This is a genomic window from Roseivirga spongicola (genome assembly GCF_001592965.1).
In the GTDB taxonomy this organism is placed as follows: Bacteria; Bacteroidota; Bacteroidia; order Cytophagales; family Cyclobacteriaceae; genus Roseivirga; species Roseivirga spongicola.
Genome location: NZ_LRPC01000028.1, coordinates 1,095,758 through 1,211,100, shown reverse-complemented (window position 1 = coordinate 1,211,100; position 115,343 = coordinate 1,095,758). Strand labels below are relative to the sequence as shown.

The following is a 115,343-nucleotide window of genomic DNA, read 5'->3' as shown; positions in this document are numbered from 1 at the left end:
CAAACTTTGTAGATTACCAAGTGGCAAACAATAACTTATTTGCGGCAAGAACTGATTTGGTTCGCGCTAAATACGAGTACATTTTCCGTGCAACAATTTTAGATTTTTATTTAGGTAACCCTATCACTTTAGATTAACAAACAACATGGCTAAGAAGAAAAAAGGATCAAACAAGATTATCTGGATATTACTGATAGTAATTGCCGCAATTCTAGTATTTGCAGTAGTAGGTAAGCAGGCTGGCTTTATAGGTGGCCCAACAACTCTCCAGGTAGAAATGGCTGAAGTGAGCAAGAAGACCATTGTAGAAAAGGTTACCGCTTCGGGAGTAGTTCAACCAGTTACTGAAATTATTATTAGCCCAGATGTAGCGGGTGAAATTATAGAGTTAAATGTAGAAGAAGGAGATCCGGTAACAGAAGGAATGATTTTGGTTAAAATTAGACCTGATAACCTGATTTCTGCATTAGATAGAGCTAAGGCAAACCTAAATCAGCAAATGGCCAATTTAGCATCTTCTAAAGCAAGCAAGGCAAGAAGTGAGGCTCAATTAACTCAAGCCGATTTAGCCTTTAAGAGGGCAGAAGAGCTAAAGAAGGAAAATGTAATCTCGGATGCTGATTATGAAACTGCTCGTTCTAATTACTTAACAGCTAAGTATAACTTGGAAGCTGCTGAGGAAAGTGTGAAGGCTGCAGAATACATCATCAAATCAAGCCAAGCTACTGTGGATGAAGCTGAAGAGAATGTAAGGTTTACCATTATCCGTGCCCCTGCAAGTGGTACTATCTCTCTTTTAAATGTAGAGAAAGGTGAGCGTGTTGTAGGAACTCAACAAATGGCTGGTACTGAAATGATGCGTATTGCAGACCTTAACCAAATGCAAGTTGAGGTAGATGTGAATGAAAATGACATTATCCGTGTAAATCAGGGAGACACCGCAATTATTGATGTAGACTCTTACTCTCAGCAAGAGAAGAAGTTTAAAGGTATTGTAACTCAGATTGCTAATACGGCCAATACAAAGACTTCTGCTGATGCGGTAACGGAATTTAAGGTTGAGATTAGAATCTTGAACGAAAGCTTCAATGACTTACTTTCTGAAATTAGCGGACCTTCACCATTCCGTCCGGGTATGACTGCAAGTGTTGAGATTATCACAACTACTAAGGCCAATATTTTGTCAGTGCCTTTAGCATCTGTTACTACCAGAAACCCTAAAATGGATGGTAGAGTAGGCGGAGCACCTGCTGGTGATGGTGCAGCTACAGCAGCTAGCACTTCAATAGCTAATGATGATAACCTAAAAGAAGTGGTTTTTGTAAATGATAACGGAACTGCTAAGATGGTTGAAGTAAAAACAGGGATTAGTGACTTTGATAACATTGAGATTATATCAGGTCTAGAAGAAGGTCAGGAAGTAATCTCAGGTCCGTTCTTTGTAGTGAGTAAGCGACTAAAGAATGGCGACTTAGTGGAGAAAATGTCTAAGTCTGGACCTAGTACTCCTGCAACAGCATCGAATTAATATTGACTCATAAATACATGCAAAAAGCATCCTGATTTTCGGGGTGCTTTTTTTATTTCAAGGTATTTGGGTATTTAAAGAGTGGCGAATTATATGGTGTTCTGCCAGTTTAGAAAGACTGTTTTAACTCTCGGTAAAGTCTGTTAAGAGGTAGACCCATTACGTTATAATAATCTCCCTCAATGCCTTTGATGCCAATCATGCCAATCCACTCTTGTATACCATAGCTACCTGCTTTGTCAAAGGGGCGGTATTTTTCAATATAGTAGTCGATTTCTTCTTCAGAAAGCTCATCAAACTGAACATGAGTAGTTTCCGAGAATGATCTTTGATCTTCTGGAGTCTTCAAACAAACACCAGTAATCACTTGGTGAGTCTTTCCTGAAAGCATTCTGAGCATTCCCTTAGCTTCTTCAGCATTAGCAGGTTTGGCAAGAGCTATGCCATTACAAACTACCACCGTGTCTGAGGTTATTACTAACTCATCTCTCTTAAGATCTGTGAAGGCTTCCGCTTTCTTTTCGGCTATAAATTCTGCTAGTTCTTCAACAGGTAAGTTATGAGGGAAGGTCTCATCTACTGATCTGACTTCAACCCTAAAAGGAAAGTCAAGGCTGCCTAGTAACTCTTGCCTGCGTGGAGACTTACTGCCAAGGATTAAACGGTATTTTAAATTCATCTTCTTTGATAGATCCGAACAAATAGCCACAAATCACTTTAGGGTAGAAGTAAGTTGATTTCTGAGGTAAAGTATACCCAGAAGTGCAAACCTGCTTTACGGTTTCCATATTAATCTCCTTTGTGATTATAGCAAACTGAGCTTCCTTCTTAATGGTCTTGGTTAAGCAGGTAGCAAAATTTCTTTCAAAGGTGATGTTCCTGGACCCACGCTGCTCTTTGCCCGGTATACCTAATGCCTTTTCAATAATGAAGTAATGCATTACCGTGAGGTCCAAAGTTTTTACAACCTCCGGAAATTTCCATTCCATTAGCGATATAGCCTCTGGCTTGAGTCTCACTTTTATGGTCTCATCATCGAAGAGTAATCCAAAAGCCCATTGTTTGCCAAGAATAATCTCTTCAATATCATAAGGGTTTTCAATGGGTTTAAAGAAGAAGTAAGGCTCAAGTTTCTTTAAAAACTCTTCCCTGCTAAAGTTCTCTATACCACTAATTAGCCTATGAGTAGGGAGAATCCTTAAATCATCTGCCTCTCCATTGGTAAGATACATTAGGTGATAGTTATACCCTTCTTCACCAGTGTGCCCATTCTGTTGCATCATTTCTTGACGATACTGTATGGAGCTTTCTAACCTATGGTGACCATCGGCCAAAATGATTTTTTCAGGCCCTAGCTTATCAATGAACTTTTGAATAACAGCCCTGTCGTGAATTACTGACAATACATCTTTTACTCCCTGATAGTCCTCCGTCTCGTATATAGGGTTGAGTTGGCTCTCATCCATGTATTTCTCTAGCTCAAAAGAGGGGTCGAAGTATAAGCCATGAGTAGGGCTCACGTTCAGTTCGGTTGCCCTTAAAACATCTACTCTGTCGGAAACAGAGTGAGGGATGGTATTCTCATGCCTTAAAATGACAGAGTCTGGCTTACCCCAGTCGGTAGCTTCTATGAAGCTAATAAACCCTTTTCGGATGTAGCTTTTACTGCTTCCTGGTAACGAAAAATGTTGGTAATAAACGTAAATCCCTGGGATAGGATCTTGCTCAATTACCCCTTCAGCTTTCCACTTTGCAATGGTTCTTTGTGCCTGTCCGGGAGTTTCCGAATGAAGCGGCACACTCAAGTGAATGCTGTTATGTTCTATTTCATAAAGTGCATCACGTTGCTTTTGAGAAATAACATCAAAAAGAGGGGAGGTCAACTGATCTATAGACTTAGAAAGTCTGTCGTTGTACCTCCATGCCTTAAAGGGTAATATTTTAGCCATATTATTGGTTAACCCTCAATTTCCACTTACTCATTTGCCCGTCTTTACCTACCGCATTGCTGGTTTTCTTTTTCTCTTCCAACAGGTAAGCAGCCAAGGCTATTGCTATTTGCTCCTCTTCTTCATTATGAGTGTCTAGCATTTCTGGCTTAAAGTGAGTCTGAACAAATCTGGTGTCGAATTTACCAGAGATAAAAGCATCGTGCTTAAGCGCAAAAGCACAGAAATCTAGTGTTGTGCTTAAGCCTGTAATGTCGTACTCCTCTATGGCTCTGAGCATTCTCATTCTTGCCTGTTCACGATTGGCTCCGAAGGTAATGAGCTTGGAGATCATCGGGTCATAGTAAATTGGAATATCCATGCCTTCTTCAAAACCATCGTCAACTCGAACTCCAGGTCCTTGAGGAACTTTATAGGTTACTAGCCTGCCAGTTTCTGGTAAGAAGTTTTCTTTTGGGTTTTCGGCATACACTCTAACTTCCATAGAGTGGCCAATAATTTTTAAGTCTTCTTGCTTAAAGCTTAATGCCTTTCCTTCCGCAATGTAGATTTGTTCTTTTACTAGGTCTTTTCCTGTTATTTCTTCAGTTACTGGGTGTTCTACCTGAAGTCTAGTGTTCATTTCTAGGAAGAAGAAATCTAGATTTTCATCTACAATGAACTCTACTGTACCAGCACCATAGTATCCACAAGACTTGGCTACGCCTAGTGCTGCTTCTCCCATGGCTTTACGCTTTTCTGGGGTAAGAATTGCAGAAGGAGCTTCTTCAATTACTTTCTGGTGCCTTCTTTGAATAGAGCATTCTCTTTCAAAAAGGTAAACCAAGTTGCCATGCATGTCGCCCAAAATTTGGATTTCGATGTGGCGAGGAGAGGTGATAAATTTCTCTATAAATACTGATTTATCTCCGAAAGCAGATTCTGCCTCACTCATGGTACGTTGCATCTGCTCCTCAATTTCTTCAGGATTTTCCACTACCCTCATTCCTTTACCACCACCACCGGCACTAGCTTTTATAAGGACAGGGAAACCAATTTCTTCGGCTATTTCTTTGGCTTCTTTTAAATCGGCAACCGCATGGTTAACACCAGGTACCATTGGTACATCATATTCAGCAACTGCATTTTTTGCTGCTAATTTGTCGCCCATAACCTCTATTGCTTCAGGAGAAGGGCCAATGAAGATGATGCCTTTTTCGGCTACCTTTTTAGCAAAAGTGGCGTTTTCAGAAAGGAATCCATATCCTGGATGAATAGCGTCCACATTCAATTCAAGGCAAACATCAATGATCTTATCCATATTAAGATAAGACTTGTTAGAAGGTGCAGGGCCAACATTTACAGCTTCATCGGCATACTTTACGTGTGGCGAACTGGCATCTGCATCACTAAAAATAGCTACAGTTTGAATGCCCATTTCGCGGGCAGTTCGCATTACACGGATGGCGATTTCGCCTCTGTTGGCGACTAAAATCTTTTTGATTTTTCTTTCTGACATAGGCTAAATTTCTCGCTTACAATGCTAAATAATTATATCGGAAAAGAGAACTCAGAGTTGGTTTATATATGACTCTATTTTTGATAAATGGTTATTATAATATTACATTTGCGTCTTCTTTGAATAAGCGAGAAAAGGTAATTAAAATCACAAAGGCGTTGGATTTATTTGAAAAATTATTGTCTAATCAAGGCCCTCTAGGTAAGCATTCAGACGTTTCCGAAGGTTATTTTATGTTCCCTAAACTAGAAGGAGAGATTGCTCCTCGAATGACGTTTATGGGAAAAGAGGTTCTAACATGGAGTTTAAATAACTATTTAGGTTTAGGTAACCACCCAGAAGTAAGAGAGGCAGATGCACAGGCTGCGGCAGATTGGGGTTTAGCATACCCAATGGGTGCTAGAATGATGTCTGGTAACACTAGCTATCATGAGCAGTTGGAGCAAGAGCTTGCTGACTTTGTGATGAAGGAGTCTGCTTATTTACTCAACTTTGGTTATCAAGGTGTACTTTCTATAATAGATGCACTTGTAGATAGAAAAGATGTAATTGTTTACGATGCAGAGTCGCACGCATGTATTATCGATGGTGTGAGATTGCATATGGGTAAGCGATTCGTTTTTCCTCATAACGACATTCAGAACCTAGAAAAGCAGCTCGAAAGAGCTACAAGAATTGCCAATGAAACCGGTGGTGGTATTTTGGTAATTACTGAAGGTGTTTTCGGAATGACCGGAAACCTAGGTAAAATCAGAGAAATAGCTGAGTTGAAGAAGAAGTTCAACTTTAGACTTTTTGTAGACGATGCTCATGGTTTCGGTACTATGGGTAAAACTGGTGCTGGTTCTGGAGAAGAGCTAGAATGCCAAGATCAGATAGATCTTTACTTCTCTACATTTGCTAAGTCTATGGCGGCTATTGGTGCGTTTGTAGCAGGAGATAAAGAGATTATCAAGTTCTTAAAGTATAATATGAGATCTCAGATCTTTGCTAAGTCTTTGCCAATGCCATTGGTAATTGGTGCTCTAAAGAGACTTTCAATGTTAAGAGACGATCCTTCTCATAAAGAAAGACTTTGGACTATTGTAAATGCTTTACAGAGTGGTTTAAAAGAGAAAGGCTTTAGCATTGGTACTACAGAATCTTGTGTAACACCAGTGGTGCTTAATGGTACTGTAGGTGAAGCTGCTGCCCTGAGCAAAGACTTAAGAGAGAACTTTAACATCTTCTGTTCGGTGGTTATTTACCCAGTTGTACCTAAGGGTATGATCATTCTAAGGTTGATTCCAACGGCATCTCATACCTTAGAAGATGTGTCTGAGACTATTGCAGCTTTCGAAGCAATTAAAGGAAAGCTCAAGTCGGGTGAATACAAAAAAGAGGAGTTAGCCCTTTCATTTGGGGAGTAAAAGTCAAAAAAAGTGCCCTCAGTTGTTGTGGGTAGAGTTTTTTGATTTATATTGCTCTGAATTAAACAATATTATCAACAACCTTAAAACACGATAAATATGAGTCAATTTAGCAAGGTAAAAGAATTAGTAGATTCACTAGAAGACGATTTCGCAAAGTTCTACGACAAAGGTAACCAAGCTGCTGGTACCAGAGTAAGAAAAGGAATGCAAGAGCTTAAGAACTTAGCTCAAGAAATCAGAATCGATGTTCAAGAAAAGAAGAACAACCAATAATTCTGAATCGTATTTATATAAAAAAAGCCAATCAGCAATGATTGGCTTTTTTTGTGCCTATTATTTGTCTCTTCTTAAACTAAGTCGGCTATCTGCTTTTTAAGCTCATCTGATGCCGAAACCAATGGTAGTCTTACCTGATTTCCACAGATTTCTTTAAGCCGTAATACCTCTTTTACTCCCACAGGATTGCTTTCAGCATACATCAATGGGTTTATTTCTTTGAACGATTCAGTTATCTTTTTAGCTCCTTCAAAGTCACCATTTAGCGCAAGTTTAGATATGCTGCTGAACTCTTCAGGAAAACCATTGGCTAATACGGAGATTACTCCTTTGCCTCCTAGTTTAATGATTTCATCTGTCAGTAAGTCTTCTCCAGAAAGCAGCAAGAAGTCTTCTGGCTTGCCATCAGCTATTGCTTTGCACTGTTCTAAGTTTCCGGAAGCTTCCTTCATTCCGATTATATTAGGGTGCTTGGCTAGTTCCAGAGTGGTTTCCGCGGTCATGTTAGACATCGTTCTGCCCGGTACATTGTACAATATTACAGGTACTGGAGAGGCGTCTGCTATGGCTTTGAAATGAGCAACGATACCGCGCTGGCTTGGCTTGTTGTAATAAGGACTTACAGATAGTATTGCGTCAACACCTTTTAGATCAGTGTCTTTTATTTCTTCAATTACAGCAGCTGTGTTATTACCGCCTATTCCGTAGACTATTGGTAAGTTCTTTGGGTTATTGGCTCTGGCAAAAGCTAAAACGGCCTTCTTTTCTGATCTGGTCACCGTGGCTACTTCACCTGTAGTACCCATTACCACAAAATAATCTACACCTAAAGCAGTGAAGTCTAGCACCCTTTTTAGGCCATCATAGTCTACTAAACCTTCATTAGTAAAAGGAGTGACTAATGCCACGCCTGTTCCATATAATTTCTCCATTATCTGATTGCCTTAATATATTTTACTGTTTGTTCTGCAAAGTTAGAAGTACCGGCACTTTTATTCATACCAATCATCAATTCGTAATAGTCAGCAGCCTGTTGAGAATGAAAGCCAACTCTGCACTTTGCTTTTGTATTGATCAACATGGTTCTCATGATTTCGTTTAGCTCGAAATCTAAATGAATGAGAAAGTCGAACGATGTAGCTAGGAAACTTTCTACCTCAGGTGAGTTGATTTTTCCCCAACTACTTAACTGATCTATTTTGAAGAATGGATGTTTGCTCTCGGTAATATCTTTCTTATCTATAAAGCACAGTACGTCAACCTGTTTGCTATCAGCTTCAATAAGCTCGACAATAGAGTCTGCAGATTCTGACTTCTTCTCTCCGTAAGTGTAGATAATCCCTATGTTTTTGGCACTTTCAAACGATGGTATTTCTTGGTTTTTTGCCCGTTTTTCGGGCTTGTGGAGCATCTTAAGTAATTTCTTTCCCAGTAGAGACATTAGCCGTTAATCATTTTAATAAATTCTTCTTCTGAAATAATATTGATACCTAGTTTGGTGGCTTTTTCTAGCTTGGCCGGCCCCATATTATCACCGGCAATGAGATAGTCAGTTTTAGAACTGATTGACGAAGTAACCTTTGCTCCACATTCTTCCAGAAATGCTTTAAGGTCTGATCTTTCAAAAAGTAAAAAGATTCCTGAGTATACAACTGTTCGATCTTCGAAAAGCTCTGAACCAATTGACATGAAATCATCGAGATCTAGTCCAACGCCCAGAGAAATTGCAGAATGGGGTTTGTTTGCCACTGTGTTCGCAGACCGAAACCTACTATAGCTGTTACTAAAGGGTTGATAGCCATCATAAGTTATAGCTCCAATTTGGCACTCTAAGTGCTCCAAGAATGATTCAATTGAGTTGGCATTTAAGGATTCAGCTAACTTAGTTGTAAGCTTCGCACAAGCTATTGCGTCATCGAGAGCATTATGATGGTTTTCTAATTCAATCCCAAAATGCCTACACAGTGTGGGGAGCTTATAATTGGGTGCGCTTTCAACTAACATCTTTCCAATTACTAGCGAGCAAATATAGCTGATTTCATGATCTAAAGTGTCTAATGAACTACCTAAGGCATGTCGTAGAACCGACATGTCAAAAGCTGCATTGTGACAGACGATGATGTTGTTTCTTATTATTTCATTCAACCCACTATTGTAGATATCATGAAATGATGGTTTATCAATTACATGTTCTTCAGAAATACCATGGATTGAGGTGTTGAATGGATCGAAGTAGAATGGGTCAGGTTTAATAAGCTCATAATGAGTATCAACTACTTCTCCGTCTTTTACAATAGCTACTCCAATTGAACAGGCGCTTGATCGTTTTGAGTTTGCAGTTTCGAAGTCAATTGCAATAAAATTCATGTTTGTGTATCTATTAGTTTGTCAAATTCTTCTTCAGTGATAATCTTAAGCCCGAGTTTTATTGCCTTATCTTTTTTTGCTGGCCCCATTTTTTCTCCCTCAATTACAAAGTCAATGTTTGAACTTATGGCTTTTACATAGGTACCACCTAGACTTTCTATTTTTTCGACAATTGAATCTCTAGAATAGTTTTTAAGTTTACCGGAAGCAATTATTCTTAAACCTACCAAAGGTTGATGATTACTATCAGATTCAATAATGGAGATAGTTTCAAAGTTTAATCCAAAAGTCTTTAATTCTTCTATTCGTCTAATATTTCTGTTGTCTTTAAAGTATTGTAGAAGGCTTTCTGCTAGCTTATGACCAATGCCATCTATTTCAAGAACGTGACTTTCACTGGTACTAATTAAATTATCAATGGACTTAAATTTTTTGGCTAATAATTTTGCAGAAGTCTCTCCAATGTGTCGTATTCCTAGAGCAAATAACACCTTTTCAAAAGGCTTGTCTTTGCTTTCGTTGATGCCAGCGATAATTCCTTCTACCGCTTTTTTCTGAAGCGATGTTGACTTTAATTTCGATATGATTTCTTTCTCCTTTGGTTGGAGCTCAATAAAGAGATTAGTAATTATATCATGGATATTTCGTTCGGTTTTAGCTAATCTCTTTAGTGAGTAATCGTCAATAGTATGGTTTTTTTGTAAAAGCGGAATCAGAACTTTATGTACCTCTAATGAGGTGCTCATTGAATCTTCACTAGTAAAGCAAGCTTCTATGAAAGTCAGGCCATCTTGTTGATAATTAATGCCCTTCTCCTGTAATCTTCCCTCAACACTACTGAAAAAGGTTTCAGGATTAATTTGTTCAGAATTCAAAAGAAGGTTATCAATTTGTTTGAGAGTTGGTTTTTCAAGTAAGGCGTAAAATATTTTTCGGTTGCTAATACATAGTTCTCCTTCTTCATTCTTAGAGTATTGGTCTGATTCCAGTTCAAAACCGATCAATTTTTTCTCAATTTGTGGGAGTCTATATAGATCTGAAATGTCATGGATTATTTTAGACTTAATTAGAGCATCTAATCGCTGACTTCCAAGTGAGTCTATGTCCATAGCTCTTTTGCTAACGAAATGCTCAATTCTTCCTAGGATTTGAGGAGGGCAGCCTTCTGAATTAGGGCAGTAGTGATTTGCTTCCCCTTCCTTTCTCACTAATTCCGTACTACACTCTGGGCAGTGAGTGATGTATTCTACTGGCGTACTATCGGTAGGTCTTTGCAATTCATCAATGCCAGTGATTTTTGGAATTATTTCTCCGCCTTTTTCAACAAATACGGTGTCCCCCAAATGAAGTCCTAAGCGGGCAATTTCATTAGCGTTATGAAGTGAGGCTCGCTTTACTGTTGTGCCGGCAAGTAGAACTGGTTTTAAGTTGGCTACAGGAGTGACGGACCCGGTTCTTCCTACTTGATAAGAGATACTCTCTAATACGGTTGAAGCACTTTCCGCCTTGTATTTATAGGCAATAGCCCAACGAGGACTTTTAGCGGTAAAACCTAACTCATTTTGTTGGTCTAGGCTGTCTACCTTAATCACCACACCATCCGTTTCGGAAGGCAAATCATGTCTTTTGGTTTCCCACTCTGCGATGTACTCTAGTACTTCTTCTATAGTGTTACATCTTTTGTAAGTAGGTGATACATTAAACCCCCATTGCTCTAATTGGGCCATAGATTCAGAATGGGTATTGAAGTCCAAAGAATCGCCAAGTAAATAATAGAGGTAACAGTCTAATTTTCTGGAGGCTACAATTGAAGAGTCTTGCATTTTCAATGTGCCAGAGCCAGCATTTCTCGGGTTAGCTAAAGGTTCTTCACCATTTTCAATGCGTTCGGCATTTACTCTTTCAAATTCCTTTTTTGGAAAGTAAACTTCTCCTCGAACTTCAAAACTTTCTGGAACCTGGTGCTTTACTTTTAGTGGGATGCTTCTAATAGTTTTGGCGTTAGTGGTTATATCATCACCTTGGGTGCCATCTCCTCGGGTAACGGCCCTTTTAAGTTGGCCATTTTCATAAGTGAGACTAAGCGCTGTACCATCAAATTTCAGCTCGCAAAAATAGGCGTAATCATCTGTACCGAGGCCTCGTTTTACACGACCATCCCAATCTATAAGGTCTTCTTTAGAGTAAGTGTTGCCCAATGAAAGCATAGGGTATTTGTGGACAACTGTCTCGAAATTCTTTGTGATGGTGCCACCAACTCTTTGACTAGGAGAGTCTTCAAATTTGTACTGTGGAAATTGATTTTCTAGCGCAATCAGTTTTTCCAAGAGTTGGTCGAACTCATAGTCGGTTATCTCGCTTTTATCTTTCTGATAATACAGATCGTTGTGGTAGTTGATCTTTTCGGAAAGCTCTTGAATTTGAGCCAAAGCTTGCTGTTCGGTCATTATCAGTTTAGTTTTTCTAGTGAGAGTTGAATTTCGGCTTCAGCACTTTCTAGCTTGCCTTTGCATTGCGCAATTAGCCCTGTGGCTTCTTTAACCAGAGAGGAAAGTTGGTCAATATCAGGATCTTCGTTTTCAATTCTCTCCACTATATCATTAATCCTTTTAAGGGCGTCTTTATAACTCAATTGCTCACTCATTTTCTATATCTGTAACTTTACTCTTAATGGTGTTTTGATGGTTTTTTGTCACCAGATTATCGCCAACCATTACTTCTTGATTGTTAATAGATCTGCCATTCTTTAAGGTAATGGAATAGCCTCTCTTGAAGACATTTTCAGGGTCTATAAGTTTAATTTTGTTTTGAAGGTTGTCTAAAGAATTTCTTTGTTTTTCAACCTTCGCCTTGCTAGCAAATTTTAGCATGTGAACCTTGTCTCTAAGTAGATTATCGGCCTGTTTAAGATAAGTTGATCCTGCTCTTTCTAATCTGTGTCCCTGATGTGAAAGTTGGTCTTTTGCGCGAGAGAATTTGTCTCTAATGCCTCTTTCTAGCCGAATGTTGAGTTCATAGATAGAATTGTAGAAACTATCCACTCCATTGATGATGAATTCGGCTACGGCTGTAGGGGTTTTCAGAGAGGTGTTGGCCACTAAATCGGCAATGGTTTCGTCTCTTTCATGGCCAATGCCAGTCAATACAGGTAGGGGAGCCGCAGCAATAAGTTTAGCCAAACCATAGGCATCGAAACTATCTAGGTCTGTTTGTGCACCACCACCACGAATTATAACAATAAGGTCGAACTCTGAAGATCGCTCTTTGATATTGGCCAAGGCTTTACCAATTGATTCTTCTGTTTCATTGCCCTGCATTACGGCATTGAAAGTCTCCGTTTTAAAATCGTACTGCTGGGCGTTATTTGAAAGCTGATCCATAAAATCGCCATAGCCTGCGGCTGTAGAAGAGCTAATAATGGCCAAGCGTTGAGGAACTAAGGGGAGAGGGAGGGCTTTGTTTAGTTCAAGGTATCCTTCTTCTCGGAGCTTTTTAATTGTTTCTTCCCGCTGTTTGGTTTTTTCGCCTATAGTAAAGTTTGGGTCGATGTTATTTACTGTTAGGCTCATGCCGTAAACTTCATGAAAGTTTATGCTCACATTGAAAAGTACTTTTATGCCTGCTTTTAATGGTGAACCAGTGGCCTGATTGAACTGCTGTTTAATAGTTCTATACGTGTAGGCCCAAATATTAGCTCGTATTTTAGCCTGAATGAAGTTGGGTTCTTTTTCGACCAGCTCCATGTAACAATGGCCTTTTACATTCTCTCTTAGTTCGCTTATTTCTGCAATTACCCAATAAGAGGGAGCCATTGAGTTTTGCAGTTCAGATTTAATGAGACTGTTGAGTTCGTACAGCGACATGTGAGCCATGTCGCAAATTACGCCAAAGCTATTTCGCTACAAATTGGGTAAACAAAAAAATCCTGCACTCGGCAGGATTTAATTCTTAGTTTTTTTGCTGTGGCTCTTCGTGTCTTCCACCACCTTTAGAATCGTTATGCGGTGGTGCATCTCTGTCGCTAATTCTCTTCATGAGTGAGCGCCTAAAATCTGAGTCAATTCTAATGACCATCCAAATCTGACCTTTGTCTAAAACTTTATTAAACCTGGTCAAGTATTCCTTTTCTAGATCTAACTCAGCCTGCTTCTGATCAAGATAAATATCTAGCATTTTGTCGGCATTGGTGTCAGACATATTTCTCCAGCCAGATTCGCTTACCAAAACCTTTTTTTGCTCATTGTATTTCTTGCCTAGGGCTTCTTTTTTAGTTTCATATTCATTGAAAATTGGCCAGAATTTCTGGGCTGTATTTACATCGAGTTGCAGTCTGTTAGACAAAAAAGCTACTCTTGCTGCTTTTAGTCTTTCTAGCTCTTCTTGTCTGTTTTTTCCTCTTTCATCACCTTGTTGAGCAAAAGAAAGCGTGCAAGCAAGAAGTATTAAGCCTGTATATATGAGTTTCATATTTTTAATAATCGAAGTATTCAAAGTCATAATTCAATTCTGTGTTGGTAGAAAGAACATCTGCAAAGATGTTAAGTTCTTCCGCAATCATATCATCTAGTAGAATATCTAGAGAATCTAGGCCTTCAAATAAATCTTCTTGAGATGATTGTTGAGCGTGTAAGTACTCAATGATGGTCTCATTAGATATGTCTGAAAGAGATGGTTCAACAATGCTTTGTTCTGGCATTAAGAAGTAAAAGCTTGCTATTAGCGCAAGGGATGCCGCCACAGCAGTTACCTTAAACCAAAGTTGCTGAGTTAAAGGAATCACCTTGGTTTCATTGCCAATAGTTTTTTCCAGAATACTATCCGTTAGCTCTTCAAAATAATTAGCAGGTACCTCAAAAGGCAACTCTTTAAGTTTATCTGATTGATTTAAAATGCCTTCAGAATTTTCAATGAGCTTACTGTGCAAATTATCGAAGTAGCCATCGGGAACTTCGAAGACATTTTTGGCCAACTCAGGGTTGTTATCCAATTTAATATGTTTGTCTTTGTTGCTCATTTTTTATTTGATTATCAAATGGTTAGAAGGTTTAATCTTGGTTTAAATCTTCTTCTATTTTTTTCACTGCTAAGTGAAAGCTGGCTTTTAAAGCGCCTACACTCGTGCCTGTTATTTCAGCAATCTCATCGTATTTCAGGTCGTCAAAATACTTCATGTTAAACACTAGTCTTTGTTTTTCAGGAAGCTTTAAGAGTGCCTTTTGAAGTTTCATTTGAATTTCGTCTCCTGAAATTAGACCACCGTGGGTTAGATGGTTTTGTAGCTCTCCGTGAACATCATCTATTGAAAGAGAAGTTCTGCGCTTCATCTTTTTTAGATGATTAAGGGCTTCGTTTGTTGCTATTCTATATATCCAGGTGAAGAGTTGAGAGTCTTCTCGAAAATTTTCGAGGCTTTTATATACTTTAATAAATACCTCTTGGGTTACGTCATCGGCATCGTCATGTGTGATTACAATTTTTCTCACATGCCAATAAATACGTTCCTGATAAGCTGTTACTAGCTCTCGAAACGCCCTCTCTTTTGTAGAGGCCGACTTAAATTCTCTTAGTAATCCTTTTTGTTCCAAGACTTCCAAATCAGAGGTTAGACCACCTTGGTTGCTTAAGGTTTAACCTGTTCTCTTAATATAGTAACATTATTGATGAATGGAATTTTATCTAGCCTTGAAGAGTTAAGGTAAAGTGTTAATTTAGTTATTGTTAATATTTAGACGATGGGCATTCTTGATGATATAAAGCAGAAAAAGGAATTTAAAAGTCCTTATGAGAAGTTGATGGTAAACATCATTTATACCAATAGTTGGCTACACGATCAACAGAATAAACTTTTTAAAAGTCATGGAATAACCACGCCTCAATACAATGTATTAAGAATACTAAGAGGCCAGTACCCTGAACCGTGTACTGTAAACACCATCATTGAAAGAATGCTGGATAGAATGTCTAACGCGTCTAGAATTGTAGATAGGCTTGAATCTAAAGAGTTGGTAGCCAGAACAGTCTGCAAGTCGGATAGAAGAGCCAAAGATGTTGTGATTACGGAGAAAGGCTTGGGCATTCTGGATAATGTAGACCAAGAGATGACCGGTTGGTTACATAATTTTGATTCAATTAATCAAGACTTGGTAGAAAAAGCGAGTGACACGTTAGATGCTTTTCGTCAGGTTAACGTATAACTCCGTACGACTTCAGAATAGAGATTACCCTGTTTAATGGAATAGATTCAACGGTTCTGCCATTGCCAGTCATAGTTTGTGCTGTAAATAGAGAGTTAATTATTGCTTCTTCGGTTGCCTCAATTGTGGCCATAAATAGCGCAGACATCTCATCGTTTCTTAGCACTCCACCATTGTCTGTTGTATTTCTGGTTTGATAAGGAATGCGCATGCTTTCTGCGGTAGAAGCAGCTATTACATAATCACCGCTGCCATTTGATGCTATACCGCCTGTTTTTGCTAAGCCCATCATGGCACGCTTAGCTATTCGCTCTAATTGTCTTGCATCTAAAGGAGCATTGGTAAGTACAACCATCATGCAAGAGCCATCACTTTTTTCAATAGCATTTTTGAACGGGTACTTATTAAGCTCTTTTCCAACCGGAACACCAGCAATAGTTAGAACCCCACCAAAATTGGTTTGTACCAAAACTCCGACAGTATAACCGCCTAATGATTTAGGCACTAAGCGAGAAGATGTGCCAATTCCTCCTTTATAACCGAAAGCAATAGTACCAGTTCCTGCACCAACATTGCCTTCTTGTACCTGGCCAGTTGTTGCTGATTCTATGGCTTTTATAACATCAGATTCGGAAATGTGCATACCTCTTATGTCGTTTAAACCACCATCGTTTGTTTCTCCAACAACAGCGTTAACGGAGCGCACATTTTCGTTGCCTTCTAACCCTAGCGTGTACTTGACAGTGCCTTGGATGCCCATGGGTACACTCAACGTATTTGTAAGAATGATTGGAGTTTCTAGATTCCCAAGTTCTTGTACTTGACTTATGCCTGCCAACTTTCCAAAACCGTTCCCTATATAGATGGCTGCTGGTACTTTTTGTTGAAAGATATTTCCTGAGTGGGGGAGAATTGCTGTTACTCCCGTTCTTATTGTTGTTCCTTCAACTCGTGTTGTGTGTCCAACTTTTACACCATCTACATCTGTTATGGAGTTTAGTTTTCCTGTTTTCATAACACCTATTTCCACACCATAATCTCTTGCTTTTTGGGCAAAAGAAGCGGTGGAAAAGAATAGTAGAATAAAGGAGAGAAGTACTTTCATGAGATGAATATATAGAAAAATAGGATGGTGTTTGTTGTAAGCTATTTGCTGTCAAATTCTTATCTTCCGATTTGACCAGACTAGTAGCTATGAACAACAAGGCCGTAAAGCTCTCACTTTACATTAATTATTTCGTTTTTGCCATTCTTCTTAATTCTGTTGGCATTGTTATTCTCAAGTCGCAAAACGTTTACGGTGTAGATGAGGTTGATGCTAGCTCTTTGGAAGCTTTTAAGGACTTTTCCATCATGTTTACCTCTTTTCTGATAGCCTCTTTTCTCCCTAGAATTGGTTATAAAAAGGGAATGTTGGGTGCTTTGTTATTGGTTACACTGGGGTGTATTCTTATGTATTTTGGTAATTCATTTTGGAGTGCGAAACTGCTATTTATGTTGGTGGGTATAGGCTTTGGAGTAGTGAAAGTGTCTGTGTACTCTGCTATAGGATTGGTAACAGAAAACGAGCGTGAGCACAATAGTCTAATGAGTAGTATTGAGGGTGTGTTTATGTTTGGTATAGCCCTGGCTTATTTTCTTTTCCCTGCATTTAATTCTGAGGCTGACCCTAACGCTTGGTTAAATGTTTATTGGCTATTGGCTGGGTTGACCTTAGCGGCCTTTTTCTTACTTACACGGGCTAAGTTCGATCAAAGTTATGATGCTCCTGGTGCTGGTTTAAAAGAAGACTTTCTTGAAATGGTTAAGCTAATAGCGAGACTTTTGGTAATTGTTTTTGTGCTTTCGGCTTTTCTTTTTGTGATGATGGAGCAGGGAATAATGACCTGGCTGCCAACCTTTAATCAGAAGGTGATGAATCTGCCAGAGAATGTAGCCATTATGATGTCTAGTGTATTGATGATTTCACTAGGTATTGGACGGCTTGCTGCAGGGCAGCTTACAAAACGCTTCTCATGGGTGAGCGTATTAACTGTTTGTATATTAGCTGCCATGGCTATTGTTTTATTCATTTTACCAAAAGCTGTAAATGCTAATATTGAAGCAGTTGAAACATTGGCCGATGTTCCTGCAATTGGTTACGCTTTCCCTCTTGTTGGTCTGTTTATAGCACCTATTTACCCTCTTTTAAACTCAGTGGTGTTAAGTGCATTGCCAAAGAAACTTCATAGCCCAATGTCTGGATTAATCATTATTTTTTCTGCCCTAGGAGGTACGTTAGGCTCTAGAATTATAGGCTACCTGTTTAGAGAGCTAGGAGCAGACCAAGCCTTCTCTTATACATTGGTGCCTATGGTGCTTTTGTTGATTGTCATTTTCGTTTTGAAGCGACTTACCGACAAGGCAGGAGCTGTTCAACAAGCTTAAACCTTCGCATAAAATTTTTATCTAACTAGTTGAAACTTTTAACATTCCATAAAACTAACCATGAAACGATTTACACTATTTTTTGCTCTAATGGGTACAGTAATTATTAGCTCGGCTTTCAATCCCAAGCCAATAGAAAGTAATGCCGTACAATTACATCAGGACTCTAAAATTGAATTGCCAGATAATATAAAAGAGATAGTAGAGGTAAAGTGTATGAATTGTCATAAGCCTGATGCACGTAATGAGAAGGCCAGAGAAAAACTGCAGTGGGTAAAGGTGCCTGAAATGAATAAAGAACAGCAAGAAGATTTTATTGCTGAAATGTTTGAGGTAATTGAGGATGGCGATATGCCACCGGCAAGAATGGTGGAGAGAAACCCGAAAATGAAATTAACAGATGAAGAAAATAAAGCCTTTATGGCTTGGTTAGAAAAAGAGGAAAAGCGCTTGAAGGGAAAGTAACCCAGCATCATTCTTCTACAAAAGAATAAGGGCCTGTTTCTAATAGAAACAGGCCCTTATTTTATGGAGTTAAACTCTAAATTTCCTTAATCAGATCTAGAATTCCTGAGTTCTGTCCTTTAGGACGAACTACCATCATTGGTATATCGCTATTGTATTGAATTAGTTGTTCCGCTCTGCTACCAATAAAGAGGGCTGTTGTAGAGCTTCTTCCTTTTACTCCAATAAAAATGGTTCCAGGATTATGCTCATGTGCAAAGTCTATAATGTCTGTTACAGGGTTGTCATTAGTATCGAGAGAATAAACAACTTCTAGATTGACCCCTTCATGGTCTATCTCAGACATAAACTTTTTATAATCTCTTTCGGCATTTGCCCTCATCACCTCGGCAAATTCTTCATAGGTTTTACCAGAGTAATGGTAGCCTCCTGGGACAGTAAATACGTTTTGGCAAACAATGCGTACATCTTTGTATTTCCTAGCTACTCTAATCGCCTCTTCCATGGCAATTTTAGAGTGTTTAGAAAAGTCGCAAGGAACGTGTAAGAAGTTTACATTAGGCTTGGCTTGTTCTGGTATAATGAAAAGGCTACAAGCAGCTCTTCTGGCTAAGCGATTAGACAGAATTCCTCCTCCAACAAAACTCTTATGTCTACCCATCATAATAAGGTCTATGTCGTTCTTTTCAACGAACTTCAGAATAGACTTTGAGGGAGCACCTTCTCTTACGTGATACTGAGAGATGTCTATCAGTTTTTGAGATAGTGAGTTTTTCACTAAAGTTTGAATCTTACTCTTTCTGTCTTCGATAGACTTCTCTTTGATTTCTGGGAAATCTTTGAGAACACCTTCAGGGATTTTCATCTCACTGATGCTGTTGAAAAAGTGTATTTCTTTAGTCTCGCTAGATGTTGCAATAATTTCTAGAAACTTCAGAAGTGTCTTGTCGGCATCTGAAGTATCCATTAGTACCAAAATCTTGTCTCTTACTGGCATGTGGCTAATATTCTGTGCAAAAGTAATATTCCGCTTTTTCCTACGCCAATAAAGATATACAAATAAATGGAAGGACTTTAAAGACTTAAAGAGTCATTAGAGTATCTGCCAAGAGCTCAATTAATTCCTTAGAATGGGTTGGGAAAGAAGCTATTCTAATTTGCTTTCCTTTGTAAGCTCCGTAGCCGTTTCCTATTACAAAGCCTTTGTCTTTTAGCGCATTTATAATAGCTGCAGAATCGCCCTCTGTATTGGCCACTGCTACAGTTTCAGATCGGAGTTTTTTATCTGGAACAAATGCTGAAAGTTTTGGGTGTTGTTCTATGGTATGATAAAGCAATGCAGACTTATATTTTGCCTCTCTTCTGATAACATCTAAGCCTTTTTCTAGCATATCGCCAGTTACTTTACTGAGTAGGAAAATATCTAAAACATTGGCGGTAAAAGTAGTCTGGTACTTTGTGCCGTTCTTCAGTAAGTTAGGTAAGGCCTGATACGAGCCAATTGAATGGCCTCTTGCTCTTTTTTGCTCTGATTTTTCAATGGCTCTTGGGCTAACAATCCAAACACCTAAACCAGCTGGCAAGCCAAAGCATTTTTGAACAGAAAAATAGGCGCTATCTACTTGAGAAAAATCTAGATCAACTACAGGAAATGCCGAAACCCCGTCCACAGCTATCAGAGCATCAGGGTGAGCTTTTCGAATAGCATAAATATCTTCCGTAGGAAAAGAAACTCCCGTTGAGGTTTCATTTAGAGCCATGCTTATAAGCTCGGTATCGGCCGGAATAAGGCTTGGGTCTGTATTGGGGAAGCTGCCAAATTCAGCAGTAGCTTTTTGTGGCTTCAAATGCCAGTCGGCAGCGAAATCATAAAATCGATTTGAAAAGGCACCGTAGCAGTAGTGAAAAGAATTCTCTATTACCAAATTTTGTAATTGCCGTTCCCAAATTTCAGTAGCAGAGCTTAAAAAGAATATCTGGTAGTCTTCGGGAATATCCATCAAAGACTTAAGGTTTTCTACCGCTGTTTTATAGTAGCCTTCGGCTTGAGTGCTGCGATGGTTTACTTCCATCACTTGGTCTTTTAGTGCAGTTCTAAGGTGCTCCTCAACCGTGAAATATATTGCAGATGGACCGGGGGTAAAGAATATCTTTTTAGGCATTATTTTCTTCCGCTTTCAGTAGCTCCACATGTTTGTGGTAATGATTCCTCACAAAGAGGAAATAAAACATGAGAGGGAACAAAATTATAATACCGCAGATGAAAAACATCATGCTGATTCCATAATATTCGGCAACGTAGCCAAGGGCTATTGAACCCGCGCCAATTCCTAAGTCTACTGATGAAAAGAAAGTGGCGTTAGCAGCTCCACGCCTTTCAATAGGTACCATGTTCATGGCCATGGTCTGTACGGTAGGCATAATAATGCCATTGCCAAAGCCAAGCACCATCCCAGACATCATTAAAGGCCAAAAACTATCTATATATCGAAGCCAAACTAAGCCTAATACAGTAAGTGTTAGCCCAATGGCTACCAGAGTAGATGGTCCGTGCTTATCCATTACTTTACCTACAAAAAGCCTTACTATAACTACACCCAGGGCTAGAAAAATAAAGAACAAAGCACCTTGTTTTATGCCTTGTTCATCGCTATAAATTCTGATGAAAGATATGATGGCTGCAAAAGGAAATGCTCCGGTAAACATTACCAATGCAATTCTATTTACCCTCTTATCGAACATCTTAGACAGCTGCACTTTTGTTTCGCCAGTACTTACCTTCGGCATTTTTACAAATAGCGTCAGCACCAATGATGCAATAGCTACAATTGTTGAGATTGTAAATAGGTTAGAGAAGTTGTTTTGCCCCATAATCTGATCTCCAATGTAAGGAGCAAGTGCAACCGCAAAAGTCATGGCCATTCCGAAGTAGCCAATGCCTTCACCTCTTTTAGATTCAGGCACTAAGTCGGTAGCAATTGTGCTGCCTCCTGTAGTAATTATTCCCCATGAAAAGCCATGAAAAACTCTAATAAGCAATAGGAGAAAGAAGGTATAGGAGAAATGATAGCTAGCACAAAGAATGGTGAAAAACACTAACGCTACTATATAGACCATTCTTCGGCCGTAGGCATCTAACATATAGCCTGCGATAGGTCTAATAAGTAATGCAGATAGAGAATAAACACCTATAATATAACCTACTTGATTGTTGTTTGCATCTAATGCGTTTACGGCATATACTGGCAGGGTAGGGAGTAGGAAATAAAAGGCAGCAGCCATTAAGAAATAGGCTGTACCATGAAGTATAAAGTTCTTGGTAAAGATAGTGTCAGTTGGAGTCGTCAATACTGCAGTATTCGGTAAACCTGCAAGCTAAGAAAAAGCATCTGTAATGCCGTAGAAGATTTATATGAATGTGCTTGGATAGGAAATATGCATTTTTTCCTTTTTGTTGAAACCAAAGCCTTTCTATGTTTGTATTACAAATGAGATAAGGAAATACCCATTTGAGCTTAGACCAGTTTTCGAACTTTACAATTTTAACTCAAATACCGGGTGAATCCCTCTCAAAACAAGGCCTCACCCCGAATTTTCGGGGCCTCGTACTTAGTGCAGGATAACAGTGGACTGTTGCGAGTTTAAAGGATAGCCCAAATCTTGTCTTTAATAGAGGTTCGAAAAGACCTCTGGGTTCTTATGGGTTTAATATAAAAAGGGTCGTTCATTAAACGACCCTTTATTTTTGGTAATTAAAAAGAAGATTTACTCTCCTCTGAAAACTATTTCACCGCCAACTACAGTCATAGTGGCTTTTGCTTTTAGTATTTCTTGCTCAGGAACAGTCATAATATTCTTGTCGAAAATAGTGAAGTCGGCTGCTTTACCTACTTCAATAGATCCTTTGAAGTCTTCTTCAAATTCAGCGTAAGCTCCGTCTAGAGTATAAGACTTTAGCGCCTGTGCTCTAGTCATAGCTTGATCTGCCTCAAAGCCACCTTCAGGGAAACCATCCAAGGTTTTACGAGAAATAGAAGCGTAGAAAGATGGTAGTGGATCTAGAGGTTCAACTGGTGCATCGGTTCCATTACAAACCACAGCGCCAGCATCCATCAATTTTTGCCACACGTAAGCACCCTCTACAATACGCTCTTCACCCAATCTATCAATAGCCCAAGGTCTGTCAGAACTCATGTGAATGGCTTGCATAGCAGCTACAATATTCATCTCGCCAAAACGAGCAATGTCTTCTTCGCTTAAGTGTTGGGCATGTTCAATTCTGAATCTTTCAGCTTTTCTATCGACATCTGGGTATTTATCAAAGGCGGCTTCGTATCTGTCTAGAATTTCTCTATTGGCTCTATCGCCTATAGCGTGAGAACAAACTTGAAAACCAGACGCTAGTGCCTTTTCAGAAACAGTGGTTACTGTTTCCATTGGTAATGTTTCGTGTCCATAATGTCCAGGTCTATCAGTGTACTCTTCTAATAACCAAGCTCCTCTAGGCCCAAGTGCTCCATCGCAGTTTAGTTTAATCGAACGTACAGTGTGGAGGTGGTCAGGGTCAATCATTGGGCCTTTTTCATACCACTCCTCTAAGAGAGAAGGCTGGCGACCAGTAAGCATGGTGTACATTCTTACCTTTAGTTTACCTTGGTCTTTGAACTTTTGAAGTCTATCAATAAAGTCTTGTCCTGAGCCGGCATCATGAAAGCTAGTTATGCCTAGTCTAAGGCATTCATCTATAGCCATTTGCAAGGCTTGTTCAGCTCTCTCTTCGGTTTCTGCTGGTACTAGCTTGCCAATAATGCTGGCGGCTCTTTCGGTGAAAACCCCAGTTGGATTGCCTAATTCATCCTTAATAATTTCTCCCCCTTCTACTTCTCCTTGAAGGCTTTCAATGCTAAGGTTGTTTACCCCAGCTAATTCCATGGCTTTGGCATTTCCAAAAGCAGCGTGGCCACTGGCATGTCTCAACCAAACCGGGTTGTCTGGGCTTACAGCACTCATTTTATCATGAGTTTGAAAGCCCTTTACCATATTGTCTGGTTTTTCAATCCATTTATCCTGATGCCAACCTCTACCTGTAATCCAATCTCCTGGTTGCGCCTTTTCTACTGCTTCAGCAACTTTTGCAACTAGTTCATCATAGGTTTTTACATACATGAGGTCTAGTTCTAATTTGTTATAGCCAACACCCATCATGTGAGCGTGTGATTCAATGAATCCAGGTGTCATAGTTTGACCATTGAGGTCTACCATTTCAGTTTCGTCTCCTTGATATTTCATAATATCAGAAGAAGAACCAACGGCCATAATCATTCCGTCTTTTACGGCAACGGCTTCTGCCTGTGGGTTGGAGTCATCTACGGTATAAATAGAGCCGTTGTAGAAGATTGAGTCGGCTTTTTCGCCCGATGAACAGGCACTTAGTAAAAGAATCAGCCCTGCCAATAGGCCTTTAAGTGAGTTCTTAATTTCCAGCATAGTTATAGTTTAATTTGAACCAAAAGCTAGCACATTATTGGGTTAGGTGCAATTGCTTTAATGTAAGGAGTTTAGTTGGGCTTGTATCTTTAAAAGATAAACCTTGTTTGAAATGAGAAATTTCTGCCCATTCCCATAATTCTGGCTCCAAAAGGAAAATATGTTTCATTGGTTAGGTTAGAAATAGAAAGTCTGGCACTCAACTTATTTCTACGAAGGGTGAAATTAGATTCTAGTGAAAAATTAATTAGCCAGTAAGAGGCTGTTTCTTGAGCAGCCCAAATCTGTCTTATTGGCCCTTCCGGTAGGCGTGTTAGTGCTGCAAATCGTTGTGAGTCAGCCTGAATACCTCCTGAAATGGTTTTACTGAATTGCTTAGAGTACTTAAGTTCTACTGAAGATTGAAAAGGAGGGATGCCTATAAGTGGTTCGCCTTGCCCCAGCCAACTTGTGGTTTCCAAGTTGTCGCCTCTTGTGTATTCAGAATTAAGTGTAAATGCAAGCTCATCATTACTTACTAATGGTTTCCAGCTCTTTGCTAAATAGCCTTCTAGGCCATAAGTTCTGGCTCTTTCGGAGTTCTCATACGTAAAATCGTTATCCCCAAGGTATACCTCGCTAATCCTATCGTTGAATAGTGCTAGCCACGCGTTTAAACCATAGCTAAAACTGTCTTTGTCTCTGTTAAAACTCCATTCTAGCTGGTGAGCATATTCAGGCAGAACACTAGGGTTTCCATAAAAGACACCTCTTCCGCCTATTAAGACTCCAAGTGACTCTAGCTGAGAAGGGTATCTGAAACTTCGGGTAAGACTAACGCTATTATATGCGTTTCTCATTTGCCAGTCTAGCTCAATACCACCAGTGAGTGCTGTGAAATTTAAATGGTTGTCTTCATTTTCTATTCTTGCTGCATCAGCTCTGGCGGAAAATTTCAATCCGACTTTCTTCAACAACAGGTTAGCCATGGAGTAGAAGCCGTACATTACTTCGTTTCTTTCAAGGGTTGATTGGTTGGAAAATGCTGGATTAACATTATCGGAGAAGAAAGTATTCTCCGTTAACCTTGAGTTGATGAAATCAAGACCGAATAAATAGTTTGTTCGGCTGTACTCTTTGAGTAGGAGTGTTGCCTTATAGCCAAATGAGCTTTTCTCATAGTTTCTCAATTCCTCGGAGTTTATAATAGTAAAATCTCCATTGAAGTTTTTACGGTTCTGATCTGTATCGAAAAATAGTCCCCACAATTGTTGCTTAAGACGAACAGTTGGGTCAACAGCCCAATCGAGGTGCAAATCTGATTGATAAGTAAAGTTGTTCTTGTAATCTCTTAGCTCGTAAGGGTTATTCTGAAAACCTTGTGGTCTTTCTTGGTAACCGCTATTGAACTCATTATTCCACGATAGTTTTAAATTCTTTCTTGGGTTTTGAAGAGAAGTAGAGAGTCTAAAATTGTGCTGCCAGTAAGCAGAGTTGTTGGCATTTTCACCCGAAGGATATTTAAAGTCATTGGCAGTTGTTCTTCGGCCAGAGAATCGCACACCCAAATTATTGAACCTCTTGCCTAATACTCCTCCAATACTCAGTCCGCTATTATTGGTAGCATACCTTGAATAGAGAGTGTTTTTGATGTCTTTGGAAGCATCGTGTTCATTAATCTGAACCATTCCTCCTAGAGTCCCACTGCCATAGAGTATTCTTTCAGCCCCATGAATGAGTTTTACCGACTCAATATTTTCAGGATTGATATCGTCTAAGAGGTACCCATGTTCAACAAAGCCAGTTTTTAATACGCCATTTTTTTCTATCCGTAACCTGTTGCCAAACATGCCTCTGAAAACCAGAGGGTATCCATTTTTATGGATTTTGGTGATTCCTGGCAACTTATCTAAAATGGAAATAGGTTGTGCCTCTGTTCCGCTTAGTAATTCTCCGTATATACTGTTTTGTGTAGAAGAGTGTCTCTGCCCAAAGACAATTACGGAATCTAAGTCTTGAAACAAGCTGTCTTTTCTTATGTTCTCGGGAAGGTTTTGTGCAAAGACCTGTGTGCTCAGTATGTAAAGAAGGAAGCCAATTTGAATACAGCTTCGCATGAGTTATTCTATTACATCTAGTGCAAATCTGCTCCACCTTAAAGTGGCTTTACCTCCATTTTCTCTGTTTACCATTTGGAATTTGAAAATAGCTCCAGATCTACTTTTGACAAGGAATACGGGTTGGTTCTCTTCCTGAAGGTTTACTACTCTATCTCCTATAACTAGGCTTTGATAAGCGGTAGCGAGTTTGTCTGCATCTGGTTTTCCAGAACCGTCTGTGTCTGTTTTAGGGTCGAAGTTAAAAGTACCATCGGCCGAAAGTTGGTTTTGCATAGCCGTAGATACTTCACTGAAGGCATTGAAACCGCTAAGACCTAAACCGATATTGAAATTTTCAGAAACGTTTACTGCCTGAGTGTTCACATTAGATTGTGTGTCGCCAAATAAGAAAATACCAGGGCGACCACCTTGTCCTGTTCTTATGGTCATTATTTTAATATCCCACTCAAAAGCCGCTTCATCGTCTAACTGGACTACTTTTCCTGTATCTCCTAGGGTGAGGTTAAGCCCAGCACCAGATGGAAAGTTGTTAGGGTTAATGCTTATTTCTCCTTGATAAGTAGCTGTTGAAAAGCTTGGTGAAGGTTCGTCTTCAGAACATGCTGCAATAGCCAATAGCAATAGTAGTGCTGCAATAATCTCTTTAGTTCTCATGTGTGTGTTAGTTTGAATTCAGGTCACAATATACCTGTTTTTACAATGGCTACAAATGGAGAATGATTTCTGAGGATGATAAAGTTTGGGTTGAAAATTTTATATTAGTGGTGAATTTTCAATTAACACAACACAATAATTATGAGACCTTCAACTAATTTTCTCTACGTATTTATTTTGTGCTTTTTTCTGATCAACCAGAGTTGTTCGAGCAAAGCCATGCCTCTTCAGGATGGGCAAAAACATTCGGACCATATGGTCGATATTGCAGATCCTGTTTCTTATGCTATGGTAGATTTGTCTACAAGTACACCAACAGCAACTCAACCAACGGGTTCCTCCACAATTAATTCTGTTAGTTTGTTCTCTAAGTCTGGAGCCATTTTTAGACAAGAATATAATACATGGTCACTTTCTAACACAAATGGAGCTGGCCTTACTTTTGACTTGAATCTCAATAAACCTGGTCGAGTACAAATGGCCATGGAAGTGGCTGCAGCTTTGGTTAACGGGGTGCCGCACGATCCAATTTATATCAAAGTTGAAAACAGTAATGGGTCTCAGGTTGTAACTAAAAAGCCAATTTCAGATACTATTCCCAACTTCCATGTCGATGTTTTTGAAATCCCAGAGTCGGCTTTGGTGCAAGGTTCAAATAAGGTAACTCTTTACCTGACACAGGAGGCTTCCACTCAGTTATTCGTTAAAAATATCAAGTTCTTGCCTCAAAAAATAGAGTCGATTGATGGGGTTCTAAGTACAACTTTATACACTCAGTTCGGTGAGACTTCTATTAATGGGATACCAGGAGTAGCTGGGGGAAAAATATGGACTAGAGCATACGGCTTAGATGAAACCATAGAAATGCTTCCGGGGCCAACCTTTTACTTTAAACCTGGTGACCTTTTGAATGTGAATATTGCAAACAGGCTCAACCCAGCCGAAAGTGATGTTATGCAAAAGTATGAAGAGTTGATGGGCAAGAAATTTAACCCAGATGAGGTGTTGATTGGTGATAGTATTCGTGGTGAAATAAATATACCTCACAACTTAAATAATACTAACCTTCACGTTCATGGTCTTCACGTTGACCCTTCCAAAGATGATGTTACTATAGTTATTGTACCTGAGGGAATTGATACGGCCGGTTATGATGCTCCTCATCATGCGCATGCACCGGTTTCAGATTTAGGAAAGCTGAATCCATTTTCGGTATCAGATCAAAGCGTAAAGCCTGGTTCTTGGGATTATCAATACAAAATTCCAACAACACATTTACCAGGAACTCACTGGTATCATCCACATAAGCATGGTTCTACATCTGCTCAAGTAGAGAATGGACTTGCTGGTACCATAGTTATTCAGGAAAGTGAATCTAACGCCATAGTTCCCTTCCCAAGTCATCCCTCATCAGTTGTTGGAGGGGGAAATCAAACTCCATATGATCTCACAGACTGGCAAACCTATCACGATAGAGTTTTGGCAGTTCAAGAACTGACGAATTTTGGGGCTCAATATGGCAAGGGTAATAGCAAAGGACACATAGATTCCATTGCTAATCCGGCCAATCCTGGAGGAGCTACTAATGTGGATATTCAGGTTACTGTAAACGGTAAACTAATGGATACTTTAAACATTCGTCCAAACCAGCTTGAAAGGTGGAGGATGGTCAATGCAGGTACTAATCACAGGGCTTTTAGCCAGATTTGGTTAGGTATGTATGAAAAGGATACCACTATTGCCAATAAAAAGAATGTTCAGAAGAAGGTTAAGATTTATAAATCCATACCAGTTTTCTTGGCTGCAGTTGACGGTATAACCCTCTCTAAATTGGATACAGTTACTGCCGAGAACCCGGCATTGCTTGCCCCTGGAAACAGGTCAGACTTTTTGGTGCAGTTAGGAGCAGGAACTTATACTTTATTTAAAGATTATAAGTCGGTGATTGTAAGTGATTCAGGGGATAGCACCTTTATTGCGGTCCGTCAGACAAATGGCCATAAGATCCTATACAATTCAGTAACCAATACTTCTTCTTTTTGGCCAGAAGCTGCACCTACTAAATCTAACCCTTATTTGTTCGCTAAGGTAGATTCATCAGGTCAGAATTATGGTGAGTTTATTCAGAACTGGAATGGAAACAAGAGTACATCACTGATTCCACTAATTAAAACCAAGATCATCAAAGATGGTAACTTTCTTGATGTAGATTTTGCAACCAAGAGCGAGTTTAAACAAGGTGAGGTTGGGAAATGGCAGCCTTATAATTTTAATGGCAGTATTACTGACGCAGATTTATTCAGTGTTAAGGTGTCTGGCGCACCGGTTGCGGCTAATTCGACTCCAAAATTCCCAAGTAACACTTACTTGAAGAGTATCGCGCCAACCACTTCAGGAAATGCGCCATCATACGTGTCTAAAATTAAGGACTCGGATATACTTCAATCTAGGCCTGTAATGTTCGATGTGTCTGGGATTAAAGTGAATGTGTCTTCTGCCAATGGGTTTAATGGCGGAGTAAACCAATTTACTTTGAATGGTAGGTTTTTTGAACTTAATGATATGATTGGTAATCCTAAAGCAGATTCAATTATAGGAGCACCATTCACCGACCCATCTGAACTTGAATCACCAACTGATCAAAAAAATAAGAGTATTAGCCAAGACCTTAGTTTCGAAGACTTCTTTGCACAGAACTATACGAATAAAGTTGGCGACAATTATTATTTCACAAACCCTGGTTACTATCAATCAATAACAAAGAAGGGTGATGCTTTTGCCTACAGCGGCATAGGAAAGCCCTCTTGGTCGGCTCTCACAGGTATTGCAGATACAACTTTGACTATTGGTACGAAAACGGTTACAAAATCTAGACCTTCTATAGTTAATGTGAAGAGTACGTTTTATGATAAGAATAAGACTCTAGTAGATAGCCTACCTCTTGCACAAACTGCCGAAGAATGGATTCTCATTAACAATTCTGATGTGAGCCATCCTTTTCATATTCACATTAATCCATTCTTTGTAGTGGAGGTTGGTCAATTGGCCTATCAGAAATATGTGGATTCAGATGGTAATACCCAACAAGATTGGTTTATGCGAGCTGTAACCGCTTCAGATTCAGATATAGATCAAAGACAGGCCATGCCAGCTAAAGGTGCTGTTCCGGGTACAATATATCAAGGGGAAATTGGCGTTGACGCTATAGTTGGCAACTGGTGGGATACTATTACCATACCAGCCCATGGTTATGTGAAAGTACGTTATTGGTTTAATGTGCCTAATCAAACCGGAGAGGGTGCTTCATCTGTTGTTGCCGATAACTTCAATAAAACAGGAATCTGGGTTTACCATTGCCATATTTTAAGACATGAAGATAGGGGAATGATGATGCCTGTGATTACCATAGCCAATGACAGTAATAAGTAGTTGAAAAAGGTAAGAGGTCTTTCTGAATGCTAAAAGCAACGGAAAGACCTCTTGTTTTGATTAATCCGTTAATATAACACCCTGAACTTAATAGTATGCTCAATCTTTTTGAGGGCTGTGATCAAGTCTTTGTCGTAAGCTTTGTTAATGTCCGTGATCACATAACCAACGGTTTCATTTGTTTTTAAGTATTGACCGTCAATATTGGCATCATGTTCTGCTAGTACTTTGTTAATCTTTGCTAGTACCCCCGGCTTGTTAGCATGGATGTGAATTAATCGATGCGCATTCTGTAAAGAAGGGAGAGTGATATTTGGAAAGTTCACACTCAAGGCTGTATTCCCGGTGTTAATGTAATCCATGATTTTGTTCGGTACAAAATCAGCTATGTTTTCCTGAGCTTCCAGCGTGCTTCCGCCAATATGTGGAGTCAAGATGGTGTTCGGTAAACCAATTAATTCGGATTCGAATGGGTCGTAGTTGCTCTTAGGCTCTTCAGGGAAAACATCTACACCAGCGCCCCTAATTTTTCCAGAATCGATGGCGGCTTTTAACGCAGGTACATCTACCACAGGCCCTCTTGCAAGGTTTAGAAATATCACTCCATCTTTCATCAAATTGAAGTGCTCTTCGGTAAAAAAGCCATTGTTTTCTGGTCTGCCATCAATGTGTAGTGTTACCATATCTGCCAATCCTAAAAGCTCTTCCAATGAGTCACATTTAGTTGCATTTCCTAAAGCAAGTCTCTCTTCAATATCGTAGTAGTACACTTGCATCCCCATATTTTCGGCCAATACCGAAAGCTGCGAACCAATGTTTCCGTAGCCTATAATACCGAGTTTTTTGCCACGAATTTCATTACTATTTGAAGCAGTTTTAGACCACCTTCCTTGATGCATGTCATTCGACTTATCTTGAATGCCACGCATAAGCATAATGAGTTCAGCAATGGCCAACTCTACCACAGAACGAGTGTTGCTAAAAGGAGCGTTGAACACCGCGATACCTTTTGCCAAGGCTGCTTCTAAGTCAATTTGATTGGTGCCAATGCAAAAAGCGCCAATGGCCATTAGCTTATCTGCATGTTGCAGAACTTTAGCAGTAACCTGAGTTTTAGAACGAATGCCAAGTACGTGTATGCCCTTGATTTTCTCAGAGAGTTCATCTTCATCCAAGCCAGCAGGGTAGCTTTCTACTGAGAACCCATCTGCTTTTAACTTGGCTAAAGCATTGGCGTGAACGTTCTCCAAAAGGAGCATTTTAATTCTGTTCTTAGGGTAGGAAAGGGCTCCGCTCATATTATTTTCAAAAAGTATTTCGTCAAAACTCGGTGCAATGTGGTCAGCATTGGCTTTCACGCTATCGCGTTCAATATTCTCAGTGAAGGCCCAGAATTTCTTAGCAACTCCGGCCTTTTTTACTTCATAATCGGTATAACCATCACCAATCATGTGGATTTCTCCTTGAAGTCTAAGTTGTTCAATTTGCGTTACTTTTCCTCCATTGGAAGAAAGAACATTATCTCTGTTGAAGTCTACAATATTACCAGCTTCATCAAAAACAAAGTCATTAGCAAAAACATGCTCTGCTTTAATTCCTAATTCAGTAACAACGGGTACTATAAAATCTTTAAAGCCATTAGAAACAATGAAGGTATTCTCCGCATTCTCTTGAAAGAAAGCCTTATTCCTGTTGATCGACTTCGAAATCAATTTTTTCAATCTCTTAACTAATTCTGCTAGGTGAGATTGCTTGGCATCTAAGATTTTTATTCTGGCATCTAGAGATTCACGAAGCGACAGTTCACCAGCCATACCAAGGTCAGTTACATCTTTTATTTGCTGCAGGCGAAGCTCCTTTTCTGGGTGATTTTCTAAGGAGATTTCCCCCAAAATGTCCAACGCCTCCACTTGGGTGAAGGTGCTATCAAAATCGATTACAAAATGCGGCTTAGTCTTTATTTCAGTCATTAATCTTCCTTGGCCATAATAGCTCGGCACTGATTACCAAAAAGTCCGGCAATTCCTGCTGCTAATCCGCCAATAACCCCTGTTACCAGAATCAGTAAAACCACGTTTCCTTCAAGAGGTAGTAATACAGCTATTTTGCTCGCTAAAGTATAGTCATTGGCACTAGACAGCATCCAAGCATTTACTATCCAAAGTAATGCGATTGCCCCGAACGGAACAAAGAAGGCCGCTACATTTCGTAGGCGAACGATTGCACCACTCAAGAAGGCAGCTAGCATAACTGCCCACCATGGAAGGAAAAGAGATAGAATGACGCCTAAAATGATGGTAAGTATAAAATTGCTAAGCTTTTTCATTGTTTAGGGTTTAGTGTTTGAGTGAATGAAACGCCAGTTTGATCTTCTGCCGACTGCATAAAGTTGAGTTCTAAATATTCGCCTGCGGCCCAGATATCTACCAAATCATCGTAGAATTTACTACCTGGGTTTCCCGATTGTCCACCTGGATAAACACCAAATGCTTTTGGTGGGTCAGACATTTCTACGATCATACGCCAAGAGGCTCCATGGTTTTTGGACGTTGCGTTTACAATTCCACTATTACCTCCAATAGGTATGTTGAACCTTGAAAATGCAGGTAGTGCTTGAAGTAAATGGCCAGCATAAGTAGCTTTTACATCGCCCCACTGGTAATCACCAAGTCCTGACTTCCAAGTGTTTAAGTCTTTGACAGCTTCTTTGAACGAGGCCAAAAATAGGTCATTGGCAGTTTCGACTTCTGGGGTAGAAGCTATGTCCATAAAAGGATCGTCTGGGTAATTCTTCAGAAGGTATATTGTCTGATACACAAAAGGAGCATCTATAGCCTCTTGGCTATCTCTCACTTCGTCCCATACCATTCTATTCAATCTAGTCCACCAAGCTTCCCAAATACTAGCTCCCTTGGAGTCAATCTCGTTGTAGAAATTCCACTTTCCGGCTTCTTCCAAATAGGCTAATTCTTCTTTGCTTAACTCTTCTTTAGGCATTACCTCTAGCATATGAGGAAGTAATTCTGCTGCCTTTAGATTGTAATTGTTGCTATGAAGGTCTTTGAAGTCTTGAATAGTGAACTTGTTTTTTGATCTAAAAAAATTGTTGATCACTCTGTTTCGGTACATTTCATATCCATCATTGAATACGTAGTATGGATAGCTCTCATCGACCGGGTGTTGGTTGGCTGAGCTTACAAAACCTCTTTCTGGATTTTTTATGTGAGCATTGTGTTCTTGAGGAATCCAACCTTGCCAGTCATGCTCGGGGTTTGATCCATCCAGAAGAAACTTGCCTTGTCCTTCCCACTTATTTGGAAACCTTCCCTGAATCCAAAGTGCTATGTCTCCCTCGCGAGAAGAGAAGATAAAGTTTTGAGCAGGCGCTAAAAAGTGAACAAGAGCCTCTTTGTATTCATCGTAATTTTTGGCTGCGTTCAGTTCAATCAAAGTTCTCTGATTATTGCCACCTAAATGGCCTGTCCACTGCATGGCATAGCCCATTTTTTCTTCATTGCCTTTAAAGGTGTCATCGTAGCTGACAGGCCCATGATGCGTATAGACAACGGTGTCGTAGTAGGTGGCTTCTCCTCGAATTCCAATTTCTTCAACTCTTTTAGTCGTTGACTTCCACTGGTCATCATGCCAGTATTCATCCTTGTTTTCGTCTTTGAACTTTACCTTAAACCAGTCCTTAACATCGCGAGTAGCATTAGTAACTCCCCATGAAATGTGATTATTAAAGCCGATGACAATGCCTAACGCACCAGGAAGTGTAGCACCAAAGGTGTTTTTCTCGGGGGTGGCCAATTGCATCACATACCAAATAGAAGGCAAGTTAAGTTGAAGGTGAGGGTCGTTGGCTAAGATTGGATTTCCCGAGTAAGATTTCTCAGGCCCAACAGCCCAGTTGTTACTTCCGTTGTCTGGGTGAGGCTTTTCCATAACTTTTTGTATGGAGTCAAGCATGTATTCACTTGCAGGCACTTCTGGTACCGAAACTTCCCAACTGCTCCAGTCTCTTTCTTTAGGAATAATAGGGTCGTTTACATCGAAGAAATCCGGAAAAAGGAAGTCGAAACGTTCTTTTCCATATTTGTTCACAAAGTTGGTGAACTCTAAGTCAGAGTCTCTTCCGGCCAACATGTCCGTCATGTACATTAACAATAGAGCTGTTTTTTTCATGGTCCAAGGCTCTGGCTTGTAATCGAGGAGCTTATATTCTACAGGATAATTGGCAGGAGATAGTGATTCAATATAGCTATTGATTCCATCGCGGTAAGCCTCTAAATACCCGAGCATCTCGCTATCCTTTTTCATGTTTTCCAAGGCCCTTTCAGCTCCGTAAACCATTCCTTTTCTTCGTTGTCCCCTGTCATACTCCAAGGCAGCATTCCCCACAATTTCTGAAAGCCTTCCGGCCGATGCATGTGTCTGAAATTCTAGCTGCCAAAGTCTATTTTGAGCGGTTACATATCCTTGGGCTCTATATAGGTCAGTATTGTTTTGAGCGAAAATGTGCGGAATTAAGTGGTCATCGTAGTGAATTTGAACTGGTGCTGAAAGACCATTAATCTCATAAGCCTTCTCTTCTCCTTCAGTAATTTCGTTTTGCCATACTCCTTGGTTAGGACTTAGAAACTTGCCAAGTGGAGGGATTTGGCCAAATTTGGTGTTCAATGCATAGAAAATTCCTATCGCTAAAATCAGTGACAGGACGAACTTGAAAATCTTCATAGATGCTGAAATTTCCTCTTAATATATAGAATCTTAAAGGAGATTTAGTTTGGCAAGGCCTCAAGTTGTTTTGTAAGTTGTATTCGTTCTACCTTTGCCGCATTATAATCCAATGAGCTATTCAGAAAAAACTATAGAGCAAGCCAGAAAAATTAAGGCTATCATATTCGATGTTGATGGTGTGTTGACCGATGGAGGTATTGTCTACGACAATGCAGGAATGGAATTTAAGCGCTTCAATGTAAAGGACGGGCAAATAATCAAATACCTGAAGCGAGCTGAGATTTACACAGCAGTTATTACAGGTAGAGATTCGTTAGTAGTGAGAAACCGTTGTGAAGAACTAAAGATCGATAAACACTACCATGGTATCAAGAATAAGCTCGAAACCTACCAAAAGCTAAAGGAGAAGTGGCAGCTTACCGATGAGCAAATTGCTTATGTGGGCGATGATATCAATGATTTGCCTGTGTTGGTTCGTTGTGGTTTGTCTTGTACACCAAGCGATGGGCACTACAAAGTGAAGGAACACGTTGATTTAGTTTTGAAATCCAAAGGTGGAGAAGGGGTGCTTCGCGAATTGGCCGATTTGGTCTTGGAGGCTCAAAACCGATATGAAGATATTATTAAGGAATTGATATGAAGAAATTTGAGAAGAGTTTTCAACTCTCTGATTCTATTGAAGTTGGAAATGGAAAGATGGTTTTATTCTCTGGTCCATGCGCTGTAGAGTCTTATGACGTATGTGCGAGGGTAGCAGAAACACTCATGGAAATTTGCTTGAAGCTCGATATTCAGTATATCTTTAAAGCATCGTTTGATAAGGCCAACCGTACTTCGGCAAAATCTTTCAGAGGGGTAGGGTTAGACGATGGTTTGAGCGTATTAGACCAAATCAAGCGAGATTTCGAGTTGCCAATAGTCACTGATATTCATGAGTCGTACCAAGCGAAACCTGTGAGTGACGTGGCGCAAGCATTGCAAATTCCCGCTTATTTATGCCGACAAACCGACCTTCTTTTAGCTGCTGGTGAAACAGGTAAAACAGTGAAAATCAAGAGGGGACAGTTTATGGCACCAGAAGATATGGAGTACGCAGTCAACAAAGTTAAATCTACCGGAAACGAGAAAGTAATTCTTACCGAAAGGGGAGTTTCTTTCGGTTATCATAACCTAGTGGTAGATATGCGTTCACTTCCAGTAATGCGCCAACATGCCCCAGTTGTTTTTGATGTTACTCATAGCATTCAACAACCAGGTGGTATGGGAGGGAGCTCAGGAGGGCAGAAGCAATTTGCACCCTTTCTAGCCAGAGCCGCAGGAGCAGTTGGAGTAGATGGTTTCTTCATAGAAACGCACCCTAAACCTGAAGAAGCTTTAAGCGATGGGCCAAATATGGTGCCTCTTCATAAAATGAATGATTTCCTGACCATGTGCAAAGAAGCTTTTGAGCTAGGTCAGCAGGCAAGCAACGATATCGAATGAAAAATAAAGAAAACAGAAGCCCTCTAGCTATTAAGTTTATGGGCTTTCTTTTTGTAATCCTATTAGCTAGTAGCTGTATTCCAAACGAGAAGATCGTTTACATGCAGAATAAGGAGGATGAAGAGGCATTGTCCAATGATCAACTGATTGCACTTTCAAGAGTAGATTACAAACTTCAACCCAATGATATTCTCTTAATTAATTTCTACAGTAGAGAACTAGGTGAAGTAGAGAAGTACTATCCAATTTTTGCTCGCCCTGACAACCTCTTGAGAATGGGTAACCAAAACGGAGGTGGAAATAATGGTAATGGGAACAATAATAATGATCCCTACATGACTGGTTATAACGTGGATAGAGACGGAAAGATTGAAATTAACAGTTTGGGAAAAGTAAATGCCGCTGGTCTCACCACTACTGAGCTTAAAAAGCAAATTGAAGATCTGATTAGACCCGATATTTCAGATATTGGGGTAAGCGTAAAACTAAGTGGTATTCCATTCACAATATATGGAGAGGTGAATAACCCCGGCCCACAGTTGGTTAGACAGTACGATTTGAACTTGCTAGAAGCAATCGCCAGAGCTGGTGATTTGACTATTAACGCCAATAGAAATCATGTACTTATTATGCGCCAATACCCTGATGGTGTTAAAATCCATGAAGTGGACGTTACGGGGCGCAAATTTATTGAGTCTGAGCTGTTTTTTATTCAGCCAGATGATCTAATCTATGTTGCCCCATTAAAGATTCGTGAGTTAGGAACTGGTGAAACCGCTTTGCAGACTTTTGCCACCATTGTCTCGGTAATTTCAGGTACAGTGTTAGTTATCAGTGTTTTAAGTAATAATTAATTGGCTAGCGAATTCGATTTTTTTGATAACGAAAGCAGTGCCAACTCTGGCAATCAAAGCACCATAGACCCTAGGTTAATCCTAATCAAGGTGATTAGGAACTGGCCGATCTTCGTGGTTTCGGTCTTTCTAGGTTTGTTGGTGGCTTTCATTTATCATAGATATACCAACGAACGTTTTAAGCTTAGCTCCACCTTGCTTATTCCGGATACAAATCCGAATATCGATCCGAGCATTATGCAATTCTTCACTTCCAGCAATACTTCTCAGTTTTTAAATGAACTAGAAATATTGAAAAGTGAGAAAATGACAGGTTTGGCATTAGATACGCTCGACTTCGATGTTCAATATTATTCTGTAGGGAGAATTAAGACCATTGAAGAATACAATTCACTGCCGTTTGAAGTAGTTCCGTTGGCAGGGAAAAATCAAACCTACGAAGTGCCTTTTACTGTAGAGTTTGTGGAAGGTAATAATTTCAAAATTTATAAGACCAATTCTGATAACCCGTCTCAAGAACTCTTTCAGCCTTATCAAGATGTGGTAACCGATAATTTGGCAGTTAGGTTAGAGTTTACTTCATCTAGAGACTTAAGTGGAAAGGTTTACAATTTCACCTTACGCTCCAGAGACAAACTGATTGACGAATGGTCTAGTAGGCTTAGGGTTACTTATCAAGGTGAGTTTACGTCCATTGCAGCCCTTAGTTTGAATTATACAAATCCTCGAAAGGGGGCAGATTTTCTCAATGCACTTATGTATGCCTATATGTCTCAAGAGCTAGACAGAAAGAATCAGGCAGCTCAGAAGACTATTAATTATGTAAATACTCAAATGGCTGCACTGCAGGACACATTGAGCATTTATGCCTCGCAATTGGACGATGTAAAAATTGAGAATAAAGTAAGTTCTATTGATAACGTGGGTTCCAATATTATAGGTGAAATCTCAAAGTTGGAAGCTCAAAAAAGAATAAACGAACTGACTGTTAGGAATCTCCAAGATAATTTAAGGTTGTTAAATCAGCGAGATAGTATAGATCAAGTATCATTCTCTGTTTCTCCATCCTTACAAGTTGAGCTAGAACGTTATGTATCGCAACTTCAAGAAAAGTATGCCACAAGAAAGGAGAAAGCAGAAATCTTATCGGATAGAACTCCGACTATGATCAGTCTTGACAATGAAATAGACGGATTGCTTAAGTTTTTGAGTGGAACCATAAGTCTAAAGATTAATGAATTAAAAAATGAAATTAAGAGTACTGATGCCCAGTTAGTTCAATTGAATAGGCAATTCGATAGGTTTCCTTCGGCTAAAAGAGATTATAGCGATACAGAGAGAATCTATGACATGTATTACAATATGTTCCTCTATTTTAGGCAGAAACGTGCTGAAGCCGGGATCTTAAAAGCGTCTAATGAAGCTAATTCAAGAATTGTAGATGAGGCTACTCCTAACGTGAAGGCTGTTTTTCCTAATAAGCCTTTCAACTACGCGGCAGCTGCGGGTGTTGGCTTTGCCATTCCACTTTTGTTCTTCGCCTTAAAGGAATTCTTAAATGATAAGATTGAATTTAGGAAGCAAATAGAAAAGCTAACTCAGATTCCAATTATCGGTATGATTGGTCACAATAAGTACGATGGGAACTTGGCTGTACTTGAGCATCCGAAGTCTATCATGTCAGAATCTTTTAGAGCTATACGCTCCAATTTGGCTTTTTTCGGAAGGGAGAGGAAAATTCAGACGGTGTTACTTACTTCTAATGCTAGTGGAGAAGGCAAGTCATTCTGTTCCCTGAACTTAGCTTCTATGCTGGCGGTTTCAGGAAAGAAAACCGTTTTGGTAGGCCTAGACTTGCGAAAGCCCAAACTGTATAATGACTTTGGCCTAACAAATGATTTTGGCGTTTCTAACTACCTAGCAGGTTTTGTAGAGAGAGACAAGATTATCCAGAAAACACCTTATGAAAATTTAGACCTAATTGCAGCGGGACCTGTGCCACCTAATCCAGCTGAGTTGTTGATTTCTCAAGGATTGAAGGATTTGATCAATAGCCTTAAAGAAGATTACGAACAGGTAATCATAGATACTCCACCAATTGGTATTGTGGCAGATACCTTCAATTTAACTCCTTTGGCGGATCTTAATATTTTTGTTGTTCGCCAGAACTATACAGTAAAACAAGTCTTTCCCTTCTTGAACGACATCACCAAGAAGGGATTAGTCAAAAACTCCACCCTATTACTCAATGACTTCAAAGTGAATAGAGGCTATGGTTATGGTTACGGTTACGGCTATGGTTACGGTTATGGCTATGGTTATGGCTATGGTTATGGTTATGGTTATGGAAATTATGGTGGAGGGTATTATTCAGATGAAGAAAAAACGAAAGGGTCTAAATCTTTCATTAATAGGATTAAGAATTGAGTCAGGAACATTGGGATACCGTTATAGAGCCTAAATCGGCTCTTTTTGATTTAAAGATCAAGGAATTAAGGCAATACAAAGATTTGTTGTTGCTATTTGTTAGAAGGGATTTGGTGGCACAGTATAAGCAAACTATCCTAGGACCTATCTGGTATTTTATTCAACCTATTCTGACAACACTTACTTATGTGTTAATCTTTGGTAACGTAGCGGGACTCTCAACGGATGGGCTTCCTAAAATGCTTTTTTATCTGGCAGGTGTAACTTCATGGAGATACTTTGCAGATTCATTGACTAAAACATCGGAGACCTTTTCAAAGAATGCCGACATCTTTGGAAAGGTTTATTTTCCAAGAGCTATAATGCCCATTTCTATTACTATTACCAATCTGGTTACTTATGGGGTTCAATTGATCCTTTTTTTTGCATTTTATGCTTATTATGTTGTTTCAAGGCAGTTTGATTTGAGTATACAAAGAGAACTGGCTCTTTTTCCTGTTCTGATCTTTATAATGATGCTTTTAGGTTTAGGGTTTGGATTCATTCTTTCGGCCTTAACCACCAAGTATCGTGACCTTAAATTCCTAATTACTTTTGGAGTGCAACTACTAATGTATGGAACACCCGTAATTTACCCCCTATCTAGTATTCCAGAGGAATATAAAATATACATCATGGCTAACCCAATGACGCCAATAATTGAAACTTTCCGGTATATGTTTTTAGGTACAGGAACATTGGACTATGGGCATCTTCTGTATTCAACTGTATTTGCTATTGTTCTTTTTATTATTGGCTTGGCGATATTTAATCGTACCGAGAAAAACTTTATGGACACTGTATAATTTGTTATGTACGAATTTAGATTGATGATTTCACAACAGGTTGTTAACTGATAATATGAGTGACAGTGAGATAGCCATAAAGGTAGAAAACCTTTCTAAGCAATACCGGCTTGGTACGGTTGGTACTGGTACAATTAGTCATGATCTTAACCGCTGGTGGGCTCAAGTCCGAGGCAAAGAGGATCCTTTCTTAAAAATTGGAGAAACCAATGATCGTTCAAAGGCTGGGAATTCTGACTATGTGTGGTCTTTAAAGGATATCAACTTTGAAGTAAAGCAGGGTGAAGTGTTAGGTATTATTGGTAAGAATGGAGCAGGGAAGAGTACACTTTTAAAAATCCTTTCAAAAGTAACCGGGCCCACAACTGGTAGAATATCAGCGAAAGGAAGAATTGGTGCCCTTTTGGAAGTAGGTACTGGTTTTCACCCGGAACTTACTGGAAGAGAAAATATATTCCTGAATGGTGCTATCTTGGGAATGACCAAAGTTGAGATCAGAGCTAAGCTAGATGAGATCATCGATTTCTCAGGTTGTGCTCGCTATGTGGATACACCTGTGAAGCGCTATTCTTCTGGTATGAAAGTACGTTTGGCATTTGCTGTAGCAGCTTTTCTGGAACCTGAAATACTAATAGTAGATGAAGTGCTTGCAGTAGGTGATGCTGAATTTCAAAAGAAGGCTATCGGTAAGATGCAGGATGTAAGCAAAGGAGATGGGAGAACTGTATTATTTGTGAGTCATAATATGGCAGCAGTGGAGAATCTCTGTTCTTCAGCACTCGTACTTGATAAGGGAATGATAAGATTTAATTTGGAAGTAAAAGAGGCAATAGATAATTATTTAAAGATATCCGTTGAGCAGAATGAATTATTGGATTTCAAGTCTAGGATACCTAATGGCATGGGAAATGTTCAGATTAGTCATGTTGATGTTTATCCGGATAATGAGAGCAGGTTTATTAAGATTAGGGATACATTAGTTTTCGATATTGATTTATCTAACAAAAGTGCTCAAGGTAAATTGGATATAGGGATTAGGGTTTTTAACGAAAGGGAAACCAATATTTTTTCATGTTCAACCCTGATGACAAAAACATCTTTGTTTTTAAAAAGTTTTGAAAACAACATTAAAGTACTTTGTAGAGTCAACTCTCCCTTTTTGATTCCTGGTCGATATTTTTTTAGTGTTCAGGTAAATTTGAACAATGATCAGCAAGATAGGATTGAAAGAGTTTTGCAATTTGAGGTTTTAGAGGAAGATTTCTATTCTACAGGTTCAAAAACAAATATTAATAAAGGGGAAGTTTTAGTCGATCATGTTTGGATTAAGAATGAAAACTAGAGTAGCTAGGTTGATAACTAGGTTTTGGATAAGATTTGATCACTATATAAAAAGCAATACTATATCGGATGAATATAATTATTTCTACAGGAAGAGATTAAATGCTCTTGGAAAAGGGGTCAAGTTTTATGGGTTTATTGATATTATCAATCCTAATAAAGTTTCTATAGGGGATAATTGCACTTTAAATCAAGGCGTATTGATCGCAGCTAGAGAATCTGTCATTATTGGAAATAACGTACGTATCAGCCCTTATACAATCATTCTTACACACGGCTTAAACCTTTTGCAATATCCTAGGACCCATTACGAAAAGGCAGTTAAAATAGAGGATGACGTTTGGATAGCAAGTCAATGCACAATTTTAGCAGGAGTTACAATAGGAAAAGGCTCAGTAGTAGCAGCGGGAGCAGTTGTTAATTCGGATGTTGAGCCTTACACTCTGGTTGCTGGAGTTCCTGCAAAACGAATAAAGCGATTGGACCTGCCTATTATTCAATGAGCGATTATTTAATCTAGCACAATTGGTTTTTATTTAGGTTCAGTAATTTTGGTTTACATGAATTCTTGATAATACCTGACTTATGCAAATTGGTAAAAATAAAAGTTATGAAGAACAATCAAGAATATGATCCCTTCATTGACCGAAGGTTTAGACTACCTAGAGTATGGAGTAATAGGGAACTAAAGAAGTTTGCCCACCTTTTTGAAGGAAGCATTGCCAATGTAAGTGGATGGAAGGATATAGATAAAGAAGGGAGGAAATATCGGGATTATTTTGTCAATGCCTCAAGTTATACTATCACTAACTATAAGGCTGAGGCCAGAGGCTTTCAGGGTCAGGAAGGGGAAATATTTTTGGACTTGACAAAAGATTTGCCCGAAGACTTAAAAGGAAGTTTTGACGTGGTCTTTAACCATACAGTTCTCGAGCATGTTTATGAAGTTCAGAAGGCATTTCATAATCTCTGCCAACTTTCCAAAGATGTAGTAATTGTAATAGTCCCTTTTTTGCAGGAAATGCATGCAGACTATGGTGATTTTTGGCGTTTTACTCCACTTACGATGAAACGTATGTATGAGGAAAATGGATTAGACCTTCATTACTTGACCTTCAATGGGCACAAGAATGCTTCCATCTATCTCTTTTGTATTGGATTAAAATCAGGTTCGGAATACGCAAGAAAGATTCCTTTTTGTTTTAGTTATGAAGACCCCGAGCCGGCTATCGGAGTGTTTCAGAACTGGGTAGGCTGTCATGCTATAGACAACTCAAGGTTCGCGAAGAGAAGCTCTTTTTTCAATCGATTAAGAAGAAAAGTGCAGGGTTAATTTTGGATGTAACAGTTGTCATAAGAGCTGCGGGGGAAAGAACCGAAAAACTTTGTCAATACATTGTAGAACAGCAGGTTCCATCGAGCCAGGTTTTTGTTATACATGAAAGGCCTTTTTGGAAGGCTGTTCAAAAAACTTTTGAAATCGGCATTTCTGAGAAAAGGAAATGGACTTTGGCTGTAGATGCAGACATATTGATGACAGATGACTGTATTCTCAAAATGACTAAAAGAGCCTCGGTATCTGGAGATAATTTATATATATATCAGGGAAATATAATAGATAAGGTTTTTGGAACTGTTAGAGGAGGAGGACCTCATTTATATAATTCTGCACATCTTAAAACGGCACTTTCTTTTCTTGAAAAAAATAATCAGAACCATAGACCTGAGTCTGATACTTATAAGAAGCTTGCTTCAAAGGGCTTATTAAATGTAATTGACAAATACATTTATGGTATCCATGACTATTATCAATATGATTTGGATTACTTCCGAAAAGGTTTTTTTCATGCTCATAAACACCGTAGAGATGCATGTCAATTTTTAACTCATTGGTCGAGGAATCTGAATATTGATTCAGATTATAATATCTTATTAAATGGTTGGTTAGAAGGAAACAAACATGCAAGAGCGGAGGCCAATATCAACTTTTTCAATTCTCTTGATGCTTATCAGTCTCTAAAAGAGTCCAAGGATAAATTAGAAAAAGCTGAATTTAAACAGCTCTATGAGGAGGTAAATAAAGTAATAGATGATTACAAAGGTGAGACTGTATTTAGGGTTTCACCTATTCCAAAAAAAAACCTTGGTTCTCGAATATTAATAAAATCAGGTAAATACCTTATATCCATGGGAAAACACTTGATTGATCTGGGTAAGTAAACTTTTCGAACTCAATTTATTCTAAGATTTGAAAGTAGCTTTCTTTTTATGGGTGCCACTTGTGGGTGGAGCAGAGGTGCAATTGATACGTCTTGCAGAATATCTGAGAAAAGAGAATCAGATTCAGCCACTCTTTCTATTTTTAAAGGAATCTCAGGACAACCCATTGTTTTCAATCCTAAACCAAAAAGGCATACCTCACAAGGTTTTTAACTTTTCAAATTCATCATTGAATACACCAATTAATATCCTAAGGATATCTCGTTTTTTTATTATCAATAAAGTTGATGGTGTGATAGCTTTTCTCGAATTACCTTGTTTGTTATCTGCTGTTGCCAGTAAAGTTTCCCCAAGAGTCAAATTTCATATCTGGGGGATAAGAAGTTCTGAATTTAGATTTAAAGAAAGCTTCTGGCAGAATTTGGCTTTGAAATGTACAGATCAAGTAATCAGTAATTCTAAATTAGCTGCCAAGAACTTTTCCCTTTTAAATTCAAAAGAAATTCGCTCTTCTTACGAAATCAAAATAATTCCGAATGCCATTTCAGAATCATTCTATCAGGTTCGTTCAGAGGAAAAAAATGAAGATGAGTTGAGCTTAATTATGGTGGCAAATCATAGACCCCCTAAGAGATATGATGTTTTGCTAAGCGTTATGTCTAAAGTTCGGGAGATATACAAAGGTGTTCTCAGAGTCTACATAGTTGGGAGAAATACGGAGACACTAATGGATGAATATTCTGAATTTAAACATCTAAGCCCTTTTATTTTCTGTGTTGGTTTTATAGATAATGCGGAGAGATTTATTATTGAGAAGTCTATTGATATAGGTCTTTTTTTTAGTGATTACGAAGGACAGCCTAATGTTGTAATGGAATATATGAAGTTGGGGTTACCGGTTGTTGCTACAAAACTCCAACCGATTTCTGATCTATTACCGAATGAAAACAGTGACTATCTTTTTTCAAATGAATCTATAGAAGAAATAAGTGAGGCTATAGTTTATCTATTGATAAATCATGAGATGAGAACCATGATTGGAAAAAAGAATTCTGAGCATGTCGTTGAAAAACATAGCCTAAAGAGAATAGGGACTCAATACTATGAGCTAATTAGAACTTTGAAGGGTTAGCCAACAGTCATTCTCCAATAATAAAAAGTTTTGAAGTACTTATTTATTGCACATAGTGCTGATAGAAGTGGTGCCCCACTTTCACTTTTAGAGTTTATACGTGCTTTACAAAATATCGACCTAGACTTTGAATGTACAATCGTAATACTCAAGGCAGGGGAGTTAGAAAAGGAATTTTCAAATTATGGAAGAACAGTGGTTATCTCGAGAAATAAGAGGAATAACCTGTATGAGAAGATTAGGTATCGCTTGGTAAGAAGCAAGTATGAGGCTTTAGTAAAAAAGAAATCCTTTCACATTGGATTAGCCAATAGCTCATCATCATGGTTTTTTATTAAAAACTTTTCTTTCGAAAGTTTCGAACATTTTTTTCTACGACTTCCAGAGAGTACCCATTCAATTAAAACCATTTTAAGAGGAGAATTCAAGGCTTTAAGAGATAGCTTAAACCATGGACACTTGAAAGTTGTCGCACCATCAAATGCAAATGCTAATTCATTGAAAGAATGCTTAGATAAGGGCGCAAAAGTCCAGGTGATTTATGGAATTGCTGCAAACAAAGGAAAAGAATTGAGTATTGGTGATTCTCCGAAAAAACTACTTGAGCTTAAAGAAAAAGGTAAAGTAATCATAGGAGGATCTGGAAGATTAATCTGGGAGAAAGGTGTTGACTACTTTTTACAAGTTTGTGCGCTGACTGTTAAAAAGTGCCCGGATGCTCATTTTGTCTGGTTAGGTGCTATGGGTGATTTAAATACTGAGGCAAAGTCACCTTTTGAAAAAAGAATACTATATGATTTAAAGAAAACTTCTCTGCAAGATTCAGTCATTTTCCTACCCAAAACAAGTGCTCCAGAAAAAATTTATGAGCTTTTCGACATCCTTTTGATGACATCCAGATGGGATTCTTTTCCATTGGTGGTGTTAGAGAATGCCTTGGCTAAGACGCCAAGTATATGTTTTAAAAACTGTGGTGGAGCTGAGGAATTTATAGCGAATGACTGTGGTGTTGTAGTAGATTATATGGACGTGCAGAACATGTCAGACCAAGTAGTTTCTTGGGTTAGAAATTCAAATGAATTAAATAAAATCGCAAACAATGCTTACAATAAAGGCCTCACTTTCAATCAGGTCTATTTGCAAAATCAATTAAAGACTATCCTTGAAGAAAATTAAAGTATTCTTAGGTGCGTACATCAACCAAACAAATGCTCAAAATTTAAACTGTTTGAGCTTGGCTAAATATTTAGATAAATCAAAATTTGAACTATACGCCTTAGAGATTAATCACGGCAACCTGGGTAGGTTTTCTATTGCCGGAGTTACAACGTTTAATTGTAAGTATCCAGTGAAGTTCACTCAATGGTTGGGCTTTTTCTGGGGAATCCAGAAGTCGGATGTGGCTTATCTACCAAGAGGAAACAACTATAGGATTCAACGATCGCTAGTAAAACTTTTTAACAGAAAATGTTTTAAAACTGTAGAAAATGTCATAGACCAAGAAGCACTAACTACAGCCTTATCTGTTTTAGGTACGGTTCCAAGGGCAAAAGAGAATTATAGTTTTACTACTAAAACATTTTCAATCACTTCTTTCATGAGGAGGTATAACCATGAGCAACATGGAATTAATTCTGAGGATTTGATTCTACCTCCAGTTATAGATACCGCTTTATTCAGAAAAGTAAGCTTCGTAAGAAAAAGTATTAGGCGTATCGTATTTTTAGGAAATGATATGAAAAGGAAAAGAGTAAATGATTTTGTTGCTCTATCGGAACTCCATCCTTCAATAGAATTCCTAATAATTGGAAAGGATAGTGGTTTCTTGGAGAATATTCTGAATTCGAACTCTTATAATAACCTTACTTATTTGGGGATGTTAACTCACTCTGGATTATTAGAAAAGTTAAAAGAGTGTGATCTGCATATTTTGACCTCTAAGTCCGAGGGTTTTCCTAAAGGAATTATTGAGTGTGCAGCAGCAGGTGTCCCTTCTCTTGTTTTCAATGACTATGGCGCTGAAGAATGGATTCAAAGCTGGGAAAATGGAGTAGTATGTGAAACCCTTGAAGATATGGATTTAGCTATTAAAAAGTTAAAAGAGTCGCCTAACTTGATGTCACACTGCTCAAAAGGGGCGATTGAGTTGTCCGAACAGTATGCTGTGAAGAAGGTTGTTGGCCTTTACGAAAAAGTCATTGAAGATCTCCATGCCTCGTAACCTCATCATCATTCAAGCCAGGCTTTCTTCTACTCGTTTACCAGGCAAGGTGTTGAAGCCTCTAATCGGAGAGCAATGCTTGCTAGACCTACAGTTGGAAGCTTTAAAGAAGCTTGATATACCCTTTGTTTTAGCGACTAGCAGTAACCAAGCGGATGATTTGCTTGAAGCTTGGGCTCAGAAAAATCAAGTAGAGTGTTTTAGAGGAGAGGAGTATAATGTCCTGCAACGATTTATAGATTGTGCAGAGCACTATAATGCAAAGCAACTCGTTAGAGTTTGCTCTGATAATCCTTTTCTGCAGTTTGGGCAAGCTTCACACTATATGAATGAACTGAGTAACGGTGTAGACTATATTAGTTTTTGCAACGCTGATGGAACCCCTGCCATCAGAACTCACTGGGGTCTGTTTGTAGAGGGAGTGAGCCTTTCGGCATTAAAGCGAGCCTTAGTTTTATTACAAAATCACGACCAGCGAGACTTCTATTCCGAGCACGTAACCAACTTTATTTATGGTAATCCAAATGAGTTTAATGTAGTATTGGAAGAGGCACCTTCAGCGATTTTGCACAGAAATGATCTTCGCTTTACAATAGACACACCAGCCGATTTCGAAAATATGCATAGCTTGCTCCAATTGGCTAATTCCAACGCTAGTCTTGAACAACTAATTGAATTAGTTGACGCTAATCCTAAGATTAAATTGATTATGCGTGAAGGAATTGATCAGTTTAATAAGTGAGTGTTATACTTTATCGTGCTCATTAAAAATTCGACATTAAAAATTCAACACTCTTAAAGATGCCACATACCTACTTAATTGGTGAAATAGGTCAGAATCACAATGGTTCAGTAGATTTAGCTAAACTCTTAATCGATAAAGCCGCACAACCGGTTAAAGATGAGCTTTTTGGCTTAGAGTTAAAACCATGGGATGCTGTGAAGCTTACCAAGCGTGATTTAGCAGAAGAGCTCTCTGCTTCAGCTATGAACAGGCCATATGACAGTCCACATAGTTTTGGTAAAACCTACGGTGAACATAGAGCAAAACTAGAACTGGATGATGAGCAGCATTTTGAATTGTATCAATATGCCAAAGAAAAGGGCTTGGACTTTGTCGAGACACTTTGCGCTATCGGTTGCTTAAGTATGCTCAAACTATTTACACCTGATAGACTCAAAGTAGCCAGTAGAGACCTTACCAATTTACCTCTTTTGAATGCTATGGCTGAAACTAAAATACCCATGGTGATTTCTACTGGGATGGGAGGAGAACAAGAAATAGATGATGCTTTAGAGGTAATCACGAAGCATCATAATTCAGTGTCCATCTTACACTGCCTTTCTCAGTATCCGAGTGAGTACAAGAATATTAACCTGAATAGTATTCACTATTTAAAACAAAAGTACAGCGATTTTGAAGTAGGCTATTCTGACCATAGTATTGGTATATCTATTCCTTTGGCTGCTGTGGCCATGGGGGCAACGACAATCGAAAAACATATTACGCTCGATAGAACCATGAAAGGAACCGATCAAGCAGGCTCTTTAGCTCCCGATGGAATGCGTAGAATGGTGCGTGATATCCGTAATCTTGAAATGGCTTTTGGTGAGATGAAGAAGGAGCGTAGTGAAGCAGTTTCTGCGGCCAAGGTGAAGTTAGAGCGCAGTATTGCAACCAAAAGAGATATGCGACAAGGCGAAGTAATCTCTGAAGCCGATGTGCATCTGCTCAGTCCAGGAGATGGATTTCAGTGGGCACAAAAAGATCAGTTGATAGGCAAGAAACTTAATCAGAATGTATCTGCCGATGAGGTGATATATAAAGAAATGATTTCTTAAAATGTTCACGCGGAGTTCGCAAAGAGGGTTCACGCAGAGACCGCAAAGGGAAATGAACGCAGAGATCGCAGAGAGGGAGTACGGATAGATATTACACAAAGAATCCGTAGCACCCTTCGCGTTCTTTGTGTGAAATAAGCACATGACCGAGAACGAAATTTCATATAAAATCATTGGTATTGCCATAGATTTGCATAGAAATGTAGGTCCAGGTTTATTAGAATCTGCTTATGAAAATGCGTTGGCTTATGATCTGAGAGAATCTGGTCTTGATGTGAAACAACAACTTCCTTTACCGTTTCTTTATAAAGAGGTAAAGATGGAAGTAGGCTATCGGGTTGACCTTCTTGTTGAAAATAAGGTAATCATTGAAGTTAAATCAGTTGAAACATTAGCACCTGTACACTATGCTCAGCTATTGACTTATTTAAAACTATCGAATAAGAAACTTGGGCTACTAATCAATTTCAACTCAAAGATCCTAAAAAACGATATTCACCGAGTGGTGAATAATTTATAAATGATTCTCTCAGAGACCACAGAGAAGAATTAACGGTAAGAACGCAAAGAGTAGGCAACATTGAAATAAAGAAAACCGTTTGCGAGCTTTGCGACTAACTTTGCGCTCTCAGCTTGAAAAAAACGAGTAGTAAATAATCTATAAGGTTTTCACTTAGAGACCACAGGGGTAACTTCACGCAAAGATCTCAAAGAAGGATGACTGCAGAGAACGCAAAGAGTAGGTACTTAAAAACACGGGGAATTCTTTGCGGGCTTTGTGTAAAAGCCTTAGCGCCCTTTGCGTGAAAAAATTAACGACATAACTTATGCTCCCAAAACTTATACTAACCGATATCGATGGCGTCTGGACAGACGGAGGCATGTTCTACGATCAGACAGGCAATGAATGGAAGAAATTCAATACCTCGGATAGTGCAGGAGTACTTTTCGCTAGAAAATTGAATATACCTGTCGGTATCATCACAGGAGAAGACACTGCCATTGTAAAACGCAGAGCAGAGAAATTAAAAATTGATATTCTACATCAAGGTATTGGTAACAAATTGCCCATAGCGCAAGCTATTTGTAAAGAATTGGGTATTGCCCTTTCCGAAGTCGCTTACATTGGAGATGATATTGGAGACTTGGAATTATTGAAGGCCAGCGGTATTTCAGCTGCACCCTCAAATGCTCCAAGCTATATTCAGAAATACGTCAATCATGTTACAAAAAAAGCAGGCGGAGAAGGTGCTTTTCGAGAGTTTGTTGAGTGGATTATAGAATCTAATGGCCAACAAATTGAAGACTTGCTTTAATTATTCAACGTCATTCAGGGGATCCCGATGGCTATCGGGAGACCGAACCTGCCTGCCGCTAGGCAGGGAATCTCACAAACATAATCTAGAGTGCCTTCTAAAAAACACTACCTCTTAGTCTGGCCCACAATTCGAAAGGATTGGATTAAAGTGTTCGATGATCTTAAAGATGATTTTGAATTCACTTTCCTTCCGTCTACTTTTCCTAAGGATTTAAATTACACCAATGAATTTGCTTGTCGCTATTGGTCAGAATTCAACTCAGCACAAGACATATTGCAGGAATTGAAACCTGACGGCATCATTTTCATGTCCATTGAATCGGGTCTAAGTATGGTATTCAATATAGTGGCACAGCGTAAAGGCATAAATACCTTCATTCTTCAACATGGCATTTTCACTAATTATCGCGATTACAGAACCAGAGAAAAACTCTGGAGAAAGAAGGAAGTTGCGCAATCCGTTAAGCAAGAACAGTCGGAAAAATCATTTAGCACATTTACGTTTATTCGAAATTCACTAAATGGAGTTGGTCAGTTCAAGTTGCTATGGATCGCAATTTACACCAAGTTACAGCAGAGGAATGGACCATATTGGACAGCTAAACATCTACCTTTAAAGTTGAAAAGAGCAAATTGGTATTTGTGTTTTAGTCCTTACAACGCCACTATTCACAAAGAAACGGATAGAATAGGTGAAGAACGCTTAAAGTATATCGGTAGTCCTGAATTGATACCGTTTTTACAGGTAGAGCATGACCTGATCGAAGAAGACTTCTATCTGCATATAGATCAAGCGTTAGCGGAAAATTCTTTTGGAGAAGAAACCGTATCAAAAGAGAAGATGATCGACTTCTATCTGAAACTGAATCAATTCTGTCTTAGCAAAGGCTCGAAGCTCTACATAAAACTACACCCTGAGTCTTATAATTCTGATTGGCTTCCAAAGCACGAAAATATCACTTACCTCAAGCAGGTAGAGAACTTCAATCGAGTTATTCAAAGTGCCCAAGGCTGCTTCGGCTTTTATTCCACTATGATCATTCCAGCGGTATATTGGAAACCCACTGTTCTTTTTAAAATTCAGTATTCTGGATTACAAGAAGCTATTGGTCAGCTCAATGGAGCATCTATATTAGATTTCTGGTCCTTCCGTATAGAGGATATTGAGTTTACGGACTATGAAGTAGAGAAACCAAATATCAAACGTCAGTTTATTTTACCAGATGGAGTTGATGATAACGCTTTAAGAAATACTTTAGATGGATAAGGTCTACATTTATCCAAGTCTTGGTGGTAGCTTCAGCATGAACCGATATTTTGATGGTTTAGTAAGTGGACTTCAAGCCAATGACATTCCTTTTGAGGTGGTTCGTCCAAAAGGAAGTGGGTTAAAGGCAAAGTATATCGATTATCCTTTACTCACTCGAAAAAAGAAAAGAAACAAAGGGAAGCACATTATAATAAGTGAGCGCTATGCGTACCTGGTGCCTTTTATGCATGAAGACTCCATAGTCGTTTGTCACGATTTACATACACTTTACCCTCAGGCCAATACTCCAAAGATTCATCAGCGTTTGTATCGCTTCTTTCTAAATAAAATGTTTAGAGCGAAAAAGGTGGTTTGTGTATCCAATCATACCAAGAATGACTTATTGAAGTTTGTGCCTAAATTCTCGACACACCAAAATGTTGAGGTCGTTCATAATGGTATAGAGCAATTTTGGGTTGATCAGGCTAGGGTGGAGTCGGGCAATACAGCCCTGATAGAGCTATTTCAAAGTAAACAAATATTGCTTTCGGTAGGAACTGATGCTTGGTATAAGAATAACCAGTGGTCGCTAAAACTGATGGCAGACTTGCCAGAGAAATTCCATTTATTGAGAATTGGTGCTTTCAACCAATCGAACGAAGGGCTTATACAAGATTTGGGCATTAATCATCGAATTACCCGAGTTCAAAACCTGAGTGATCTAGACTTAAAGTACTGTTATCAGAATGCAAAGGCCTTACTATTTCCTTCTATTTCAGAAGGTTTTGGTTGGCCGGCTTTGGAAGCGACCTTGTGCGGATGCATGGTTATTTCTGATGGTGCAGGGGCAGTTAGTGAATTCTTGAATGTTGAAGAACATGAGGTTATTCAGTTAAATAAAGCTCTTGAGTATCTAAATAGTGGAGAATTAGTCTATGCGAATGTAGAGGTGCTTATATGGAGAAATCAAACTATGAACCTTTTGGAACTATATTAGAACAGTCATTGATAGTGAAAGTCGTATCCTAACCTTAAGAGCAGATTATAATATGGAAACTGATTTAACTCAAAGTAGAATGAACCTCTTATTGACATTTGATAGAAATTTTTTACAACATGGGGTTGTAATGCTTAGATCATTGTTTTATAACAATCCTTCCGTTGGTTTTAATATCTATATTTATACCGAAGACAAAGAAGTTGTATCTGAGAAATTGTCTAAAGAATTTGAGCAAGAGTCTGCTAAATTTATATTTATAGACTTTGATCAGAGTCGCTTTCCTAAGCTCAAGACTAAATTTCACTATGGTGAGGGGTATTACAAAATAATCTATTTAAGATTGAATATAGGAGAAGTTCTTCCTGATTTAGATAGAATTTTATTGATAGATGTAGACTTGGTTGTTAATGGTGATATTAGCGAATTCTATGAGCAAGACTTGGGGGATAATGAAATAATGGCTGCTGTGGCCGAGGTAAGACCTAGTAACTTCAAAAAGTTTGGAATAGAGCCTGAAAAAAGAAATGCAAAGACCAATTTTAATTGCGGAGTTACTTTAGTTGACCTAAAAAAGTGGAGAGATTGGGGTGTCTCTAAAAAAGCTGTAGACCATATAATTAAATATGAAGATATTCTAGCGGCACCAACTCAGGATACATTGAATCCGCTTTTTTACAATAATTGGAAAATTTGCCTGCCAAAGTATAACCTACATCATTTTTATCTTCAGTATCCTTTTAAAATAGAAGATTTACCATATACCAAAGATGAAATCAAAGATTCAATTGAAAACCCTATTATTGTGCACTACTCTGGTGCCATGAGGCCATGGGAGTATTTGGACATTAATCCTTACTCATATTTGTACTGGAAGTATTTGAACATGACCTCTTACAACGGTTACTCTTATAGGGATAGGAATTTGAAGAATTTTCTTACTCGTTGGAGTAGGTTTTTAAAGGTTAAGATTAGTAGAATAGGAATTTATAAGTAATGATGAGAACCCTATTCGTTCAAAAAGAGGGAGGAATCTTTGGTGCTGAGAACTATCAGCTAAAGGTTATTCCAGGCTTGTTGGCAAAAGGAATTGAGGTTGAGTTCCTAAGGCTTTACACCGACTATCAGGGTGGTAAAGGAGGAGAGTTTATTGATCGCCTTAATCAACTCGGGGTAAAGACTTACGAGGTCAATATTGGAAAGTATCCAACTCCGAAAGTGCTAAATCAAATCAAGCAAATTGCCAATGGAGGTCAGTTTGACTTGGTACATGCGCACCTGATTCATGCCGATTTTCATTTGGCGCTGATCAAGGCTTTTATGTCTCTGAAGCCTGTATTGGTGTCTAGTAAGCATGGCTATGATAATGCCTTTACATCTAAGTTTGGTTTTGATGCCTCCAAGCAAACCAATACGCCATACTTCCTTTTGAGTAAATGGGCTGAAAGACGGATGAAGGCGTCTTTTACTATATCTCATGGGTTAAGAAATTTCTTTATTGGAACCGGTCTGACAAAATCAGAAAAGATGAGGCTTATTCATTATGGTTTTGATATGCCCGAGAATTACTTAAGCAAAGGAAAGGAAGGGTTTAGAAAAGCGCCCAAGCAAATCATGATTGCGGGTAGACTCATAGGGTTTAAAGGACACAAGTTCCTTATTGAGGCCATGAGTAAAGTAAAACACACCTTCGGTTCGGATGTAAAGTTATTGATTGCGGGAACTGGAGGCTTGGAAGGTATTTTAAGATCTCAGGTGGAGGAATTAGGCTTATCTGAAGCCGTAGAGTTCTTAGGCTATAGTAAAGAAGTAGGTAGTTTCATGGCTAATTCCGATGTAGTGGTTGTACCTTCTATCTCTGAAGGTTTTGGTGTGGTGTTCTTAGAGGCATTTTCCGCTAAAACTCCAGTAGTGGCTTGGGATGTGCCTTCTGGAAATGAACTCATGAAACATGGTAAAACGGGTTACTTAGTAGAACCATACCATACAGATCAATTAGCGGATCAATTAATTGAAGTATTAGATTCACCTCAAGAGCAAGAAGAGATAGTAGAAGCGGCTTATGATAAGCTTAAATCATATTTCAACCTTCACAGAATGGTAGACGAGACTATCACTTTTTATCAAGAGGCATTAGGGTAATGATCAATAGATAGTTTGGTCTCTTTATGTTTTGAAGTACCTGATTAAAGCCGAGTAATGAAACGATTGAAGGTCTTTTGAAAAGATTATTTAAATCGCAAATCGTACATCTAAAATCAAAAATCCCCTTTGGCTTCCTTTGAAATACCTGGCTTAATTATTTCGATTATCTTTTTTTCGATGATCGTGTATTTAGTTGGGCAAAAGCAGATACCCGCCCAATTTCAAAGTATGGTTACTAATTCAATTCTTATCAGAATTGTTGCTGTATTTGCCTATGCATTTGTTGTATTTGGCATTTATGGTGGAGGTGGAGATCCGGTAATTTATTTCCGTTGGGGGCAACGCTTTGTTGAGTATTTTAAGCAATTCGATTTATCTCCTTTCTATGACCGAGATTTATGGAGAGGGCCAGCCTTTGCCGGTACTAATTTTGTAGGTTATCCTGCCGCGATTATGATTCTCTTTGTTGGAGAGAGTTTTCGCGGCACTTGGCTGTTGTACTCTTCATTGTGCTTAATAGGGCTTTTCTTTTTTGCCAAGGTTTTTTATCGGGCTTATGGAGGGATTGAATATAAAAATTATCTCTATATCCTGTTAATTTATCCATCCTTATGGTTTTGGACAGCGAGTATTAGTAAGGATACTTGGATGGTTTTTGGTGCGGCTACTTTTCTAACAGGAATGGTGGGCAAGAATAGAAAGCAAAATATTCCGATCATGGTGTTCGGGCTTTTCTGGTGTTATCTGGTAAGACCTCAATTAGCTGCAATTTTGGCCTTTGCTTTGGCTGGCTCTTATTTTTTAGGTTCATTGAAGAAATTGACCTTTCAAAATGTGTTTGTTTTAATATTAGCTGTCGTGGGAGCTTTCTACTTTCTATCAGTTTTAGGGGTAGAGGATGTGACTGAGGTAACGGATCTTGCTCAAGAAACTCAACGGAAATCTTCTTATGGAGGTAGTGAAATATCAGTTTCTGATGGGCCCTTAAAGTTTGTTCAGGCTCCAGTGAACATTCTTTTAAGACCCTTTCCTTGGGAGGTGGGGGGATTCCTTCAAATCATAAGCTTCTTTGATATTTACTTCATTTGGTACTTGGCCTTTAAAAACTGGAAAAGCGTAAAAAGATCTTTCTCAATGATTCGAAAAGACAGGCTTATTGCCTTTTGCTTTATCTTCATTGGCCTTTTTGCTGTAGGTGCAGGCTTGGCTCTAGTAAACCTTGGTTTAATCGCCAGACAGCGGATAATCCTCTATCCGTTTATGTTTATGATTATTTATGCCTATTCAGATAAACGTGTCGCTTTCTTAAGAAAAAAGAGACAGCAAGCACAAGAAAAACGATATCAAGAAATTGCAGAACTCCAGAAAACCTAAATTCTTATTGATTGGAGGCTTTGCCTCTTCTTTAATTAATTTTAGAGGGCCTTTACTGAAAAGGCTTGTGCAAGACTTTGAGGTCTTTGCTGCAGCTCCCTACATTGATGATGATATTAGAGAAAAGGTGGAGGCAATTGGTGCAAATTGTATTTCTACAGAGTTTGAACGCACTGGCCTTAACCCAGCCAAAGATTTAAAAGCACTTCTTAAGTTTAGAAAGCAGATTAAGGAAATAGCTCCAGATTATGTGCTGGCTTATACCATTAAACCAGTAGTTTTTGGTTTGAAAGCCGCTAAGTTCAAAGGCGTTAAACGATATGCCTTGATTACGGGGAAGGGCTCTGGTTTTGATGAAACGAACCTAAAGTCGAAGGCGATTGCAAAAGTAGTAAAGGGACTATATCGAGACACTTTAAAATCTGTAGACGGAGTAATTTTCCAGAATGCCGATGATCAAGCGTTTTTCGAACAAAATGGCTTACTCACTAACACTGTACAAAGAGGGGTTATTGAAGGCACTGGGGTCGATATGGCTCATTATCGTTTGAAAAATGAGCCTTCGCTTCCTGAGAAAGTGAAGTTCTTATTCATCGCTAGGCTCATCAAGGAAAAAGGCATTCCTGAATTGGTAGAAGCCGCTAAACTGCTTAAGAAAAAAGATTGTGATTTTGAAGTTCAACTGTTGGGTTGGGTAGATCCTAATCCGGGAGGCATTTCTCAAAAAGAAGTAGATGAACTTCATAGCTCTGGATTAGTTAATTACCTCGGCACAACGGATGATGTTCGTCCGTATATTGAAGCTGCCGATGTATTTGTGTTGCCGACTTATTACAATGAAGGTTTGCCAAGAACTATACAAGAGGCCATGGCCATGAAAAAGCCTATCATTACTACAGACCATCCGGGCTGTAGAGAAACGGTAGAAGAAGGAAGAAACGGTTTTCTTATACCAACACGAGATGCTCAATCATTGGCTGATGCTATGGAGCGATTTATAAAAGAGCCTGAGCAAGTTTTAATAATGGGTCAGCAGAGTCATGAAATGGCAAAAGAAAAGTTCGATGTGAATAAGATTAATGAACGATTACTTAAATTTATGCAACTGAGCGATGTATAGATTTCTTTTCAAAAGACTCTTCGACTTCATAGCTGCGTTGGCAGCTTTTTTATTGTTAAGCCCTATCTTCTTAATCACCACAATATGGCTTATAGTGGCGAACTCTGGAAAACCATTTTTCTTTCAGTCAAGACCAGGTAAGCATGAGAAGGTTTTTAAGATCTTCAAATTCAAAACCATGAACGATAGAAAAGATGCTAATGGAAATCTCTTACCTGACGCTGAGAGACTTACTTCTATTGGACTGTTGGTGAGAAAATTGTCACTAGATGAAATCCCACAGCTATTGAATGTAATTAAAGGCGATATGTCGTTGGTTGGGCCGAGGCCTTTGCTAGTAGAATATCTTCCACTATACAGTGAGAGACAGGCAAAGCGACACGATGTTAAACCTGGAATTACTGGTTGGGCACAGGTGAATGGAAGAAACGCCATTGACTGGCCAACTAAGTTTGAGTTGGATGTACATTACGTGGAGCATTTAAGCTTTTGGCTCGATATAAAAATCTTATTTTTGACGGTGAAGAAAGTCTTTGTAAGAGAAGGTATTAGTGCTGATAATTCAGCCACTATGGAGAAATTTAAAGGTAACCTATAATGATACTAATTGGAGCCTCAGGACATGCAAAAGTGATTTTGGATATTCTTGAGAAGAACGAATTTACCGTTGATTATTTGTTGGATGCTAATCCGAATATCAAGGAATTGGCGGGATATAATGTAATCGAAGACAAAGACCATATAGATGATATCAATCAAGAGTATATTGTTTCTATAGGCTCTAATTTGATTAGAAAAAGAGTTTCAGAACAACGAAAAGTAAAGTTTGGTTGGGCCATTCATCCTGATTCTATTTTAGGAGATGATGTCTCAATTGGTCAAGGTACAGTTGTAATGGCAGGGGCAATAATCAACCCTTCCACCCAGGTAGGCAATCATTGTATTATTAATACCTCTGCTTCTATAGATCATGATTGTGAGATTGCAGATTACGTTCATATTAGTCCGAGCGCTACTTTATGTGGCACTATCGAAGTGGGGGAGGGAACTCATATAGGAGCAGGTGCCACAATAATTCCGAATCTAAAAATAGGAAAGTGGGCTACAATTGGAGCAGGAGCTGTGGTTATAAAAGATGTTCCTGATTATGCAGTTGTGGTTGGAAACCCTGGTCGAATAATAAAAATTGGAAATGGAGAAGAGTAAGATTTGGCTGTCTTCACCCCACATGGCTGGGAATGAGCAAAAGTATGTGGCTTCGGCTTTTGAAACTAACTGGATAGCCCCATTAGGTCCTTTAGTAGATAAGTTCGAGTCGGTATTAGCAGACTATACCGGAGCAGGACATTGCGCAGCTTTGAGTAGTGGCACGGCAGCTATTCATTTAGCATTGGAGATTCTGGGTGTGGGTATAAATGATGAAGTGATTGTTCAATCTTTCACTTTCTGCGGATCAATTAACCCCGTTTTGTATCAAAAGGCCTCCCCAATCTTGGTGGATAGTGATCCGGTGACTTGGAATATGGATCCGAATCTACTTAGAGAAGTCATTGAAGATAGAATTAAGGCGACAGGAAGGAAGCCAAAAGCAGTTATTCCTGTACATCTATACGGCATGCCTGCTAGAATTGACGAAATCATGCAAGTTTGTGCCGAGTATGAAATTCCTGTCATAGAAGATGCTGCCGAGGCATTAGGTTCTACATTCAAGGGGAAAAAGTTGGGTAGCTTTGGTGATTTTGGAATTCTTTCGTTCAATGGAAACAAGATAATCACCACCTCTGGAGGAGGCGCTTTACTTTCATCTAACGAAGAATGGGTTGCGAAAGCTCGTTTTCTGTCAACACAGGCACGAGATAAGGCAATCCATTATCAACATAGTGAACTAGGATATAACTATCGCCTATCAAATGTTCTGGCTGGAATTGGTGTTGGACAAATGGAGATATTAGATAAGTTCGTGTCTCTGAGGCGCAGCAATAATCAGTTCTACTCAGACCTTTTTAAAGGCTCAGGTATTACTGTACATCAAGAGAGTAGTGCTGACTTCTTCTCTAATCATTGGTTAACTGCTATCTTATTTCCAGCGGATAGTGTTTTATTGAACAAAGAGATATTAATGGACGCTTTACTCGAAGAAAATATTGAATCGAGACCTCTGTGGAAGCCAATGCATTTACAGCCTCTTTATAGTGAATCGAAAATGTATGGCGGACAAGTGTCTGAAGATTTATTTGAACGTGGATTATGTTTGCCTTCAGGTTCTAATCTAACAGACTCTGACCGGGATAGAATAGCAGATGTAGTTAGTAAAGTGTTGAGGAATGCTCAATAGATTTAAAACCCTTAATGTACTTCCTAGGTGGATTATCGTTCTGATTGATCTGACAATCTTCTCTTTAGCTGCGTTAGTGGGGTATATGCTCAGGCTTAATTTTCAAATAGACGAGCTCTATGAGTTCGATTTTTTGAGAGGGATAGCCATTTACACCATAGCTGGTTTAATCTCCTCTCTACTTACGAGAAGTTTTGCAGGAATTATTCGGTACACAGGTATTCAAGATACACTAAGGGTCCTGTATGCTAACCTCATTACCCTTGCCATTGTATTTGCTATTAACTCTTTGTCGGAAAACTCTTTGCCGTACTCGGTTGCTCTAATTGCTTTTTTGGTATCGTTAGTATTCTCAATTAGTTATAGACTTTTAGTGAAGGAGCTTTTCGCTTTTTATCGAACGGTTCCTAAAAGTCAAAGGAAGGTGCTAATTATGGGCGCAGGTAGATCAGGTATGATCACCAAACAGATGATAGATAATGATACCAAGTCTAATGTGAAGGTCGTAGGCTTTCTAGAAGATAATCCTAGAAAAATAGGTAACGTAATTAGCGGTGTCCGTATTTATTCTGCAAAAGATGAATTTGAAAAGGTGGTTCTCAAACATAGTCCAACGGAGCTTATACTTGCTGCTACCAAGCTTTCTCTCGAGAAGAAAAATGAACTTGTAGACAAGTGTTTAGAATTTGGTATAAAAGTTACTAGTGTTCCCTCCGCAGATCAATGGATAGGAGGGGAGTTTGACATCAACCAGATTAAAGAGGTCAAAATTGAGGATCTGTTAGGCAGAAACACCATTATTCTCAAGAACAAGTTCATTAGCAAAGAGCTAAATGATAAATGCATCTTAATCACAGGTGCTGCTGGGTCCATAGGGAGTGAAATTGTAAGACAAGTTGTACGTTATTCACCTTCAAAAATTGTTCTGCTAGATCAGTCTGAAACAGGTCTTTTTGAAATAGAGAACGAAATTCGGTCAATTAAGAAAATGGGAGATGAGTTAGTCCCTTTTGTCTGTGATGTTACCAATAGAGGTAGATTGAAGGAGTGCTTTTCAACTTATAGACCTAATCTGATCTTCCATGCTGCAGCTTATAAGCATGTTCCTATGATGGAAACTAATGTTCCTGAAGCAATTGCCTGCAATATTTTAGGGACTAGAAATGTGGCAGACCTCTCTGTTGAGTTTGAAGTAGAGAAATTTGTAATGATCTCTACAGATAAGGCGGTTAACCCAACCAGTGTGATGGGAGCAACAAAGAGAGCCGCTGAGGTATATGTACAGTCTTTGAATGATTTTCTGGTAAGCATTGACTCAGAGTCGACAAAATTCATCACTACCAGATTTGGTAATGTATTAGGTTCTAACGGTTCAGTAATTCCAATCTTCAAGAAACAGATTCAAGCAGGTGGGCCAATTACTGTAACGCACCCGGAAATCACCAGATACTTTATGACCATACCTGAAGCATGCGGTCTAGTTTTAGAAGCAGGTACCATGGGAGATGGTGGTGAAATTTTTGTCTTCGACATGGGGAAATCAGTTAAGATTGTGGACCTAGCGAAGAGAATGATCCAGCTTTCTGGTCTTGTTGAAGGAAAGGATATAGATATTGTTTTTACTGGTTTGCGGCCAGGGGAAAAGTTATATGAAGAGCTTTTAGATAACGAGGAAAGTAATATGGCTACTCACCATCCTAAAATCATGATTGCTCAAACTAGAAAAATTGATTTTACTGAGGTGAAGGAAAGCGTAGACCAAATGGAATCGGCTGTTCGCTCCGGTGAAATGATAGATAAGGATATAGAGATAGTCAAAATTCTCAAGAGCATGCTTCTAGAGTATAAAAGCAAGGCTTCTAAGTTTGAAGCCTTAGACTAGTGCACTATAGTTCTATTCTTTTGCTGTCCTTGTCCTTGTAGTACCTTGAAGCTAAAATCCAGTCATAAATAGGTTCTTTCCTTTATTCCAAAGAGCGAGTAAAGTAGCTTCCTAAAGTGTTTCAAGCGGCCGCTTTACTTGCAATCAAAAAAGCCAGTCTCTCAAAAGCTGGCTGTCATTCATAACAATACGCTGATTAATCATTGGAGAGTCTCACCACAGAGATTCCCAAACTATGAATACGGTAAACTGATAAAATCAGGTCTAGATTCTCAGGACTATCTGAATTTAGGCTTTCTTCTTGATGGAGAGAATAGTTCGCCTAGGAAGTTATCAGGAAGGTACATCTCCAGTTTAATAGAGAAAATGTAATAGGCATCATTGTTTTCTCTACCTCTAATGGCTCCTTTTTGTCTAGCTGTATATCCGCCCTCAACAGATCTGTCATAAATCTGAACGGCAACATCCGCAGAAGGGGAACCAACGCCACCATTCCACTCTATAATTTCATCTTTAGAAGGATAATAAGTAGCTACATCATCCAAGTAATCAGTGAAAGTGAAACGTCTTCCTCCTTCGAGGAGAATGTCAATGTACTGATTTGCCTTTAGCCTAATACCTATACCGAAAGGTATAACAGTAATAGATTTTGGATAAGACCCTACAGGAGCTCCTTCTTCTGTTTGATATTCCCATAGATTCACTGTGTAGTTACCTTCTTCTCCAGGTAGGTAAGTCTTGGGTCTGTTTGTGCTTCTTCCAATCCCTAGCATTATGTAAGGATTTACCACAGGTCTTCTTGTATAGCTGCCATCTACTGGAATTAAATTAAAGATGGCTAAGGCCGATAACTCAAGGTTTCGAGAACGGAAATTAAGATTACGAATGTATCTATCATCTTCGTCACCAGTGTCATCTCTATTGCTCAACCTGCCAGAGATGAACCCTTGTTTGTTTTCCGCATCGCTTCCTCCAATCTGGTACCAATTGAGATCTACTCTTAAAGATAGTTGCGAACCGAACTTCTTTCTTAAACCTACGCCTAAGCTTGGACCTAAGGCACTTTGCATACCATCGTAAAATACATCGTGCAAATCGCCATGATAAGTTGAAAAACCGACTCCGTAAGAGAGCATCCAAGTTCTATCTCTTCTTCGAGAATAGAAGGATTGTGCGTCAGCAATTTCTGTGAACGCTAAGATAAGAAGTAAGATGAAAGTGAATTTTTTCATGCTAATGCTTGCTGTAAAGCTAATTAACTTCTGTTTCGGTTACAAACTATCTTAGCTGAGGAATTACAAATTTACGATTTATTAATCTAAACAAAAAATCTCCAACCTATTGGTTAGAGATTTTTGTACACCCAGAAGGAGTCGAACCCTCAACCTCTGGAGCCGAAATCCAGCGCTCTATCCAGTTGAGCTATGGGTGCTGAATTCTAAAATTTCTATTAAGCTAGTGCTTGCTGAACTTTTGCAGCAGCGTCTTTTAATACAATTGCAGACTCAACAGCTAAACCACTCTCATTGATGATTTTAGCAGCTTCTTCAGCATTGGTTCCTTGTAGCCTTACAATAATTGGAATGTTGATATTTCCGATTTTCTTGTAAGCTTCTACAACACCGTTGGCTACTCTATCACATCTTACAATACCACCGAAGATGTTAATCAAAATGGCTTTTACATTAGGGTCTTGCATAATAATTCTGAAACCAGCTTCAACGGTTTCTGCATTTGCTGTTCCCCCAACATCTAGGAAGTTAGCAGGCTCACCACCAGAAAGTTTAATGATGTCCATGGTAGCCATAGCTAAACCAGCACCATTAACCATACAACCTACGTTGCCATCTAATTTCACGTAGCTCAGGCCGAATTTTCCAGCTTCTACTTCTTCAGGAGCTTCTTCAGTAATATCTCTTAACTCAGCTAAATCTTTATGTCTGAAAAGACCATTATCGTCTAGATTTACTTTAGCATCAACTGCCAAAATCTGATTGTCTGAAGTCTTTAATACAGGGTTAATCTCGAATTGAGAAGCGTCAGAATTTTCGTATGCTTTGTAAAGAGAGTAGATGAACTTAACCATTTCTTTGAAAGCCTGACCTTCCAAACCTAGCTTAAACGCTACTTTTCTTGCTTGGAATCCTTGGAGGCCAACCTTAGGGTCAATCCATTCTTTAATAATTTTTTCAGGAGTCTCTTCGGCAACAGTTTCAATGTCCATACCACCTTCGGTAGAAGCCATAATTACATTGCAACCTTTAGCTCTGTCTAAAAGAATTGATAGGTAGTATTCTTTAGGCTCAGAATCGCCTGGGTAGTAAACATCTTGAGCGATTAATACTTTGTTTACTTTTTTGCCCTCTGCTCCGGTTTGGTGAGTAACAAGAGTTCCTCCCAAAATAGCTTCTGCTTTAGGAGCAATCTCTTCTAGGCTTTTGGCAAGAACTACACCATTAGAGTCAGTTTCTTGAACTTTACCTTTACCTCTACCTCCGGCATGAATTTGGGCTTTAACTACGTACCAGCTAGTTCCGGTTTCTGCATTTAGCTTTTTAGCAGCTTCAGTCGCTTCTTCAGGGGTTTCAGCAACTAGGCCTTCTTGAATTTTTACACCGTATCCTTTTAGTAATTCTTTTGCTTGGTATTCGTGAATATTCATGACGCTTTTAATTTGGTGCGAAGCTAAATCTTTGGGGTTATAATAACAAGTGAATTCAGTTTATTAGAGTTCATCCATATACTGCTTTCATTGCTATTCGTTATGTTTGAAAATATGTCTGAAATTATCCTAAAGGCGAACAATATATCCAAGTCATATAATGACTTGCAGGTGCTGAAGAATGTAGAACTAGATTTGATGAATAATGAGGTTGTTTCTATTGTGGGGGCTTCGGGAGCAGGAAAGAGTACCTTGCTTCATATTTTAGGGACTTTAGACAAACCAGATGCTGGCAGCCTTACTATCAACGGATATGATGTGGTGGCTCTATCTGCCAATAAGCTAGCAAAATTCAGAAATAGTCAATTGGGCTTTGTCTTTCAATTTCATAACCTGTTACCAGAATTCAGTGCTATAGAAAACGTGTGTTTGCCTGGATTCATTTCTGGTAAACCAGATGCTGAAGTAAAAAGTAGGGGCAAGGAACTTCTGGAAATTCTTGGTATTGGTGCCCGAGCTAATCATAGACCATCAGAATTATCAGGTGGAGAGCAACAACGAGTGGCTGTAGCTCGAGCTTTGATTAACGACCCTAATATTGTCTTTGCAGATGAGCCTAGTGGTAACCTAGATTCCAAAAACGCGGAGCAACTGCATAAGCTCTTCTTCGATTTAAGAGATCAGTTTAAAAAAACATTTGTTATTGTAACCCATAATGAGGAGCTCGCTGAACTCTCAGATAGGAAAGTGGAAATTAAAGATGGCTCTATCTTGTACGCTTAACCACTTTGCAGCGGATTGAAGACTTACCGTAAAGTGACTTTGGCAGATAGTAGGCCAGCCTAAACCCAAAACGAAGATAAGAATCGTTAGTACCATCACCACGAATAGTGCCTGCAGGAACAGGTTCAACGGGTGGAGAGAGCGCTGCTCTTGGGTCGGATAATAAACCTAAGGTAGTAGCATCTACACCATCGGTTTCAGAAAAAGAGGCAGGGTCTCTGTAAACCGAGTTTACATCGTCCAAATAACCTGTCATTGCCATGGTGTATTGCACCTCCATTTGGAGATCAAAATTTCTTGAAAGGAAAAAATTGAACCCAAAGCCCATCGGAATGGCTAGGGCTAAACCACCGTATTGAACACCTTCCAATGACAGAGGTCGCAAATCGTAAGTAGTGCCAGCAAGTTCAGCCTTAGGGTTGTTACTTGTTACTCCAATACCTAGGTGTATGTAAGGATTAGCAAAAGCCCTGTCTTTGTAGCCCGAAGCAGGGTGTCTGAAAGCGTAATACATAGCCTGAACTACCAACTCAAAGTTGGTGGCCTTGAAGTTTAGGTTCCTAACTTTATTATCTGGTAAGGGAGAAAGAGAATCGTCTGCTTGGATTTTATAAATAGACAAACCTGTTCTAATGGCAATCTGGTCGGTAAAAAGGTGCTCATAGCCAATTGTAGCACTTAACCCAGTTTGTAATTTGGGGTCTGGTGCTCTCCTTAATTCACCAAAGTAGGTGTTTAAGCCTATACCAAAAGATGCTTTCGAAATCCTATCGAAATCTCCTGTAGTTACATATTGCTGTGCACTTACCTGAATGGTTGTGCAAACTATTAAGCAGAGGGAAAGGATAATTCTCATCTAAATCCTTATAGAGGTTAGCTCACAAATTTATCATTCGAACGTAGAAAAACGACTTTTATTCAGTTTTTAATTGATTTATCATTGATTTAATGTGTTTGGTTGCCCCAAACATGTCCGAATAAACAGCCCTAACTCTTTGTTCGGCATCAATAAGATAGGTGATCCTCTTGGGAACTTTAACAATTGGCATCAGCGCATCGTACTGCTTGCAAACTTTCCCAGATGTATCGGAAAGCAAATCGAAACTTAACTGATGTTCTTCCTTGAATTTCTTGTGAGAGGCTACAGAGTCTCTACTTATTCCAAAAACTGTGATGTCGAAATCTTTAAAAACTTGATGGTTGTCTCTAAAACTGCAAGCTTCTGCCGTGCAACCTGGAGTGAAATCTTTAGGGTAGAAGTAAACGATACAAGGGAGGTTTTCTTCTAGTTTTACTGATTTTCCTTCCGAATTTTTTAATTCGAAAAGGGGTGCTTTTTGTCCTACTTTTAATGCCATTTGCTGAGCTTCATTTTATGAATAAGTGCATCTTTGCGCATGCTTTCCAAAGGAGTGCTTTACATGATGCTTGCCACATTCATTTTTGCTGTAATGAATGTGCTGGTAAAATTCTTACCAAATATACCTGCTATAGAAATCATTCTTTTCAGGTCTATTGTTTCATTTTTTATGTCGGGTGTCACATTAAAGATGAAAGGAATTCCGCTCTTAGGGAAGAATAAAAAGATATTGCTTATTCGTGGCCTTGCTGGAGCATTGGCACTCATGATGTTTTTTACAACACTTCAAGAGATTCCTTTAGCCAGTGCGGTGACGCTAATGTTCTTAGGCCCGATTTTCACCACCCTTATCGGTATTTGGATTGTAGGAGAGAAAGTTCGACCTATTCAGTGGTTATTCTTTGCCATGTCATTTGTTGGTATTGTGATGATCAAAGGGTTCGACCCAAGAATTTCGCCTTTTATGGCATTGCTTGGGGTGGGGGCTGCATTTTTCTCTGGGGTTGCCTATAACATGATTCGAAAACTAAAAACCTCTGAACACCCGTTGGTTATTATTTTCTATTTCCCATTGGTGACCTTACCTATTGTGGGGATTTACTCTGCTTTAAATTGGGTTCAGCCCGAAGGTATTGAATGGGTGATTTTAATTGGGGTCGGTGTGCTTACTCAAATTGCCCAGTATTTCATGACTATTGCCTATCAGTCGGAAGAACTTTCTAAAGTTTCTAACATCAACTTTATAGGGATTCTTTATGCTTTAGGGTTCGGTTTCTTCCTTTTCGATGAGACTTTTAATGTGTTAACCTACCTTGGAATGGCTGCTGTTATGACGGGAGTAGTGCTAAATGTGATATTTAAAAATAAAAGGACAAATGAGACTGTTTCAAATTGATTCGTTTACTCAAGAGATTTTCAAAGGCAACCCTGCCGGTGTTTGTTTGGTAGAAAAAGCTTTGAGCGAAGACACCATGCAAGCTTTGGCAACGGAGATGAACTTGGCTGAGACAGCTTTCATAGAGAAAAAAGGTGATAAGTATGGCTTAAGATGGTTTACCCCGGCTAGGGAAGTTCCATTGTGTGGTCATGCTACTTTGGCTTCAGCTTTTGTGCTTTTTGAAGAAGGAATTCATGATGCTCACCAGCCAATAACTTTCGAAACCTTAAGTGGTGATTTAATTGTAAGAAAGCAGAATGATGGTACTCTTCTTATGGACTTTCCGAGAACGGATCCTTCTCCTTATAAAGGTTCAAGCCTAATTAAAGCTAAGGAGTTGTTCGGAGCTTCGGTAGTTGAAGTGTTAGAAGTGCCTAATGAGCTAATTGTCATTTTAGATTCGTCTGAGTCTGTGAGAAATGCAAACCCATCTTCTGACATCATTGCAGAACTTGCTGTCAATGGCGTAATGGTATCTGGTTGGGATGATTCAGAAGAGTATAATTTCGTTTCGCGATACTTTGCTCCGAATCTCGGTATTAAGGAAGACCCAGTGACTGGATTCATTCATACTATTCTTTCACCATATTGGTCGGGTAAGAAAAATCAAACTGAGTTTAGATGCTACCAAGCCTCGGCAAGGGGAGGAGAACTCTTTGTAACGGTAAAAGAAAACCGCACACTCATTAAAGGGCATGCGGTTAAGGTTTTTGAAACGGAGATTAATCTCTAATTTCTCTTTAGAACGAATGGTGTAAAAGCTGGAATAGTAATGCTTCTTCCGGCTTTTCTAATGCCAAATTCATTGACATTTTTTCCATCGAGCACTACCGTCCATGAGCCTTCTGGTAAGCTGATGGTCTTATTCAGGTTGCCTCCATTTAGGAGAACCAAAATATCACTCCAAGAGTCTCCGTTAGCGTTTTCTTTGATCTGATAGCCCAAGAAATTTTCACCTTCATAGTCTAAGAATTCTAGGTGTTCTTGAATTTGTTCGGTACTTGTCATTCTAAAGGCGGGATGGTTCTTTCTGAGTGCGATCAAACCTTTATAGTAGTTGAAAACGTCTTCATACTTTTCCTTTCTTGTCCAATCAATTTGATTGATGGAGTCTGGTGAGTTATAGGAGTTTTCTACTCCATCTTTGGTTCTAAGCATTTCCATGCCGGCATGTACGAACGATACTCCTTGAGAAGTAAGCACAATGGTTTCAGCTAGCTTATGCATTTTGATAAGTTCAGCTTCACTTGCCTCCGGGTTCGAAATGGTCAGTTTATCGAATAAAGTATGGTTGTCGTGGCAAGACACATAGCTTATGGTTTGGCTTGGTTCTGCAGCCCAAGGCGCATTTGAGTAATTCACGGAGTCGTAGTTCACTTGTGGATGTTGAGTAGAAGCTACTACTCCGAATTTGATACTTTCCTTTAGACCTTGTCGGTTGCTGGCAAAACCACCTTCTTCATGTTCAAAAACGCTTCCTTTTAAGCCATCTCTAAGATCATCGCTGAAGGCCGCTACATTCTGCATTTTGTAGGTGTTGGCTTTAAGGGCTTGTTGTTCCGAAGGAAGGGGAGAAGAGCCAGCTGTCCAGCCTTCACCATAAACAAAAATGCTCGGGTCAATGGCTCTAACTGCCGCACTTACCTCATTCATGGTTTGCATATCGTGTATTCCCATCAGGTCGAAACGGAAACCATCCAAGTGATACTCATTCACCCAATATTGAACAGACTCCACAATGTATTTGCGCATCATTTCTCTTTCTGACGCGGTTTCGTTGCCGCAGGCTGATGCATCTGAGAATCCGCCTTCTTCATTCTGGCGGTAATAATATCTTGGTACAAGCTGGTTGAAGTTAGAGTCTTCCGTTTGGCCAGTATGGTTGTACACCACATCAAGAATTACTCTGATTCCATTTTTGTGGAACTGCTGCACCATCTCCTTGAATTCCTTAATTCGAACTCTGCCATCGTATGGATTGCTCGAAAAACTACCCTCAGGCACATTGTAGTTTAGTGGGTCATAGCCCCAATTGTATTGAGGTTCGTCCAATCTAGTTTCATCAATCGATCTGTGGTCGAAAGTAGGTAATAGATGAACATGTGTTATTCCCAACTCTTTGATGTGGTCTATTCCGGTGGTTAATCCTTTCGGACTTCTTGTGCCTTCTTCTACTAAGCCCTTGTATTTTCCAGGCTGCGATGAACCCGAAGATGGGTGGATTGTCATGTCACGGATGTGCAGTTCATAAATAATGATGTCGGTATAGTTTTCAAGGGCTGGTCTTTGGGCATTTGCCCAACCTTCAGGGTCGGTTTTGTCCAAATCTACAATCATGCTTCTTTGCCCATTTACGCCAACAGCAACGGCATAGAGATCGGGCTTTTCTTGAAGCCACTCTCCATTTTGCATTACCTGATAAGTATAGTACTTATCTTGAAGGTCGCCAGAAGCTTTGAACGTCCAGGTTCCGGCATCGTCCCTTTTCATTTTGTAGGTGCTTTCCAAGTTGTCACCGTTTCCTGCAGAGTAAATATTGAGTTTTACTTCTTGAGCAGCGGGCGACCAAAGCCTAAAGGCTGTCTCTTTAGGAGTGTAAGTAAAGCCTAGGTCTGCACCCTTATAAACAGGGTAATCAGTTAAAGTCTCGTAGGTGGGTTGGCTCTCACAGGAAGTCATAATGATGATAAAACAGATGAGAATTGATAGCGTATTTTTCATTGATTTTGAGTTCATACTATGAAGTTTAGCTGTGCTGAATATTGTTTTTGTTCTCCTTGACCAGAAGCCAAAGCACGGCCGAAATACCTAAAGAAATGGCGCTGATAATGAATATCATGGATTTGTCTTCGGCAGTATCTATAAAACCACCAAGCCCTGATGCCACTAATTGTGGTAACACCACAGACAAATTGAACAAACCCATATACCAGCCCATTCGGCTTTGATCAACAGTTTCTGACATTATAGCAAAAGGTAAACTCACCACAGCAGCCCAGCCGATACCAACAACTGCCATCAGTATGAAAAGGGTTGCGGAGGAGTTTCCGAATAGAATGATGAGGAGATAGCCAATGGCCATAGTTGCTATACACAACATATGTGTTTTTACTCTCCCAATTTTTTTGGTAATAGGTTCTAGAACCAATGCAGGGAGTAAGAAACCAACCGTGTTCAGAATGGCAAATGAAACACCTGTTATAAATCCAACCTCATCGTTTTGAGCTTCTGTAAGCTGTTCCGTAGTTCCAAAGCCCATAATGTTCTCTTTAATAAAGGAGAAGGTGTAAATGAACATGGTTTGAACACCAATCCATGTAAAGGCATGCGCTACACAAACTTTCAAAAACTCTGGTAGGTTGGTTTTCTGTTTAGACTGATCTGTATCGATGATTTCATCTTCAGGCGTAAGGTTTTTGGGCTCTGTTATGAAGAGGGTAGGAATCACGGAGAAAAGAAAAACCAATATCGCTCCGAGATAGATCAAAGTGTAATTACTGATGAACGCTCCAATCAGGTAGGCTACTACCCCGAAGAAACCGGAGATGGTTTGCATCCATGTGTAGCCTTTGGTTCTAACAGCACCTTTGGGAGTTACATCCGCAATGACTGATCGGGTAGGGTTGAAGCTAATGTTTATGGCTAGATCTAAAGACAAGGCTACCGCTATGGCAACACCAATCACTTCTTCCAAACCTAAAGCCTCACTGATTACTCCAATATTTGGAAGCGCTAGTAGCATTATGGAGGCAATAATTCCACCAATTAGGATGAATGGCCTTCTTCTTCCGCCCCAGAACCAGACATTGTCACTGACCAAGCCTATAATTACTTGACCGAGAATTCCAGCTGCTGGGCCAGCGAGCCATACGTAGCCTATCTCTTCAAGGTTGAAGCCGAATTTGGTGTTGAGAATCCAGCTAAGGGCTGCAATTTGAACGGAAAGCGCGAATCCCATGGCTGTAGCCGGAAGGCTAAGCACCATAAAGAAGGGCTTGGTTAGGTTCTTCTGAAAGTTGAGCATGAAGCGAGTACATTATTGAAAAGGTAATATACTCGTTTGCTAGCTATTCAGGAATGCCAACGTTTGCACACTAGAGGCTATAAGGGAGGTAGCACCGTTTGAGCTGCCCAGTTCATAAAACTATAGGGTTGAGCTTTATATAAGCTTCCTAGTAAATCTTCTCTCTCTGAGCCATCCACTCCTCATTCGCGATGTAATCATCGTAAGTGCTGAGCTTGTCTAGGTAGCCTTTCGGTCCAATCTCCAAGATTCTGTTAGCAACCGTATGAGTGAACTCGTGGTCATGAGAAGTGAATAGAACTGTTCCTGGGAAATCTTTCAAGGCGTTGTTGAAGGCCTGAATAGATTCAAGGTCTAAGTGATTAGTTGGTTCGTCAATGATGAGCACGTTGCCTTGTGCAAGCATCATACGTGAAATCATACAACGTACTTTTTCACCTCCAGAAAGCACGTTTGCCTTTTTGAATACTTCCTCACCAGAGAAAAGCATTTTACCAAGGAAGCCTCTAATGAATACCTCGTCTTTTTCGCCTTCAGAGAACTGTCGAAGCCAATCGATTAGATTTTCGTCTGTATCGAAGTACTTAGAGTTGTCGTTTGGTAAATAAGCCGTGGTGATAGTCTGACCGAATTTGAACTCTCCAGTATCAGCTTTTTCTTCACCCATTAATATTTTAAAGAAGGCTGTAGTAGCCACACTGTCTTTGCTCAATACAGCAATTTTGTCACCTCGATTCACGAACAGGTCAAGACCACCGAAAAGCTTCTTCTCATCGTTCGACTTCGATAGGTTTTTGATCTCTAAAATCTGATCTCCTGCTTGTCTGGTTTGCTGGAAGATAATAGCCGGATACCTTCTGGTTGAAGGCTGAATATCATCTACGTTAATCTTATCCAATAGCTTTCTTCTACTGGTTGCCTGCTTAGATTTTGAAGCGTTAGCCGAGAATCTAGCAATGAATTCTTGAAGTTCTTTCTTCTTCTCTTCAGCCTTTTTGTTGGCTGCAGAACGCTGAGAAAGCGCCAATTGGCTCGACTGATACCAGAAGCTATAGTTACCAGTGTAAAGCTTCACTTGGCTAAAGTCGATATCGACAATGTTAGTACAAATGGTATCTAAGAAGTGACGGTCGTGAGATACAACAATCACAGTGTTTTTGAATTCAAGAAGGAAGTCTTCTAACCAGCTGATGGTATTCAGGTCAAGGTCGTTGGTAGGCTCATCGAGAATGAGTAGGTCAGGATTACCGAATAATGCCTGAGCTAAGAGAACTCTCACTTTCTGGCTACCATTCAGGTCTTTCATTAAGCTGTAGTGGAGGTCTTCAGAAATACCCAATCCGCTAAGAAGGGCAGCAGCATCAGACTCTGCATTCCAGCCATCCATTTCAGCGAACTGTGCCTCAAGCTCAGATGCCTTGATACCATCCTCTTCAGAGAAGTCTGGCTTCATGTAAATAGCATCTTTCTCTTTCATAATGCCCCAAAGCACGGTATGGCCCATCATTACAGTGTCAAGCACAGATACTTCATCGAACTCAAAGTGGTTCTGCTTAAGTACTGCCATTCGTTTGCCTGGCTCCATGGTTACAGAACCTGAGTTAGGGTCTATTTCACCAGAAAGGATTTTCAGGAAAGTAGATTTTCCAGCTCCGTTGGCACCAATAACGCCATAGCAGTTATTGCCTTGAAACTTAATATTTACTTCGTCAAACAGTACTCTTTTACCAAATGCAAGGGATACGTTCTGTGCTGCAATCATAGGGCTTGTATTTCAGGCCGCAAAGGTAAGAGTTTTATATGCCTTGAAAAAGGAAGCGAGGAATAGTTTTGGACTTATTTAGAGAAAGGTGCTTTTGGATTTGGAAATGCTTTACAATTTGAAAAACCAATTGATACTCAGCCAGTAACTGTGGCGAGTGGGGTCAGTTAAAATGGATCTGTTGCGGTAGTCTAGGCCTACTTCTAGCTTATGTGTTTGATCTAATGAGTAGCCTAAGAACGGTCCAAATCTGTACTCTAATAATGGCTTGCTACCATCTTGCCAACCCTGTAATAATTCATTATTCAGTTTTACGTAGAATTCCCCAGGATCTGCCTTATCTCCATCCAATGGCAGTTCTGCACTAACACGATATCGTAACCTAAAGGCAGTGCTTTCTTCAGGTTCAAAGGTTTGATCAGTTACTAATCGGTGCCCTAGGCTGAATGTTCTCAGTCTGCTGATAAAGGAAAACTGTTGTATGGTTCTGTGTATGGTTTCTCCTTCTTCCAAGCGAAACATGTAACCAAAGTTCACCTTTTCGGATAGCCCCACTTGCCTAGAGCCAATTAGCGTAAAGTCAGTGAGTAAATGCTGATGGTTGAATGGTGCATCACTTCCTACTTCGCCTCCCCAAAACTGCTCACGACTCTCAATTTTAAAATTGAGTGAATAGATTTCACCAAGATCTTTATTGAAGTTTATACCAGGAAGAGCTCCGGTCTGAAAAGTGTTTTGTGCTCTCAACCCACTGAAACAGAGCAGTCCCAGTAATACCAATGTGCTAAGTCTAGTATTCAAGGTGGGTGCTGTTTCTGTTGAGAATTTGATCTATTGATATATACTTACCTGTAGAACTAAAAGCAACTTCCCAGAGCTTCATAAGCCTAGATTTCTTGCCTTTTACTACCAACTCAAAAGCATGAGGAGAATCGGTTTTGGATACTTCTTCCTTTATCAAAGCTTGTAAAGAAGTCTGTTTATACTGAATCTGAACCTTCTTTATTCTGTGCCTTTTAAATTCAGCCTCAAGATACTTATCGATCGATTCTCTGGTAGGTTCTGGCACCTGATGTAAGTCTATTTCTATTTCGATATCTTCTAAAACACCTTCTTCTGAGAATTCTACACTATACCATCTTCTTTCATGTTTGAATTTGGCTTCAAATGAAATTGACTCTAGGCCAGTTTCTCTGTACCATTTCACTTTGTCTAAAGAGGTTTGTTCAATGTATTCTAGTGCCTTTTCGGGTACTTCAGGGCTTTTAATTCTAGACTCTCTTTCTACCTTTTGACCGAAAGCACTTGAAGAAAGTAAAAGTAAGACCGCAATGCATATAGCGGAGCCTATTTTAGGTGTTGAAATTCGCTGCATCTTAAATAAAAAAATCCGTGCATGAAGATATACACGGAAGCGCTATTAATTGTTTCGAGAAAAAGGAGCTTAACTCTCCTTCAGTAGACGAGACTTTACCCAATCGTTTGGAATCATATCTATGGTGAGGTTAATTCTGTCTTCACTGCTGTTGTTTATTACACTGTGCGGGTCGGTAAGTCGCATATACCAACACTCTCCAGGTTTCATAGGAACAGGTTCTCCGTTGAGGTAGAATTCAACACCGCTTTCGTTTAAAATGGGCACAGTGAGTCTAATCACAGATTTTGGAATCTCCACACCTAAAGTAGGGTCGCAATGTTCTTTTACTACATTGCCAGCTGCCAGCCTTAATATTCTGACTAGCGTAACAGTGGTGTGTTCCTTAAAGGTGTTTACCACTTCGTTTAGGTAGGGAGATAATTTAAGGTCTGCCGTATCCATCCACTCTGTCCAAGAACCATCCGCAAAGTCTTCTGCCGGAGGTGGAACTGGCAAACTTGGGTCTACCATGTGGGCGGGTGATCTCAGCGGAATTACATTATAGTAAATGAAATTATTGAGGTTCATTTGTCTCACCTCGGCCAACATCTTTTCTACATCGAACTGAAAAGGAAGTTGTATTCTGTCTGCTGTGCTTATTGTGTTGTTCATCTTAGTAAATTCTTCTCCAATTTAAGCTTCAATTGGCTTTTTCAAAAGTAGCCATGAAAAACATTGCCTTACCGTCTGTTGAGAATTCTTCTGGATAGCTATCGCCACTTAGGTTGTAGCATATAGTTAGTTTGTCATTTTCAAGCTTGTATATAGTCTTAAATGTTTTGCCAGCGTTGGGGCCATCAGTGCCAAAAATGTCCAATTGCGTTTCATTGGCAGAAATGGTGCCCTTGTCTACACTCTCGGCTGTCATTGAATATTCTTCACCATTAATCACGTGAGTTTGATTGAGCGAGGCGGTTACAGGAAGTTTCATTCCTCCTATCTCTTGTGCAACCAATTCCCAAGTTCCATTGAGTTTTTCTAGATGGTTTTGGTTAGAACATCCAACTAAGAGTAGGAAAAAAAGAAAGCCAGATAAAAGTCTCATAAGCCAAAAATTGAATGGTTAAAACTAATCAATTTTGGTAAAGAAGAGGTGAAGATTAGACTTCCTTCACCTCTAAGTTGACTTGTTCAATCTTCCTCTTTTCTAGTTTTAGACCAAATAAAGGGCGCAACAAGCTAACTCTACGAATGACCAATTCATAAAGCGCAAAGCAGCCAGTAAACGTGAATAATACCACCAATACAAATTGAAGCTCAACGGGCATTTCAAGTGGAAAAATCAACCAACAAGCACCATATAACATAAACATGTGTATGATGTATATCGGGTAGGCGGCCTGACTCAAATAGGTTAGGGTTTTACTTGGTTTATTCAGGTACTTTAGGGCAAAAGCGAATGAACTAAAAATCCATAGGCAAGACTCAATGGACATTAAATAGCTAGGTGCAACCAAGTCGAATTCAATCAATCTAAAAATGTATAGGGCAGAGGCTAGAATAACAAACACCCACTTCCATTTTAAAAGCATTGACCAGAAGCCTTTTCCACTAAAAACAAATAGAAAGCCTAATAGAAAGGCTAACAGACCAATAAAGAAGCCATGCCAAGTTTCGGCATAAAGCTCAAAGGGATTAGGATTTACTAGTACAGCTTCAGCTACCATAATAATTATAGCAACAGCCAAACCTAGCGGGTTAGAAAAGAGCTTTTTGATGCCCACTGCCAACTTGCCCTGATCGTTCTTCTTTAGGTGGTAAAAAAGAGGAGAAAGGATGAGTACATAGGTGAAGATATTTCCTAGAAACCAAAGGTGACCAGCAGATGGCATATACTGTGGAGCTTGTCCATAATAGTCCATTATTAATACCACATGCAATGGTGAAATGGCTAAAAAACCGAAGATGAATGGAATAAGTATGCGAACCGTTCTTTCCTTTAAAAGCCCCAGTATGTTTCTTTTTCTCATAGCGAAAAAGACTCCCATGCCTGATACGAAAAAGAGCAGTGGTATACGCCAAACATTAAGCATTGTCATAGGGATCCAGAGTGAGGGCATTGGTTCATCACTTTGAATAAAGCCGACCAGCAAACCCCATGGCTGAAAGGCAATTGCAATGTGATAGATTAGTAATAGGCCGATAGCAATTACGCGCATCCAGTCTATATCGTATCTTCTTTCTGTAACTAGCATAATGTTGATATTTTGAGTTTCTGACCTTGATTACTTAAGCATATCTACCACCTGAGGTCGGGTTTTTTCTATGCGCTCCATGTCTAGTTGTAAGCCCACTCCCTTAAGCTGCTGTGCCATCATGTTGTAAATGCCTTCTACTGCCTCAAAAGGTGCTTGAGTAGATTCTAGCGCTGTGGCGCCAAAGTTGTTTTTTACCGACTTATCTGCTCCAGCTTCTAAAAGCATTTCTAGAATTTCAGTTCTACAGAAGAAGGCGGCAGTGTGAACAGCGGTAGAACCATCGTTGTTTTGAATATTGAGTTTTGCATTATTTTCTATCAGTTCCCTAGCAATTTCATCTCTGCCAAAAACAGTAGCTAAGATTAACGGAGTAGCACCTCCTATAGACTCCTTTTTGTTTAAGTCTGTATTGGCGGCAATATGTTGTTTTACAGCAGCCAAGTCACCTATTATAACGGCATCGTGTATCGGAGTTTTCGGAGCTTTTATTGTAGTTGCAGTAACTCCTTCAGCTTCTGACTCATTATTGTTCTGAGTTTGCGAACAGGCATTTAGAAAGAGGCTTAGTAGAAATACAATAGATACCGCTTTCAAGGTTTTGAGTGATTCAATTTTCATGATTTTATCGTTTTGAGTTTTTCTGTTTGTTTCGGTAGCTCAAAGGTCCTGAGAAATGGAAAGGCAGCGTTATCGACCCTGATGCGGATTATATAAAGTTTAAATCAACCCTGAGAATTATGGTGCATCAGTATAAATTATGATGCAAAAGTTGATTATATAGCCAATTGAGGCTGTTTGGAACATGTTGTTAGTTCGGCTTAAATTTTACTTTTTTGTATCAGCTTTAGCGCGAAACAATGCCAACTCATTCTCCTCATGATCAGATTTTTTTAGACAAGCTCAGAGCATTGGTTGAGCAGCATATGTCTAATGAGACTTTCGGTGTTTCTGAGTTGGCAACAGAGGCTGGTATGAGCCGTTCCAACTTATTGCGCAAGTTGAAGAAGCTAACAGGGCTGTCGGTCAGTCAATACATCAGAGAAGTGAGGTTACAAGAGGCCATGCGTTTATTGCAAGAAGGTTCTCTTAATGTAACTGAAGTTTCCGATCAAGTTGGTTTTAGCAGTACTTCTTATTTCGTTAAATGTTTCCGAGAACAATATGGGTATCCTCCAGGAGAAGTAGGGAAAAGATTGCACGTTCAAGAAGAGGTACAAACGCCCGAAAAGGTGGAAGTTTCAACTGAAGAATCAATTCCTTCTCAATCAAAATCGACAATTAAAACTCCTTTGCTAATAGTAGGAGGGATATTCGTTGTGCTATTATTAGCAGTAGTCTTGTTTAATACAAGGGCTGATGGCAACGATATTGTTTTGGAGAAGTCCATTGCTGTTTTGCCTTTTAAGAACGACAGTGCGGATTCTTCTAATGTGTATTTGGTAAATGGACTGATGGAATCAACTCTTAACAATCTTCAGAAAATTGGCGATTTGAGAGTGATAAGCCGTACTTCTGCCGAGAAGTATCGAAACTCAGCCAAATCTGGACCAGAAATAGCTGGAGAGCTTGGTGTGAGCTATTTTGTTGAAGGTAGTGGCCAGAAAGTTGGGGATAGAATTTTGCTCAATATTCAGCTAATTGAAGCAACTACTGATAAACACTTATGGGCAGCTCAATATGAGCGAGACTCTAAAGATATTTTCAAGATTCAGCAAGAAATTGCTAGTAACATTGCTAGTGAGGTAAGGGCTATTATTACTCCAGAAGAGCGCAGGCAAATCACCAAAATTCCAACCTCTAACCTAGTGGCTTATGATAACTACCTAAAAGGTAAAAACCTTTTAGTAATGGGCGATTTGGAGAAATTGAATTTGGCTAAACCTTACTTTGAAAAGGCGATAGAGTTAGACGAAAACTTCTCTAAGGCTTATGCAGCCTTAACTATTTGTTACTTCTACCTAGACCTTTTTCAGTCACAAAAAGTGCACGAACAAAACATCAAAGACAATGCAGATAAAGCCATGGAATTAGATGCGAATTCTCCGGAAAGTTTAATGGCTATCGCACTTTACTATCAATACATTGGTGATTATCCAGAACAGGTAAAATACTTAGAGAGAGCATTAGAGTTATCTCCCAATAACGTTGAAATCATCAACATGCTTTCCGATTTATATGCCAACTACATGCCTGACACCAATAAGTATTTGGAGTATGCATTAAGAGGTATTCAGTTAAATAATGAAGGGTACGACTCCTTGACTACAAGCTATTTGTACCTGCACCTAAGTAATGCATTAATTCAGACCGGTTTTGTAGATGAAGCGCTTTATTATGTGAACAGGTCATTGGATTACAGCCAGAATAATGGTTTTTCTAATTACGTAAAGGCTTTTGTTCAGTATGGACAAGACAAAAACGAGGCTTCACTAAGAAAGAGGCTTGTGGTAGAGTGGAAGAAGGATTCTTCCAGATTAGACATTCTGCAGGAAATTGGCAAAGTAAGTTTTTTCATGGGAGAGTTCGATTCCGCCTATTACTATTACAAAATATTCCTCGATATAAGGGAGGAGAATAACCTAGACATTTACCGATATGAACATGGCAAAATTGGAGCTGTGTTCGATAAACTAGGGATGAAAGAAAAAGCAGATGAGTTCTATCAAGACTATTTTGAGTTCATTAAAACAGATCAGACTATTTACCAAGACCTGAACTACTACGCTTATTATGCCTACCGTGGTGAAACCGAAAAAGCTTTGGAATACTTAAGGCGCTTCTCTCAAAAAGAAAATTATCAATTTTGGCTCATTCTATTCGATGAAGATCCGCAAACAGATGCTTTAGACCGCACCCCCGAAGCTCAAAAGCTCTGGAAAATAATCAAGGACAAATTCTGGGCTAATCATAACGCACTTAGAGCAGATCTGGAAAAGAAAGGCCTGCTTTAGCCACCCTGTAACTTCATGTTAATTCAACAGAGTGTAGAATTATTCCACACTCTGTGGTTTGGTTCTACACATGGTAATTTCAATTATTGTTTTTAACTATTTGTTATTCAATGGTTTATGGTTTTTGTGAGTTCTGGCACAAGGTTTTCATTAATACTTGGCAAATAGATTAATCACTTAAAAATCAAAATCATGAAAAAGACAATTTTAAGCACCCTAATGATAGCCATGTTCGGATTCTCAACTGTAGCACTTGCTCAAAACGCACAGAATCCAGTAGTTCAGGAGCAACAACAAGAAAAGAAAACAGAAATTAAGTTGGAGCAATTGCCAGATGCAGTTAAAGCAGGTTGGGAAAAGAGCACCTACAAAGACGAAAATGTGGAGAAAGTTTTCAAAGTAGAGTCTCAGACTAACGAATTCATCGAGTTCATTGTAATGAGAGATTCAGATAAGTACGCTGTTCATTTCGATATGACCGGTAAGTTCTTGAGAGAGAAGAAGATTGATGCTCAAAAATAGGTGATGCTATTTGGTTGTTTAGAGCATCGCGTGTGACCCAGATGTGAGTAGTATAAGGTCGCCTTCCAAGGGCGGCCTTACTCATTTTAGGCTTTTGCTAATTACTTTTGAACACAAATAGGGCTTCTGCTCGTTAACCCTTAAACTTAGCCTAAATAGAATTATCCATGCAGCACACCATTCTTGTGGTAGATGATGACCCCTCATTCAATAAAATGCTCTCGTCATTTCTTATCAGAAATGATTTTAAGGTGAACTCAGTATTCAGTTCTGCCTCAGCTCTTGAGAGCCTTTCGCAAGAAACTCCAGATTTGGTACTTACAGACTTTAAGCTGCCCGACTTAAATGGGCTTGAGTTAATGGAAAAGGTGAAGGAGGTTTCACCAAAGTCGGCCATGATTCTTATGACTAACTATCAAGATATTAGAACAGCAGTGAAATCAATTCAACTGGGGGCTTTTGAGTTCGTAACTAAACCTGTCAATCCAGATGAACTTTTGCTAACCGTAAAAGCTGCTTTGAAACATAAGCAAGGAGTAAGTTCTGAAGCTGAGTCAAAGCAAAGAGAATCGAAACCTAAGCAGTCGGAGAGAAAACATATTGTTGGCAAAGGGGAGAAGTCTCTGCAAACATGGGAGCACATTCAACTGGTAGCGCCTACCAAAATGAGTGTATTGATTTTAGGCGAAAGCGGAACGGGTAAAGAATATGCTGCGCGAATGATCCACGAGAAGAGTAAGCGTGCCAATGAAGTATTCGCGACCATCGACTGTGGTTCGCTCTCTAAGGAACTGGCGGCCAGCGAGCTGTTTGGTCATGTAAAAGGAGCATTTACGGGCGCCCTTAGTGACAAAAAAGGACAGTTTGAAATTGCTAATGGAGGCACTCTCTTTCTAGACGAAGTAGGCAATCTTCCTTACGATGTTCAGGTGCAATTGCTGCGTGCATTGGAAGAGAGGAGTGTTCGAAAGGTGGGGAGCGAAAAGGAGATTAAAGTAGATGTTAGAGTAATTGCAGCTACCAATGAAAAGATGGCCGGTGCCATTGATTCACAGCACTTTCGCTTAGACTTATACCACCGATTGAATGAGTTTGAACTGCATCTTGAACCGTTGAGGAACAGGATGGAAGACTTAGATGAATACCTAGATTTTTTCCTCCACAGCTCTAATAATGAACTAGATTTAGAAGTGACAGGCTTTGCCGAAGAGGTAGTGTCGGTTTTTAAGGCTTACCATTGGCCAGGCAACTTACGCGAATTGCGCAATGTAGTAAGGAGAGCAACTCTGCTTTGCCAAAGGGGGCAGATTGGCTTAGGGCATATTCCAGAAACTTTAATAACTGAATCTAGAGCGCAGCAGCCCAATGCTGAACAGAACACTCCAGGCTATGACCTAAAGAATATCCAGGAACATCAAGAAAAGGAGACTATTCAGCGGGTTTTAGAAGAAGTTCGTTACAACAAGTCAAAAGCAGCCGAATTGCTCAATATAGACCGATCTACTTTGTATAATAAAATTTCCAAGTACCAGATTAAGGCCTAATACTCAATAGCTGTAGGTGAATAGATTTTAATTCTGGAAGAAGGCTGTTGGCCTCTTCTAACATGCGTTCTGGCTTACCAAGCTCATGATAGACTTCTATGCTTTTTAAACGCTCAACAACCTGATTAAGCTGTAGGCTGTCGTAAGTCTGTATCATCTTGTGAGCCATATCAGATAAAAGCGTTCTGTTTTTTTCTTCTAAATGCTCCTCAAATAGGTTCAGGTTCTGGGAATTATTGTCAATCAGGCTCCTCACCAAGTCATCTAAAAGGCTTTTGTCTTCACCAGCAAACTGCTTTATTCTTTCAAAATTAAAGACGTAGGGTTCTTGGTTATTAGACATTTGATCTTGTTCCTTTTCTGTTAGAAAATCTTGTAAAACGGCTCGTATGCCGCCCTCATTGAATGGTTTGGTAATAATAGCCTTAAAGCCGAGTTCATTGAATTGCTTGAGCTTTTCTGGCATAGCGTGAGCAGTTATGGCCACCACTGGTGTAGAAACCTGAGCAACTTGTAAGCGATTCAGCAGGTCTACACCACTAAATTCAGGCATGCTAATGTCAGTTAAAACTAAGTCTATACTGGTCCGATTTTTTAAGATGAAATCTAAAGCATCTGACGCACTTTCAAAGAGGCTTACTTTCTCTACTTGCGGAGAAATGACGGTCTGAAGAAGTGTTTTATTCCAGTAATCATCTTCTACTACTACCACATGGCCTTGGAAGGAGTTGTTTGCTGCCTGTTTTTCAGTGTTTTTAGCACTTGCCATATGGTTTTGATAATCCAAGTTTAGTCTAAGTTTGAACTCTGTGAACTCTCCAACTTTGCTGTCTACAGTAATTTTACCTCCCATAGCATCCGTCAACTTTTTAACAATAGCTAAGCCTAAACCAGTACCTCCAAATTCTCTGGTTACGGAAGAGTCTTCTTGCTCAAAAGCATTGAAAATGTGCTTGAATTTCGAAGGGTCTATACCCTTGCCAGTATCTCTTACTTTAATGGTTAGCTGATGTTGTCCTGCTCTTTCTTTAGTGTCTATGGTAAGGTGAATTCCTCCATCCTTGGTGAATTTAACCGCATTGCTCAATAAGTTGGTGAGGACTTGTTTTAGCCTGAATTCATCACCGATTAGGTCAACTTCTTGCAGTTTATTATCAAGCTCAAGCTTTAATTCTAGTCCTTTTTCGGCACATTGAAGAGCAAAAAGCGACTGAAGGTTTTCTACCAAATCGGGTACATAGAAGGGCGTGGGGTGAAGCTCAATATTGCTCGATTCTAGCTTTGAGAAATCTAGAATATCATTGATTAAACCAGTTAAATAGCGTGTGTTCTCGTCTAAGGCAACGGAATATTCCTTTTGCTGATTATTCAGAGAAGTTTGCTTTATCAGATTAGAAAAGCCCAAAATACTGTTCAATGGAGTTCTAATTTCATGGCTCATGTTGGCCAAGAATTCTTCCTTCATTTTAGCAAGCTGGTTGGCTTTGTTCTTTTCTTCTTCTAAGCGCTTACTTAAGTACCTAGATCGGGTCAGATCTCTCCCGATGGCGAACAGGAAAAAGCCTCCAACACAAATACCAATTAGGCCAAAGGCTAATACTATTTGAGTAGAGCTTCTTGTAACATCATAACTTTCTGCCCTTCTTCTGGCTCCATTTTTTCGCTCGTGCACTTGCAGCTGGCTAATAATTCGGTCAATTTCCTCACTCAGTTTTAAATCTTGCTGAAGAAGGTTTAGCTCTTTACTAGAAAGAAGCCTTCGCTTATTGTATTCTTGATTGGCCACCTCTTGCAAAACTTTTTTCACCTTCAAAAGCATGGTGTCAGGGTTGTAGTCAACCACCTGTAGGGTGTCAATTACAATTTCTGTGGTAGTCACGGTATCGTTAGAGATTCTGGTGATGGTGTCTACTCTAATGTTTTTTGCTCCGAATAGGCGTTTTACTCCTTCCCAGAGCCCAGGGGCTTTATATTCGGTTTCAACCACATCTTGTTTTAGAACGGGCTTAGTTTTTTCGGTGGTTTTAAGCTTCGTTAAAACCTGAGATTCGGTAAGAGCAGAATCTGCGGTGGTTTCTTCAATCTTTTCTAAAGCCTGAGAGCTGAATACCCGATATTGAGCAGCTCTTTTCTCTTTCAGGAAGTCATCTAAATAGGAGAGTTTTTGAAGGAAAAGACGCTCTAGTGACTTAACCCGCTGAACCTGAAGGCTATCTTCAGACATTTCTTGCTCTAGGTTGTCAATGTTACTTAGCACATTATTTATCTCATCTCTATAGTTCTGATAGATATTTGGGTCGTTAGTAAGTATGTACGATTGAATGTGCTTTTCGGCTTTTGTAATGCCCTGAATGGTATTTTGAATGAGTGCAGATTTATGATCAGGCTCTGTAAGGCTGTCGATAGAGTTATTGAGCTTCTTATAGCTCTGAAAACTCCAGAAAATAGCTGCACCCACCACAATTAGTATAATGATGAAAGTAAGCCAGATCTTTGAATTGCTTTTAGGTGAAAGCGCCATAAGTGGATAACGAAAAAATGATCGACATCTTTATAAGCGCAAAAAGCTAGTGAGTGTTTCAGCTGCCTAGCTTAACTTTTCATTTCTTCAAACTTAAATGAATGGCTTGCCATTATCTGCTGATTGAATCAGCCATTTCTGTATTTTTTTGACCTTTCGATTTGAAGATTTTAGCCAATATAAGTGGACACACAACGCTTGCTATTGATAAGATGTAAAGCAGCGTGTCTTTGGGTATAAAGTTCATTATAATCAAATAAACACCACAAATTGTAGTAAAGACTCTCAGCCATACTTTATTGAACGAATGGTGATTTAAGAATATATAGCCAACTCCAATTAAGCAAAACATGGCTGTGCTGATAAGGTCGTTAGTGGCTTGGCTAAAGTTCAGAAACCAATTGGCTATTTTACTAAAAAAAACTAGTGCCAGTAGTGAAAAGTAGAGGGTGTAGAGTGCGCTTTTCATAGTGTGTAGTTTTTACTATGAATATATGAATTCAACACTTTCTCTCAAATCTTTTACAAAAGTATAGGCTATTTAGAAGTGATTGATTCTTGTATCCACCCAAGGTGCGTATGTTTGAAATGGTCTGAAAATTTTAGTCCGTAACCGAATAATCTATCCAAACTAGAGTGACCAAATAGGATAATCCCCGCTAACTCTAGCCATTCTTGAGAAAAGAACCACCCTAAGCACAATACTGAAATGGCTACTGCCTTATGATGAAAGAAGTTGTAGGTAGCGGGTCCAATTTTAGTGTTCAGGGCATAGCCTAACATGCCTATATCTGGTGTAAGAATAAGGGCCAGATACCACCACCAGGCAAAATCTGTCTCGCTAAATAAGAAAATGGAGAGCCCAAGCATGGCAAGCTCCTCTAGTTTAATAAGGTTTTTCAATCCTATGGCTTTATTACATTCATTACCCGGTCAGGGTAGTTGGAGATTATACCATCTATGCCAACTGCTAGTAGCTCTTTCATTGTAGCCTCATCATCTACTGTATAGCGCCAAACTCTTATTCCTTCGGAATGAGCTTGGTCTATGAAATCTCTTGTGAGCTTAGTGCCACCACCTACACCAATGTACTTTGCATTTAACACCTTGGCATAATCTAAGGTAAACTCATCTGCAGTGCCTTTCAAGTAGAGATAGGAATGTCTTTGTCAAACTTTCTGATTTTAGCTAAAACTGGGTAATAAAAGGAAAAAACAATCACCTGATCGTTCATTCCTAGTTCTCTAATAGCTCGTATAACCTCTTCTTCGGCACCGTATGCTTTTATTTCCACACAAACCTTGATTTTATCTTTGGCCAGAGCTAACGCCTCCCTTAATGTTGGAATAGGTTCTTTCTTAAATTCAGTCCCAAACTTTTCAGAATAACCAACCTTTACTTTACTTTCCTTAATTCGGCATAGGTCATGTCTTTTACTTTGCCGGTTTTTCCATTGGAAGAGGTACGGTCTACTGAACTATCATGAATAACCATCACAGAATCGTCTTTGGTAATGTGTACATCCAGCTCAAAGAATTCAATTCCTTGATCAATGGCTTTTTGAAAAGCAGCTAAGGTGTTTTCCGGGGCTATGCCTGAAGAGCCTCTATGAGCAATTATTTTAGTTTGACCATTAGACACTTGAGCCAAAAGACAGAATGCGAGCGACAGTAATAGTTTTTTCATGAACTAAGTTTAAACAGCTCGAATTTAAACTATTAGTCACTTTTAGAAGTGGTAGTGCCATTAACTAAAAGTTAAGGCTTGCTACCTAGGCCTTCTCTCTTAACATCCACCAACCATTAGTTGCTGATTCTCCGTTTTATTTAAGGTAGCCACAGACTGATCTTGAGCAATAGCTATGCAACCCAAATTTGGATTATTGATTGTGCTAAGGTTGTGTAGTTTAGGCAGTTTACTAATGTCTAGCTGCTCTAGTTTGTTGGCCGAAATCCATAAAAACTCCAATTCCGAGTTATTGCTTAAATCAATTTGCTCCAATTGATTATCGCTAAGCACTAGAGTGCTGAGCTTACTGTTTTGAGAAAAGTCTACAGTTTGAAGTTGGTTGGTTTTAGCTAGCACTGAAGTCAGGTTCAGGCACTTAGATACATCAACTTGCTGCAATTCGTTTTCACTAATATTAAGCACTTCCAATGAAGGAAGATCTAAAGACAAGGTGCTTAAGAAGTTCCAAGAGAGGTTAAGGATTCTCAGTTGTGTGGCAGCATTGAGGCCTTCAACAGAAGTTAGGTCATTGAATAACAAGTTGAGGTTTACCAAGTTGGTGTTTTTAGACACGTCTATTGTGGTAAGCATATTGTTTGTTACTACCAATGAAGTGAGATTGGTAAAAGCCTCTATTCCTGTAAGGTCCGTTATGGCAGTACCCTCGTTGTAATTAGTTAAGTTCAACGATGTAACAGACAGCGCATCCGAAATGCTCAACTGCTGATTTATGGTTTGGTCACTATCTATTCCAAGGTCAATAAGTTTTCGTTCGAATTTTGCGTCAGGAATGTTGACTGTTTCGGGTGTGCTGTCATCATTGTTTTTACAGCCGAAGGTTAGTGTAATGGCACAAATAGCTAGTATCGAGTGCTTTGAGAAAAATGGTAATTTCATGTTTTGAACGTTGTTTTGAGTTTTGACAAAATAAAGATGCAGTGCATCTGATAAAGGTTGGCAAAGCAAATAGATAATTCGGTAGGGATGGTGTGTTAATCTTGCTAGAAACTAAAACCATAGTTTTATTGACTGATTTGCAAAACGAATCTTTTGTTGAATCTTTGAATAATTAAATCATTTGTGGTGTTGAATTTTTCAGTTCAACCCAAAGTTTAACCGATGGAAAATACGCTTCAATTGCGTCAGGTAAATGTTACCAGATACATTCTTCCGCTTCGCGAAGGTGGTTCATTGCCAGCCCTAGCCGATGCTGACGATGGCTTTAAATACGTGCTCAAGTTTAGAGGTGCAGGCCAGCGAGAAAAGGCTTTGATCTCCGAGCTTTTGGGTGGGGAGATTGCCCGAATACTTGGCTTGAAGGTTCCGGAATTGGTTTTCGCTGAGTTAGATCCGGCTTTTGGTAGATCGGAAGGCGATGAAGAAATTCAAGATTTGCTTAAAGGAAGCCAAGGTTTGAATTTGGCACTCCATTTTCTTTCTGGCTCCATTAATTACGATGCATTGGCTATGGAAGTAGACACTTTGTTGGCTTCCAAAATAGTCTGGCTAGATATGCTGATTACCAATGTAGACCGCACATTTCGAAATACCAATATGCTGATGTGGAATAGGGAACTTTGGCTGATCGATCATGGGGCGGCATTCCTTTTTCATCATTCGTGGACTAATTGGGAGAAGAACGCCACAGGCAAATTCCCCATCATAGCCAACCATGTTTTGCTTAAGCAGGCGTCTCAACTTTCCGAAGCAAACGAGCAGCTAAAGGCACTGCTTAAACCAGAGCAGATAGATGCATTGGTAGCGCTTATTCCCGATGAGTGGCTGCTTGCTGCTTGCGATGAGGAGCGTGCTTCTGACGCAAGGGCAGTTTATGCCAACTTCCTCAAATTAAGACTATCACATTCAGATCAATTCACTAAAGAAGCCCAAGATGCCAGGACAGCACTTATATGAGTATGCCATCATCCGGGTGGTGCCTCGGGTGGAGCGAGAAGAGTTTATCAATGCAGGGGTCATTCTCTGTGATGCCAAGAGTGGTTTTATTGGTGCCAAAATTCAGCTTAATGAGCAGAAGCTTTTGGCATTAGACCCTGAAGCTGATGTAGAAATGATCAGGCTGAACTTACAGTCTTTTGAGAAGATTTGTTCGGGAAAAGCTCAAGGAGGTCAGATTGCCGATATGGATTTGGCTTCACGCTTCCGTTGGCTTACCGCTGTGCGAAGCTCTATTATTCAGACCAGCAGGCCGCACACTGGTTTCAGCTCAGACTTGGCCAAAACGCTTGAAAAGCTTTTTGAGGAGAATGTATTGTAATCTGCGCCTAGGTAGAGTTAGTTATAAAATTTTCTCAAAGCTGAATTTTTAGATTTATCTTGTTGTTGACCCTTTTCAAACCCTTAAAAAGTGGAGCAGGAGCATTTACAACTAAGAAGACACATTGAAGAAATCTCTAAACTAACCGAAGAGGAATGGGAGTTTATAGCATCTCATTTTCATCTTAGAAGGTTAAAAAAACATCATTTCTTGGTTCAGGAAGGCCAAAAGGTAGACCATGAGTTTTGGATAGTAAAAGGCTTGGTGAAGTCTTACGCCATAGACGCCAAAGGCAAGGAACATATTATGCAATTTGGTATGGAAAACTACTGGGTAAGCGACTATCCTGCTTTTCAGTTTAAGCGAGAAGCCACCATGAATGTAGACTGCCTTGAAGACTCTGTTTTCTTTTCGCTTTCTTTTAACGACAGAGAAACCATTTGCCATCAAGTGCCAGCCATGGCCAACTTTTTTCGAACCAAATCGAACCTTGGATATATCAACCTGCAGCAGCGTATTATGTCGCTATTGACTCAGACTGCTGAAGAGCGGTATGAAGAGATTCTACAGAAAATGCCTCATTTAATTCAGCGGGTTCCTAAACGTTTGTTGGCTTCTTTTTTGGGCGTAAGCAGAGAAACACTCAGTCGACTTTAGTTCCTTTTTTGATGTGATGTATATCACTTTTTGCTAGTGATTTGTCACACCTCATTCTTGTGATTTAGCTCCTCGCACAGGGCTCATAATTCATGGACTTTTGTATCAGAAACAAAAACGAAAAACCATGAATAAATTAAAATTACTTATTGCACTCCTTTTTACATCTACCATTATGATGGCTCAAAAAGGAAAAGATGTGAACGTACTGATGGTGCTTTCTAGTCATGAAGCACTTGGCAACACTGGCAAAACCACAGGTTTCTATTTAAGTGAAGCCACTCATGCTTATGAAGTGTTCGAAAAGGCGGGCTACAAAATTGACTTTGTGAGTCCTGAAGGTGGTAAAGCTCCAGTAGATGGATTCGACCTAGAAGACGAAGTGAATAAAAAGTACTGGGAAGATAAAACCTTCCAAAGATCTATTAATAATACCAAAACGCCAGCTGAGATAGCGTCTAAAAAGTACGATGTCATTTATTATGCGGGAGGGCATGGTACCATGTGGGACTTCCCGAACAATGAAGCCTTAGCTAAAAAAGCGGCTGAAATTTACGAGTTAAATGGAATTATTGGTGCTGTTTGTCACGGCCCATCAGGTTTGGTAAATATCAAACTTTCCAATGGTCAATATTTGGTAGAAGGTAAGCAAGTGAGCGCTTTCACCAACCAAGAAGAGATTGCCGTTGAGTTAGAAGATGTAGTGCCTTTCTCCTTAGAAAACATACTTTTAGAAAGAGGCGCTACCATTGTGAAGGGAGCAGATTGGGCTAAAAAAGTAAGTGTTGACAGTAGATTAGTGACTGGTCAAAACCCTGCTTCAGCGCATAAAGTAGCCACTGAAATTGTTGCATTGATCAACGCTAAATAAGCATGGATTCTTCTGCAACAATGACGGCCAATACGGCCAAAAGAAAAAGTATGCCGGCAGCACTTTGGGCATTAACCATCAGTGCTTTCGGTATAGGAACTACGGAGTTTGTGATTGTGGGCTTACTGCCCACAGTTGCTCAAGACTTAGCCATTTCGATATCATCAGCGGGTCTTTTAGTGAGTTTATACGCGGTTGGCGTAGCTGTTGGAGCACCAATTCTTACAGCGTTAACCAGCAAGATTCCACGAAAAAGCTGCTTTTAGGGGTAATGCTACTTTTCATATTGGGTAACGGATTAGCGGCAATTGCTCCAACCTTCGGCTTGTTAGTGATGGCCAGGATACTGACTGGTTTTGCACATGGTGTTTACTTTTCAATAGGTGCTACCATTGCGGCTAGTTTAGTACCAGCTAATAAACGTGCTTCTGCCATAGCCATTATGTTCGCAGGTTTAACCATAGCCATTGTTACTGGTGTGCCTTTAGGGACTTTCATCGGTCAGAATTTTGGGTGGAGAGCCACTTTTATTGGTGTGTCTATTTTAGGTATAATAGGTGCTTTGTCTAGTGCCGTTTTGGTGCCTGCATCAATTCAGGGAGGGAAAGCCTTGCGAATAGTAGATCAACTGAAGGTGATCAAAAGCCCTTCGGTACTATTAGTTCTGGCCATTACAGCTTTGGGCTACGGTGGTACTTTCGTAACCTTTACTTACTTAGCCCCGCTATTGGAAGAAGTGACTGGTTTTTCAGCCAGTATGACCAGCTTGTTGCTCTTGGTATATGGTATTGCTATAGCCATTGGAAATATAGTTGGTGGAAAAGTCTCCAATAAAAAGCCAAGCAAGGCTTTAATGGTGATGTTTATTCTGCAAGCCATTGTCTTGTTGGTACTTTACTTTACCGCTCCATTCCAAGTAGCTGCTGTAGTAACACTGTTTTTTATGGGTATTCTGGCCTTCTCAAATGTGCCAGCTTTGCAGTTGTACATAGTGCAAATGGCAGAGAAATATGCCCCAGGAACAGAAGATGTGGCTTCAGCACTTAACATAGCCGCCTTTAATGTGGGTATTGCTATTGGTGCAGCTTTAGGTGGAAAGATTGTTGAATCATCTCTAGGAGTTGGCGCAACACCATGGATAGGCTCTATTCTCGTTTTCATCGGGTTTTTGCTTACTCTGGTAAGCCATAGAAGGGAGCGCTGATATGGATACTATTTGTAAGCTCCATCATCCAGGAAGAATGACCATTGGGCTTGAAATGCCCCTAGATAATGATTGGTCTTTGGCCGGGGATAGAAAGCGCAAAGAGGAGGGAAGACCCTTTGGTGTGCCAGATATGAGCCGGCAATTTGTTCGAGCAAAACTGGCCGATCAGCTGGGGTTCAATACACTTTGGGTACGGGAAGTACCTTTGTACGATCCCACTTTTGGTGATGCAGCCCAGCTTTTCGATACATTAAGTTACCTCGGCTATCTGGCTGGGGTAACTGACAACATTCTTTTAGGAACTGCGGCTATTGTAATGCCGCTCCATAATCCGTTACAGTTGGCAAAAGCTGCTGCCACCATTGAAAACTTATCTGATAGTAGGTTTTTAATGGGAGTTGGTTTAGGCGATAGGCCAGTGGAGTTTCCTGTGCTTGGTCATAGTTTTGACGATAGGGATGAACGCTTCAGAAGAAATTATGAAATCGTAAAAGAGGCTTGGAAGGAGGATCATAACCTTCAGGCTTATTATGAAACGCTGAACGCCAACTATCAAGTTTATCCTAAGCCAAAGCATAAAGTGCCGTGGGTTTTAGCCGGTAGAGCTAGGCAGTCTATGGATTGGATTGCTCAAAACATGGACGCTTGGTTTAGCTATCCAAGGCCTGTTGAACAGGCGAAGGAAGTGGTGCTCAACTGGCGAGATGCACTTTATGATAACGACCAGCCAGAAAAGCCATACATCACAGCCATTCATCTGAACTTAACCAAAGACAAAGACCAGGCTTTTAGTCCTGCGCGTTTTGGCGGATTGATTGGGATTAATCGAGTAGCTGATCTGATGATGGATTATCAGAAAGCTGGGGTCTCGCACATGGCCATTCACTTACGGAAATCAGAATTGCCAATTGAAGAGGCAATGGAACAGTTGGGAGAACACGTGCTCCCGCATTTTAAAAATCAAATGGCAGACTGCCTGCCAGCTTAAACAATTAGAATATGAACTTAAGAAAGTTAGGAAATACAGATATAGAAGTTTCGCCTATTGCTTTTGGTGCCTTTGCTATTGGAGGAACCATGTGGGCAGGGAACGAAGAAAAGGACTCGATTAACGCAATTCACGCAGCCATAGACAATGGTATCTCTACCTTAGATACCGCACCATTTTATGGCTTGGGTAGAAGTGAAGAGTTGATAGGGAAGGCCATTGCGGATAAGCGTAGAGAAGACATTCAGATCTTGAACAAGTTCGGACTTGTCTGGGATGGAAGTAATAACGGAAAGGGTGATTACTTCTTTGATACTGAGGATAACGGGAAGAACTATTCCATTTTAAGTTTGCCTCAAAAGAAAATGTAGTGAAGGAAGTAGAGGAGAGTTTGAAGCGACTAGGCACGGACTATATTGACTTGTTGCAATTGCATTGGCCAGATTCTACCACGCCTATTAGTGAAACTATGGAGGCCATGGAACGCCTACATGAGCAAGGCAAAATTAGAGCAGCAGGAGTTTGTAATTACAGTGTAGATCAGTTGAAGGAAGCGGAACGAACTCTTAAACTGAGTTCTAACCAAGTTTCTTACAGCATGTTGCAACGTGGTATTGAAGCTGATTTAGTCCCATTTGCTCAGACTAATGACATGAGCTTAATTGCTTACAGCCCAATGGAAAGAGGCCTATTGACAGGTAAGTATTTCAAAGATGGAAAGCTAGAAGAGGCTGATCACAGAAACGGGTATTTTAAGCAGTTCGATTTAGAGCGAATTGAGAAAGTGCTAAATGAACTGTTGGTTATTGCCGATAGCTATAATGCTTCTCTTGCTCAGTTAGTACTTAATTGGACAATGAACCAGCCAGGAATTACAGTTACTTTGGCCGGAGCCAGAAATGAAAAGCAAGTAGCTTCTAATGCTGCAGCTATGAATTTATCAATCTCCGATGCTGACATGGCTAGTATTAACCAGCACCTTGAGTCATTAAAATAGGCTCATTTCTCATAAACATAATCTGAAAGAAGCTGTCTCAAAAGCTATTGTTTTCGTCATTCCCACCTTGAGCGCGAAGCTCTATCGACTTTTAGATATTTCCTTCTATGGTATCTGGATAGAGCCTCGAATGACGACTTATTTTTGAGACGGCTTCTTCTTATTGAAAACACCTAAGTGATTTACTCACTCAATAACTCACAAAATCACCATCGTTCGGAATGTCTACTTTTTCCAGAAGCCCATGCTTCTCTAAGAGTTTTTTGAGGTCTGCTCTTGTATTCGGACAATGATTGAGTGATTCCATATGATTAGCAAAAACATGCTTGGGAGAGTTTTGAACAAACATCACTATGTCATCGCTATTCATAAGTAAGCGCTTCCCAAAATCTAGCTGAGCCATACCTGCAGCCAAAACAGTAATATCTGGTTTGTACTGTTTTAATGCCTTATCTACATGTTCGGTGTAAACGGTATCAGAACTAATGTAAATTGATTTTTCATCAGGAAGAGCCAAATGGTAGCCCATAACATTGCCCGCAATGTGCTTTACAAAGCCGTAGCCATGTACAGCCTTCACTCCAGAGATGCTTCCACCCAAATAGTGCTTTGTTTCTCCATATTCTAGGGTTTCTGTAACGTTAAGGCCCTTTTTCTTCAGTTTGGCTACATCTAAAGCGCTGCACACCACAGGAATATTTCTTTCTTTTAAAAAGGCCACGCCTTCATCGTCAATATGGTCAGGGTGAAGGTGGGTGATGAGGCAGTGCGTAACCTTCTCCAGTATATCAAAAGCGTTTGCAGGTAGGTCTACCAGAGGGTTTTTTCTTGGCTTGAACCTAAAAAGTGTAAATGGCGCACTCGTTCCCTTTTTACTCAGCATAGGGTCTACCAAAATTACCTGACGCTGAGTTTCTATGGCTAAGGTTGCATTTCTGAGATGATGAACTTTCATTTCTTTTTTTGTGCAAAGTTCAAAGCGAGGCTTGCCAAATGCCTTGATTCAAATCAATTTCTTTTGCGAATACGACTCAATGTTTCGGGTGTCATTCTTAAATAAGTAGCAATATGGTAAAGCGGTATTTGCTGTAGCCATTCGGGCTTGGTGTTTAACAAATCGAGATAAAGTTCATCTGGAGTGAGGCTGAAATGCTTGAACTCTTCTTGTTCTCTTAGCATTATATTTTGGCTGAATATCTCGTCTACAAACTCTTTCCCACATTTATAGCGCACCATAAACTCGTAGAAGGTTGCGCTATCCATTTGCTTAATTGTTGTATCGGTAAGGCTTTCCTGATACTTACGCCTTTTACCTTGGTTAAGCAGTAAATGAAAGTCTGTAGTAAATTCTCCTTCCAGATAAAACTGAGTGTTCATTTCTCGCTCTTCATGGGCAAAATATTCGCGAACAATGCCTTGACTGACGAACCTCAGATGATTTTCCGTTTCATCTTTGCCTACAATCAAACTACCCTTTTTGTAGGTTTTGGTTTTGAAAGCCTTAGAAAACTCAGTCAGCCCTTCCTGATTGAATGGGAATTTGCTGTTGAAGAACTCAAAAATCTGATTATTGTGATTCACCTATCTGCTTGGTTTGCAAGGGTAACAATAGTGTAAGAGAAATGGTGCAAAACCAAGGGGTTTGGTGTTGAATTAATCCACCTGCCTATAAGCTTGAGGCGTCATTCCGGTTTTGCTTTTGAATAGTCGGCTGAAGTAGTGCGGGTAATTAAAGCCGAGGGAATAGGCTATTTCGCTGATAGAATGTTGTTCGCTCAACAAGAGGATTTTCGCTTTATCTATAATGAAGTTATTGATATGATCTTTTGCATGTTGCCCCGTTTCTTTCTTTAGAACATCGCTTAAATAGTTAGCCGAAAGATTAATGCGTTCGGCAAAATAGTCAATGCTAGGAACACCACTTTCGCTTAATAAACCTTGCTGATAGTATTGATTTAAAAGCTGTTGAAACTGACTGAGTAAATCGTTGTTTTGTGCCGAACGCGTATTAAACTGTCTAGCATAATACCGCTGAGAAAGATCCAGAAGCAAGGTGAGGGAAGAGGCTATGACAGTTTGGCTATGGTTGTCAATTCGTTCGCCAACTTCTTGCTCTATCAGTTTTACGCAATTGGTGATAGTTGCCTGCTCGGCTTCTGAGAGATGGAGTGCCTCATGTACTTCATAATCGAAGAATCTATAGTTATCGATATTCCGGCCTAGATCTGTGTTTCTAATCAGATCTGGATGAAAGAAAAGCATCCAACCTTGAACTTCATTTCGTTTTTGTGTTTGTTCCACAGACTGCACCTGATTGGGTGAAGTGAAGAACATAACCCCTTCATCAAAGTCATAGTGATTTCTACCGTACTGCAGGCCACAGCTTTTATCTTTGAGGCCTATGCTGTACAAATCGCTAGTCATTTTTAGCTCCAACATTTCTTCCGTAATCTCCCAATCTGCCACATTAATAATGCTTATTAGCGGATGTGAGGGTTTGTCGAATCCAGCCAATTCATGCAATCGGCTGATGGATGAAATGTGGAGCATGTTCGGCTTTGGCATTATTAGTTATTTGAATTGGCTCATAATCATTTTATCGAAAATGCTGTCGCCAAACCATTTTCTAATAAATATAGCAGGTTTGGCCATGTAGCCTTTTACGTACCTCTTTTTTGGGTTCGATTCAGTTGCTGCTTTTGCCATTACCTCTCCTAGAACATCGGCATCGGTTAGCTGATTTCCAGTGTACATTTGCTTCATGCCTTTGGCTACCTTATTGGCAAAGTTTGCGTAAGCTCCATTTCCTGAAGTCTTTTGAAGATTTTCAGCGGCTATGGTTCCCCAGTCGGTTTTTATTCCCCCTGGTTCTACAACCACTACATCTATTCCATGCTCTTTTACCTCCAACCTCAGGCAATCGCTCCAGCCTTCAACAGCATGCTTGGTGGCATGATACCAGGCGCCAAAAGGTGTATAGATTTTTCCACCTACAGATGTAATATTCACTATGCGCCCGCTTTTTTGCTTGCGCATAACTGGGAGAACAAGCTGAGTAATGCGAGCCAATCCGAACATATTCACTTCAAACTGACGCTTGGCTTCTTCTATAGAAACATCTTCTACCGAGCCGTAAGAACCATAACCAGCATTGTTGATGAGAACATCAATTCTGCCTTCTTTTTCAAGAATATGGTTAACGGCATTTACAATTGAATCATCTTTGGTAAGGTCTAGGGCTATTGTTTTCATCCCCTTTTCCTCTAGATCTTTCATTTGGTCTACCCTGCGTGCTGCGCCATAAACCGTGTATCCTTTTTTGTGAAGTATATGTGCGGTAGACTTGCCCATGCCTGAGCTAGCCCCTGTAATAATTGCTACTTTCATTTTCCTTTTTGTTTACTCAAAGGTAACTAGCTAATTTCCTAATGGTTAACACATAGTAGGGAAGGACTAACACAATTTCCGGTCTCTATACTGTCTAAACATCATGCAGTGGGTTGCCAACCTACTGTCAAAGCACCCTCGATACAATCGAGGATAAGTTTTATGTCCCTTTAGGGACTTAAAATAGGTAGCTATTGAGTGGTGATAATATTTGAATGTGCCTTTAGGTACATAGCATGCTGTACCTAAAGGCACTGTTGGGTAAGGCTGTAGATTTGGGGCTACCGATGTAACGTCCCTCTGGGACTTTGTGTTAGTTTTTGTCCGTTACAAACCGACAGTTCTGTCATCCTCGATGCAATCAAGGATGAGACTAAAATCTAGAGTCTGACGTTTGAAATCTAAATTTTTACTAGTCATCGTTTATAACGAGGACTGACGAGAAAGGCATCTTTGATTCAGCAACTAAAGAAGCGGCTTAGAACAAGATTGAGAAGTGTCTTTTGTCGGTTATAAACCGACTACTCAAGCACCCTCGATACAATCAAGAATGAGTTTGATGTCCGAATTCTGAACTCTATAGTTTTACTGGTCAATGTTTAAAACGATGACTAATAGAGCTCAAAAAAATTAAGGCCTCACTTTTAGTGAAGCCTTAAAATTCGATTAATCTTGGTATGCTCCCGAAGAGTAAGTGAGCTCATAACTGTGAGAATAAATCTCGAATACTACACCAAATGGATCTTCTACATAAACCATTTTATACGGTTTTTCATCTGGGTAATACTCACGAATTGGCATTCTCTGTTTACCACCTTTGGCAACGATTTTTTCTGTTAAACCTTCAATGTCTGGGTCCTGTACGCAGAAGTGGAATAGACCTGTGTTGAATGGGTTAAACTCTGGTTTTTCTTCAGACATATTAGGAAAGGAGAATAGCTCAATACCTACTCCGTCAGAAGTGGACATATGTGCGATCTCGAACTCTTCCCAGTCTTCGCCAAAAACATCAATACACATCTGGCCAATGGCTGTATCTCTTTCTTTTTGAATCTTTGAAGGAGCCATAATCAGGTACCAGCCCATTACTTCTTCATAAAACTCAACTGCTTTTTTAAGGTCGGGCACGGTAATGCCTATATGCGAAAATGACCTCGGATAACTTTTATTCATATCTACTTTTTTTCAAATCAATAGGTGCGATTAACGTGTTGTGGAGGGTACTTAGTTCCACCTTGAGAGCTAGTAATCATTTAATAAGCATCCATTTTGAAATATGAAGTACAGTTGAACTTAGTTTATTAAACTTCTTACCTAAACTGTTTGGGTTTAAGGCCTTGACTAGCGCTTTCGACTAATTCTACAATCCGTTTTTTTCTCGTTTCAGGCCGTTTGGCGAAGGTTACCCAATGCAGCAACAGCTTTTTGGCTGAATTACTAAGTCCATTAAAAAATACCATAGCCTCTAGGTTGCTGGCTAAAGCTTCTTTTAGGTCTTTCGGGACTATCAGTGCCTCAACATCGTCCAATGCATTCCATGAACCATTTTCTTTTGCAACGACTATGCTTTGAAAACCGGCATCTGTCATTAGATTTTCCTCAATGAGTTGGGTCACTTTCTTTTTGTTGATTTTAGACCACATGCTATTTGGTTTTCGTTTGCTGAAATACTGCATGTAGCTTTCTTTATCGATGGTTTTCTTGGTGCTGTCTATCCACCCAAAGCAAAGTGCTTCGTCAACTGCGTCACTCCAGCTAAGTGAAGGTTTATTGCTTGAAGACTTATAGTAAACTAGCCAAATAGACTGTTCTGACTGATGGTTTTCGCTCAGCCATGCTCTCCATTCGGCTTTGTTTTTTGGGTGAAAAGTTGCTTGGGATTTCTCAGTCATGGCTCACTTTGTGGCAATGTTAGTAAGGGTAAGTGACAGCCTTATGTCAGTAGTGAGCGAGAAAAAGGAGTTAGTTTTTCAAAAGCTGCTGTACCCATTGAATAAGCTCAACCTCATTTACGATTGACCATGAATGCGGATGCCTTAATCCGGAGCTTCGATAGCCTGGTTGATTGGCAGGTACAAACTCCGCATTTTCATTTCCCATTAATAATAACCTGTTGATCATTTCGGAAGATGGCAGTGCATTTGTATCGAAAAGGCTCCTTCTTCTATTTTTTAGCTGCCAAACAATATCAACATCATGGTAAACTCTTACCGCTGTATTTTGTAAGAATCGTTCATTACCGGGTTGGTCAAGGTTAGCATTGAATGGTGTCAGTTTGTTGTAGTTCTCTGGCGAGTTGATTGGGTCTCCGATTTCACTAAGCATAATATTAGAAACGAAATTGGCCTCTCCTGTTCCGGCTGTAGAGTAGTCTTTTTTCAACTCTCTGTGAAAGTAGTCCCAAATGTGAAATAAATCAACTGGCGAATCGACACTAAAAACCCCTTGTGGTTGAATAACCGCCTTTTGACCAAGCTCTGCACAAAGCTCGGTATACCGTAAACTAATGGTGCCACCAGCAGAGAAACCACCCATTACGAATTGGTTTTTGTCTACTTTGTATTTCGATTTAACGTGCTCAAATGCTGAGTCGAGCTTTTTAATTACTGTCTCATCAGCATATAGCTTTTGTCCTCCAGCTATCGCAATGGTTAAAATGCCATTCGCGTAAGCTACATTTTGAATTTTACTCTCAGGGAAGATGCTTTCGGCTGTTTGGCCAAAACCGGGAAGCAGCACCAAAACACCCAGTATATCGTCCGATTCCGGCTCAACGGCCAGATAATAGCCATCGGCTGTACTTGAATCAAAAGTGATTTTCTGGTAATTCTGAGCCTGTAAATTGATTACTACTAGGTTCAGGGTAAGAATAGTAAATATGGCCCTCATTGGTGTGGTTTTATTTTGAAGAAACAGCTTTGGAAGAGCACAAGCAAATCATTGCCAGTCTACACAATGAGTTTTGTGGTAATTTAACATTTCAACAGCCTTTGTTAGGCTTGTTGAGAACACCAACAAGGGTCACGGAGCTGCGTATGCCAGTTCTAAGCAAGATTTTTTAAATCTTGGATACAATTGAGTATGAGTATTTTGTGGGTAGACATATATACCAATTAGAGCCCTGAATAAATCGAAACTCTTGTCCCGCTAGGAACTACATATCGGTAGGTTAAAGATTTTACGGTCTATATTGATGTGCCTTTAGGTACATAACATTACCTGCAGTACCTAAAAGGCACTGTTGGGTATGGCTGGAGATTCGTAGCTACTGATGTAACGTCCCTCTGGGACCTTGTGTTAGAAGTGAAAAATGGATAACGGTACTTGTACTTGGTACCTGAAGGTTGCGGAGTAATCATTCGGACATCCTCAACAGGATGGAAGCAAGGCAAATCAATTTTATTTATCATTGAATAGTTTAATGGTATAGTCTAAAAGAGCCGTGTTGCCAGTTTTTCCATGCCCTGGAATAACTATACTTGCCTCGGGGAATTTGGCTTTCACATTGGCAACGGTTTTTGACCATTGCTCAACATTTGCGTCATCCAAGTTTCCTTGGCTAGCACCAACCGATTTAACCAAGCAGCCTCCAAACAAAACTTTATCCTTTGAAAAATACCCGACTACGTTGTCTTCAGTGTGGCCTTCACCTAAAAAATGTGTCACTACCGTCTCGCTACTTAACTTCAATTCTAGACTATCTCTGAAAGCATTTATAGGCACGTTAAACTGATACTTATTGTCATTTAATAATGTTATAGTTCTTTTGCTAGCATATGTAGTGATGCCGTGAGCATCAAATTCATCAATGCCTCCTATACAGTCTTCATGGAAGTGTGTAGGAATAAGAGCTACTATTTTACTTTTTAATTCCGAACTTATAAACCTGATAAGTTCTCTAGAATTTTCTGAGTTAGTTGGCGTATCGAAAACTACACTTTCACCTTCATATATGATGAACATGCCATTACAGGGTACTTTACCAAAAGCCTCTGTATCCAAGTAAGAAATGTGTAGGTAAGTATGGTCTGATAACTTCACTACTGAAAGTGTTTCGCTCTTATAAACAATAGATTCTCCCTGTAGCGGTTGAGTTTTTTTCTGAACAGTTTGGCTTTCTGTATTTGCTTGGTTGCAAGAAAATAGAGTTAAGCAAAGAAATATAAAAGAGAGGAGTCTATTCTTCATTTTGTGGTTGTGGCCTCGTTAATATAAGACTATACTAATATAACCAGCTTCCATGATTAGTATGCTTTTAATGTTAGCTTAAAAACTATTGGAACCGAAAGGGGACCTAGCAAAGGGTTACACAGCTTTATATTGACAGTACAGTATAATGTGCAGTACCTAAAGGCATTGTTGGATAAGGCTGAGAATTAGTGGCTACAGATGTTGCGACCTTCTTGAACGTTGAGTTAGAAGTCGGTCGGTTATAAACCGACTGTTCTTACACCCTTGATGCAATCGAGGATGAGACTAAAATCTAGAGTCAGACGTCTGAAATCTATAGTTTTACTAGTCATCGTTTATAACGAGGACTGACGAGAAAGGCATCTTTGATGCTGAAACTAAAGAAGCGGCTTGGAGCAAGATTGAACAGTGTCTTATTTCGGTTACAAACCGACCTTCCCTTCATCCTCGATGCAATCGAGGATGAGTTCGATGTCTAGTATCTATGGTCTAACGTCTAATGTCTACCTTTACCCAAACAAATCACTGCTTAAGTATCTATCACCACGGTCGCAAACAATGTGGACGATAACGCCTTCTTCAATTTCTTCCGCGAGCTTAAGTGCGGCATGTAAGGCACCACCAGAGCTCATTCCGGCTAAAATGCCTTCTTCTTTGGCCATTCTACGAGTCATCATAGTGGCTTCTTCTTGGCTTACATCTATCACTCGGTCAACTCTGTGGGGTTCGAATATTTTTGGTAGAAACTCTGGCGACCATCTTCTAATACCCGGGATACTTGAACCATCGGTAGGCTGTGTACCTACAATCTGCACTTCAGGGTTTTGCTCTTTTAAGTAGCGAGAAACGCCCATAATAGTACCTGTAGTGCCCATGGCTGAAACAAAGTGCGTCACTTTGCCCTCAGTTGCATTCCATATTTCTCGGCCTGTGGTTTTATAATGTTGGCCATAGTTGTCTTCATTCGCAAACTGATTCAGCATAAAGTAGCCTTCTTCTGTGGCCATTTTTTCTGCCAATGTGCGACTGTATTCTATGGTTTGCTTGGCAGGGGTAAGGATCACTTTTGCTCCATAGGCCTCCATGCTCAAAACTCGTTCTCGAGTAGAGTTGTCAGGCATAATGAGAGTCATTTCAACCCCCATAATACTGGCAATCATGGCTAGGGCAATGCCCGTGTTACCACTAGTAGCTTCAACAAGTTTGTCACCTTTTTTGATGTCTCCACGGTCTAATGCGCCTTTAATCATGCCATAAGCCGCACGGTCTTTCACGCTTCCACCAGGATTGTTGCCTTCCAGCTTTCCGTAGACTTTAACTTTCGGGTTTGTGTTCAGGTGCCTATATTCAACCAATGGCGTATTGCCAATTAACTGCTCTATGTTCATGCGGTATGTCCTTTAAAAATAATGATATCGGTTTCGCCCTCGCTATTGTTCATTTGGGCCTGGTAGTACACTTTGCTAAATGGTGGTACGCTATGAGTAAGCCATACATTACCACCTATAATGCTATCGTGACCAATAGTCGTTTTTCCACCTAAAATTGTAGCCCCAGCATAGAGTACTACATTGTCCTCAATAGTTGGGTGGCGCTTTACCTTTGCATCTTTCTTGTCTACACTTAGTCCACCTAGTGTAACGCCCTGATAAACTTTCACATGGTCGCCAATAATGGCGGTTTCTCCAATTACAATACCAGTTCCATGGTCTATGCAGAAGAAGTTGCCAATGCTGGCGCCTGGGTGAATGTCAATTCCTGTTTTACTATGGGCGTATTCAGAGATGATCCGTGGAATTAGTTGAACGCCAAAACGATGCAAAGCATGGGCAATGCGATGGGCCGAAATAGCAAAGAAGCCAGGGTAGGTTCTAACTACTTCTGTTCTGCTTTTTGCTGCCGGATCGCCCTCTAACATGGCGGTAACATCTTGCTCCATTTGTTGGTGAATGGCAGGTAGTAACTCAAAGAATTTATCGGCTACTTCTTCAATATCATCCTCAGCCTTGATAGGATTTCGAGAAAGAATTTGATCTAATTGAAGCTTGAGTTTTTCAAAATGAAGCTCAAATTCTTTCTGTGAGTTGAATTGCTGTTTAGAGAAATCTGGAAAAAGTGTGCTCAAGAGTTCGTTGAACCATTCTGCCACTACTTCAGGAGATGGACAGGTGGGGCAGGCTTGTTGCCTGATGTATAGTTTGTTGATGAATTCTTGATTCATAATTGGCCAATGGATTAAAAGGCAAAAGAGTTCAAATGACTCTGAACTAGACGGATTTGAATGAAGGGAGTTGTGAAATGGCTATGAAAACCGTCTTTTATTTCCGCCTAAAAATCTGCGTTTCTCTCTTCGCTCGTTTTGATTGATCATAAAGAACAACAATGGACCAATAAGAAAAGCATGGAACAGTGGAAGCTGTAGCATTCTGCTTTGGTTATTCTTTCTGTCGCTTCGGTATTTTATGTACTTAATAAAACTGACCGTGTAGGTTAGCAGCACTAAGGAGAACAGAATAATCAACGTTTTAGTGGTCATATATAATTAAAAGGAATTGAGGGGAGAAGGTTTGGAAGATGCGGATAAATAACCAATGTAAAGCTAATAGGAGTACGCCCCGAGCTTGGCAAGTTCAGATAAAACTAGTGAATCTGCCAGTGCTTCCAAAGTATCATAATGGCACTGCGTTCAAAAAGATGAAAAAAACTCCGAGCTGAAGTTAATAGAAAGCGCAAACCATTTCCAGCGGCTGATTCATGGTGAAGCTAGTAAAGTGGCAGTTAGCGAATTCGTGCTAGTCCTTGTTAGTCACCGTTTTGCTTGATTTTAGAAAGGCAAAGGTCGATAAGTGTTAATGCTCTAAAAAATAAATAGTCAATTTGATGTAAGTCAGTTAATTCCTTCTTGTCTGTTTCATGGTGTCTAATTCTGTAGCTGTTCCCAATCTTAGTTAAGGTTAGAAATTCTGTCTCGAATTCTTCCTTTTTGAGGTTTGTAGCAATTGCAGATATTAGCTGAGTTGATGATTCCTTTTTGTCCGTTCCGTAATAAGTTTTGATACGTTCAAATGCGTCCCAAATTTTTTCAAGAGCTATTTGCTTATCATCAGGATGAAGGAAGCGTCTTTTTGCTTCATTAATGAGGTCATTCAACTCTGTATCTTTTGTGTTAGTTTCTTGGTTGAAAAGAAGATCTGTGTTCACGTTCATGTTCAGAAGGTGAGCCAAATCCAATTCTTCATTTGCTTTTATAGATTCAGAAATAAATTGTTGGAATTCTTCAATCGCCTTTGCATATGTTTCTTCAACTGAGGCATTATGTTTCTTGGGAAGCTTTTTAAAGTCTTTTTTATAGAACAATCCTTTACTAATTACATGAGATATTTGCCTTATATCGAGTTGTTTGAGAACACCCTCAACCCAATATCTTCGAGTGGTTCCATCATGTTGAAATGATAAATTTAACCGTTCAAAAAACGCTGTTAGATAGTAGGAGCTGCGATATGGGAATGAGTTATCATCCTCACCGCAAATCATCTGAGCAAGTTCAATTTCGAAATCAGGATTGTTTTCACGGCATTGTAACAGTTTTAACAGTTTAAGATCATCTGGGTTCGACTGATCCATTTCCTGTTTAAACATGTGATCTTGGACTATGGCCACCGCTCGATCAATTGATCCTTCTATCATTTGAATACTCATCTTCAAAAGTTAAAATGGTAGATCGTCATTCGAAAAATCTTCGGTTTCACTATAGAATTCAATAGACTTCAGCTTGCGAGCATAGTCGTCAGGGAGGTGTTTACTAATTTCTAAAATGAGTTCGTCAAATCTGTCCGTATTATTAAGTTCAGTTGATTTTTTGTATTCGGTTAACCTTTCAAGCAAACGCTTGAGTTTCCCATGGTCAATTGCTTTAGCAATTTTGATAATTCCCTCAACAATATTTTGAGTAGGTTCTTCCATATAGTGCAGGTATGGTGACTAAGGTTGGCTATCTGCCACCTTTATGGCCGATATAAATCATATAATTTATTAATCATTCCCGATGATCATTGTTATTCTATGGCTATTGGGAATTTTTGTCTTCCAGAAAAGCACATGAGTATTGTCAGGACGTGTGTTTTTCTATTATCAAGAAAGATATTTACAGGCTTAATTGCAAGAGTAGTGTAATAGAAGGTTTTTAGATTTTGGGAAGTGTTGGTGTTAAGTTGTGCGGAGTTATGGGCAGTGGTCAGACCACTATCACTACCAGAGTCTCTCACAGAGGACTTTGATAAATGATCTTGACCTTCCTCAGAGTCCCTTTCAGGAGACTCTGAGGGTGATTAGCGTACTGATCACCGAGCACCAAAAACTAAATCACTAAGCACCAAGCACTAATTCCTAATTCACTAATGATCAATGACTAATTCCCCTTTAGGCTCATATATTTTCTCGGAATTACGGTCTGATAGTGGCTTAAGGGAACAAACAGATTGCCGCGTCTCAAAACTTCACTCTGTTCATTTTGCTCCTCGCAATGGCGTGCTAAGATGGTTTTGGTTGTAAGGACTTAAAACCTACCAATTGCCAAACACTGAGCACCGAGCACCAAAAACCAGTTTCCATATCTACCTGACAGGCCTCTCCGCTGTGGTCGAGGTAAAAAGAGAGACTGAATGATTACGGACATAGTACCACCATCAGAGTCTCTCACAGAGGACTTTGATGAATGATCTTGACCCTCCTCAGAGTCCCTTTCAGGAGACTCTGAGGATGATTAGCGTACAGAGCACCGAGCACCAAAAACTAATTCACTAATGCGAATGACTAATTCACCAATTCCCCTTTAGGTATCTATACTTTCTAAGGATTACTGTTTGATAGTAATTTCAGGTAAGAGGGAGATTGCCACGTCTCAAAACTTCACTCTGTTCATTTTGCTCCTCGCAATGGCGTGCTAATATGGCTTTGGTTGTAAGGGTTTAAAACGTACCAAGTACGAAACACTGAGCACTGTGCACTAATAACTAATTCACTAATGACCAATTTACAAACTACCCTCATTCCCTAAAGGGATGCCCATAGATTCAGTTCTTGTGACAAAACTATATCCACTCACCCTTTAGGGCTGGGGTACAAACCAATTGACCAGTTCCCTAATTCACCTAACAAGGTGTCGGTTAACAGCGTGGACTCTGATTTTTTTGCTTTTGCCTTTGGCTTCAATTTCAAAGCTTTCTTGACAACGGCATTGACCTTCGAGTTTCTCAAACAGATCTGAAGAGATTAGAAAGCTGGTATTAAGAGTTTTGTTGGCTTGTTCTATTCGGCTAGCCATGTTTACGGTGTCTCCAATAGCGGCTTCTTTCTGCATGCCTTCAATGCCTATGGTTCCCCAAATGACTTTACCTGTGTGGGCGCCAAGTCTGATTTTAAAATCACTATCTATTATGTCGTGGACGGCAACATCGAATTTATCAATAGCTTCGCATAGCTCGAAGCCCGCATTCATCAGATTTTGGGCATGGTTCGGGTTGTCGTCTATTCCAAAGATGGCCAGAAAACCATCGCCATAATAGTCAACTATTCTACCACCGTATTTCTTAATAATGTTGCCAGCAATGTAGAAGTACTTATTCAGAATGTGTACTACATCATATGGAGGTGTTTTTTCGGTAAATGCTGTGTAGTCGGCAATGTCTACGAAGAGAATTGAGGCTTCCTTTTCTACACCCAGACTTCTGGCAGCGTGGTCTACGTCTTGCTTAAGAATTATTTCCTCATCTATTTGATCTAAAACCAAGCGCCTAACTTTTACATCTCCCTTTATTTTAGTTTGACAAGCGAGTCTTACTTGCTTTAATAGACCTAGCTGTTTGGCTAAAACAGACTCTTTCTCATTTCTTTCACAGACATTCTGCATCCCTTCTTCAATATAGATTCTACAGGTTGAACAGCGAGCTACGCCACCGCATGCATGTGTGTGTGGAACACCCGCAGCCAGTGTGTTTTCTAAAACCGTTTTGTCTGTCTCAGCAACCAGGCTCACCTGGTCGTTAATGAGTTCTATAACAGCCATGCGTTAAGAAATTTCAGAGAGCACTAACCACCTCAGTTCTTTTTCATCTAACTGCTCGGTAATGGCTTCGACCTTACCTGAGATATCCATTAGCTTTTCATGGTCGGTCTCAGTATTCATCTGCTCAATTAGTTTGGCTTTCTCCACTTCCAGTTTTGGTATTTCGGCCTCTAATTGCTCAAACTCTCGTTGTTCTTTGAATGAAAGCTTTTTGCGTTCTTTTGGTTCCTTTTGTTTGTCTTTTTTTGACTCTGAAGCCTTAGGGCTAGGAGCAGGGGTATCCTGAATACTATTTCTGAAGTCAGTATAATTGCCAGGGAAGTCTTTAATATTTTCGGAGCCATCGAAAACGAAAAGGTGATCTACCAGCTTATCCATGAAGTATCTGTCGTGCGATACAATGATTAAGCTTCCATCGAAACCTTCGAGATAGTTTTCAAGTGTGCCTAAAGTGATCAGGTCTAGGTCGTTGGTAGGTTCGTCTAATACCAGAAAGTTCGGACTCTGAATAAGGATTTCTAGTAATTGAAGCCTTCTTTTCTCACCACCACTTAGTTTACCAATGGGTTTGTATTGAACATCTGGGGCAAAAAGAAATCTGGTAAGGAACTGAGAAACCGGAATGGTTCGGCCTTTGCCTACTTCCACCACCTCGGCAATAGATTTGGCAAAGTCTATAATAGTTTGTTCAGGGTTGAAGCTTTCTTCTACCTGCCTGTAATAACCGAATTTAGTAGTTTGGCCTTGTTCAATTTCTCCAGCATTAGGCGTGATTTCGCCCATCAAAAGCCTGATAAAGGTGGTTTTTCCACTTCCATTTGGCCCTACAATTCCGATTCTATCTTTTCTCTGAAAAGTGTAACTGAAGTCTTTGATCAGGCTTTTTTCGCCAAAACCATGACTTAGATGAGCTATTTCTAGTACTTTTTTCCCCTGTCTTGAGGCTTGAGCATTTAGCTCTAGCTCATTGGTTTTTTGAGCACTGAAGGCTTTGTCTTTCGTTTCTTGAAATGCATCTACTCTGTACTTAGCCTTGGTTCCTCTGGCTTTCGGTTGTCTACGAATCCAATCTAATTCTTTACGATAAATGTTCTTAGCTTTATCAATAGATGCCGCTTCATTGATTTCTCGCTCGGCTTTCTTCTCTAAAAAGTAAGCATAGTTGCCTTGGTAAGAATAAGCTTTACCAAGCTCCAGCTCAAGAATGTTATTAGTGACTTGTTCTAGGAAGTACCTATCGTGAGTAACCAGAATTAGAGCCATATTGGCCACACTCAAATACTTTTCTAGCCACTCAATGGTATCTATGTCTAAGTGGTTAGTTGGTTCATCTAGAATAAGTAAGTCTGGTTTTTGAATGAGAACAGAGGCTAGTGAAATTCTTTTCTGTTGGCCACCAGAGAGTAATTGTACCTTTTGTTGAAGATCGTGTATGCCCAGCTTACCTAGAATTTGCTTGGCTTGGCTCTCCAAGTCCCATAGGTTCTTGGAGTCTATTTGCTCAATTAATTGCTGAATCTCATCGTGATTTTCCTGCCCCGTTAAGGATCTGAGCATGGCTTTTTCATACTGTTTTAGAATAGCATGGTCGGGATTATTATCATCAAATACGGCATCTAAAACAGACTGTCCTTTCGAAAACTCTGGATTTTGTAATAAGTGCTTAACCGTTATGCCGTTTTTGAAAACTACTTGACCAGAATCTGGTGTTTCAATTCCTGTAAGAATTTTGAGTAGGGTAGATTTTCCAGATCCGTTTACACCAACTAGGGCCACTTTTTCGCCTTGAGCTACGCCAAAAGTAACTTGGTTTAATATTGTTCTATCTCCGAAAGTCTTAGATAGGTTCTCAACTGATAGATAATTCATTAAGGGCAAAGCTACAACCGATGTATGAGATTATGGAAGTGGCTGAAGCCTTTTATCTTAACTAATGGCTTTTAGGAAGAATCCTGAATGTAGTCTAAACTATTTTCCAGCTGAGTTCATCATTAGAAGTAATCTACCAACCATATAATAATAGGCTGTAAATAATGTTAAAATCATTTGAATAAATTTGATTTAACCATTATACAAACTATTATTATAGTTAACTCAAAATGTCAACCACTCATGAAAAAACGCACAATCACTATTATTGCAGGGGTATTTATTGCCCTGGTCATATTCTTCATTACTAAAGTTAATAAAAGTTCCGCTGCTGAAACCGAAGTGCTTACTGCCGTTAAAGTTGGTCTATTTCGGTCTGAGGTTACAGCAAGTGGTGAGCTCTATGCTAAAAACAGTGTAAACATTTTAGGCCCGGATGGCATGCGGCAAGCGAATATTTGGGAGACTACAATTAGTCATATTATAGACGAAGGAACCGTAGTTGCCAAAGGTGATTATGTAGCACGACTGGATCAATCTGAGCTAGGCCAGCGCATTCAGCAAGCTAATAGTGATTATACTATTAGTTCATCTAAGCTTAAAGAATCTAAGTTAGATACCGCAATGACTCTAAGGAAGGCTAGGGATGAAATGGAGAACATGCTCTTCGAGATTGACAAACAAAAACTGGTTCTAGACAACTCTCAATATGAGCCTCCGGCCACTATTCAAGAGAAGAAAATGGAGTTGGATAGGGCACAAAAAAGGTATAATCAAGCGCAAGAAAACTATAAGCTTCAACTTGAAAAGGCAAAGGCTTCTGTTGAAGCTTCCGAAGCTGAGATGTTGGAAGACCGAAGAAGGGTAGAGTTCCTTCAAGAAATTTCCAATCAATTTGTAATAACGGCTCCAGAGGCTGGAATGCTGATATATAGAAGGGATTGGAGGGGTACAAAGATTGCTCAAGGAGGAAGGGTAGCTTCTTTTGATCCTATTGTAGCAACCTTACCTGACCTTACAAACATGATTTCTAAAACCTACATTAATGAGGTAGATATCAATACAGTGAGTTCTGGGCAATTGGTGGAGATTGGCTTGGACGCCTTTCCAGATAAAAGACTTACTGGGAAAGTTACGAGCGTAGCAAATATGGGGCAGCAGAGGCCTAATTCGGACTCTAAGGTTTTTGAAGTAGTGGTTGAAATTAATGAGTCGGATACCACATTGAGGCCAGGTATGTCTACCAGCAATAAAATTGTGGCTCAAGTTGTTGAAGAAGCCATGTTTATCCCTGTAGAGGCGGTTCATAGCCAAGGAGATTCAATAACATACGTACTTGTAAAAGATGGTTTAGGTATAATTAAGCAAGAGGTTGAATTAGGGATTTCCAATTCCGATCAAGTGATTATAAAGTCAGGGCTTTCGGAAGGTCAAAACGTGTACTTATCAGATCCTTCTGGGGCTGAAGATAAAGTCCTTAGCAGGATATCGAAACAACAGTCTATAGCTCAAAACAGATAATGATGTTAAAGCAGCTATTATCAAATATGGCAATTGCTACGGAAGCAGTATTTGCCAACAGAGTACGTTCGTTGTTAACTGCTTTGGGCATTATTTTCGGAGTTGCAGCAGTAATAGCCATGCTGGCTATAGGTGCTGGAGCGCAACAGGAAATACTGGATCAGATCAAGCTGGTTGGTGTTAATAACATAGTGGTTACACCAATCATAGAACAGTCTGAAGGTGAATTAACTTCTGCTGATGGTGGTGGGCAAGCCCAAGAAGAGAAAAACCTATCCATAGGACTAAATTTTCAAGATGTTGAAAGTATTAAGCGTATTGTACCTGGAATAGAAGAAGTGAGCCCGGAGGTAATCATTGAAACTTCAATTTCAAGAAAGGCTTTTCATAGAAGCTCTAAGTTGGTGGGGGTAGAAAATGCCTACTTTGATATTGCAGCATTTCAGTTGGCTAATGGAAAGTTCTTTAATAAAGAGCATTTCAATTTAGGTAAGCCAGTATGTATTATCGGCAAATCAATAGCGGCAAAGTTTTTTAATGGTGAAGAACCTATTGGAAAGTACCTGAAGGTTGGAAAGCATTGGCTCCAAGTGATAGGTGTGTTAGAAGAAAGGCTTATATCGGAAAAGAGTATTTCTAATCTGGGAATACGAGACTACAATATGGATGTTTACACACCATTAAGTACCGCATTGTTGAGATATGAAAATAGAGCTATGGTGTCTAATGCCGCTATTCAAGAGGCCATGAGAAATAGTATGGGGAATGGTGCCGAGGGCAAAGTTCAGAATTACCATCAGCTAGATAGGTTAGTGATTAAGGTCTCAGATTCTGAAAAGATGAGTTCTATAGCTGAGGTAATCTCTAAGTTATTAAAGCGAAAGCACAGTCAGGTGGTAGACTATGAAATAACCATACCCGAGTTGTTATTGAAGCAACAGCAGCGCACAAAAAATATTTTTAATTATGTACTAGGTGGTATTGCAGGAATCTCTCTTTTGGTGGGAGGAATAGGGATTATGAACATTATGCTGGCCTCAGTTTTAGAACGAATAAAGGAAATAGGTTTAAGACTCGCTATAGGAGCCACCAAGGCAGATATAATCTATCAATTTCTGTTGGAGTCTGTAATGATAAGCTTTAGCGGAGGAATGATTGGCATTATCCTTGGCTTGTCTATAGCAGTAGGTATAAGTAGTTTGGCCGATATTCCAACTTTAGTCCATTTCTCTTCTATTGCCCTATCTTTTGGTGTGGCAGTTACGGTTGGGATTATATTTGGTATAACACCAGCTAAAAGAGCCGCTGAACAAGACCCTATTACTTGTTTAAGATATGAGTAATTGAGTATAGAGATTAGATATTGGTAAGTTGAATTAGTATAAACAAAAAGGCCAGAATCGTAAGAATCTGGCCTTTTACTGTTATATTTTTTTAGTCGAACTACTCAGCGTCTGTAATCAAGTCTTCAGTAGCTTCAACTTGAATTTCTGTAGCTGGAGTAGTTTCAACGTGTCTATCGTCACCATGTCCACCAGTACCGTACATTTCACCCAAGATTGGAGCAATTACTAAACCTACTAAACAAGTAAGTTTGATCAAGATATTCATTGAAGGACCGGAAGTGTCTTTGAATGGATCACCCACTGTATCACCAGTTACGGCTGCTTTGTGAGCATCTGATCCTTTGTAAGTCATTTCTCCATCAATCTCAACACCCGCTTCAAAAGATTTCTTAGCATTATCCCATGCACCACCGGCATTGTTTTGGAAAATAGCCCAAAGTACACCAGAAACGGCTACACCTGCCATATACGAACCTAACGCTTCAGGTCCCATAGCGAATCCGATGATGATAGGGAATACGATTGTGATTGCTCCAGGGAGCATCATTTCTTTAATTGATGCTTTAGTAGAGATTTCCACACACTTGTCGTATTCTGGTTTGCCAGTTCCTTCAAGTATTCCAGGGATTTCCTTGAATTGACGTCTTACTTCTTTAACCATTTCCATTGCTGCTTTACCTACAGATTGCATAGCTAATGCAGAGAAAATTACAGGAACCATTCCACCTATAAATAGAGCCGCAAGTACATCGGCCTTGAAAATGTTGATGCCATCAATACCAGTGAATGTAACGTAAGCAGCAAAAAGGGCAAGGGCGGTTAAAGCCGCAGACGCAATAGCAAAACCTTTTCCGATTGCAGCTGTAGTGTTACCTACTGAATCAAGAATATCAGTTTTAGTCCTAACTTCTTCAGGTAACTCACTCATTTCGGCAATACCACCTGCGTTATCAGCAATTGGACCGAAAGCATCGATAGCTAATTGCATTGCAGTGGTGGCCATCATAGCCGATGCAGCAATACCTACTCCATAAAAACCAGCTAATTCATAAGCACCCCATATAGCTCCAGCAAATAGAATAACTGGTCCGAATGTAGACTTCATGCCTGTAGCTAAGCCAGCAATGATGTTAGTTGCTGCACCAGTAGAAGAGTTTTGAATGATAGACATAACTGGCTTTTTACCTAAACCAGTATAGAATTCAGTCATATAAGAAATTAGTCCACCAACAACTAAACCGACTACAACAGCACCAAATACTCTAACAGAAGTGATTTCAACTATTCCTTCTCCAAAGAGCGACATTTGCATGGTTGCAGGTAGTAACATATCAATTAAGAACCAGCAGGCAATCGCAGTAAGGATTATTGATCCCCAGTTTCCTTTGTTCAATGCAGCCTGAACTTGTGCTTCTTTGGCATTCTCATCCGAAATCTTGATCACTAAAGTTCCTAGGATTGAGAAGATGATACCTGCACCAGCAATAACTAGCGGCAGAAGAATTGGGCCAATTCCACCAAAATCATCAGTAATTGATCCGCCCATGTCTCTGATTACATAGTTACCAAGAACCATAGATGCTAGAACAGTAGCAACATAAGAACCGAATAAGTCAGCACCCATACCAGCTACATCACCCACATTATCACCTACGTTGTCGGCAATAGTGGCTGGGTTTCTAGGGTCGTCTTCCGGAATTCCGGCTTCAACTTTACCTACAAGGTCAGCTCCCACATCGGCTGCTTTAGTGTAAATACCTCCGCCTACACGTGCAAAAAGAGCAATTGACTCAGCACCTAGTGAGAAACCAGCAAGGGCTTCAAGCACAATGGTCATGTCTTCGGTAGTAGTCCATTCTCCACCCATAAAAAATTGGAACAGAAGAATAAACAAAAGGCTGAGCCCAAAAACGGCCAAACCTGCAACACCAAGGCCCATTACGGTACCTCCTGTGAATGATACTTTTAATGCTTTTGCCAAGCTTGTTCTAGCAGCTTGAGTGGTTCTTACGTTAGCAGCAGTGGCTATACGCATACCGATGTTTCCGGCCCAGCCAGAGAAAAATGCTCCAATTACGAAAGCAACAACAATTAACCAGTGAGTAGTGTCTACTACTTGAGAGATGATTCCGAGTAACACGGCAGCTATAACCACAAAAATAGCGAGTACTCTGTATTCAGCACTCAAGAAGGCAAGTGCTCCCTCTCTAATGTGCTTGGCAAGGTCTTGCATTTTTTGGTCACCTGCATCTTGCTTGTTTACCCACTTGGCTTTGATGATCATCACCAATAATCCGATCAGTCCTAGGACAGGAACTGCATAAATAAGATAAGACATAATTAGGTTCTTAGTTTTTTTAAGTCGCACAAAGATAACAGACGACCTCAGAAATGGAAGAAAAAAGAACCTTATTGGCAGGAGGGCTGTAGCAGTAGTTTAACTATTTGAAAATTAAATATTTGAACCGATTAATTGAGCCTTAAATCCTGAGTTTATGGCTTCAGGGAGCCCACTCCGCCATCTATACCAATGGTTTGCCCCGTTACCCAAGAAGCCTTTTCACTTAGTAGAAATACCACCATTTCAGAAAGGTCTTTGGCCTCTCCATACCTGCCTATTGGATGTCTTTTATTGGATGATTCCTTCCTGTCATCGGTAGATAGCAGCTTCTCGGCTAATGGAGTATCGGTAAGAGAAGGAGCTACCATATTTACACGTATTCCATGCATGCTCCATTCTGCCGCTAGTGACTTTCCCAGCCCTTCTACTGCTGCCTTGGCAGTGGCTATGCTAGAATGAAAGTTCATCCCTAATTTGGCGGCCACAGTACTGAAGAGTACCACAGAGGCTGAGTCAGATTTTTTAAGGCTCTTGAATGAAGCCTGAAGAACTCTTATTGCTCCTAATAGGTTGATGTCTAAATCTGACTGAAAGTCTTCAATACTGCTTCGATTAAAAGGCTTCAGATTGATGGTGCCAGGGCAATACACTAAGCCATCGAGTTGTTCAGGAATAAAGTCCAGTTCAGCATTTTTATCAGTAGCATCAAATGAATGATGTTCAAGACCAGAAATTTCAGGATTGCTTCTGGATGCGGAAATTACATTAGCACCTTGGTCTATCAACGCTTGGGCAGTAGCCTTACCAATGCCAGAACTTGCCCCAAAAACTAAAATGGTCTTGTCTTTCATTACTTTTTAGTATTAATGTATCCTAAGAATTCTCTACGTGTAGCCTCTTCTTTAAACTTACCATGGAATTGGGCAGTGACTGTACTGCTGTTAACATCTTTAACACCTCTTGAAGAAACGCATAGGTGTTCTGCATCAATTACCACAGCTACGTCTTCAGTGCCCATTACCTCTTTTAATTCATTGGCAATTTGGACCGTAAGTCTTTCCTGAACCTGAGGCCTTTTGGCATAGTACTCTACAATTCTATTAATCTTGCTTAAGCCAATTACATTGCCTGTAGAAATATATGCAACATGTGCTTTGCCAATAATAGGAACAAAGTGATGCTCGCAGTTAGAGTAGAAAGTGATGTCTTTCTCCACCAACATTTCGTTGTACTTATACTTGTTTTCAAAGAGTGCTACCTTAGGTTTATTAGCAGGATTTAAGCCACTAAAGATCTCCTTGATATACATTTTGGCTACTCGTTTTGGCGTCCCCGATAAGCTGTCATCAGTTAAATCAAGCCCCATTATTTCCATAATGTCTCTAAACTTATCCTCAATAAGGTTCATTTTAAGCTCATCGTCCATATCAAAGGCATCGGCCTTCATAGGAGTATCATAAGAGGTACCCACGTGTTCGTCACCAATCTCTTCCACGGTCAATCCATTAAGCTGGGTACTCAACAAAGTTTCTTTCTGTTTCATATAAAGTTACTTTTAGATCGAACCTAGGTTCAATCTTGTCTCTCAATATATTATAGATCACTACAGCAATATTTTCAGCCGTAGGGTTCAAGTCTTTAAATTCCTCAACATCCAAATTCAAATTTCTGTGGTCGAATTTGTCGGTCACATTGTCCTTGATCATATCACTAAGCACCTTCATGTCATAAACATAGCCAGTGTCAGGGTCTGGTTCTCCCGAAACCTTTATGATTAGCTCATAATTGTGACCGTGATAATATTCATTGTTGCACTTACCAAAAATGGACTCGTTTTTCTCTTTGGACCATTTAGGGTTGTGTAATCGATGAGCAGCATTGAAATGCTCCTTTCTAAAAACCGCTACCTTC

At 39.7% G+C, this 115,343-nt stretch carries 110 protein-coding genes, 1 tRNA gene and 1 pseudogene (2 of these 112 running past the window's edge); 50 read left to right on the top strand and 62 right to left on the bottom strand.

Annotated elements, in window-relative coordinates; all coding sequences use genetic code 11:
- Positions 1 to 137, top strand: partial view of a TolC family protein gene (locus AWW68_RS17250; protein WP_068223873.1) — the final stretch only. It extends 1,318 nt beyond the left edge of the window; the window shows 137 of its 1,455 coding nt (coding positions 1,319-1,455); its start codon lies off the left edge, out of view; it ends in the stop codon at positions 135 to 137.
- 8 nt (positions 138 to 145) lie between these two features.
- Positions 146 to 1,528 (top strand): efflux RND transporter periplasmic adaptor subunit, encoded by a 1,383-nt coding sequence (locus tag AWW68_RS17245; RefSeq protein WP_068223869.1) that lies wholly within the window; start codon positions 146 to 148, stop codon positions 1,526 to 1,528.
- A gap of 109 nt (positions 1,529 to 1,637) precedes the next feature.
- Here AWW68_RS17245 and AWW68_RS17240 read toward each other — a convergent pair whose 3' ends face one another.
- From AWW68_RS17240 to AWW68_RS17230, 3 genes are read right to left on the bottom strand one after another with little or no spacing between them, the layout of a single operon-like run.
- A complete protein-coding gene (locus AWW68_RS17240) occupies positions 1,638 to 2,207 on the bottom strand; it encodes a Maf family nucleotide pyrophosphatase (protein WP_068223866.1) in 570 nt (189 codons plus the stop codon).
- The gene (locus tag AWW68_RS17235; protein WP_068223863.1) at positions 2,173 to 3,477 is read right to left on the bottom strand and encodes a DUF1015 domain-containing protein; all 1,305 of its coding nucleotides are present in this window, start codon (positions 3,475 to 3,477) and stop codon (positions 2,173 to 2,175) included. Before AWW68_RS17235 ends, AWW68_RS17240 begins: the two co-directional genes overlap by 35 nt.
- Before the next feature lies 1 nt (position 3,478).
- Entirely contained in the window at positions 3,479 to 4,975 is a 1,497-nt protein-coding gene (locus tag AWW68_RS17230; RefSeq protein ID WP_068223861.1) for an acetyl-CoA carboxylase biotin carboxylase subunit, read from the bottom strand.
- A 158-nt stretch (positions 4,976 to 5,133) separates the two neighbouring features.
- Between AWW68_RS17230 and AWW68_RS17225 the strand changes: the two genes are divergently transcribed.
- Together AWW68_RS17225 and AWW68_RS17220 are read left to right on the top strand one after the other, a co-directional pair.
- Complete coding sequence (locus tag AWW68_RS17225; protein WP_068224265.1) at positions 5,134 to 6,384, top strand: aminotransferase class I/II-fold pyridoxal phosphate-dependent enzyme; 1,251 nt, start codon at positions 5,134 to 5,136, stop codon at positions 6,382 to 6,384.
- Between the two features lie 99 nt (positions 6,385 to 6,483).
- Positions 6,484 to 6,660, top strand: a complete 177-nt coding sequence (locus AWW68_RS17220) for a histone H1 (protein WP_068223858.1) — start codon at positions 6,484 to 6,486, stop codon at positions 6,658 to 6,660.
- Positions 6,661 to 6,734: 74 nt separating this feature from the next.
- Here AWW68_RS17220 and dapA read toward each other — a convergent pair whose 3' ends face one another.
- From dapA to AWW68_RS17175, 9 genes are all read right to left on the bottom strand, one after another.
- On the bottom strand, positions 6,735 to 7,595 hold the full coding sequence (gene dapA, locus AWW68_RS17215; RefSeq protein WP_068223845.1) for a 4-hydroxy-tetrahydrodipicolinate synthase: 861 nt from the start codon (positions 7,593 to 7,595) through the stop codon (positions 6,735 to 6,737).
- Positions 7,595 to 8,104, bottom strand: coding sequence for a DUF6913 domain-containing protein (locus AWW68_RS17210; protein ID WP_068223841.1), 510 nt, complete (start codon positions 8,102 to 8,104; stop codon positions 7,595 to 7,597). The genes dapA and AWW68_RS17210 overlap by 1 nt, the downstream gene beginning before the upstream one ends.
- Positions 8,104 to 9,030, bottom strand: a complete 927-nt coding sequence (locus AWW68_RS17205; RefSeq protein ID WP_068223839.1) for an exonuclease domain-containing protein — start codon at positions 9,028 to 9,030, stop codon at positions 8,104 to 8,106. Before AWW68_RS17205 ends, AWW68_RS17210 begins: the two co-directional genes overlap by 1 nt.
- Complete coding sequence (ligA, locus tag AWW68_RS17200; protein ID WP_068223836.1) at positions 9,027 to 11,477, bottom strand: NAD-dependent DNA ligase LigA; 2,451 nt, start codon at positions 11,475 to 11,477, stop codon at positions 9,027 to 9,029. The genes AWW68_RS17205 and ligA overlap by 4 nt, the downstream gene beginning before the upstream one ends.
- Positions 11,478 to 11,479: 2 nt before the next feature.
- Positions 11,480 to 11,674 carry an exodeoxyribonuclease VII small subunit gene (gene xseB / locus AWW68_RS17195; RefSeq protein ID WP_068223833.1) on the bottom strand — a complete coding sequence of 65 codons (195 nt, stop codon included), beginning with the start codon at positions 11,672 to 11,674 and terminating at the stop codon, positions 11,480 to 11,482.
- A complete protein-coding gene (xseA, locus tag AWW68_RS17190) occupies positions 11,667 to 12,893 on the bottom strand; it encodes an exodeoxyribonuclease VII large subunit (RefSeq protein ID WP_157717700.1) in 1,227 nt (408 codons plus the stop codon). The genes xseB and xseA overlap by 8 nt, the downstream gene beginning before the upstream one ends.
- A gap of 85 nt (positions 12,894 to 12,978) precedes the next feature.
- Complete coding sequence (locus tag AWW68_RS17185) at positions 12,979 to 13,497, bottom strand: hypothetical protein (RefSeq protein ID WP_157717699.1); 519 nt, start codon at positions 13,495 to 13,497, stop codon at positions 12,979 to 12,981.
- Between the two features lie 4 nt (positions 13,498 to 13,501).
- Entirely contained in the window at positions 13,502 to 14,044 is a 543-nt protein-coding gene (locus tag AWW68_RS17180; protein ID WP_068223824.1) for a hypothetical protein, read from the bottom strand.
- A gap of 31 nt (positions 14,045 to 14,075) precedes the next feature.
- Entirely contained in the window at positions 14,076 to 14,615 is a 540-nt protein-coding gene (locus AWW68_RS17175) for an RNA polymerase sigma factor (RefSeq protein WP_089082301.1), read from the bottom strand.
- Positions 14,616 to 14,762: 147 nt separating this feature from the next.
- Here AWW68_RS17175 and AWW68_RS17170 point away from each other — a divergent pair, with 147 nt between their 5' ends.
- Positions 14,763 to 15,224, top strand: a complete 462-nt coding sequence (locus AWW68_RS17170; protein ID WP_068223818.1) for a MarR family winged helix-turn-helix transcriptional regulator — start codon at positions 14,763 to 14,765, stop codon at positions 15,222 to 15,224.
- On the opposite strand, the gene AWW68_RS17165 is transcribed toward AWW68_RS17170, so the two are convergent.
- Positions 15,214 to 16,329 (bottom strand): DmpA family aminopeptidase, encoded by a 1,116-nt coding sequence (locus AWW68_RS17165; RefSeq protein ID WP_068223816.1) that lies wholly within the window; start codon positions 16,327 to 16,329, stop codon positions 15,214 to 15,216. The genes AWW68_RS17170 and AWW68_RS17165 overlap by 11 nt on opposite strands.
- Before the next feature lie 89 nt (positions 16,330 to 16,418).
- Between AWW68_RS17165 and AWW68_RS17160 the strand changes: the two genes are divergently transcribed.
- Positions 16,419 to 17,651: an MFS transporter gene (locus tag AWW68_RS17160; RefSeq protein WP_068223814.1), complete on the top strand. Its 1,233-nt coding sequence runs from the start codon at positions 16,419 to 16,421 to the stop codon at positions 17,649 to 17,651.
- Between the two features lie 60 nt (positions 17,652 to 17,711).
- Positions 17,712 to 18,116, top strand: coding sequence for a heme-binding domain-containing protein (locus tag AWW68_RS17155; RefSeq protein ID WP_157717698.1), 405 nt, complete (start codon positions 17,712 to 17,714; stop codon positions 18,114 to 18,116).
- A 76-nt stretch (positions 18,117 to 18,192) separates the two neighbouring features.
- On the opposite strand, the gene AWW68_RS17150 is transcribed toward AWW68_RS17155, so the two are convergent.
- The 6 genes from AWW68_RS17150 to AWW68_RS17125 all read right to left on the bottom strand — a co-directional run bounded on the left by AWW68_RS17150 (position 18,193) and on the right by AWW68_RS17125 (position 26,356).
- Entirely contained in the window at positions 18,193 to 19,113 is a 921-nt protein-coding gene (locus AWW68_RS17150; RefSeq protein ID WP_068223808.1) for a universal stress protein, read from the bottom strand.
- A gap of 85 nt (positions 19,114 to 19,198) precedes the next feature.
- A complete protein-coding gene (locus AWW68_RS17145; RefSeq protein WP_068223805.1) occupies positions 19,199 to 20,278 on the bottom strand; it encodes an aminotransferase class V-fold PLP-dependent enzyme in 1,080 nt (359 codons plus the stop codon).
- On the bottom strand, positions 20,271 to 21,464 hold the full coding sequence (locus AWW68_RS17140; RefSeq protein ID WP_068223802.1) for an MFS transporter: 1,194 nt from the start codon (positions 21,462 to 21,464) through the stop codon (positions 20,271 to 20,273). The genes AWW68_RS17145 and AWW68_RS17140 overlap by 8 nt, the downstream gene beginning before the upstream one ends.
- 417 nt (positions 21,465 to 21,881) lie before the next feature.
- Positions 21,882 to 23,603, bottom strand: coding sequence for an amidohydrolase (locus tag AWW68_RS17135; protein ID WP_185101287.1), 1,722 nt, complete (start codon positions 23,601 to 23,603; stop codon positions 21,882 to 21,884).
- Between the two features lie 89 nt (positions 23,604 to 23,692).
- Positions 23,693 to 25,699 (bottom strand): TonB-dependent receptor, encoded by a 2,007-nt coding sequence (locus tag AWW68_RS17130; RefSeq protein WP_068223799.1) that lies wholly within the window; start codon positions 25,697 to 25,699, stop codon positions 23,693 to 23,695.
- 3 nt (positions 25,700 to 25,702) lie between these two features.
- On the bottom strand, positions 25,703 to 26,356 hold the full coding sequence (locus AWW68_RS17125) for a hypothetical protein (RefSeq protein ID WP_068223797.1): 654 nt from the start codon (positions 26,354 to 26,356) through the stop codon (positions 25,703 to 25,705).
- A gap of 219 nt (positions 26,357 to 26,575) precedes the next feature.
- On the opposite strand from AWW68_RS17125, the gene AWW68_RS17120 reads away from it, so the two are divergent.
- Positions 26,576 to 29,785 carry a multicopper oxidase domain-containing protein gene (locus tag AWW68_RS17120; RefSeq protein WP_068223794.1) on the top strand — a complete coding sequence of 1,070 codons (3,210 nt, stop codon included), beginning with the start codon at positions 26,576 to 26,578 and terminating at the stop codon, positions 29,783 to 29,785.
- 68 nt (positions 29,786 to 29,853) lie between these two features.
- Here AWW68_RS17120 and serA read toward each other — a convergent pair whose 3' ends face one another.
- The 3 genes from serA to AWW68_RS17105 are packed head-to-tail and all read right to left on the bottom strand — an operon-like array spanning position 29,854 to position 34,522.
- The gene (gene serA / locus AWW68_RS17115; RefSeq protein ID WP_394364990.1) at positions 29,854 to 31,746 is read right to left on the bottom strand and encodes a phosphoglycerate dehydrogenase; all 1,893 of its coding nucleotides are present in this window, start codon (positions 31,744 to 31,746) and stop codon (positions 29,854 to 29,856) included.
- A gap of 8 nt (positions 31,747 to 31,754) precedes the next feature.
- Entirely contained in the window at positions 31,755 to 32,111 is a 357-nt protein-coding gene (locus AWW68_RS17110) for a hypothetical protein (RefSeq protein ID WP_068223788.1), read from the bottom strand.
- The gene (locus AWW68_RS17105; RefSeq protein ID WP_068223785.1) at positions 32,108 to 34,522 is read right to left on the bottom strand and encodes a penicillin acylase family protein; all 2,415 of its coding nucleotides are present in this window, start codon (positions 34,520 to 34,522) and stop codon (positions 32,108 to 32,110) included. Before AWW68_RS17105 ends, AWW68_RS17110 begins: the two co-directional genes overlap by 4 nt.
- Positions 34,523 to 34,634: 112 nt before the next feature.
- Between AWW68_RS17105 and AWW68_RS17100 the strand changes: the two genes are divergently transcribed.
- From AWW68_RS17100 to AWW68_RS16975, 26 genes are all read left to right on the top strand, one after another.
- Complete coding sequence (locus AWW68_RS17100) at positions 34,635 to 35,165, top strand: KdsC family phosphatase (protein WP_068223782.1); 531 nt, start codon at positions 34,635 to 34,637, stop codon at positions 35,163 to 35,165.
- Positions 35,162 to 36,007, top strand: a complete 846-nt coding sequence (gene kdsA, locus AWW68_RS17095) for a 3-deoxy-8-phosphooctulonate synthase (protein WP_068223779.1) — start codon at positions 35,162 to 35,164, stop codon at positions 36,005 to 36,007. Before AWW68_RS17100 ends, kdsA begins: the two co-directional genes overlap by 4 nt.
- The gene (locus tag AWW68_RS17090) at positions 36,004 to 36,861 is read left to right on the top strand and encodes a polysaccharide biosynthesis/export family protein (protein ID WP_068223777.1); all 858 of its coding nucleotides are present in this window, start codon (positions 36,004 to 36,006) and stop codon (positions 36,859 to 36,861) included. The genes kdsA and AWW68_RS17090 overlap by 4 nt, the downstream gene beginning before the upstream one ends.
- Entirely contained in the window at positions 36,862 to 39,288 is a 2,427-nt protein-coding gene (locus tag AWW68_RS17085; RefSeq protein WP_068223774.1) for a GumC family protein, read from the top strand.
- Positions 39,285 to 40,133, top strand: coding sequence for an ABC transporter permease (locus AWW68_RS17080; protein WP_068223769.1), 849 nt, complete (start codon positions 39,285 to 39,287; stop codon positions 40,131 to 40,133). Before AWW68_RS17085 ends, AWW68_RS17080 begins: the two co-directional genes overlap by 4 nt.
- Before the next feature lie 55 nt (positions 40,134 to 40,188).
- A complete protein-coding gene (locus AWW68_RS17075; RefSeq protein ID WP_068223766.1) occupies positions 40,189 to 41,475 on the top strand; it encodes an ABC transporter ATP-binding protein in 1,287 nt (428 codons plus the stop codon).
- A complete protein-coding gene (locus AWW68_RS17070) occupies positions 41,465 to 41,977 on the top strand; it encodes an acyltransferase (RefSeq protein ID WP_068223763.1) in 513 nt (170 codons plus the stop codon). Before AWW68_RS17075 ends, AWW68_RS17070 begins: the two co-directional genes overlap by 11 nt.
- Before the next feature lie 107 nt (positions 41,978 to 42,084).
- Positions 42,085 to 42,807 (top strand): class I SAM-dependent methyltransferase, encoded by a 723-nt coding sequence (locus tag AWW68_RS17065; protein ID WP_068223759.1) that lies wholly within the window; start codon positions 42,085 to 42,087, stop codon positions 42,805 to 42,807.
- A gap of 2 nt (positions 42,808 to 42,809) precedes the next feature.
- The gene (locus tag AWW68_RS17060; protein ID WP_068223756.1) at positions 42,810 to 43,694 is read left to right on the top strand and encodes a hypothetical protein; all 885 of its coding nucleotides are present in this window, start codon (positions 42,810 to 42,812) and stop codon (positions 43,692 to 43,694) included.
- Positions 43,695 to 43,722: 28 nt separating this feature from the next.
- Positions 43,723 to 44,826 carry a glycosyltransferase family 4 protein gene (locus AWW68_RS17055; RefSeq protein WP_068223753.1) on the top strand — a complete coding sequence of 368 codons (1,104 nt, stop codon included), beginning with the start codon at positions 43,723 to 43,725 and terminating at the stop codon, positions 44,824 to 44,826.
- 30 nt (positions 44,827 to 44,856) lie between these two features.
- Positions 44,857 to 46,002: a glycosyltransferase gene (locus AWW68_RS17050; protein ID WP_068223750.1), complete on the top strand. Its 1,146-nt coding sequence runs from the start codon at positions 44,857 to 44,859 to the stop codon at positions 46,000 to 46,002.
- Positions 46,003 to 46,060: 58 nt separating this feature from the next.
- Complete coding sequence (locus tag AWW68_RS17045; protein ID WP_185101285.1) at positions 46,061 to 47,047, top strand: glycosyltransferase family 4 protein; 987 nt, start codon at positions 46,061 to 46,063, stop codon at positions 47,045 to 47,047.
- A complete protein-coding gene (locus AWW68_RS17040; RefSeq protein WP_068223743.1) occupies positions 47,037 to 47,789 on the top strand; it encodes a cytidylyltransferase domain-containing protein in 753 nt (250 codons plus the stop codon). The genes AWW68_RS17045 and AWW68_RS17040 overlap by 11 nt, the downstream gene beginning before the upstream one ends.
- Positions 47,790 to 47,848: 59 nt before the next feature.
- Positions 47,849 to 48,889: an N-acetylneuraminate synthase family protein gene (locus AWW68_RS17035; RefSeq protein WP_068223741.1), complete on the top strand. Its 1,041-nt coding sequence runs from the start codon at positions 47,849 to 47,851 to the stop codon at positions 48,887 to 48,889.
- A 142-nt stretch (positions 48,890 to 49,031) separates the two neighbouring features.
- On the top strand, positions 49,032 to 49,409 hold the full coding sequence (locus tag AWW68_RS17030; RefSeq protein WP_068223738.1) for a GxxExxY protein: 378 nt from the start codon (positions 49,032 to 49,034) through the stop codon (positions 49,407 to 49,409).
- A 307-nt stretch (positions 49,410 to 49,716) separates the two neighbouring features.
- A complete protein-coding gene (locus AWW68_RS17025) occupies positions 49,717 to 50,205 on the top strand; it encodes a KdsC family phosphatase (RefSeq protein ID WP_068223735.1) in 489 nt (162 codons plus the stop codon).
- Between the two features lie 90 nt (positions 50,206 to 50,295).
- Entirely contained in the window at positions 50,296 to 51,474 is a 1,179-nt protein-coding gene (locus tag AWW68_RS17020) for a polysialyltransferase family glycosyltransferase (protein WP_157717697.1), read from the top strand.
- On the top strand, positions 51,467 to 52,453 hold the full coding sequence (locus tag AWW68_RS17015) for a glycosyltransferase (protein WP_068223728.1): 987 nt from the start codon (positions 51,467 to 51,469) through the stop codon (positions 52,451 to 52,453). Before AWW68_RS17020 ends, AWW68_RS17015 begins: the two co-directional genes overlap by 8 nt.
- 52 nt (positions 52,454 to 52,505) lie before the next feature.
- Positions 52,506 to 53,450 (top strand): glycosyltransferase family 8 protein, encoded by a 945-nt coding sequence (locus AWW68_RS17010; RefSeq protein ID WP_068223725.1) that lies wholly within the window; start codon positions 52,506 to 52,508, stop codon positions 53,448 to 53,450.
- Positions 53,450 to 54,595: a glycosyltransferase family 4 protein gene (locus AWW68_RS17005; RefSeq protein WP_068223722.1), complete on the top strand. Its 1,146-nt coding sequence runs from the start codon at positions 53,450 to 53,452 to the stop codon at positions 54,593 to 54,595. Before AWW68_RS17010 ends, AWW68_RS17005 begins: the two co-directional genes overlap by 1 nt.
- Before the next feature lie 231 nt (positions 54,596 to 54,826).
- A complete protein-coding gene (locus AWW68_RS17000) occupies positions 54,827 to 55,972 on the top strand; it encodes a hypothetical protein (protein ID WP_157717695.1) in 1,146 nt (381 codons plus the stop codon).
- On the top strand, positions 55,950 to 57,092 hold the full coding sequence (locus AWW68_RS16995; RefSeq protein ID WP_084375729.1) for a glycosyltransferase family 4 protein: 1,143 nt from the start codon (positions 55,950 to 55,952) through the stop codon (positions 57,090 to 57,092). Before AWW68_RS17000 ends, AWW68_RS16995 begins: the two co-directional genes overlap by 23 nt.
- Positions 57,085 to 57,690: a sugar transferase gene (locus AWW68_RS16990; RefSeq protein ID WP_068223713.1), complete on the top strand. Its 606-nt coding sequence runs from the start codon at positions 57,085 to 57,087 to the stop codon at positions 57,688 to 57,690. The genes AWW68_RS16995 and AWW68_RS16990 overlap by 8 nt, the downstream gene beginning before the upstream one ends.
- Positions 57,690 to 58,298 (top strand): acetyltransferase, encoded by a 609-nt coding sequence (locus AWW68_RS16985; protein WP_068223710.1) that lies wholly within the window; start codon positions 57,690 to 57,692, stop codon positions 58,296 to 58,298. Before AWW68_RS16990 ends, AWW68_RS16985 begins: the two co-directional genes overlap by 1 nt.
- The gene (locus AWW68_RS16980; protein WP_157717694.1) at positions 58,285 to 59,427 is read left to right on the top strand and encodes a DegT/DnrJ/EryC1/StrS family aminotransferase; all 1,143 of its coding nucleotides are present in this window, start codon (positions 58,285 to 58,287) and stop codon (positions 59,425 to 59,427) included. Before AWW68_RS16985 ends, AWW68_RS16980 begins: the two co-directional genes overlap by 14 nt.
- The gene (locus tag AWW68_RS16975) at positions 59,417 to 61,309 is read left to right on the top strand and encodes a polysaccharide biosynthesis protein (protein ID WP_068223706.1); all 1,893 of its coding nucleotides are present in this window, start codon (positions 59,417 to 59,419) and stop codon (positions 61,307 to 61,309) included. Before AWW68_RS16980 ends, AWW68_RS16975 begins: the two co-directional genes overlap by 11 nt.
- A gap of 278 nt (positions 61,310 to 61,587) precedes the next feature.
- Here the strand turns inward: AWW68_RS16975 and AWW68_RS16970 are convergent, their stop codons facing one another.
- The 3 genes from AWW68_RS16970 to sucC form a co-directional block, all read right to left on the bottom strand.
- Complete coding sequence (locus tag AWW68_RS16970; RefSeq protein ID WP_068223704.1) at positions 61,588 to 62,541, bottom strand: DUF6089 family protein; 954 nt, start codon at positions 62,539 to 62,541, stop codon at positions 61,588 to 61,590.
- A gap of 126 nt (positions 62,542 to 62,667) precedes the next feature.
- Positions 62,668 to 62,741 (bottom strand) — tRNA-Arg (locus AWW68_RS16965).
- 18 nt (positions 62,742 to 62,759) lie between these two features.
- The gene (gene sucC / locus AWW68_RS16960) at positions 62,760 to 63,971 is read right to left on the bottom strand and encodes an ADP-forming succinate--CoA ligase subunit beta (RefSeq protein WP_068223701.1); all 1,212 of its coding nucleotides are present in this window, start codon (positions 63,969 to 63,971) and stop codon (positions 62,760 to 62,762) included.
- A 114-nt stretch (positions 63,972 to 64,085) separates the two neighbouring features.
- On the opposite strand from sucC, the gene AWW68_RS16955 reads away from it, so the two are divergent.
- Complete coding sequence (locus AWW68_RS16955; protein WP_245660261.1) at positions 64,086 to 64,754, top strand: ABC transporter ATP-binding protein; 669 nt, start codon at positions 64,086 to 64,088, stop codon at positions 64,752 to 64,754.
- Here the strand turns inward: AWW68_RS16955 and AWW68_RS16950 are convergent.
- Together AWW68_RS16950 and AWW68_RS16945 are read right to left on the bottom strand one after the other, a co-directional pair.
- Positions 64,738 to 65,610, bottom strand: a complete 873-nt coding sequence (locus tag AWW68_RS16950; protein WP_068223698.1) for a hypothetical protein — start codon at positions 65,608 to 65,610, stop codon at positions 64,738 to 64,740. The two genes, AWW68_RS16955 and AWW68_RS16950, sit on opposite strands and share 17 nt — an antisense overlap.
- A 58-nt stretch (positions 65,611 to 65,668) precedes the next feature.
- Complete coding sequence (locus tag AWW68_RS16945) at positions 65,669 to 66,112, bottom strand: peroxiredoxin (protein WP_068223694.1); 444 nt, start codon at positions 66,110 to 66,112, stop codon at positions 65,669 to 65,671.
- Positions 66,113 to 66,151: 39 nt separating this feature from the next.
- Here AWW68_RS16945 and AWW68_RS16940 point away from each other — a divergent pair, with 39 nt between their 5' ends.
- Both AWW68_RS16940 and AWW68_RS16935 read left to right on the top strand, forming a co-directional pair.
- Positions 66,152 to 67,009, top strand: coding sequence for a DMT family transporter (locus AWW68_RS16940; RefSeq protein WP_068223691.1), 858 nt, complete (start codon positions 66,152 to 66,154; stop codon positions 67,007 to 67,009).
- Entirely contained in the window at positions 66,990 to 67,784 is a 795-nt protein-coding gene (locus AWW68_RS16935; protein WP_068223688.1) for a PhzF family phenazine biosynthesis protein, read from the top strand. The genes AWW68_RS16940 and AWW68_RS16935 overlap by 20 nt, the downstream gene beginning before the upstream one ends.
- Here AWW68_RS16935 and pulA read toward each other — a convergent pair.
- The 9 genes from pulA to AWW68_RS16890 all read right to left on the bottom strand — a co-directional run bounded on the left by pulA (position 67,781) and on the right by AWW68_RS16890 (position 77,070).
- A complete protein-coding gene (gene pulA, locus AWW68_RS16930; RefSeq protein WP_221406013.1) occupies positions 67,781 to 69,787 on the bottom strand; it encodes a type I pullulanase in 2,007 nt (668 codons plus the stop codon). The two genes, AWW68_RS16935 and pulA, sit on opposite strands and share 4 nt — an antisense overlap.
- A gap of 10 nt (positions 69,788 to 69,797) precedes the next feature.
- Entirely contained in the window at positions 69,798 to 71,075 is a 1,278-nt protein-coding gene (locus AWW68_RS16925) for an MFS transporter (RefSeq protein WP_068223685.1), read from the bottom strand.
- 148 nt (positions 71,076 to 71,223) lie between these two features.
- A complete protein-coding gene (locus AWW68_RS16920; RefSeq protein ID WP_068223682.1) occupies positions 71,224 to 72,837 on the bottom strand; it encodes an ABC-F family ATP-binding cassette domain-containing protein in 1,614 nt (537 codons plus the stop codon).
- Positions 72,838 to 72,948: 111 nt separating this feature from the next.
- Entirely contained in the window at positions 72,949 to 73,638 is a 690-nt protein-coding gene (locus tag AWW68_RS16915; protein WP_068223679.1) for a DUF2490 domain-containing protein, read from the bottom strand.
- A complete protein-coding gene (locus tag AWW68_RS16910) occupies positions 73,628 to 74,212 on the bottom strand; it encodes a hypothetical protein (protein WP_068223676.1) in 585 nt (194 codons plus the stop codon). Before AWW68_RS16910 ends, AWW68_RS16915 begins: the two co-directional genes overlap by 11 nt.
- Before the next feature lie 69 nt (positions 74,213 to 74,281).
- On the bottom strand, positions 74,282 to 74,866 hold the full coding sequence (locus AWW68_RS16905) for an aspartyl/asparaginyl beta-hydroxylase domain-containing protein (protein WP_068223673.1): 585 nt from the start codon (positions 74,864 to 74,866) through the stop codon (positions 74,282 to 74,284).
- Positions 74,867 to 74,894: 28 nt separating this feature from the next.
- Positions 74,895 to 75,299 carry a TIGR03067 domain-containing protein gene (locus AWW68_RS16900; RefSeq protein ID WP_068223671.1) on the bottom strand — a complete coding sequence of 135 codons (405 nt, stop codon included), beginning with the start codon at positions 75,297 to 75,299 and terminating at the stop codon, positions 74,895 to 74,897.
- 55 nt (positions 75,300 to 75,354) lie between these two features.
- Positions 75,355 to 76,449 (bottom strand): acyltransferase family protein, encoded by a 1,095-nt coding sequence (locus AWW68_RS16895; RefSeq protein ID WP_068223668.1) that lies wholly within the window; start codon positions 76,447 to 76,449, stop codon positions 75,355 to 75,357.
- Positions 76,450 to 76,479: 30 nt separating this feature from the next.
- On the bottom strand, positions 76,480 to 77,070 hold the full coding sequence (locus AWW68_RS16890; protein ID WP_084375727.1) for an ankyrin repeat domain-containing protein: 591 nt from the start codon (positions 77,068 to 77,070) through the stop codon (positions 76,480 to 76,482).
- A 239-nt stretch (positions 77,071 to 77,309) separates the two neighbouring features.
- Here AWW68_RS16890 and AWW68_RS16885 point away from each other — a divergent pair, with 239 nt between their 5' ends.
- The 3 genes from AWW68_RS16885 to AWW68_RS16875 all read left to right on the top strand — a co-directional run bounded on the left by AWW68_RS16885 (position 77,310) and on the right by AWW68_RS16875 (position 81,469).
- Positions 77,310 to 79,403 carry a helix-turn-helix domain-containing protein gene (locus AWW68_RS16885; protein WP_068223665.1) on the top strand — a complete coding sequence of 698 codons (2,094 nt, stop codon included), beginning with the start codon at positions 77,310 to 77,312 and terminating at the stop codon, positions 79,401 to 79,403.
- Between the two features lie 192 nt (positions 79,404 to 79,595).
- The gene (locus AWW68_RS16880; protein WP_068223662.1) at positions 79,596 to 79,925 is read left to right on the top strand and encodes a hypothetical protein; all 330 of its coding nucleotides are present in this window, start codon (positions 79,596 to 79,598) and stop codon (positions 79,923 to 79,925) included.
- A 167-nt stretch (positions 79,926 to 80,092) separates the two neighbouring features.
- Entirely contained in the window at positions 80,093 to 81,469 is a 1,377-nt protein-coding gene (locus tag AWW68_RS16875) for a sigma-54-dependent transcriptional regulator (protein ID WP_068223653.1), read from the top strand.
- On the opposite strand, the gene AWW68_RS16870 is transcribed toward AWW68_RS16875, so the two are convergent.
- From AWW68_RS16870 to AWW68_RS16845, 7 genes are all read right to left on the bottom strand, one after another.
- The gene (locus tag AWW68_RS16870) at positions 81,459 to 83,990 is read right to left on the bottom strand and encodes an ATP-binding protein (RefSeq protein WP_068223650.1); all 2,532 of its coding nucleotides are present in this window, start codon (positions 83,988 to 83,990) and stop codon (positions 81,459 to 81,461) included. The genes AWW68_RS16875 and AWW68_RS16870 overlap by 11 nt on opposite strands.
- A 112-nt stretch (positions 83,991 to 84,102) precedes the next feature.
- Positions 84,103 to 84,459: a hypothetical protein gene (locus tag AWW68_RS16865; protein WP_068223647.1), complete on the bottom strand. Its 357-nt coding sequence runs from the start codon at positions 84,457 to 84,459 to the stop codon at positions 84,103 to 84,105.
- A 68-nt stretch (positions 84,460 to 84,527) separates the two neighbouring features.
- Positions 84,528 to 84,893: a DUF4260 domain-containing protein gene (locus AWW68_RS16860; RefSeq protein ID WP_068223644.1), complete on the bottom strand. Its 366-nt coding sequence runs from the start codon at positions 84,891 to 84,893 to the stop codon at positions 84,528 to 84,530.
- Between the two features lie 2 nt (positions 84,894 to 84,895).
- A complete protein-coding gene (locus tag AWW68_RS16855) occupies positions 84,896 to 85,138 on the bottom strand; it encodes a glycerophosphodiester phosphodiesterase (RefSeq protein ID WP_068223641.1) in 243 nt (80 codons plus the stop codon).
- Positions 85,135 to 85,284, bottom strand: a complete 150-nt coding sequence (locus AWW68_RS20180; RefSeq protein ID WP_157717693.1) for a PI-PLC domain-containing protein — start codon at positions 85,282 to 85,284, stop codon at positions 85,135 to 85,137. The genes AWW68_RS16855 and AWW68_RS20180 overlap by 4 nt, the downstream gene beginning before the upstream one ends.
- 101 nt (positions 85,285 to 85,385) lie before the next feature.
- Positions 85,386 to 85,676, bottom strand: coding sequence for a glycerophosphodiester phosphodiesterase (locus AWW68_RS16850; protein ID WP_068223638.1), 291 nt, complete (start codon positions 85,674 to 85,676; stop codon positions 85,386 to 85,388).
- Between the two features lie 99 nt (positions 85,677 to 85,775).
- A complete protein-coding gene (locus AWW68_RS16845; protein ID WP_068223635.1) occupies positions 85,776 to 86,615 on the bottom strand; it encodes a leucine-rich repeat domain-containing protein in 840 nt (279 codons plus the stop codon).
- A 222-nt stretch (positions 86,616 to 86,837) separates the two neighbouring features.
- Between AWW68_RS16845 and AWW68_RS16840 the strand changes: the two genes are divergently transcribed.
- The 8 genes and pseudogenes from AWW68_RS16840 to AWW68_RS20405 all read left to right on the top strand — a co-directional run bounded on the left by AWW68_RS16840 (position 86,838) and on the right by AWW68_RS20405 (position 92,713).
- Positions 86,838 to 87,632 carry a HipA family kinase gene (locus AWW68_RS16840; RefSeq protein WP_068223632.1) on the top strand — a complete coding sequence of 265 codons (795 nt, stop codon included), beginning with the start codon at positions 86,838 to 86,840 and terminating at the stop codon, positions 87,630 to 87,632.
- A complete protein-coding gene (locus AWW68_RS16835) occupies positions 87,610 to 87,993 on the top strand; it encodes a DUF3037 domain-containing protein (protein WP_068223629.1) in 384 nt (127 codons plus the stop codon). Before AWW68_RS16840 ends, AWW68_RS16835 begins: the two co-directional genes overlap by 23 nt.
- A 90-nt stretch (positions 87,994 to 88,083) precedes the next feature.
- Positions 88,084 to 88,650: a Crp/Fnr family transcriptional regulator gene (locus tag AWW68_RS16830; protein WP_068223624.1), complete on the top strand. Its 567-nt coding sequence runs from the start codon at positions 88,084 to 88,086 to the stop codon at positions 88,648 to 88,650.
- Between the two features lie 127 nt (positions 88,651 to 88,777).
- Positions 88,778 to 89,521, top strand: coding sequence for a type 1 glutamine amidotransferase domain-containing protein (locus AWW68_RS16825; protein ID WP_084375726.1), 744 nt, complete (start codon positions 88,778 to 88,780; stop codon positions 89,519 to 89,521).
- 2 nt (positions 89,522 to 89,523) lie between these two features.
- Positions 89,524 to 90,725: pseudogene (locus tag AWW68_RS16820) on the top strand (MFS transporter).
- A gap of 1 nt (position 90,726) precedes the next feature.
- The gene (locus AWW68_RS16815; RefSeq protein WP_068223621.1) at positions 90,727 to 91,716 is read left to right on the top strand and encodes a TIGR03571 family LLM class oxidoreductase; all 990 of its coding nucleotides are present in this window, start codon (positions 90,727 to 90,729) and stop codon (positions 91,714 to 91,716) included.
- 11 nt (positions 91,717 to 91,727) lie between these two features.
- A complete protein-coding gene (locus AWW68_RS20410) occupies positions 91,728 to 92,087 on the top strand; it encodes an aldo/keto reductase (RefSeq protein ID WP_317038762.1) in 360 nt (119 codons plus the stop codon).
- Entirely contained in the window at positions 92,087 to 92,713 is a 627-nt protein-coding gene (locus tag AWW68_RS20405; RefSeq protein ID WP_317038761.1) for an aldo/keto reductase, read from the top strand. Before AWW68_RS20410 ends, AWW68_RS20405 begins: the two co-directional genes overlap by 1 nt.
- 190 nt (positions 92,714 to 92,903) lie before the next feature.
- Here AWW68_RS20405 and AWW68_RS16805 read toward each other — a convergent pair whose 3' ends face one another.
- From AWW68_RS16805 to AWW68_RS16740, 15 genes are all read right to left on the bottom strand, one after another.
- The gene (locus AWW68_RS16805) at positions 92,904 to 93,668 is read right to left on the bottom strand and encodes an MBL fold metallo-hydrolase (protein ID WP_068223618.1); all 765 of its coding nucleotides are present in this window, start codon (positions 93,666 to 93,668) and stop codon (positions 92,904 to 92,906) included.
- A 53-nt stretch (positions 93,669 to 93,721) separates the two neighbouring features.
- Entirely contained in the window at positions 93,722 to 94,294 is a 573-nt protein-coding gene (locus AWW68_RS16800; RefSeq protein WP_068223615.1) for a Crp/Fnr family transcriptional regulator, read from the bottom strand.
- Positions 94,295 to 94,366: 72 nt separating this feature from the next.
- Entirely contained in the window at positions 94,367 to 95,278 is a 912-nt protein-coding gene (locus AWW68_RS16795; protein ID WP_068223613.1) for a helix-turn-helix domain-containing protein, read from the bottom strand.
- Between the two features lie 6 nt (positions 95,279 to 95,284).
- Positions 95,285 to 96,100, bottom strand: a complete 816-nt coding sequence (locus AWW68_RS16790) for an oxidoreductase (protein WP_068223610.1) — start codon at positions 96,098 to 96,100, stop codon at positions 95,285 to 95,287.
- 666 nt (positions 96,101 to 96,766) lie between these two features.
- A complete protein-coding gene (locus tag AWW68_RS16785; protein ID WP_068223607.1) occupies positions 96,767 to 97,273 on the bottom strand; it encodes a lactoylglutathione lyase family protein in 507 nt (168 codons plus the stop codon).
- Positions 97,274 to 97,410: 137 nt separating this feature from the next.
- Positions 97,411 to 97,992, bottom strand: a complete 582-nt coding sequence (locus tag AWW68_RS16780; protein ID WP_068223604.1) for a YdeI/OmpD-associated family protein — start codon at positions 97,990 to 97,992, stop codon at positions 97,411 to 97,413.
- Between the two features lie 70 nt (positions 97,993 to 98,062).
- On the bottom strand, positions 98,063 to 98,989 hold the full coding sequence (locus AWW68_RS16775) for an alpha/beta hydrolase (RefSeq protein ID WP_068223601.1): 927 nt from the start codon (positions 98,987 to 98,989) through the stop codon (positions 98,063 to 98,065).
- 510 nt (positions 98,990 to 99,499) lie between these two features.
- Complete coding sequence (bla, locus tag AWW68_RS16770) at positions 99,500 to 100,288, bottom strand: subclass B1 metallo-beta-lactamase (RefSeq protein ID WP_084375725.1); 789 nt, start codon at positions 100,286 to 100,288, stop codon at positions 99,500 to 99,502.
- 512 nt (positions 100,289 to 100,800) lie between these two features.
- The gene (gene cysM / locus AWW68_RS16765) at positions 100,801 to 101,679 is read right to left on the bottom strand and encodes a cysteine synthase CysM (RefSeq protein ID WP_068223599.1); all 879 of its coding nucleotides are present in this window, start codon (positions 101,677 to 101,679) and stop codon (positions 100,801 to 100,803) included.
- A complete protein-coding gene (gene epsC, locus AWW68_RS16760) occupies positions 101,676 to 102,512 on the bottom strand; it encodes a serine O-acetyltransferase EpsC (protein ID WP_068223596.1) in 837 nt (278 codons plus the stop codon). Before epsC ends, cysM begins: the two co-directional genes overlap by 4 nt.
- Before the next feature lie 81 nt (positions 102,513 to 102,593).
- Positions 102,594 to 102,827 (bottom strand): hypothetical protein, encoded by a 234-nt coding sequence (locus tag AWW68_RS20175; RefSeq protein ID WP_157717692.1) that lies wholly within the window; start codon positions 102,825 to 102,827, stop codon positions 102,594 to 102,596.
- A gap of 266 nt (positions 102,828 to 103,093) precedes the next feature.
- The gene (locus AWW68_RS16755; protein ID WP_068223593.1) at positions 103,094 to 103,990 is read right to left on the bottom strand and encodes a hypothetical protein; all 897 of its coding nucleotides are present in this window, start codon (positions 103,988 to 103,990) and stop codon (positions 103,094 to 103,096) included.
- A gap of 9 nt (positions 103,991 to 103,999) precedes the next feature.
- Complete coding sequence (locus tag AWW68_RS16750) at positions 104,000 to 104,254, bottom strand: hypothetical protein (protein WP_068223589.1); 255 nt, start codon at positions 104,252 to 104,254, stop codon at positions 104,000 to 104,002.
- 1,183 nt (positions 104,255 to 105,437) lie between these two features.
- Positions 105,438 to 106,355, bottom strand: a complete 918-nt coding sequence (locus AWW68_RS16745) for an adenylate/guanylate cyclase domain-containing protein (protein WP_068223587.1) — start codon at positions 106,353 to 106,355, stop codon at positions 105,438 to 105,440.
- A 3-nt stretch (positions 106,356 to 106,358) separates the two neighbouring features.
- On the bottom strand, positions 106,359 to 108,224 hold the full coding sequence (locus tag AWW68_RS16740; protein ID WP_068223584.1) for an ABC-F family ATP-binding cassette domain-containing protein: 1,866 nt from the start codon (positions 108,222 to 108,224) through the stop codon (positions 106,359 to 106,361).
- A 243-nt stretch (positions 108,225 to 108,467) separates the two neighbouring features.
- On the opposite strand from AWW68_RS16740, the gene AWW68_RS16735 reads away from it, so the two are divergent.
- A complete protein-coding gene (locus tag AWW68_RS16735; RefSeq protein ID WP_068223582.1) occupies positions 108,468 to 109,745 on the top strand; it encodes an efflux RND transporter periplasmic adaptor subunit in 1,278 nt (425 codons plus the stop codon).
- Between the two features lie 26 nt (positions 109,746 to 109,771).
- A complete protein-coding gene (locus AWW68_RS16730) occupies positions 109,772 to 111,088 on the top strand; it encodes an ABC transporter permease (protein WP_245660260.1) in 1,317 nt (438 codons plus the stop codon).
- 100 nt (positions 111,089 to 111,188) lie between these two features.
- Here AWW68_RS16730 and AWW68_RS16725 read toward each other — a convergent pair whose 3' ends face one another.
- From AWW68_RS16725 to AWW68_RS16710, 4 genes are all read right to left on the bottom strand, one after another.
- Positions 111,189 to 113,429, bottom strand: a complete 2,241-nt coding sequence (locus AWW68_RS16725; protein WP_084375724.1) for a sodium-translocating pyrophosphatase — start codon at positions 113,427 to 113,429, stop codon at positions 111,189 to 111,191.
- 155 nt (positions 113,430 to 113,584) lie between these two features.
- Positions 113,585 to 114,283 carry an SDR family NAD(P)-dependent oxidoreductase gene (locus tag AWW68_RS16720; RefSeq protein WP_068223579.1) on the bottom strand — a complete coding sequence of 233 codons (699 nt, stop codon included), beginning with the start codon at positions 114,281 to 114,283 and terminating at the stop codon, positions 113,585 to 113,587.
- A complete protein-coding gene (gene folE, locus AWW68_RS16715) occupies positions 114,283 to 114,975 on the bottom strand; it encodes a GTP cyclohydrolase I FolE (protein WP_068223576.1) in 693 nt (230 codons plus the stop codon). Before folE ends, AWW68_RS16720 begins: the two co-directional genes overlap by 1 nt.
- A protein-coding gene (locus AWW68_RS16710) for a 6-pyruvoyl trahydropterin synthase family protein (protein WP_068223573.1) crosses the window boundary here: on the bottom strand, positions 114,938 to 115,343 show its 3' portion. 2 nt of this gene lie beyond the right edge of the window; the window shows 406 of its 408 coding nt (coding positions 3-408); its start codon straddles the right edge of the window (only 1 of its three bases is visible, at position 115,343); its stop codon occupies positions 114,938 to 114,940. Before AWW68_RS16710 ends, folE begins: the two co-directional genes overlap by 38 nt.

Excerpts from the sequence above, each read along its gene's own strand:
- AWW68_RS17245 (WP_068223869.1), top strand. The coding sequence starts at position 146 with ATGGCTAAGAAGAAAAAAGGATCAAACAAGATTATCTGGATATTACTG.
- AWW68_RS17240 (WP_068223866.1), bottom strand. The coding sequence starts at position 2,207 with ATGAATTTAAAATACCGTTTAATCCTTGGCAGTAAGTCTCCACGCAGG.
- AWW68_RS17235 (WP_068223863.1), bottom strand. The coding sequence starts at position 3,477 with ATGGCTAAAATATTACCCTTTAAGGCATGGAGGTACAACGACAGACTT.
- AWW68_RS17230 (WP_068223861.1), bottom strand. The coding sequence starts at position 4,975 with ATGTCAGAAAGAAAAATCAAAAAGATTTTAGTCGCCAACAGAGGCGAA.
- AWW68_RS17220 (WP_068223858.1), top strand. The coding sequence starts at position 6,484 with ATGAGTCAATTTAGCAAGGTAAAAGAATTAGTAGATTCACTAGAAGAC.
- dapA (WP_068223845.1), bottom strand. The coding sequence starts at position 7,595 with ATGGAGAAATTATATGGAACAGGCGTGGCATTAGTCACTCCTTTTACT.
- AWW68_RS17210 (WP_068223841.1), bottom strand. The coding sequence starts at position 8,104 with ATGTCTCTACTGGGAAAGAAATTACTTAAGATGCTCCACAAGCCCGAA.
- AWW68_RS17205 (WP_068223839.1), bottom strand. The coding sequence starts at position 9,030 with ATGAATTTTATTGCAATTGACTTCGAAACTGCAAACTCAAAACGATCA.
- ligA (WP_068223836.1), bottom strand. The coding sequence starts at position 11,477 with ATGACCGAACAGCAAGCTTTGGCTCAAATTCAAGAGCTTTCCGAAAAG.
- xseB (WP_068223833.1), bottom strand. The coding sequence starts at position 11,674 with ATGAGTGAGCAATTGAGTTATAAAGACGCCCTTAAAAGGATTAATGAT.
- xseA (WP_157717700.1), bottom strand. The coding sequence starts at position 12,893 with ATGTCGCTGTACGAACTCAACAGTCTCATTAAATCTGAACTGCAAAAC.
- AWW68_RS17185 (WP_157717699.1), bottom strand. The coding sequence starts at position 13,497 with ATGAAACTCATATATACAGGCTTAATACTTCTTGCTTGCACGCTTTCT.
- AWW68_RS17180 (WP_068223824.1), bottom strand. The coding sequence starts at position 14,044 with ATGAGCAACAAAGACAAACATATTAAATTGGATAACAACCCTGAGTTG.
- AWW68_RS17170 (WP_068223818.1), top strand. The coding sequence starts at position 14,763 with ATGGGCATTCTTGATGATATAAAGCAGAAAAAGGAATTTAAAAGTCCT.
- AWW68_RS17165 (WP_068223816.1), bottom strand. The coding sequence starts at position 16,329 with ATGAAAGTACTTCTCTCCTTTATTCTACTATTCTTTTCCACCGCTTCT.
- AWW68_RS17160 (WP_068223814.1), top strand. The coding sequence starts at position 16,419 with ATGAACAACAAGGCCGTAAAGCTCTCACTTTACATTAATTATTTCGTT.
- AWW68_RS17155 (WP_157717698.1), top strand. The coding sequence starts at position 17,712 with ATGAAACGATTTACACTATTTTTTGCTCTAATGGGTACAGTAATTATT.
- AWW68_RS17150 (WP_068223808.1), bottom strand. The coding sequence starts at position 19,113 with ATGCCAGTAAGAGACAAGATTTTGGTACTAATGGATACTTCAGATGCC.
- AWW68_RS17145 (WP_068223805.1), bottom strand. The coding sequence starts at position 20,278 with ATGCCTAAAAAGATATTCTTTACCCCCGGTCCATCTGCAATATATTTC.
- AWW68_RS17135 (WP_185101287.1), bottom strand. The coding sequence starts at position 23,603 with ATGCTGGAAATTAAGAACTCACTTAAAGGCCTATTGGCAGGGCTGATT.
- AWW68_RS17130 (WP_068223799.1), bottom strand. The coding sequence starts at position 25,699 with ATGCGAAGCTGTATTCAAATTGGCTTCCTTCTTTACATACTGAGCACA.
- AWW68_RS17125 (WP_068223797.1), bottom strand. The coding sequence starts at position 26,356 with ATGAGAACTAAAGAGATTATTGCAGCACTACTATTGCTATTGGCTATT.
- AWW68_RS17120 (WP_068223794.1), top strand. The coding sequence starts at position 26,576 with ATGCCTCTTCAGGATGGGCAAAAACATTCGGACCATATGGTCGATATT.
- AWW68_RS17110 (WP_068223788.1), bottom strand. The coding sequence starts at position 32,111 with ATGAAAAAGCTTAGCAATTTTATACTTACCATCATTTTAGGCGTCATT.
- AWW68_RS17105 (WP_068223785.1), bottom strand. The coding sequence starts at position 34,522 with ATGAAGATTTTCAAGTTCGTCCTGTCACTGATTTTAGCGATAGGAATT.
- AWW68_RS17100 (WP_068223782.1), top strand. The coding sequence starts at position 34,635 with ATGAGCTATTCAGAAAAAACTATAGAGCAAGCCAGAAAAATTAAGGCT.
- kdsA (WP_068223779.1), top strand. The coding sequence starts at position 35,162 with ATGAAGAAATTTGAGAAGAGTTTTCAACTCTCTGATTCTATTGAAGTT.
- AWW68_RS17090 (WP_068223777.1), top strand. The coding sequence starts at position 36,004 with ATGAAAAATAAAGAAAACAGAAGCCCTCTAGCTATTAAGTTTATGGGC.
- AWW68_RS17075 (WP_068223766.1), top strand. The coding sequence starts at position 40,189 with ATGAGTGACAGTGAGATAGCCATAAAGGTAGAAAACCTTTCTAAGCAA.
- AWW68_RS17070 (WP_068223763.1), top strand. The coding sequence starts at position 41,465 with ATGAAAACTAGAGTAGCTAGGTTGATAACTAGGTTTTGGATAAGATTT.
- AWW68_RS17065 (WP_068223759.1), top strand. The coding sequence starts at position 42,085 with ATGAAGAACAATCAAGAATATGATCCCTTCATTGACCGAAGGTTTAGA.
- AWW68_RS17040 (WP_068223743.1), top strand. The coding sequence starts at position 47,037 with ATGCCTCGTAACCTCATCATCATTCAAGCCAGGCTTTCTTCTACTCGT.
- AWW68_RS17035 (WP_068223741.1), top strand. The coding sequence starts at position 47,849 with ATGCCACATACCTACTTAATTGGTGAAATAGGTCAGAATCACAATGGT.
- AWW68_RS17030 (WP_068223738.1), top strand. The coding sequence starts at position 49,032 with ATGACCGAGAACGAAATTTCATATAAAATCATTGGTATTGCCATAGAT.
- AWW68_RS17025 (WP_068223735.1), top strand. The coding sequence starts at position 49,717 with ATGCTCCCAAAACTTATACTAACCGATATCGATGGCGTCTGGACAGAC.
- AWW68_RS17015 (WP_068223728.1), top strand. The coding sequence starts at position 51,467 with ATGGATAAGGTCTACATTTATCCAAGTCTTGGTGGTAGCTTCAGCATG.
- AWW68_RS17010 (WP_068223725.1), top strand. The coding sequence starts at position 52,506 with ATGGAAACTGATTTAACTCAAAGTAGAATGAACCTCTTATTGACATTT.
- AWW68_RS17005 (WP_068223722.1), top strand. The coding sequence starts at position 53,450 with ATGATGAGAACCCTATTCGTTCAAAAAGAGGGAGGAATCTTTGGTGCT.
- AWW68_RS17000 (WP_157717695.1), top strand. The coding sequence starts at position 54,827 with ATGGTTACTAATTCAATTCTTATCAGAATTGTTGCTGTATTTGCCTAT.
- AWW68_RS16990 (WP_068223713.1), top strand. The coding sequence starts at position 57,085 with ATGTATAGATTTCTTTTCAAAAGACTCTTCGACTTCATAGCTGCGTTG.
- AWW68_RS16985 (WP_068223710.1), top strand. The coding sequence starts at position 57,690 with ATGATACTAATTGGAGCCTCAGGACATGCAAAAGTGATTTTGGATATT.
- AWW68_RS16980 (WP_157717694.1), top strand. The coding sequence starts at position 58,285 with ATGGAGAAGAGTAAGATTTGGCTGTCTTCACCCCACATGGCTGGGAAT.
- AWW68_RS16975 (WP_068223706.1), top strand. The coding sequence starts at position 59,417 with ATGCTCAATAGATTTAAAACCCTTAATGTACTTCCTAGGTGGATTATC.
- AWW68_RS16970 (WP_068223704.1), bottom strand. The coding sequence starts at position 62,541 with ATGAAAAAATTCACTTTCATCTTACTTCTTATCTTAGCGTTCACAGAA.
- sucC (WP_068223701.1), bottom strand. The coding sequence starts at position 63,971 with ATGAATATTCACGAATACCAAGCAAAAGAATTACTAAAAGGATACGGT.
- AWW68_RS16955 (WP_245660261.1), top strand. The coding sequence starts at position 64,086 with ATGTCTGAAATTATCCTAAAGGCGAACAATATATCCAAGTCATATAAT.
- AWW68_RS16950 (WP_068223698.1), bottom strand. The coding sequence starts at position 65,610 with ATGAGAATTATCCTTTCCCTCTGCTTAATAGTTTGCACAACCATTCAG.
- AWW68_RS16945 (WP_068223694.1), bottom strand. The coding sequence starts at position 66,112 with ATGGCATTAAAAGTAGGACAAAAAGCACCCCTTTTCGAATTAAAAAAT.
- AWW68_RS16940 (WP_068223691.1), top strand. The coding sequence starts at position 66,152 with ATGCTTTCCAAAGGAGTGCTTTACATGATGCTTGCCACATTCATTTTT.
- AWW68_RS16935 (WP_068223688.1), top strand. The coding sequence starts at position 66,990 with ATGAGACTGTTTCAAATTGATTCGTTTACTCAAGAGATTTTCAAAGGC.
- pulA (WP_221406013.1), bottom strand. The coding sequence starts at position 69,787 with ATGAACTCAAAATCAATGAAAAATACGCTATCAATTCTCATCTGTTTT.
- AWW68_RS16925 (WP_068223685.1), bottom strand. The coding sequence starts at position 71,075 with ATGCTCAACTTTCAGAAGAACCTAACCAAGCCCTTCTTTATGGTGCTT.
- AWW68_RS16920 (WP_068223682.1), bottom strand. The coding sequence starts at position 72,837 with ATGATTGCAGCACAGAACGTATCCCTTGCATTTGGTAAAAGAGTACTG.
- AWW68_RS16910 (WP_068223676.1), bottom strand. The coding sequence starts at position 74,212 with ATGCAGCGAATTTCAACACCTAAAATAGGCTCCGCTATATGCATTGCG.
- AWW68_RS16905 (WP_068223673.1), bottom strand. The coding sequence starts at position 74,866 with ATGAACAACACAATAAGCACAGCAGACAGAATACAACTTCCTTTTCAG.
- AWW68_RS16900 (WP_068223671.1), bottom strand. The coding sequence starts at position 75,299 with ATGAGACTTTTATCTGGCTTTCTTTTTTTCCTACTCTTAGTTGGATGT.
- AWW68_RS16895 (WP_068223668.1), bottom strand. The coding sequence starts at position 76,449 with ATGCTAGTTACAGAAAGAAGATACGATATAGACTGGATGCGCGTAATT.
- AWW68_RS16890 (WP_084375727.1), bottom strand. The coding sequence starts at position 77,070 with ATGAAAATTGAATCACTCAAAACCTTGAAAGCGGTATCTATTGTATTT.
- AWW68_RS16885 (WP_068223665.1), top strand. The coding sequence starts at position 77,310 with ATGCCAACTCATTCTCCTCATGATCAGATTTTTTTAGACAAGCTCAGA.
- AWW68_RS16880 (WP_068223662.1), top strand. The coding sequence starts at position 79,596 with ATGAAAAAGACAATTTTAAGCACCCTAATGATAGCCATGTTCGGATTC.
- AWW68_RS16875 (WP_068223653.1), top strand. The coding sequence starts at position 80,093 with ATGCAGCACACCATTCTTGTGGTAGATGATGACCCCTCATTCAATAAA.
- AWW68_RS16870 (WP_068223650.1), bottom strand. The coding sequence starts at position 83,990 with ATGGCGCTTTCACCTAAAAGCAATTCAAAGATCTGGCTTACTTTCATC.
- AWW68_RS16865 (WP_068223647.1), bottom strand. The coding sequence starts at position 84,459 with ATGAAAAGCGCACTCTACACCCTCTACTTTTCACTACTGGCACTAGTT.
- AWW68_RS16850 (WP_068223638.1), bottom strand. The coding sequence starts at position 85,676 with ATGAAAAAACTATTACTGTCGCTCGCATTCTGTCTTTTGGCTCAAGTG.
- AWW68_RS16845 (WP_068223635.1), bottom strand. The coding sequence starts at position 86,615 with ATGAAATTACCATTTTTCTCAAAGCACTCGATACTAGCTATTTGTGCC.
- AWW68_RS16840 (WP_068223632.1), top strand. The coding sequence starts at position 86,838 with ATGGAAAATACGCTTCAATTGCGTCAGGTAAATGTTACCAGATACATT.
- AWW68_RS16835 (WP_068223629.1), top strand. The coding sequence starts at position 87,610 with ATGCCAGGACAGCACTTATATGAGTATGCCATCATCCGGGTGGTGCCT.
- AWW68_RS16825 (WP_084375726.1), top strand. The coding sequence starts at position 88,778 with ATGAATAAATTAAAATTACTTATTGCACTCCTTTTTACATCTACCATT.
- AWW68_RS16815 (WP_068223621.1), top strand. The coding sequence starts at position 90,727 with ATGGATACTATTTGTAAGCTCCATCATCCAGGAAGAATGACCATTGGG.
- AWW68_RS20410 (WP_317038762.1), top strand. The coding sequence starts at position 91,728 with ATGAACTTAAGAAAGTTAGGAAATACAGATATAGAAGTTTCGCCTATT.
- AWW68_RS16805 (WP_068223618.1), bottom strand. The coding sequence starts at position 93,668 with ATGAAAGTTCATCATCTCAGAAATGCAACCTTAGCCATAGAAACTCAG.
- AWW68_RS16795 (WP_068223613.1), bottom strand. The coding sequence starts at position 95,278 with ATGCCAAAGCCGAACATGCTCCACATTTCATCCATCAGCCGATTGCAT.
- AWW68_RS16790 (WP_068223610.1), bottom strand. The coding sequence starts at position 96,100 with ATGAAAGTAGCAATTATTACAGGGGCTAGCTCAGGCATGGGCAAGTCT.
- AWW68_RS16785 (WP_068223607.1), bottom strand. The coding sequence starts at position 97,273 with ATGAATAAAAGTTATCCGAGGTCATTTTCGCATATAGGCATTACCGTG.
- AWW68_RS16780 (WP_068223604.1), bottom strand. The coding sequence starts at position 97,992 with ATGACTGAGAAATCCCAAGCAACTTTTCACCCAAAAAACAAAGCCGAA.
- AWW68_RS16775 (WP_068223601.1), bottom strand. The coding sequence starts at position 98,989 with ATGAGGGCCATATTTACTATTCTTACCCTGAACCTAGTAGTAATCAAT.
- bla (WP_084375725.1), bottom strand. The coding sequence starts at position 100,288 with ATGAAGAATAGACTCCTCTCTTTTATATTTCTTTGCTTAACTCTATTT.
- cysM (WP_068223599.1), bottom strand. The coding sequence starts at position 101,679 with ATGAACATAGAGCAGTTAATTGGCAATACGCCATTGGTTGAATATAGG.
- epsC (WP_068223596.1), bottom strand. The coding sequence starts at position 102,512 with ATGAATCAAGAATTCATCAACAAACTATACATCAGGCAACAAGCCTGC.
- AWW68_RS20175 (WP_157717692.1), bottom strand. The coding sequence starts at position 102,827 with ATGACCACTAAAACGTTGATTATTCTGTTCTCCTTAGTGCTGCTAACC.
- AWW68_RS16755 (WP_068223593.1), bottom strand. The coding sequence starts at position 103,990 with ATGAGTATTCAAATGATAGAAGGATCAATTGATCGAGCGGTGGCCATA.
- AWW68_RS16750 (WP_068223589.1), bottom strand. The coding sequence starts at position 104,254 with ATGGAAGAACCTACTCAAAATATTGTTGAGGGAATTATCAAAATTGCT.
- AWW68_RS16745 (WP_068223587.1), bottom strand. The coding sequence starts at position 106,355 with ATGGCTGTTATAGAACTCATTAACGACCAGGTGAGCCTGGTTGCTGAG.
- AWW68_RS16740 (WP_068223584.1), bottom strand. The coding sequence starts at position 108,224 with ATGAATTATCTATCAGTTGAGAACCTATCTAAGACTTTCGGAGATAGA.
- AWW68_RS16735 (WP_068223582.1), top strand. The coding sequence starts at position 108,468 with ATGAAAAAACGCACAATCACTATTATTGCAGGGGTATTTATTGCCCTG.
- AWW68_RS16730 (WP_245660260.1), top strand. The coding sequence starts at position 109,772 with ATGGCAATTGCTACGGAAGCAGTATTTGCCAACAGAGTACGTTCGTTG.
- AWW68_RS16725 (WP_084375724.1), bottom strand. The coding sequence starts at position 113,429 with ATGTCTTATCTTATTTATGCAGTTCCTGTCCTAGGACTGATCGGATTA.
- AWW68_RS16720 (WP_068223579.1), bottom strand. The coding sequence starts at position 114,283 with ATGAAAGACAAGACCATTTTAGTTTTTGGGGCAAGTTCTGGCATTGGT.
- folE (WP_068223576.1), bottom strand. The coding sequence starts at position 114,975 with ATGAAACAGAAAGAAACTTTGTTGAGTACCCAGCTTAATGGATTGACC.